Origin of the sequence: Georgenia sp. Z1344 (genome assembly GCF_049856295.1) — a bacterium.
In the GTDB taxonomy this organism is placed as follows: domain Bacteria; phylum Actinomycetota; class Actinomycetes; order Actinomycetales; family Actinomycetaceae; genus JB111.
Window position 1 is genome coordinate 1 of record NZ_JBNDMZ010000007.1, and the last position, 115343, is coordinate 115343.

General features: G+C 74.6%; 93 protein-coding genes and 2 tRNA genes (1 of these 95 running past the window's edge). 39 read left to right on the plus strand and 56 right to left on the minus strand.

Annotated features, from left to right (window positions below; all coding sequences use genetic code 11):
* The first annotated feature begins 672 nt into the window (after positions 1–672).
* A complete protein-coding gene (locus tag ACPYO6_RS08755) occupies positions 673–1608 on the plus strand; it encodes a type IV toxin-antitoxin system AbiEi family antitoxin (RefSeq protein WP_425714474.1) in 936 nt (311 codons plus the stop codon).
* 65 nt (positions 1609–1673) lie between these two features.
* On the opposite strand, the gene ligA is transcribed toward ACPYO6_RS08755, so the two are convergent.
* A complete protein-coding gene (ligA, locus tag ACPYO6_RS08760; protein WP_425714475.1) occupies positions 1674–4262 on the minus strand; it encodes an NAD-dependent DNA ligase LigA in 2589 nt (862 codons plus the stop codon).
* Positions 4263–4498: 236 nt separating this feature from the next.
* Here ligA and ACPYO6_RS08765 point away from each other — a divergent pair, with 236 nt between their 5' ends.
* From ACPYO6_RS08765 to ACPYO6_RS08800, 8 genes are all read left to right on the plus strand, one after another.
* Positions 4499–4936: a YciI family protein gene (locus tag ACPYO6_RS08765; RefSeq protein ID WP_425714476.1), complete on the plus strand. Its 438-nt coding sequence runs from the start codon at positions 4499–4501 to the stop codon at positions 4934–4936.
* A gap of 14 nt (positions 4937–4950) precedes the next feature.
* Positions 4951–6192 carry an RNA polymerase sigma factor gene (locus ACPYO6_RS08770; protein WP_425714477.1) on the plus strand — a complete coding sequence of 414 codons (1242 nt, stop codon included), beginning with the start codon at positions 4951–4953 and terminating at the stop codon, positions 6190–6192.
* 34 nt (positions 6193–6226) lie between these two features.
* Positions 6227–6976, plus strand: a complete 750-nt coding sequence (locus ACPYO6_RS08775) for an SOS response-associated peptidase (protein ID WP_425714478.1) — start codon at positions 6227–6229, stop codon at positions 6974–6976.
* 136 nt (positions 6977–7112) lie between these two features.
* Entirely contained in the window at positions 7113–8570 is a 1458-nt protein-coding gene (locus ACPYO6_RS08780; protein WP_425714479.1) for a sensor histidine kinase, read from the plus strand.
* On the plus strand, positions 8567–9271 hold the full coding sequence (locus ACPYO6_RS08785; protein ID WP_425714480.1) for a response regulator: 705 nt from the start codon (positions 8567–8569) through the stop codon (positions 9269–9271). Before ACPYO6_RS08780 ends, ACPYO6_RS08785 begins: the two co-directional genes overlap by 4 nt.
* 184 nt (positions 9272–9455) lie before the next feature.
* On the plus strand, positions 9456–10271 hold the full coding sequence (locus tag ACPYO6_RS08790; protein ID WP_425714481.1) for an ABC transporter ATP-binding protein: 816 nt from the start codon (positions 9456–9458) through the stop codon (positions 10269–10271).
* Entirely contained in the window at positions 10271–12928 is a 2658-nt protein-coding gene (locus ACPYO6_RS08795; protein ID WP_425714663.1) for an FtsX-like permease family protein, read from the plus strand. Before ACPYO6_RS08790 ends, ACPYO6_RS08795 begins: the two co-directional genes overlap by 1 nt.
* A gap of 188 nt (positions 12929–13116) precedes the next feature.
* Positions 13117–16530, plus strand: coding sequence for an FtsK/SpoIIIE domain-containing protein (locus tag ACPYO6_RS08800; protein ID WP_425714482.1), 3414 nt, complete (start codon positions 13117–13119; stop codon positions 16528–16530).
* Positions 16531–16773: 243 nt separating this feature from the next.
* Here the strand turns inward: ACPYO6_RS08800 and ACPYO6_RS08805 are convergent, their stop codons facing one another.
* On the minus strand, positions 16774–17172 hold the full coding sequence (locus ACPYO6_RS08805) for a hypothetical protein (RefSeq protein WP_425714483.1): 399 nt from the start codon (positions 17170–17172) through the stop codon (positions 16774–16776).
* A 241-nt stretch (positions 17173–17413) separates the two neighbouring features.
* Here ACPYO6_RS08805 and ACPYO6_RS08810 point away from each other — a divergent pair, with 241 nt between their 5' ends.
* Positions 17414–17662, plus strand: a complete 249-nt coding sequence (locus ACPYO6_RS08810) for a WhiB family transcriptional regulator (RefSeq protein ID WP_425714484.1) — start codon at positions 17414–17416, stop codon at positions 17660–17662.
* A 30-nt stretch (positions 17663–17692) separates the two neighbouring features.
* On the opposite strand, the gene ACPYO6_RS08815 is transcribed toward ACPYO6_RS08810, so the two are convergent.
* Entirely contained in the window at positions 17693–19192 is a 1500-nt protein-coding gene (locus tag ACPYO6_RS08815) for a sensor histidine kinase (RefSeq protein WP_425714485.1), read from the minus strand.
* Between the two features lie 145 nt (positions 19193–19337).
* On the opposite strand from ACPYO6_RS08815, the gene ACPYO6_RS08820 reads away from it, so the two are divergent.
* Positions 19338–19853, plus strand: coding sequence for a DUF2505 domain-containing protein (locus ACPYO6_RS08820; protein ID WP_425714486.1), 516 nt, complete (start codon positions 19338–19340; stop codon positions 19851–19853).
* Positions 19854–19976: 123 nt separating this feature from the next.
* Here the strand turns inward: ACPYO6_RS08820 and ACPYO6_RS08825 are convergent, their stop codons facing one another.
* Both ACPYO6_RS08825 and ACPYO6_RS08830 read right to left on the minus strand, forming a co-directional pair.
* Positions 19977–23420: a bifunctional proline dehydrogenase/L-glutamate gamma-semialdehyde dehydrogenase gene (locus ACPYO6_RS08825; protein ID WP_425714487.1), complete on the minus strand. Its 3444-nt coding sequence runs from the start codon at positions 23418–23420 to the stop codon at positions 19977–19979.
* Positions 23417–24859 carry a glucose-6-phosphate dehydrogenase gene (locus ACPYO6_RS08830; protein WP_425714488.1) on the minus strand — a complete coding sequence of 481 codons (1443 nt, stop codon included), beginning with the start codon at positions 24857–24859 and terminating at the stop codon, positions 23417–23419. Before ACPYO6_RS08830 ends, ACPYO6_RS08825 begins: the two co-directional genes overlap by 4 nt.
* An 83-nt stretch (positions 24860–24942) precedes the next feature.
* Here ACPYO6_RS08830 and ACPYO6_RS08835 point away from each other — a divergent pair, with 83 nt between their 5' ends.
* The 7 genes from ACPYO6_RS08835 (at position 24943) to ACPYO6_RS08865 (ending at position 30220) form a co-directional block, all read left to right on the plus strand.
* Complete coding sequence (locus ACPYO6_RS08835; RefSeq protein WP_425714489.1) at positions 24943–25545, plus strand: OsmC family protein; 603 nt, start codon at positions 24943–24945, stop codon at positions 25543–25545.
* Positions 25542–26342: a hypothetical protein gene (locus ACPYO6_RS08840; RefSeq protein ID WP_425714490.1), complete on the plus strand. Its 801-nt coding sequence runs from the start codon at positions 25542–25544 to the stop codon at positions 26340–26342. Before ACPYO6_RS08835 ends, ACPYO6_RS08840 begins: the two co-directional genes overlap by 4 nt.
* A 392-nt stretch (positions 26343–26734) precedes the next feature.
* Complete coding sequence (locus tag ACPYO6_RS08845) at positions 26735–27214, plus strand: Hsp20/alpha crystallin family protein (protein ID WP_425714491.1); 480 nt, start codon at positions 26735–26737, stop codon at positions 27212–27214.
* Between the two features lie 222 nt (positions 27215–27436).
* Positions 27437–28270: a thymidylate synthase gene (locus ACPYO6_RS08850; protein WP_425714492.1), complete on the plus strand. Its 834-nt coding sequence runs from the start codon at positions 27437–27439 to the stop codon at positions 28268–28270.
* 2 nt (positions 28271–28272) lie between these two features.
* Complete coding sequence (locus tag ACPYO6_RS08855; protein WP_425714493.1) at positions 28273–28833, plus strand: dihydrofolate reductase; 561 nt, start codon at positions 28273–28275, stop codon at positions 28831–28833.
* Positions 28834–28957: 124 nt separating this feature from the next.
* Positions 28958–29113 carry a hypothetical protein gene (locus ACPYO6_RS08860; RefSeq protein WP_425714494.1) on the plus strand — a complete coding sequence of 52 codons (156 nt, stop codon included), beginning with the start codon at positions 28958–28960 and terminating at the stop codon, positions 29111–29113.
* 153 nt (positions 29114–29266) lie between these two features.
* On the plus strand, positions 29267–30220 hold the full coding sequence (locus tag ACPYO6_RS08865; RefSeq protein WP_425714495.1) for a carbohydrate kinase family protein: 954 nt from the start codon (positions 29267–29269) through the stop codon (positions 30218–30220).
* Between the two features lie 107 nt (positions 30221–30327).
* Here ACPYO6_RS08865 and ACPYO6_RS08870 read toward each other — a convergent pair.
* Positions 30328–30401 (minus strand) — tRNA-Met (locus tag ACPYO6_RS08870).
* A 282-nt stretch (positions 30402–30683) separates the two neighbouring features.
* The gene (locus ACPYO6_RS08875; RefSeq protein ID WP_425714496.1) at positions 30684–33743 is read right to left on the minus strand and encodes a UPF0182 family protein; all 3060 of its coding nucleotides are present in this window, start codon (positions 33741–33743) and stop codon (positions 30684–30686) included.
* A 216-nt stretch (positions 33744–33959) separates the two neighbouring features.
* On the opposite strand from ACPYO6_RS08875, the gene ACPYO6_RS08880 reads away from it, so the two are divergent.
* Positions 33960–34592: a PPA1309 family protein gene (locus tag ACPYO6_RS08880; protein ID WP_425714497.1), complete on the plus strand. Its 633-nt coding sequence runs from the start codon at positions 33960–33962 to the stop codon at positions 34590–34592.
* Between the two features lie 93 nt (positions 34593–34685).
* Here ACPYO6_RS08880 and ACPYO6_RS08885 read toward each other — a convergent pair whose 3' ends face one another.
* Entirely contained in the window at positions 34686–35900 is a 1215-nt protein-coding gene (locus ACPYO6_RS08885; protein ID WP_425714498.1) for a YlbL family protein, read from the minus strand.
* A gap of 124 nt (positions 35901–36024) precedes the next feature.
* Between ACPYO6_RS08885 and ACPYO6_RS08890 the strand changes: the two genes are divergently transcribed.
* A complete protein-coding gene (locus ACPYO6_RS08890) occupies positions 36025–37593 on the plus strand; it encodes a zinc-dependent metalloprotease (protein ID WP_425714499.1) in 1569 nt (522 codons plus the stop codon).
* Positions 37594–37683: 90 nt separating this feature from the next.
* Positions 37684–38778: a thiamine biosynthesis protein ThiF gene (locus tag ACPYO6_RS08895; RefSeq protein WP_425714500.1), complete on the plus strand. Its 1095-nt coding sequence runs from the start codon at positions 37684–37686 to the stop codon at positions 38776–38778.
* Between the two features lie 174 nt (positions 38779–38952).
* Here the strand turns inward: ACPYO6_RS08895 and ACPYO6_RS08900 are convergent, their stop codons facing one another.
* From ACPYO6_RS08900 to ACPYO6_RS08910, 3 genes are all read right to left on the minus strand, one after another.
* Positions 38953–39309, minus strand: coding sequence for a WhiB family transcriptional regulator (locus ACPYO6_RS08900; protein WP_425714501.1), 357 nt, complete (start codon positions 39307–39309; stop codon positions 38953–38955).
* 84 nt (positions 39310–39393) lie between these two features.
* The gene (locus tag ACPYO6_RS08905) at positions 39394–39606 is read right to left on the minus strand and encodes a hypothetical protein (protein WP_425714502.1); all 213 of its coding nucleotides are present in this window, start codon (positions 39604–39606) and stop codon (positions 39394–39396) included.
* Between the two features lie 200 nt (positions 39607–39806).
* On the minus strand, positions 39807–41954 hold the full coding sequence (locus tag ACPYO6_RS08910) for an ATP-dependent DNA helicase UvrD2 (RefSeq protein WP_425714503.1): 2148 nt from the start codon (positions 41952–41954) through the stop codon (positions 39807–39809).
* 254 nt (positions 41955–42208) lie between these two features.
* Here ACPYO6_RS08910 and ACPYO6_RS08915 point away from each other — a divergent pair, with 254 nt between their 5' ends.
* Positions 42209–42469: a mycoredoxin gene (locus ACPYO6_RS08915; RefSeq protein WP_425714504.1), complete on the plus strand. Its 261-nt coding sequence runs from the start codon at positions 42209–42211 to the stop codon at positions 42467–42469.
* Between the two features lie 135 nt (positions 42470–42604).
* On the opposite strand, the gene nudC is transcribed toward ACPYO6_RS08915, so the two are convergent.
* The 3 genes from nudC to ACPYO6_RS08930 all read right to left on the minus strand — a co-directional run bounded on the left by nudC (position 42605) and on the right by ACPYO6_RS08930 (position 46001).
* Positions 42605–43555 (minus strand): NAD(+) diphosphatase, encoded by a 951-nt coding sequence (nudC, locus tag ACPYO6_RS08920; RefSeq protein ID WP_425714505.1) that lies wholly within the window; start codon positions 43553–43555, stop codon positions 42605–42607.
* A 43-nt stretch (positions 43556–43598) separates the two neighbouring features.
* Positions 43599–44690, minus strand: a complete 1092-nt coding sequence (mnmA, locus tag ACPYO6_RS08925; RefSeq protein ID WP_425714506.1) for a tRNA 2-thiouridine(34) synthase MnmA — start codon at positions 44688–44690, stop codon at positions 43599–43601.
* A gap of 96 nt (positions 44691–44786) precedes the next feature.
* A complete protein-coding gene (locus ACPYO6_RS08930; protein ID WP_425714507.1) occupies positions 44787–46001 on the minus strand; it encodes a cysteine desulfurase family protein in 1215 nt (404 codons plus the stop codon).
* Between the two features lie 117 nt (positions 46002–46118).
* On the opposite strand from ACPYO6_RS08930, the gene glgX reads away from it, so the two are divergent.
* The 3 genes from glgX to trpS all read left to right on the plus strand — a co-directional run bounded on the left by glgX (position 46119) and on the right by trpS (position 50506).
* Positions 46119–48401 (plus strand): glycogen debranching protein GlgX, encoded by a 2283-nt coding sequence (gene glgX / locus ACPYO6_RS08935; protein ID WP_425714508.1) that lies wholly within the window; start codon positions 46119–46121, stop codon positions 48399–48401.
* An 83-nt stretch (positions 48402–48484) separates the two neighbouring features.
* Positions 48485–49285 (plus strand): lysophospholipase, encoded by an 801-nt coding sequence (locus tag ACPYO6_RS08940; protein ID WP_425714509.1) that lies wholly within the window; start codon positions 48485–48487, stop codon positions 49283–49285.
* Between the two features lie 108 nt (positions 49286–49393).
* The gene (gene trpS / locus ACPYO6_RS08945) at positions 49394–50506 is read left to right on the plus strand and encodes a tryptophan--tRNA ligase (protein ID WP_425714510.1); all 1113 of its coding nucleotides are present in this window, start codon (positions 49394–49396) and stop codon (positions 50504–50506) included.
* A 66-nt stretch (positions 50507–50572) separates the two neighbouring features.
* Here trpS and glgP read toward each other — a convergent pair whose 3' ends face one another.
* Positions 50573–53158, minus strand: coding sequence for an alpha-glucan family phosphorylase (glgP, locus tag ACPYO6_RS08950; RefSeq protein WP_425714511.1), 2586 nt, complete (start codon positions 53156–53158; stop codon positions 50573–50575).
* A 393-nt stretch (positions 53159–53551) separates the two neighbouring features.
* Here glgP and ACPYO6_RS08955 point away from each other — a divergent pair, with 393 nt between their 5' ends.
* Genes ACPYO6_RS08955 through glgB form a run of 3 tightly spaced genes read left to right on the plus strand, consistent with a single transcriptional unit; the run spans position 53552 to position 61322 of the window.
* Entirely contained in the window at positions 53552–55654 is a 2103-nt protein-coding gene (locus ACPYO6_RS08955) for a maltotransferase domain-containing protein (protein WP_425714512.1), read from the plus strand.
* Positions 55651–57705, plus strand: a complete 2055-nt coding sequence (gene treS / locus ACPYO6_RS08960) for a maltose alpha-D-glucosyltransferase (protein ID WP_425714513.1) — start codon at positions 55651–55653, stop codon at positions 57703–57705. The genes ACPYO6_RS08955 and treS overlap by 4 nt, the downstream gene beginning before the upstream one ends.
* A complete protein-coding gene (gene glgB, locus ACPYO6_RS08965) occupies positions 57705–61322 on the plus strand; it encodes a 1,4-alpha-glucan branching protein GlgB (RefSeq protein ID WP_425714514.1) in 3618 nt (1205 codons plus the stop codon). Before treS ends, glgB begins: the two co-directional genes overlap by 1 nt.
* Here the strand turns inward: glgB and ACPYO6_RS08970 are convergent.
* From ACPYO6_RS08970 to ACPYO6_RS08985, 4 genes are all read right to left on the minus strand, one after another.
* The gene (locus ACPYO6_RS08970; protein ID WP_425714515.1) at positions 61313–61864 is read right to left on the minus strand and encodes a GNAT family N-acetyltransferase; all 552 of its coding nucleotides are present in this window, start codon (positions 61862–61864) and stop codon (positions 61313–61315) included. The two genes, glgB and ACPYO6_RS08970, sit on opposite strands and share 10 nt — an antisense overlap.
* Positions 61864–62784 carry a tetratricopeptide repeat protein gene (locus ACPYO6_RS08975; protein ID WP_425714516.1) on the minus strand — a complete coding sequence of 307 codons (921 nt, stop codon included), beginning with the start codon at positions 62782–62784 and terminating at the stop codon, positions 61864–61866. The genes ACPYO6_RS08970 and ACPYO6_RS08975 overlap by 1 nt, the downstream gene beginning before the upstream one ends.
* Positions 62785–62933: 149 nt before the next feature.
* Entirely contained in the window at positions 62934–64013 is a 1080-nt protein-coding gene (locus tag ACPYO6_RS08980; protein ID WP_425714517.1) for a hypothetical protein, read from the minus strand.
* 4 nt (positions 64014–64017) lie between these two features.
* Positions 64018–65733: a hypothetical protein gene (locus tag ACPYO6_RS08985; protein ID WP_425714518.1), complete on the minus strand. Its 1716-nt coding sequence runs from the start codon at positions 65731–65733 to the stop codon at positions 64018–64020.
* 201 nt (positions 65734–65934) lie between these two features.
* On the opposite strand from ACPYO6_RS08985, the gene ACPYO6_RS08990 reads away from it, so the two are divergent.
* A complete protein-coding gene (locus ACPYO6_RS08990; protein ID WP_425714519.1) occupies positions 65935–67257 on the plus strand; it encodes a hypothetical protein in 1323 nt (440 codons plus the stop codon).
* Positions 67258–67266: 9 nt separating this feature from the next.
* Here the strand turns inward: ACPYO6_RS08990 and ACPYO6_RS08995 are convergent, their stop codons facing one another.
* From ACPYO6_RS08995 to ACPYO6_RS09125, 27 genes are all read right to left on the minus strand, one after another.
* A complete protein-coding gene (locus ACPYO6_RS08995; protein WP_425714520.1) occupies positions 67267–67737 on the minus strand; it encodes a GNAT family N-acetyltransferase in 471 nt (156 codons plus the stop codon).
* 87 nt (positions 67738–67824) lie between these two features.
* Positions 67825–68646 (minus strand): alpha/beta fold hydrolase, encoded by an 822-nt coding sequence (locus tag ACPYO6_RS09000; protein ID WP_425714521.1) that lies wholly within the window; start codon positions 68644–68646, stop codon positions 67825–67827.
* Positions 68647–68805: 159 nt separating this feature from the next.
* On the minus strand, positions 68806–69123 hold the full coding sequence (locus ACPYO6_RS09005; protein ID WP_425714522.1) for a hypothetical protein: 318 nt from the start codon (positions 69121–69123) through the stop codon (positions 68806–68808).
* Positions 69123–70145 (minus strand): family 1 glycosylhydrolase, encoded by a 1023-nt coding sequence (locus ACPYO6_RS09010; RefSeq protein WP_425714523.1) that lies wholly within the window; start codon positions 70143–70145, stop codon positions 69123–69125. The genes ACPYO6_RS09005 and ACPYO6_RS09010 overlap by 1 nt, the downstream gene beginning before the upstream one ends.
* 8 nt (positions 70146–70153) lie before the next feature.
* Positions 70154–70849: an endonuclease NucS gene (gene nucS, locus ACPYO6_RS09015; protein ID WP_425714524.1), complete on the minus strand. Its 696-nt coding sequence runs from the start codon at positions 70847–70849 to the stop codon at positions 70154–70156.
* 103 nt (positions 70850–70952) lie between these two features.
* Positions 70953–71372, minus strand: a complete 420-nt coding sequence (locus ACPYO6_RS09020; protein WP_425714525.1) for a DUF2550 family protein — start codon at positions 71370–71372, stop codon at positions 70953–70955.
* A 6-nt stretch (positions 71373–71378) separates the two neighbouring features.
* On the minus strand, positions 71379–71693 hold the full coding sequence (locus ACPYO6_RS09025; protein ID WP_425714526.1) for a F0F1 ATP synthase subunit epsilon: 315 nt from the start codon (positions 71691–71693) through the stop codon (positions 71379–71381).
* 1 nt (position 71694) lies between these two features.
* A complete protein-coding gene (gene atpD / locus ACPYO6_RS09030; protein ID WP_425714527.1) occupies positions 71695–73158 on the minus strand; it encodes a F0F1 ATP synthase subunit beta in 1464 nt (487 codons plus the stop codon).
* Between the two features lie 50 nt (positions 73159–73208).
* On the minus strand, positions 73209–74102 hold the full coding sequence (locus ACPYO6_RS09035; RefSeq protein ID WP_425714528.1) for a F0F1 ATP synthase subunit gamma: 894 nt from the start codon (positions 74100–74102) through the stop codon (positions 73209–73211).
* A gap of 3 nt (positions 74103–74105) precedes the next feature.
* Complete coding sequence (atpA, locus tag ACPYO6_RS09040) at positions 74106–75737, minus strand: F0F1 ATP synthase subunit alpha (RefSeq protein ID WP_425714529.1); 1632 nt, start codon at positions 75735–75737, stop codon at positions 74106–74108.
* Between the two features lie 62 nt (positions 75738–75799).
* A complete protein-coding gene (locus tag ACPYO6_RS09045) occupies positions 75800–76612 on the minus strand; it encodes a F0F1 ATP synthase subunit delta (RefSeq protein WP_425714530.1) in 813 nt (270 codons plus the stop codon).
* Positions 76613–76617: 5 nt separating this feature from the next.
* A complete protein-coding gene (locus tag ACPYO6_RS09050; protein WP_425714531.1) occupies positions 76618–77202 on the minus strand; it encodes a F0F1 ATP synthase subunit B in 585 nt (194 codons plus the stop codon).
* Complete coding sequence (gene atpE / locus ACPYO6_RS09055; protein WP_425707879.1) at positions 77202–77405, minus strand: ATP synthase F0 subunit C; 204 nt, start codon at positions 77403–77405, stop codon at positions 77202–77204. Before atpE ends, ACPYO6_RS09050 begins: the two co-directional genes overlap by 1 nt.
* Positions 77406–77484: 79 nt before the next feature.
* Positions 77485–78303, minus strand: a complete 819-nt coding sequence (atpB, locus tag ACPYO6_RS09060; protein ID WP_425714532.1) for a F0F1 ATP synthase subunit A — start codon at positions 78301–78303, stop codon at positions 77485–77487.
* Between the two features lie 185 nt (positions 78304–78488).
* Positions 78489–79091 (minus strand): hypothetical protein, encoded by a 603-nt coding sequence (locus ACPYO6_RS09065; protein ID WP_425714533.1) that lies wholly within the window; start codon positions 79089–79091, stop codon positions 78489–78491.
* Positions 79088–80200 (minus strand): MraY family glycosyltransferase, encoded by a 1113-nt coding sequence (locus ACPYO6_RS09070; RefSeq protein ID WP_425714534.1) that lies wholly within the window; start codon positions 80198–80200, stop codon positions 79088–79090. Before ACPYO6_RS09070 ends, ACPYO6_RS09065 begins: the two co-directional genes overlap by 4 nt.
* The gene (locus ACPYO6_RS09075; protein WP_425714535.1) at positions 80197–80967 is read right to left on the minus strand and encodes an L-threonylcarbamoyladenylate synthase; all 771 of its coding nucleotides are present in this window, start codon (positions 80965–80967) and stop codon (positions 80197–80199) included. Before ACPYO6_RS09075 ends, ACPYO6_RS09070 begins: the two co-directional genes overlap by 4 nt.
* Positions 80964–81860 carry a peptide chain release factor N(5)-glutamine methyltransferase gene (prmC, locus tag ACPYO6_RS09080; RefSeq protein ID WP_425714536.1) on the minus strand — a complete coding sequence of 299 codons (897 nt, stop codon included), beginning with the start codon at positions 81858–81860 and terminating at the stop codon, positions 80964–80966. The genes ACPYO6_RS09075 and prmC overlap by 4 nt, the downstream gene beginning before the upstream one ends.
* Entirely contained in the window at positions 81857–82966 is a 1110-nt protein-coding gene (prfA, locus tag ACPYO6_RS09085; protein ID WP_425714537.1) for a peptide chain release factor 1, read from the minus strand. The genes prmC and prfA overlap by 4 nt, the downstream gene beginning before the upstream one ends.
* A 106-nt stretch (positions 82967–83072) precedes the next feature.
* Positions 83073–83291 (minus strand): 50S ribosomal protein L31, encoded by a 219-nt coding sequence (gene rpmE, locus ACPYO6_RS09090; RefSeq protein WP_425714538.1) that lies wholly within the window; start codon positions 83289–83291, stop codon positions 83073–83075.
* 136 nt (positions 83292–83427) lie between these two features.
* Entirely contained in the window at positions 83428–85509 is a 2082-nt protein-coding gene (rho, locus tag ACPYO6_RS09095) for a transcription termination factor Rho (protein ID WP_425714539.1), read from the minus strand.
* Between the two features lie 285 nt (positions 85510–85794).
* On the minus strand, positions 85795–86718 hold the full coding sequence (thrB, locus tag ACPYO6_RS09100) for a homoserine kinase (protein ID WP_425714540.1): 924 nt from the start codon (positions 86716–86718) through the stop codon (positions 85795–85797).
* Complete coding sequence (thrC, locus tag ACPYO6_RS09105; protein WP_425714541.1) at positions 86715–87818, minus strand: threonine synthase; 1104 nt, start codon at positions 87816–87818, stop codon at positions 86715–86717. Before thrC ends, thrB begins: the two co-directional genes overlap by 4 nt.
* A 1-nt stretch (position 87819) precedes the next feature.
* The gene (locus ACPYO6_RS09110) at positions 87820–89202 is read right to left on the minus strand and encodes a homoserine dehydrogenase (RefSeq protein WP_425714542.1); all 1383 of its coding nucleotides are present in this window, start codon (positions 89200–89202) and stop codon (positions 87820–87822) included.
* A gap of 129 nt (positions 89203–89331) precedes the next feature.
* Positions 89332–90729: a diaminopimelate decarboxylase gene (lysA, locus tag ACPYO6_RS09115; protein ID WP_425714664.1), complete on the minus strand. Its 1398-nt coding sequence runs from the start codon at positions 90727–90729 to the stop codon at positions 89332–89334.
* Positions 90730–90755: 26 nt separating this feature from the next.
* Positions 90756–92435, minus strand: a complete 1680-nt coding sequence (gene argS / locus ACPYO6_RS09120) for an arginine--tRNA ligase (protein WP_425714543.1) — start codon at positions 92433–92435, stop codon at positions 90756–90758.
* A 66-nt stretch (positions 92436–92501) separates the two neighbouring features.
* Positions 92502–93062 (minus strand): hypothetical protein, encoded by a 561-nt coding sequence (locus ACPYO6_RS09125; protein WP_425714544.1) that lies wholly within the window; start codon positions 93060–93062, stop codon positions 92502–92504.
* 150 nt (positions 93063–93212) lie between these two features.
* Between ACPYO6_RS09125 and ACPYO6_RS09130 the strand changes: the two genes are divergently transcribed.
* Positions 93213–93285: transfer RNA gene (locus ACPYO6_RS09130), tRNA-Arg, on the plus strand.
* A gap of 107 nt (positions 93286–93392) precedes the next feature.
* Here ACPYO6_RS09130 and ACPYO6_RS09135 read toward each other — a convergent pair.
* Both ACPYO6_RS09135 and ACPYO6_RS09140 read right to left on the minus strand, forming a co-directional pair.
* Positions 93393–94169, minus strand: a complete 777-nt coding sequence (locus ACPYO6_RS09135) for a glycerophosphodiester phosphodiesterase family protein (RefSeq protein ID WP_425714545.1) — start codon at positions 94167–94169, stop codon at positions 93393–93395.
* A gap of 2 nt (positions 94170–94171) precedes the next feature.
* Entirely contained in the window at positions 94172–95515 is a 1344-nt protein-coding gene (locus tag ACPYO6_RS09140; protein ID WP_425714546.1) for a M23 family metallopeptidase, read from the minus strand.
* Between the two features lie 416 nt (positions 95516–95931).
* Between ACPYO6_RS09140 and ACPYO6_RS09145 the strand changes: the two genes are divergently transcribed.
* Both ACPYO6_RS09145 and ACPYO6_RS09150 read left to right on the plus strand, forming a co-directional pair.
* Entirely contained in the window at positions 95932–99807 is a 3876-nt protein-coding gene (locus tag ACPYO6_RS09145; protein WP_425714547.1) for a multifunctional oxoglutarate decarboxylase/oxoglutarate dehydrogenase thiamine pyrophosphate-binding subunit/dihydrolipoyllysine-residue succinyltransferase subunit, read from the plus strand.
* 117 nt (positions 99808–99924) lie between these two features.
* Positions 99925–100521 carry a GDSL-type esterase/lipase family protein gene (locus ACPYO6_RS09150; protein WP_425714548.1) on the plus strand — a complete coding sequence of 199 codons (597 nt, stop codon included), beginning with the start codon at positions 99925–99927 and terminating at the stop codon, positions 100519–100521.
* A gap of 122 nt (positions 100522–100643) precedes the next feature.
* On the opposite strand, the gene ACPYO6_RS09155 is transcribed toward ACPYO6_RS09150, so the two are convergent.
* The 4 genes from ACPYO6_RS09155 to ACPYO6_RS09170 form a co-directional block, all read right to left on the minus strand.
* A complete protein-coding gene (locus ACPYO6_RS09155) occupies positions 100644–101615 on the minus strand; it encodes a zinc-binding dehydrogenase (RefSeq protein WP_425714549.1) in 972 nt (323 codons plus the stop codon).
* Between the two features lie 137 nt (positions 101616–101752).
* Positions 101753–101827, minus strand: a complete 75-nt coding sequence (locus ACPYO6_RS09160; RefSeq protein ID WP_425714665.1) for a 50S ribosomal protein bL37 — start codon at positions 101825–101827, stop codon at positions 101753–101755.
* 150 nt (positions 101828–101977) lie between these two features.
* Positions 101978–102298, minus strand: a complete 321-nt coding sequence (gene rsrA / locus ACPYO6_RS09165) for a mycothiol system anti-sigma-R factor (RefSeq protein ID WP_425714550.1) — start codon at positions 102296–102298, stop codon at positions 101978–101980.
* Positions 102295–103011 carry a sigma-70 family RNA polymerase sigma factor gene (locus tag ACPYO6_RS09170; RefSeq protein WP_425714551.1) on the minus strand — a complete coding sequence of 239 codons (717 nt, stop codon included), beginning with the start codon at positions 103009–103011 and terminating at the stop codon, positions 102295–102297. Before ACPYO6_RS09170 ends, rsrA begins: the two co-directional genes overlap by 4 nt.
* A gap of 78 nt (positions 103012–103089) precedes the next feature.
* Here ACPYO6_RS09170 and ACPYO6_RS09175 point away from each other — a divergent pair, with 78 nt between their 5' ends.
* The 6 genes from ACPYO6_RS09175 to ACPYO6_RS09200 all read left to right on the plus strand — a co-directional run bounded on the left by ACPYO6_RS09175 (position 103090) and on the right by ACPYO6_RS09200 (position 111451).
* Positions 103090–103584 (plus strand): DoxX family protein, encoded by a 495-nt coding sequence (locus tag ACPYO6_RS09175; protein WP_425714552.1) that lies wholly within the window; start codon positions 103090–103092, stop codon positions 103582–103584.
* Positions 103585–103610: 26 nt separating this feature from the next.
* Positions 103611–104948 carry a 3-phosphoshikimate 1-carboxyvinyltransferase gene (aroA, locus tag ACPYO6_RS09180; protein WP_425714553.1) on the plus strand — a complete coding sequence of 446 codons (1338 nt, stop codon included), beginning with the start codon at positions 103611–103613 and terminating at the stop codon, positions 104946–104948.
* Between the two features lie 13 nt (positions 104949–104961).
* The gene (rsgA, locus tag ACPYO6_RS09185) at positions 104962–106134 is read left to right on the plus strand and encodes a ribosome small subunit-dependent GTPase A (RefSeq protein ID WP_425714554.1); all 1173 of its coding nucleotides are present in this window, start codon (positions 104962–104964) and stop codon (positions 106132–106134) included.
* Positions 106131–106937 (plus strand): histidinol-phosphatase, encoded by an 807-nt coding sequence (gene hisN / locus ACPYO6_RS09190; protein WP_425714555.1) that lies wholly within the window; start codon positions 106131–106133, stop codon positions 106935–106937. The genes rsgA and hisN overlap by 4 nt, the downstream gene beginning before the upstream one ends.
* Before the next feature lie 99 nt (positions 106938–107036).
* Positions 107037–108233: an exonuclease SbcCD subunit D gene (locus ACPYO6_RS09195; protein ID WP_425714556.1), complete on the plus strand. Its 1197-nt coding sequence runs from the start codon at positions 107037–107039 to the stop codon at positions 108231–108233.
* Entirely contained in the window at positions 108233–111451 is a 3219-nt protein-coding gene (locus ACPYO6_RS09200; protein WP_425714557.1) for an AAA family ATPase, read from the plus strand. Before ACPYO6_RS09195 ends, ACPYO6_RS09200 begins: the two co-directional genes overlap by 1 nt.
* An 82-nt stretch (positions 111452–111533) precedes the next feature.
* Here the strand turns inward: ACPYO6_RS09200 and ACPYO6_RS09205 are convergent, their stop codons facing one another.
* From ACPYO6_RS09205 to ACPYO6_RS09215, 3 genes are read right to left on the minus strand one after another with little or no spacing between them, the layout of a single operon-like run.
* The gene (locus ACPYO6_RS09205) at positions 111534–111980 is read right to left on the minus strand and encodes a DUF6912 family protein (protein WP_425714558.1); all 447 of its coding nucleotides are present in this window, start codon (positions 111978–111980) and stop codon (positions 111534–111536) included.
* Between the two features lie 7 nt (positions 111981–111987).
* Positions 111988–113880: a hypothetical protein gene (locus tag ACPYO6_RS09210; protein WP_425714559.1), complete on the minus strand. Its 1893-nt coding sequence runs from the start codon at positions 113878–113880 to the stop codon at positions 111988–111990.
* Entirely contained in the window at positions 113877–114536 is a 660-nt protein-coding gene (locus ACPYO6_RS09215) for a hypothetical protein (protein ID WP_425714560.1), read from the minus strand. Before ACPYO6_RS09215 ends, ACPYO6_RS09210 begins: the two co-directional genes overlap by 4 nt.
* Positions 114537–114692: 156 nt before the next feature.
* On the opposite strand from ACPYO6_RS09215, the gene ACPYO6_RS09220 reads away from it, so the two are divergent.
* Entirely contained in the window at positions 114693–114917 is a 225-nt protein-coding gene (locus ACPYO6_RS09220) for a helix-turn-helix domain-containing protein (protein ID WP_425714561.1), read from the plus strand.
* A 25-nt stretch (positions 114918–114942) separates the two neighbouring features.
* On the opposite strand, the gene ACPYO6_RS09225 is transcribed toward ACPYO6_RS09220, so the two are convergent.
* Positions 114943–115343 carry the 3' portion of a hypothetical protein gene (locus ACPYO6_RS09225; protein WP_425714562.1) on the minus strand. It continues 115 nt past the right edge of the window, so 401 of the gene's 516 nt are visible here — the last part of the coding sequence; its start codon lies off the right edge, out of view; the stop codon is at positions 114943–114945.

Below are 115343 nucleotides of genomic sequence, written 5' to 3' on the forward strand. Positions count from 1 at the left end.
CGCTGGTGGCCGGTGCCGTTCTGGGTAGGAGTCACCTCGGGACAACACTGTGACGAGTCACGCCACACCAGTGGCGGACAACCTTCTGATCAGGTCTCCGAGATGGGCCAGGACGGTGCCGGCCACCCCACCCATGGGCGGACAGATCAATCTCCAGACACCCCCAACAAGGGGTCTGCGGTTCGCCGAGTCACACCCACGAGCGGAACGACCAACCACCACCCTGCCAGCCAGTCCCAGACCAGCCACCCCCACACTCACAGCGGTTGGTCGTCGTCGAGATTGCGGCTTAGCGACGTCCCCATGTGTCGAGAGTGCGGTTGAGCCGCGCTTCCACGTGTCGAGAGTGCGGGTGAGGTGGCGTGTCGGGCACGCACGCGCGCACCACAGGCACGGTGCTGACCGACTTACCCACAGGCCAGGGTCCCCGACACCCTGAGGGGCCCTCACTGTCGGGAGAGTCTTCGCATGGAACTTCCTGGATGGCAGCCCCCGCCGCTCCCACATGTCTGGGCACGGACGAACGACGGGACGGTCCAGCTCTCCCCGTCACCGCGCTCGGGCACTCCCACCCTCGCGCCAAGCACGCCCGCGGACGACCCGGCAACCGCACCGCTCCCGCGTCCGGCGCCGGTGAGGTTGCGCCGCGGTGCGGTCGCGGCAGTACCAGAGATGACCGAGCGCGCGGAACGGGCTCGTCTCGAGCACCGGGCCAGGATCGTCGCTGTGCACCACAAGCTGTCGACGCCGCACGCGTTCACGCTGAGCTCGGCCGCCATCCTGCACGGTCTCCGAACGCTCAGCATCCCCGACCGGGTACACGTCCTCATCAGCCAGGGACGGGCTACTGAAAGCGCGGTCGACGTCGAACGTCATCGATTCGCGCACTCGACCGACGAGCTCACGACCGTTCATGGTCTCCCGGTGACGACACCTCGGCGGACCGTACTCGATGCCGCTCGCTTCACTGCCGCGCAGGAGGCACTTGTCGTCGTCGATCATCATCTCGCGATCGTCAGCAGCGCCGATCGATGCGACCGTGTGCGGGTCGAGGCCGAGGCCCGGCAGGAGCGCCGTGCCCTGCTGGCCGAGATCGACCGACTACCCCGGGGCACTCGTGGAAAGCTCCGCGCCCGCGCCGTGATCGAGTGGTCGAGCCCCTGGTCCGAGTCCGCCTTCGAGTCCGTCGTCCGTTGGATCATCCTCACCTGGGGCCGCCGCGACGTCGTGCCACAGCTCGAGATCTGGTGCGGCGAGAAGGTGTACTTCGTGGACCTCGCGCTCAGGATCGGCACACTGCCGGACGGCAGTCCGCGCTGGCTGCTCATCGAGTTCGATGGGGAGATCAAGTACTCGGGCGACGACGACGAGGTCGCGGACGTACTCGCGCGCCAGGAGGCTCGCGAACAGGATCTCCTGGCGGCCGGTCACGAGATCGTGCGTTTCCGTGCGATACAGGTCGGACATCCGATCGAGGTCGTGACCACGCTGGCGAGCGCGGTCGGCACAGAGGAGTTCGTCGCGCGCGAACCCGTCCTCGAACTGATGCCGACCGCGCGCCGGCGAGCTCGCCGCCAACGCTCGCCGGGCCGACGCCCGGTCCACTGAACCGCACTCTCGACCAATGAAGGTGAGCGTGCATTTGCTGACCCGCACTCTCGACCAGGGAAGGGTCAGGCGGGTGGGAGGGCTGCGTCGAGGCCGCCCTCGAGAAGCGTGACGAAGCCGGCCTCGTCGAGCACCGGGACGCCGAGCTCGCGCGCCTTCGTCTCCTTCGAGCCCGCGTTCTCCCCGGCCACCACCACGTGCGTCTTCTTCGAGACCGAGCCTGACGCCTTGCCGCCGCGCGCGAGGATCGCCTCCTTCGCCGAGTCCCGCGTGAACCCCTCGAGCGACCCGGTGACCACCACCGTCACACCCTCGAGAGTGCGGGGCGCCGACTCGTCGACCTGCTGCTCGGTCCGCACGCCGGCGGCCCGCCACCGCTCGACGATCTCGCGGTGCCAGGCGGCGTCCACGCTGTCGACGTCGTCGCTGCCGACATCGTCCCCCTCACCCGCACTCTCGACCACGGAGGGGGCGTCAGCCGCGCCCTCATCCGCACTCTCGACCACAGCAGCGTCGCCATCCACACCCTGAGCCGCACTCTCGACGTCAGAGGAGTCGTCGTCCGCACGCGCAACGACGCCGCCGTGGTACCAGGCGAGCACGGACTGCGCGATCGTCGGCCCCACGCCGTCGACCTCGGCGAGCCGCTCCAGCGGGGCGGAGAAGATCGCCTCGAGCGAGCCCATCTCGGTGGCCAGGGCACGCGCCGCCGTCGGGCCGACGTGCCGGATCGACAGGGCGACGATCACCCGCCAGAGGTCCTTGTCCTTCGCCTCGGCGAGTCCGGCGATCAGCTTCTCGGTGGTGCCGGACGGGCGCGGCTCGACCACCTCGTCGTCCTTGGTCTTGAAGCGCTTGACCTGCCGCTGCGTCCAGAACACGCGGCGCAGCACCCAGTTCCCCGTCGGCACGAACGCGGAGCTCCCGGACTCCTCGTCGCGTGCGAGCTCGGGCCGGTAGGCGAACACGTCGCGCAGGTCGTCGGCGGTGAGGTCGAACAGGCCCGCCTCGTTGGCGAGCACGGGCTCCTGCGGCGGCGGCACGTCCTCGGCGGACGTCACCTCACCGGCCTCGGTCACGAGCGCGAACCCCGCGGCGACGGCGGCGAGCGCCGGCTCCCGCCCGCCCGTGGGCCCGCCCGGTGCGTCCGGCTCCCGCGTGGCGTCGGGGTTGGTCAGCGCGAGCGCCGTCTCGTACCCGAGCGCCTCGATGTCGAACGCACCCCGCGAGCCGACGTGCTCGACCCGCTCGGTCAGCTGCGCCGGGCACGAGCGGGAGTTGGGGCAGCGCAGGTCGACGTCGGCCTCCTTCGCCGGCGCGAGGCGCGTCCCGCAGCTCGGGCACTGCGCCGGCATGACGAACTCGACCTCGCTCCCGTCCCGCAGGTCGACCACCGGCGCCACCACCTCGGGGATGACGTCGCCGGCCTTGCGCAGCACCACGGTGTCCCCGATGAGCACACCCTTGCGCGCCACCTCGGAGGCGTTGTGCAGGGTCGCCATCGCCACCGTCGAGCCCGCCACGAGCACGGGCTCCATCACCGCGTAGGGGGTCACTCGACCGGTGCGGCCCACGTTGACGCGGATGTCGAGCAGCTTCGTCGTCACCTCCTCGGGCGGGAACTTGTAGGCCACCGCCCAGCGCGGGACCCGCGAGGTGTGGCCGAGGCGGCGCTGAAGCGCGCGGTCGTCCACCTTGACCACCACGCCGTCGATCTCGTGGGCGCCCTCGTGCCGGGCCGCGCCGCGCTCGGCGATGTACCGCTCGACCGCCGAGCGGCCGGAGAGCAGCTGCGTCGCCTCCGAGACCGGCAGCCCCCAGGAGGCGAGGAGCTCGTAGAAGCCGTGCTGCGTCGTCGGGTTCTCGAAGTCGTCCCCCGGCACGACCGCCCCAACCCCGTGGGCGAGGAAGTCGAGCGGCCGCGACGCCGTCACCCGCGGGTCCTTCTGCCGCAGCGACCCGGCCGCCGAGTTGCGCGGGTTGGCGAACGGCGCCTTGCCGGACTCGACGAGGGCGGCGTTGAGCTCGGCGAACGCGGCGACGGGGAAGAACACCTCGCCGCGGACCTCCATGCTCGCCGGGTGCGGCCCGCCGGTCAGCACCTGCGGCACGGTCTCGAGCGTGCGCACGTTGAGGGTGACGTCCTCGCCGGTCACGCCGTCCCCGCGGGTGGCGGCGCGCACGAGCCGGCCGGCCTCGTAGGTGAGGTTGACGGCGAGCCCGTCGACCTTGACCTCGCAGGTGACGGGGACGTCGGGCGCCTCGTCGGCCTCCGCGCCGGTCGCGTCGCTCACCTCGGCGCCGATGCGGGCGAACCACTCGGCGAGCTCCTCGAGCGAGAAGACGTCCTCGAGGGAGTACAGGCGCTCGGCGTGGGTGACGGCGGCGAAGTCGGTGGAGTATGTGCCGCCGACCGACTGGGTCGGCGAGTCCGGCGTGCGCAGGTCCGGACGGGCGGCCTCGAGGGACTCGAGCTCGCGGTAGGCGGCGTCGTACTCCGCGTCCGCAAGGGTCGGCGCGTCGCGCATGTAGTACGCCCACCGCGCGGCCTCGACCTGCTCGACCAGCTCGGTCCAGCGCTGCCGCTCCTCGGCGCTCGCGGGCTCGGTGCCCTGCGCGTCCGCGTCCGGCGTCGTCGTCCCCGTCTCGCTCATGGGGACATCCTTGCGCAGGCCGCCCACACGGGTGGACGGGGCCGGCCGGCAGTGCCACGGTCTCCACGAGGACCACCCAGGACCACGCCCGACGACGACGAACCCCCGGTCCGCCCGCGCCCCGCCCGGCGACCGGCCGACACGCACCCGCACGACGATGTCGAGAACCGGCCGGCGGCTCCGTCCCCCGGGTGACGCGGCCGACCCGGGCCGCACCGATGAGAAGGAGTACCGAGATGGCCAAGTACCTCATGCTCAAGCACTACCGCGGCGCCCCGACCCCGGCGAACGCCGCCCCGATCAGCGAGTGGACGGAGGCCGAGATGGACGCGCACTTCGCCTACTGCGACGCCTACGTCGAGCGTCTGCGCGCGAGCGGCGAGCTCGTCGACAGCCAGGCGCTGTCCCCCGAGGGCTCGTGGGTCCGGTTCGACGGCGAGGGGCGCCCGCCGCGCACCGACGGCCCGTTCGCCGAGACGAAGGACCTCGTGGCGGGCTGGGTGATCGTCGACGTCGAGACCCACGAGCGGGCCCTCGAGCTGGCCGGCGAGCTCTCGGCGGCGCCCGGGAAGGGCGGTGAGCCGCTCGGCGAGTGGCTCGAGCTGCGCCCGTTCGTCGCGCCGGCCGTCACGTCCGCCGAGGCGGCGGAGATCATCACCCGCGAGGCCCGCTGACCGTGGGTGACGACGTGCCGGACGAGGACCTGCTGCGACGGCTCACCCCCGACGTGCTGCGGGCTCTCGTCCGGCGCGGCGCCGACTTCGCCTCCGCCGAGGACGCCGTGCAGGAGGCGCTCCTCACGGCGTGGCGCACGTGGCCGGACGACCCGCCGCGGGACCCGCGCGCCTGGCTCGTCACGGTGGGGTGGCGCGCGTTCCTCGACGCCACGCGGTCGGAGGTGTCGCGGTCCCGGCGCGAGGAGGTCGTCGACGCCGAGCCGCTCCCCGGTCCCGCGTCCGGGGTCGACGACTCGCTGTGGCTGTACTTCCTGTGCGCGCACCCCTCGCTCACGCCGTCCTCCGCCGTCGCACTCACGCTGCGGGCGCTCGGCGACCTGACCACCCGGCAGATCGCCGAGGCCTACCTCGTGCCCGAGTCGACGATGGCGCAGCGCATCAGCCGCGCCAAGCGCACGGTCGCCGAGGTGCGGCTCGACGAGGCCGGGTCGGTGACGACCGTCCTGCGCACCCTCTACCTCGTGTTCAACCAGGGGTATGCGGGCGACGTCGACCTGGCGGCCGAGGCGATCCGGCTCGCGCGTCAGCTGGCCGCGGTCAGCGACGAGCCCGAGGTGCGCGGGCTGCTCGCGCTCATGCTGCTCCACCACGCGCGGCGGGACACCCGCACCGGACCCGACGGTCGGCTCGTCCCCCTCACCGAGCAGGACCGGTCCCGCTGGGACGGGGCGGCGATCGCCGAGGGCGTCGCGCTCCTGCAGTCTGCCCTCGCGCGGGACCGCCTCGGCGAGTACCAGGCCCAGGCCGCGATCGCCGCGCTGCACGCCGACGCCGCGAGCGCCGAGGAGACCGACTGGGTCCAGATCGTCGAGTGGTACGACGAGCTGGTGGCCCTCACCGACAACCCCGTGGCCCGGCTCGGCCGCGCGATCGCCGTGGGCGAGGCCGACGGTCCGCAAGCCGGGCTCGCGGCGCTGGCCGCGATCGACGCGGACCTCCCCCGCCGCACCGCCGCCGAGGCGTACCTCCGACGCCGGGCGGGCGAGCCCGCGGCGGCCGCCCGGCTCTACGACGAGGCGGCCGAGCGCGCGAGCAGCGTCCCGGAGCGCGACCACCTGCGCCGGGAGGCCGCGCGCGCCCGGGCGGCAGGGACCGGGCGGGTCGCGGGTACCAGGGAGGACACGGGCACCTCGGAGAACGCCGGCACCGACGACGCCGGCCGGGGCGACGAGGGCGGCCCGCCGACGACGTGACCCCGTCGTCGGACCCCCGTGGCACGCTGGTCGCATGTGCGGGCGCTACGCGAGCTTCAAGCAGGCCCAGGACCTGGCCGACGTCTTCGACGTGACCCAGGTGGCCGAGGAGGTGGCAAGCCTGCGGCCGTCGTGGAACGTGGCGCCGACGCAGGACGTGCTCATCGTCGTCGAGCGGCTCGTCGATGCCGAGGGACGCATCGCGGGGCACGAGGGGTCCGGCGAGGCGGAGGGCCCGCGGCGCAGCATGGAGGTCGCGCGCTGGGGGCTCGTCCCGCACTGGGCGAAGGACCCGTCGGTGGGCAACAAGATGATCAACGCGCGCAGCGAGACGGTCGCGGAGAAGGCCTCCTTCAAGGCCCCTCTGAAGAAGAACCGCTGCCTCGTCCTCGCCGACGGCTACTACGAGTGGCAGGCGCCCGAGTCCGGGAAGGGCCCGAAGACCCCCTACTTCATCACCCGGTCCGACGGCGCACCGATCGCCTTCGCCGGCCTGTTCTCGTGGTGGCGGCCGAAGGATGAGCCCGACGCCGACTGGTTGTGCACCACGACGATCCTCACCGCCGCCGCCGAGGGCGAGATGCGCGAGCTCCATGACCGCGTGCCCGTCATCCTCGAGCCGGCGGACATCGACGTCTGGCTCGACCCGACGGTGACCGACCCGGCCGAGGCGCTCGCGGTGCTCGGCACGGGCACCCCGGACCTCACATGGCACGAGGTCTCCCGGGACGTCAACACGCCGCGCAACAACTCTGCCGAGTTGGTCGAGCCGGTCGCGTCCTGAGCCGGCTGCTTCGTGACCCGACGGCGGCGTGACGCGGTCCCGTCCTCAGCCGGGCGGCGCGTAGTCCCGGGGACGGACGGCCCCCTCCGACGGCGGACGGACGCACCCGCCCGTCCGCATGCCTAGGGTCGTCCGCATGAGTGGGGACGACGCGGCTGCGCCGCCGGCCGGGTCGGCGGACCCGGACCTGCGCGCCCCCGGCCGCGACGCGCTCATGGTCCGGGTGCCGTGGCCCGGGCACAGGGACGTTTTCATCGCCGTGCTCGCGGCGCTCGGGGTCGGGTTCGCCTCGCTGGTCCTCGGGTTCGCGAGCCGCCCCGGGTACGGGTTCGGAACCCTGAGCGACGAGGCGCGCCTCGTCCTCATGTGGCTCGACACCCTGATGATGTGCGCGGCCGTGGCATGGCGGCGGGTCGCCCCGGAGGCGTCGGCGGTGGTCGTCTACCTCGGCGCGCTCGCCCACGTCGTGGTCGGCGTGCCCTTCCACCCCGTCGACGTCCTCGTCCTGCTCTCCCTGTACTCCGTCACCGTCCACGGCACCGTGCTCGGCCACCGCCTCGCGATGGCCGGGGCCGTCGCAGGTGCGGTGGTCCTCGCGGTCGCGTTCGGCGTGCCCCGGCTGTGGAGCGGCCCCACCCTCCTCGTCGTCACACTCGCGGCCGCCGGGCTCGCCGCCGGCGCCTGGGGCCTGGGGCTCCTGCGCCGCACCGGCATCCAGGAGCGCGCCCGGGCGGAGGAGATCGAGCGGCTCGCCGAGGGGCAGCGGGACCGCGACGCCCGGCTCGCCGTGTCCGACGAGCGCACCCGCATCGCGCGCGAGCTGCACGACGTCGTGGCCCACACCCTGTCCGTCGTCATCGCCCAGGCCGACGGCGGCCGCTACGCCTCCACGAGCGACCCCGTGGCCGCCGAGCGGGCCCTGACGACGATCGGCGAGGTCGGCCGCGCGGCCCTCGGCGACATCCGCAGCATCCTCGGGGTCCTGCGCGCCGACGACTCCGGCGCCGCGCTCGTCCCCCAGCCCGTCGACGAGGACCTCGACCGCCTCGTCGACCAGGTCCGCGACTCGGGCCTGGCCGTCTCCGTCATCCGGCTCGGTGCCTCCCGGCCGCTCCCCGCCGGCGCCGGCCTCATGGTCTTCCGGATCGCGCAGGAGGCCCTGACGAACGTGCTCAAGCACGCGGGCCCGGCAGTCGCGGTGACGATGCTCGTGCAGTGGACCGACGACGGCCTCACCCTCCAGATCGACGACGACGGGCGGGGCGCCGCCGCCCGCGGCGACGGCCAGGGGCAGGGCCTGGTCGGCATGCGCGAACGCGCCTCCGTGCTCGGTGGCACCCTGCGTGCCGGGCCGCGACCCGGGGGCGGCTTCCGGGTCCGCCTCGAGCTGCCGGTCCGCCCCGGCGCGGCGGCGTCGGCGAGCGCCGCCGTCGACGCGACGAGTTCCGAGGCAGGTCCCGAGACCGGCCGCCCGGCCGGAACCGAGCACACCACGACCCCGACCCGACCCCTCGCCGAGGCGGGTGCACCGCCCGGGGCGAGCTCCGCCGTCGGGCACGGACCCGCCGGACCGACCGAGAGGACCCCCGCGTGACCGCTGTCCCCCCGCCCGAGGCGGCCGACCCGATCCGGGTCGTGCTCGTCGACGACCAGCAGCTCGTTCGCGCGGGCTTCGCGCTCGTCATCGGCTCCCAGCCGGACATGACGGTGGTCGGCGAGGCGGGCGACGGCGCGCAGGCCCTGCGGATGCTCGCCGGCGTCGAGGCCGACGTCGTCCTCATGGACGTGCGGATGCCGAACCTCGACGGGCTCGCGGCCACGCGGGGCCTCGCCGAGCGCGCGGCCGGCGGAGGACGGGTGCCGAAGGTCGTCATCCTCACGACGTTCGACCTCGACGAGTACGTCCTCCAGGCGATCCGCGCCGGCGCGTCCGGCTTCCTCCTCAAGGACGCCCCGCCGGAGGACATGCTCGCCGCGATCCGCACCGTGCACGCGGGCGACGCGGTCATCGCCCCGAGCTCGACGCGCCGCCTCATCGCGACCGTCGCCGACCTGCTGCCCGCCGAGGACCGCACTCCGCCGGCCGTCCTCGACGCCCTGACCGACCGCGAGCGCGAGGTGCTCGTCCTCATCGCCCGCGGCCGGTCGAACACGGAGATCGCGGCGGAGCTGTTCGTCGCCGAGGCGACCGTCAAGACGCACGTCGGGCGGATCCTCACCAAGCTCGACGTGCGCGACCGCGTGCAGGCGGTGGTGCTCGCCTACGAGACCGGGCTCGTCACGCCGGGTCGGTAGGTGGGCCGGGGCGAGGTAGGCGGGCCGGACTGCGGTAGGTGGGCCGGGTGACCCGGCCGCCCGCGCGTACGACCCCGGGATGACGCCCGGACCGGACGAGGGGCCGACGACGACGCACCTCCCGCCTTCGTACCGTCGGGGCAGCGCCGGGACCAGGCCCGGCGCCGGAGCGACAAGGACCGCCATGACCGCCGAGACCACGCCCGACCGCACGGGTGCCGACGACACGGGTGCCGACCCGCGCACCGACTCCCCCGGCGACGCCCCGGTGCTCCGCGCCCGCGGCCTGCGCAAGGTGCACGGTCGCGGGGACGCCTCCGTCACCGCGCTCGCCGGCGTCGACCTCGACATCGCGCCGGGGTCGTTCACCGCGATCATGGGGCCGTCCGGGTCGGGAAAGTCGACCCTGCTCCACCTGCTCGCAGGTCTCGACTCGGTGACGTCGGGGACGGTCCACCTGGGCGACACCGCGCTGACCTCCCTCGGGGACACGGCGCTCACGCTCCTGCGCCGCGAGCGGATGGGCTTCGTGTTCCAGTCGTTCAACCTGCTGCCGATGTACACGGCGCGGCAGAACATCCTCCTGCCCCTCGAGCTCGCCGGACGCGACGCGAACGAGGAGTGGCTGGTCCAGCTGGTCGACGTCCTCGGGCTCGGCGACCGCCTCACGCACCGGCCTGCCGAGCTGTCCGGCGGGCAGCAGCAGCGCGTCGCGATCGCCCGCGCGCTCGTCACCCGGCCCGACGTCGTCCTCGCCGACGAGCCCACCGGCAACCTCGACCTGCGCACCGGGTCCGAGGTGCTCGCGCTCCTGCGGACCTCGGTGCGCGAGCTCGGGCGCACGGTCGTCATGGTCACCCACGACCCCGGCGCCGCCGCGCACGCCGACCGCGTGGTCCTCATCGCCGACGGCCTCGTGCGCGGCGACATCGACCACCCGACACCGTCCTCCGTCCTCGCCGGCCTCGATGCCCTGCGACCCGAGAACGAGGTGGCGTGATGCTGCGGCTCGCCGCGGGGCAGGCACGGCACTCGGTCGGCCGCCTCGCCGCCGCCGGGCTCGCGATCGTGCTCGCGTCGGCGTTCCTCACGCTCGCACTGCTCACCGGCCGCGCGGTCGACGACGGCGCCCGCGGGGTCCTGCGGGCGGCTCTCGGTCAGGCCGACATCGTCCTCAACGGGGTCGAGGTGGACCTCGAGGACCTCTCGGCCCTGCGGGAGGTCGACGGGGTCGCGCAGGCCACGCCGACGTTCACGACCTGGGTCGGCGTGGGCGCGGGCGACTCCGCCACCTGGCTCCCGCTCGCCGCCGCACCGGAGCCCGGGGCCGAGCCGCCCGTCGACCTCGTGGCCGGGACGTGGCCGACCGCCGAGGACGAGGTCGTGCTCAGCGAGGAGGCGAGCCTCTGGGCCGCCGCCGGTATCGGGGACCCGCTCGAGGTCGGCGCGCAGACCGTCGACTCGGACGGCAACCCGGTCGAGGTCGACGGGACCGAGGTCGAGGTCGTCGGGATCGCCGAGGACCTCAGCCCGGTCCTCGGCATACCGACGACGACGATCTACGTGCCCGAGACGACCGCGTTCGAGCTCGCGCACGCGAGCGACGGCACGGGGGCGTGGGCGGTCGGCCTGTCGACACAGCCCGGGGCGGACGAGGACGCCGTCGCGTCCCGGGTGCTGGACGTCGCCCGGAGCACGGGGGCCGGCGGCGACCACGCCGTGACGGTCACGGCCGACGAGTACGTCGACGCCCGCCTGCAGGAGGTCTTCGGGTTCCGGGACGTCATCGGCATGGCAACGCTCCTGTTCGCCGGCCTCGCCCTCGTCGTCGCGGGTCTCGTCATCGCCAACACCTTCCAGGTGCTCGTGGCCCAGCGGGCCCGGACCCTGGCGATGCTGCGGGCGGTCGGGGCGACGCGGCGGCAGGTGTGGGCCTCCGTGCTCGCCGAGGCGGCCGGGCTCGGCGTGGTCGCGAGCGTCGTCGGCGCCGCCCTCGGGTTCGGCGTCATGGCGCTCGCGCTGCGGCTGTGGAGCGACTCCGGGCGAGACCTCGGCATCCCACTCGCCGGGACGGTCGGGCCGAGCCCGACGACGATCGCGCTCCCAGTCGTCGTCGGCACGGTCGTCACCGTCCTCGCAGCGCTGCCCCCGGCAAGGCGGGCGAGCGCCGTCGCGCCCGTCGAGGCGATGCGGCCCGCGCAGGCGCCGACGCTCCTGCGCGGCTCGCCGGCGCGTCGGGCCTGGGGGATCGCCCTCGCCGCCGCGGGCGTGGCCGCGATGACCGGGGCGCTCGTCGTCGCTGCGCAGCTCGGCGAGGGGACCCCGGCCGACTCGACGATCCTGCTGATGATCGGCCTGCTCGTGCTCGGCGTCGCGCTGCTCGGCCTCGGCCTGCTCGTCGGGCTCGTGTTCGTGGTCCCGCTCGTCGCGCGGGTGCTCGGCGCGGTCCTGGCCGTGCTCTCCCCCGGGCCGGCGCGCGCCACCGTGCGCCTCGCCACCGCGAACGCGACCCGCAACCCGCGCCGGACGTCCGCGACGACGATGGCGCTGGTCATCGGGATCGGCCTGGTCACCGGGGTGACGACGGGGACCGAGTCCGTCCGGGCGTCGTTGGAGCAGGAGCTGTCCTCCCGGTTCCCCGTCGACGTGGCCGTCCACAACCCCGCCTACGGTTCCGACGGGCCGGTCGCGCTCGAGGAGGACGTGCTCGCGGCGGTCGAGTCCGTTCCCGGGCTGGCCGCGACGATGCAGGTGACGTCCGCCGACCTCGTGATCGAGGTCGGCCCGGGCACTGCCGCCGGCGACGCGGGAGCGGTCGGCATCGGCTCGATCGTCTACGGCGTGCCGCCGGAGGCGGAGGACGTCCTGCGGGACGGGCTGCCCGAGGGGCTGACGGACGAGTCCGTGGTGCTGCCGGCGTCCCGGGCGCGCGAGCTCGGCGTCGAGGGCGGCGACACGGTGCTCGTCGGCCTGCCGGACCCGCAGACGTGGGAGCTCGACGAGTCCACGCAGCGGGAGATGACGGTCGTCGTCACGCAGCACGGGGACTCGCCGCTGCTGACGGAGCACGCCGTTCGCTCCCTCCTCCCCGACGCGGTTCCCTCTGCGGTGTGGGCGCGCATCGACGACGCGGCGGACGTCGAGGACGTGGTCACCGACGTCCGCGAGGCCGGACGGGCCACGGCGACGGCCGGGGCGTCGGTCGCGGTCGAGGGGTCCGGCGAGGAGCGGCTCGTGTACGACGAGGCGATCGACCGGGTGCTCGTCGTCGTCGTGGGCCTGCTGGCCGTGTCGGTCGTCATCGCGCTCGTCGGCGTCGCGAACACGCTCTCGCTGTCGGTCGTCGAGCGGCGACGGGAGATCGCGACGCTGCGGGCCGTGGGGATGACCAGGCGTCAGGTCCGGGGGGCGCTCGCCACCGAGGGGGTGCTGCTGACCGTGGTCGGGACGGGGGTCGGCGCGGCGTTCGGGCTCGCGGCCGGATGGGTCGGCATCACGTGCCTGCTCGCCGCCACCGAGCTCGCCACGCTCGCCGTCCCGTGGGCCGGGCTCGGGCTCACGCTCGTCGTCGCCCTGGTCGCGGGCGTGGTCGCGTCCGTGCTGCCGGCGCGCAGCGCGCTGGGGGTCTCGCCGGTGGCGGCGCTCGGGGCGGAGTAGGACGTCGGGCCGGACGGGCGGACGGGCCGGCGGTGTGTGAGGCCGGTGCGCGGGGCCACGGAGGTTCGTCGGAGGGCGCGTGGGGCCGCGGAGGTCCACGGACACCCGCGCCTGTGACCTGCGGCCTCGCGCGCGGCTGTCCACAGGGGCGCGGCGAGCGGTCGGCGGCGCGCGGGATCGTCGGTGGCATGCCCGAGCCGCCCCCTGCCTCCGCGACGGACCCGGAGGACCTGTCCGCCGTGCTCGCGGCCGACCGCCTCGCGGTGGTCGACTCCGGGCCGGGGGTCGGGCGGATCGTCGCCGTCGGACCCTCCCCCGTCCGGGTCGGTCGCGGTCCGGACCGGGTCGATCTCGGGGACGCCCGGCTCTCGCGGGACCACCTCGAGCTGCGGGCACGGTCCGGCCGGGTCGAGGCGCGCGACCCGGGGTCCCGGCACGGCACCCGGCGGGCGGGTCGACGGATCGGTGAGCGGCGAGGTGGGCGCGCGGTCGGCGCGCGCTGGGAGTCGGTCCCCCTCGGATCGGTGCTCCTCGCGGGCGCCGGCGCGGTGCGCGTGACCGTTGGCGCGGGGCGGCTCGTCGCGCCGCGGCCGGTCGTCCTCCCGCCCGGTGGCCGCCGGGGCCTGCGCGCGCTCGCCCGGCTCGCGCCGATGCTGCTGGCGCCGCTCGTCATGGTGCCCCTGCTCATGGGCTCCTCGGCCGGGCCGTGGCGGTTCGCGATCCTCGCCGTCCCGCTGGTCGCGGTGGGGATCTGGCTGCTGTCGGAGCGCGAGCCGGGCGCCCGCGTACCGCCCCGGCCGGGCGCCGCCGAGGTCCTGCTCCTCGCGGGCGCCGGGGTGCGGCCCACGGACGGGCCCGGGGACGTCCTCGTCCTGCGGATCGCGTCGGGCGCCGCGCGGGTGCGTCGTCGTCGGGGTGAGCTGCGCGTGAACCCGGGGGACGCCGTCGGTCTCACGGGGCCGGGCGCCGCCCGCCTCGCACGCTGGCTGCTCGCCCAGGTGCTCACCCACGAGCCGACCGCGACGGCGGACGTGCCCGCCGGGTGGGTGGTGCCGTCGTCACGCCGGCCGGTCGGTGACGCCGGGGCCGGGTCCCGTGCGGGTCCGCGGGGGGCGCCGTGGCACGTGTCGGTGGTGGTGGCCGGACCCGGTGACCGGGCTCCCGACCCGCCCCGCGACCGCCGCCACCTCGTCCTCGTGGTCGCGGACGGCCGGCCACCCGCGTGGCGCACCGCGACCATCGGCGCGGACGAGCACGCGGGCGTCTCGCCGGCCTGGTCGCGGCGGCACGCCCGGGCGCTCGAGACGTCCGGGGCGGCCGGGGACGCGCTGCCCACGAGCGTCCTCCTCACCGACCTGCTCGGACCGGTCACACCGGCCGCGGTGCGCCGCCGCTGGTCGGTGTCGTCGGGCCTGCGGGCGTCCGTCGGCCTGGGGGCGCACGGGCCCGTGGCGATCGACCTCGTCGCCGACGGGCCGCACGCCCTCGTGGCCGGGGCGACGGGCGCGGGCAAGTCCGAGGCGCTCACCGCCTGGCTCGTGGCGCTCGCGGCCACCCGGTCACCGGCGGACCTCGCGATGATCCTCGTCGACTACAAGGGCGGGTCCGCGTTCACACCGCTCGCCCCGCTGCCGCACGTGGCCGCGGTCCTCACCGACCTCGAGCCCGCCGCCACGCTCCGGGCACTCGCCTCGCTCGGCGCCGAGCTGCGCCGCCGGGAGGTCGTCCTCGCCGAGGCCGGGGCGAAGGACGTCGCCGACCTGCACGCGCGCGGGGGCGCGATGCCGCGGCTGCTCGTCGTCGTCGACGAGTTCCGGGCACTCGCCGACGATCATCCGGCCCTGCTCGCCGACCTCGTCCGGCTCGCCGCCCAGGGGCGCTCTCTCGGGCTGCACCTCGTGCTCGCCACGCAGCGCCCGTCGGGGATCGTCGGGCCGGACGTGCGGGCGAACATCACGGTGCGGCTCTGCCTGCGGGTACTCGAGGCCGCGGACTCGCGCGACGTCGTCGGGACCGCGCGGGCCGCCGAGCTCCCCGCCGTGCCGGGTCGGGCCGTGCTACGCACCGGGGTGCCCGAGGAGGTCCAGGTGTCCTGGCTGGGGCCGGCGGGATCGGGGCTCCCGTCCGATGCCGTGGCGGCGATCCGGGCGGCCGCCGACGGCGCGGCGCCACCCGCCGTGCCCTGGGCACCTGCGCTTCCGGAGCGGATCGGGCCGGGCGGGATCAACCCCGCGACCGGGGCGCCGATCTCGTCGACCACCGCGGCGCTCGTCGACGAGCCGGATCGCCTCACGCTCGAGCCGTGGGAGTGGGACGGGTCGGCGCTGCTCGTGCTCGGCGGACCGGGCACCGGGCGGACGACCGCGCTGCGCGCGCTGGGCGCCGCGGCGGGGGCGGCCGGTCGGCGCGTGCACGTGGTGGGCGGGCCGGCCGCGGTCGGGTCCGGTAGTGCCACGGCGACGATCGCCCCGACCGGAGACCCGCGCCTGGTGCTCCGGCTGCTCGAGCTGCTCGGGTCGGCGGACTCGACTCCCGGTCAGGTGCTGCTCGTCGACGACGTCGAGCTTCTCCTCGACCGTCTCGACACCGCGCTCGGGCCCGGCCAGTCGCTCGCCGCCCTGCCCGTCGCCCTGCGGTCGGTGCTCGCACGGGGTCACCATCTTGCGCTCGCCGGGGCGCCGGCGAGCGCCTCGGCCCGGTGGGCGGAGGTCGGGCGGGCCCGGCTCGTGCTCAGCCCGCGCGACGTCACGGAGGCCACGCTCGCCGGGGTCGACCGCGCGATGACGGTCGGGGCGGCGGTGCCCGGTCGGGCGGTGCTCGTGCGGCCGGCCGGTCAGCGGGTGGTCCAGGTCGTCGACGCCGCACCGGCGCTGCCCGGGGAACCCGCGGGGGACGTCGGGGGCGTGACGACAGGGACAGGCGTTCCTCTCCTCCGCCCGCTCCCCCGCACGGCCACCGACCTGGCGCTCACCGCGGCCGAACGGGCCGGTACCGAGGTGTGTGTCGGCGTCGGGGGCGACGACGCAGGTCCGGTGGCCGTGCCGTTCCCGCCCGGCGGGACGCTCCTCGTGGTGGGGCCGGCGGGATCGGGGCGGTCGACCGCGCTGGGGAACGTTGCCGGGCGCCTGACCCGTGCCGGTCATCGGGTCGTCCGGGTACGTACAGGCGGCGGCACGGGCCCGGTCGGCTCAGCGGCGGTCGGCGCGGGCACGGTCGACGCAGTTGACGTCGGTGCAGCGGCGGTCGGCGCGGAGGATGTCGTCGTCGGGGATGTCGTCGTGGTCGACGACCTCGACCGACTCACCGGCCCCGAGCTCGATGAGGTCGCCGCGCTCCCGTCGCGCGGCGCGCGGGTGGTCGCGGCCGCCGCGACCCTGGCCGTGCTCTCCGCGCACCGCCCGCCGCTGTCGACGTGGCCGGTTGGCGCGCTCCTGGTGCTCCGCCCGGATCTGCCGCTGTCGGCCCGGCTCGTGCCCGGCGGTCTCGGCGACGGCGCCGATCCACTCGCAGCAACAGTTCCGGGGCGGGCGGCACTGGTCCGTTCCGGCCGCGCGACGCCGGTCCAGCTCGTGCACGGCGCCCTCGACCCGGACGGCCGATGACCCGCCCCCTGTGTCGAGGGTGCGGGTGAGCCCCCACGTGCACGAGCCACACTCTCGACCCCGAGCCGCACTCTCGACCGAAACGGACACCCCGACCGGGTTCATCGAGAGTGCGGTTGGGGACCCAACCGCAATCTCGACATGCACGAACCGCAATCTCGACGAAGGACGCCCTGAGCCACACTCTCGACCACGAACCGCAATCTCGACGCGCACCAACCGCAATCTCGACGAAAGGCGGGGTCAGCGCGCCGGGCGGTAGCGCATGAACGCCCGGGAGGCCGGCCACAGGATCGCCCCGACGCCGACGAGGCAGGTGAGCGCCGCGGCGATCGCACCGGCGAGCGGCAGGCCGATCGTCAGCACCGAGACACCCGCGAGGATCCACCACGTGATCAGCGCGCCGCGCACCGCGGCCCGCCCCTGCCCCACCGCACGGGCACCGAGCACGAGGAGGACCGCCACCGCGACGTAGAGGACCCCGAGCATGACCACGGTCGAGCGCACGACCACCTCGCCCGAGACGAGGTCGACCACGAGCCCACCGGCCACGACGAGGAGGGCCACCGCCTGGAGGAGGCACACGACCTGCACGATGCGGACGGAGGTCGGGACGGTCGGGGAGCTCGTCGGGGTCGGCACGGCGCCACCCTAGGTCGTCGAGCGTCGGCTACCACGACGTGTCCGGCGGGTGTACGGACGGGGAGGAGACGCCCGTCATGCTGTGAGCAAACCCACGCTGCTCACCTGAGCAAGGCGCGAGACGGAGCCTTGTGGGGCGATGGTGCGCGTGGGATTGTTGGTGCTCGCAGCGACTACATACATCGCACGGCGAACACCCCCGACAACCGGTTCGGGCAGCCGTGCGTGCTTGGAGGAACAAGTGGACTGGCGTCACCGAGCCGCATGTCTGACCGAGGACCCGGAGCTCTTCTTCCCGATCGGGAACACGGGCCCGGCCGTCGTCCAGATCGAGGCGGCGAAGGCGGTCTGTGCCTCCTGCTCGGTGGTCGACACCTGCCTCAAGTGGGCGATGGAGAACAACCAGGACTCCGGCGTCTGGGGCGGACTCTCCGAGGACGAGCGCCGCGCGCTCAAGCGCCGCACCGCCCGCGCCCGCCGCGCCGGCTGACCTCCCCCGCGCCTCCGGCGCCTCCCGCGCCTACCGCAGCGGGCGACCCAGCCGGTCGGTCCGGCCCGATCCCAGCGACCTCGGCCGGCCGACCCGCACCTTCAGGTGGACCTCGGTCCCGCCGTCGGTCCCGCCGCGCCACTCGATGGTGCCGCCGAGCTCCCCGGCCACGAGGGTCTTGACGATCTGCGTGCCCAGGCCGGTGAGCACCTTGCCCTCGGCGAGCCCCACGCCGTCGTCGGTCACATAGATCTCGAGGCTCTCCTCGTGGTGCTCGACCCGGACCACCACCGTCCCCGGACGGCCGGACAGGCCGTGCTCGACCGCGTTCGTGATGAGCTCGGTGAGCACGACGGCGAGACCCGTGGCCACGTCCGCGGGCACGAGCCCGAACCGACCGTCCATCCGGGTGGTGACGTGTGCGTCGGGCACGGCGACGTCCGCGGCGAGCGCGAACACGCGGCCGAACACGTCGTCGAAGTCGACCACCTCGTCGAGCCCCTGGGCGAGCGTGTCGTGGACGAGGGCGATCGTCGTCACCCGCCGCTCGGCCTGCCCGAGCGCCTCCCTGGTCTCCTCGTTCCCGCTGCGCCGGGCCTGGAGCCGCAGGAGCGCGGACACGGTCTGCAGGTTGTTCTTCACCCGGTGGTGGATCTCCCGGATGGTCGCGTCCTTGGTCAGCAGCTGCTGCTCGCGGCGGCGCATCTCGGACACGTCCCGGCACAGCAGCACCGCCCCCCGCCGCTCGCCGTTGTCGGTGAGCGGGATCGCGCGCAGGGAGAGGATGACCCGCCCGGCCTCGACCTCGGTCCGCCAGGCGGCCCGGCCCATGACGACGACGGCGAGCGTCTCCTCGATCGCGCCGGCCTCCTCGAGCAGGTCCGTGAGGACCTCCGCGAGAACCTCGCCGTTGAGGTCGCCGATGAGACCGAGCCGGTGGACGTTGCTCAGCGCGTTCGGGCTGGCGAACGTCACGCGCCCCTCGAGGTCGAGCCGGATGACGCCGTCGCCGACCCGCGGGGTCCCGTGCCGGTCGCCCGACGGCGTCCCGGGCTGGGGGAACTCCCCCCTCGAGACCATGGCGGCCAGCGCGTCGCCCATCTCCATGTAGGCGACCTCGATGCGGGAGCGCATCATCGCGGGCGAGACGACCTGCTCGCGGCCGAGGACGGCCACGTAGCGGCCGTCGTGGTGCACCGGCTGCAGGACGGTGCGCACCTGCCGGCCGTCGTCGCGCACGAACTCCCGCGTGTGGGTCCCGCCGTCGGTCATCGCGTGCCGGACGAGCTCGGCGAGCTGGCGGTCCGGACGGGACCGGACCGCGTCGTCGTAGTGGACCGTCGCGCCGGTCTGCGGGCGGCAGTGGGCGGCGACGACGAACCCGTCCTCGCCGTCGGGCACCCACAGCAGGAGGTCGGCGAACGCGAGGTCGGCGATGACCTGCCAGTCCCCCACGAGCTGGTGGAGCCACTCCACGTCCCCCGGGGAGCCCGGGTGCGAGTCGGTGAGGATGTTGGACAGCGTCGGCACGAGCCCCAGCGTACGGCGGGCCGGACGCCTTGCGGACCAGCTGCCCGCACCCCGCCGCGCGGCTCGCCGGGGTCCGGACTCGGATCCGTGCCGCGGCCCGGCTGCGCCTACCCTGGAACCAGACCCTGGAAGAGATGGAGCACGCATGCGCTTCGACCACACCGTCGAGTTCCCCGCCTCCCCCGAGGAGGTCGCCCGGATGCTGGCGGACAAGGACTTCACCGACCGTCGGGTGCGGGCCGCCGGCGCGACCCGCCACACGGCGTCGATCACCTCGGGCGACGACGGCTCGTTCACGCTCGACGTCGAGGCCACGATCCCGACGACGATCATCCCCGCGACCTACCGCGGGCTGGTCGGTGACAGCTTCGTGGTCCGCATCGAGGAGCAGTGGTCGGCCCCGGGCGCGGACGGCGGCCGCACGGCGGAGTTCGGGCTCAACGTCTCGGGCGTCCCGGCCCGCGTCAACGGCACCCAGGCGCTCCGGCCGATCGCCGGCGGCTCGACGGCGCTGGACTACCGCGGGGACGTCACCTGCTCGATCCCGCTGCTCGGCCGCAAGATCGAGTCGGCCGTCGTCGGCGCCGTCGACACGGTCCTCGAGGCCGAGCGCCGTGTGGGGATCGCCTACCTCGCGGAGCAGGCGGACGAGCAGGGCTGACGCCCTCCGCCGACGACGACGAACCCCCCGGGAGGGCCGTCGTCGTTCGCCGTCGGACGTGTCCCCGGCGTCCGCCCGGCGCGTCGCCGACGTGGGCCGCCCGGGCCCCGACCGGGGAGGGCGTCAGCGGCCTGCGGGCAGGTGGCCGAGCCGGTGCAGGGTCGTCGAGACCGCCTGCTCCCGCAGCATCGTCAGCAGCTCGCGGCGTCCGGTGGCCAGGACGGGCGCGGTCGACACGTCGTAACGCACGTCGGCCACCAGGTCCGCCAGCTCCTCGCGCTCCGAGCCGAGGACGCGCACGCGGCCCCGGCCGCCGGCCAGCCGCCCGACGAACGCGTCGGCCCCCTCGGCCGCGGCGACGTGCTCGGTGAGCCGGCGCAGCGCGCGCCTGGCGGGCTCGCCCTCGGTGGCCCAGGACTTGAGGTGCGCCGACAGCTCGGGGTGCAGCGAGACCCGCACGAGCGTGCCCGTGACCTCCCCCGCGAGCAGGAGGCGGACGAGGTCGACCGTGCGCGCGTCGGCCCCCGCCCGCACGTGGAGGACCGGGAGCTGCCGGTAGCGCAGGACGTTCGACTCGACCTCGAGGCCGGTGGGGTCCTGCTCGCGGCCGAGGTCGTGCTCCCACACGTAGGCGTCCGATCGGACGGCCGCCCGCAGCCAGCGGCGCTCCGACTGCACGGGAACGATGCCCGTGAGGTCGGCGAGCGCCGCGCGCACCTCGGGCGAGGGCTCGGCGGCCCGCGCGGGCAGACCGTCCTCGATCCACGACCCGAGCTGGGTGACGTAGTTCGGTCCGCCCGCCTTCGCACCGGGGCCGACCGAGGAGTCCTTCCAGCCGCCGAACGGCTGCCGGCGCACGATCGCGCCCGTGCAGTGGCGGTTGACGTAGAGGTTCCCGGCATCGACCTGGTCGCTCCAGCGCTCGATCTCCTCGGGGTCGAGGGAGTGCAGCCCGGAGGTGAGCCCGAAGTCGGTCCGGTTGACGACCTCGATGGCCTCGTCGAGGGTCTCGGTGCGCACGAGAGCGAGGACTGGGCCGAAGAACTCGGTGAGGTGCGCGCGGGAGCCCGGGGCCACGTTGTCGAGGACGCCGGGCGACCACAGGCGCCCCTCGCCGTCGAGCCGGCGCGGGCGCACGAGCCAGCTCTGCCCCTCGTCGAGCTCGGTGAGCGCGTGCAGGAGCCGGCCGGATGCGGGCTCGGTCAGGGGGCCGGTCGTCACGCCGAGGTCGTCCGGCATCCCGACGCGCAGGGAGGACACGGCGTCGACGAGCTGACGGCGCAGGCGGTCGCTCGTGCCGGCCTGTCCGACGAGGACGGCGACGGAGGCGGCCGAGCACTTCTGCCCGGTGTGCCCGAACGCCGAGCGCACGAGGTCCGCGACGGCGAGGTCGTAGTCCGCCGACGCCGTGATCACCATCGCGTTCTTGCCTGACGTCTCGGCGATCACGCCGTGGCCGCCGGGCCGGCCGGCGCGCCAGCCGGCGAAGAGGCGGGCGGTCTCGGTCGACCCGGTGAGGACGACGCGGTCGACGTCCTCGTGGGTGATCAGCCGCTGCCCGACCTCGTTCTCGCGGGCGCGCAGGAACTGGACGACGTCGGGGTCCAGGCCGCCGCGCTCGAGCGCCGTGCGCAGGGTGTCGACGACGATCTCGGCGAGCACCGGCGTCTGCGGCGCGGGCTTGACGATGACGGCCGAGCCGGCGGCGAGCGCCGCGGCGGTGCCGCCCGTGGGGATCGCGACGGGGAAGTTCCACGGCGGGGTGACGACGACGAGCCGGTCGGGCTCGAAGCGCGCGCCGTCAGTGTCGAGGTGGTCGGCGAACAAGCCGAGGTCCTCCGCGCGGTCGGCGTAGTAGCGGAGGAAGTCGACCGCCTCGGAGACCTCCGGGTCGGACTCGTCGACGAGCTTCCCGGCCTCGGCGGCGGCCTGTCCGACGAGCTCGCCGCGGCGGTCCTCGAGGTCGTCCGCGGCCGCTCGCAGGACGCCCGCCCGTTCGCCCGGCTCGAGCGCCGCCCACGTGGCGCGGGCCTCGAGGGCCCGGGCGACGGCGTCGTCGACGGCGCTGACGCTCGTCGGGGCCGGTGAGGACGGCTCGCGCCGGGGCGCGGCGAGGTGCTCGGCGGCCCAGACGCGGGAGGCCGCGAGCGCCGGGTCGGTGTCGACGGCCTGGACGAACCGGGTGTCGGAGCGGACAGGTGCCCCGGTGCGGCGCGGAGCGGGGGCCGGAGACGCGGAGGCGTCAGCCGCGGCGACGTAGTCGCGCTCCTGGGCCTCGAGCTCGCCCGGGTCCCCGGAGGCGAACGCGTGGACGAAGTTCTCCGGCGCGGCCGCCTCCTCGAGGCGGCGCACGAGGTAGCCGATCGCGGAGTCCATGTCCTGCGGGGCGACGACCGGCGTGTACAGGACGATGCGGCCCGCGTCCGCGGCGACGGCCCGGGCCTGGGCGGGCGCCATGCCCTGGAGCATCTCGACGTCCACCATGTCCGCGACCCCGCGCCCGGCAGCGAGCAGGTGGGCGTGGGCCACGTGGAAGAGGTTGTGCGAGGCAATGCCGATGCGCAGGGCCCCGACGTTCTCGGGGCGCAAGGCGCGATCGAGCAGGCGCAGGTAGGCGGCGTCGGTCTCGGCCTTCGTCGTGAACGGCGCCTGGTGCCACCCGCGCAGCTCGGCCTCGACGCGCTCCATGGACAGGTTGGCCCCCTTGACGAGCCGGATCCCGATCGGTGCTCCCCCGGCGTCCCGGCGGCCGCGGGCGAACGCGACGAGGCGGTCGAGCGCGGCGGCGGAGTCGGGGAGGTAGGCCTGGAGGACGATGCCGGCCGAGAGGGCGGTGAACTCCTCCTCGGCGAGGATCGACGTGAAGGCCTCGACGGTGAGGTCGAGGTCCCGGTACTCCTCCATGTCGAGGTTGACGAACACGTGCTGCTCGCGCGCGAGGGCGGCGCGGTAGATCGGCCGCAGCCGCTCGCCGACCCGCTCGACGGTGCCCTCGGTGTCCCAGGTCGAGATCTGCGGGACCAGCGTGGAGACCTTGACGGAGACGTGCTCGACGTCGGGCCGCGAGACGAGGTCGAGGGTGCGGCGCGCGCGGTCCGCGGCCTCGGTCTCCCCCAGCACCGCCTCACCGAGGAGGTTGAGGTTGAGCCGCTCCCCGTCCCGGGCGGCGCGCTGCAGCCGGTCCGTCAGCGCGGCGTCGGTGGCGTCCACCACGAGGTGGCCGACGAGCTGACGGAGGCGACGCCGGGCGAGCGGCACGACCACCGAGGGGGCGAGCCGGCCCACCCGGGCACCCGCGCCGAGCATCGCCCGGTCGAGGCCCGAGAGGAACGTGGCCCCGGACGCGGAGCCGATGCGGGACAGCTCACGCGCCGCGACGGCCAGGTCCTCGGGCCGGGCGACCCGGTCGACGAACCGCACCGCGAGGTCGAGGCCCGCCGGGTCGGCGAGCAGGTCGGCGAGGCGCCGGGTCGCGGCCCGTTCCTCCGGGCGTTCCCCCGCGGCGCTCGCCTCGGCCCAGCTGCGGGCGAGGTCGATCGCGTCGTCGGCCGGGGGTCCCTCCGTCATTGACCGAGCATCCACCGGTGCGGGAAGGCGAGCTCGGCGGCCGCGGCGGGTCCCCACGAGCCGGGCGCGTACGGCTGCGGCTCGGGACGCTCGCCGTTCTGCAGCGGGGCGAACGCCTCGAACGCGGCGCGGAGCCCGTCAGCGGTCGTGAACAGGGACCGGTCGCCGAGCAGCACGTCGTGGATGAGCGACGCGTACGGGCTCAGGGCCTCGCTGCGGGGGACGTCGTTGAGGTCGAGCTGGGCGCGGCCCGAGGAGAAGGTGAGCTCGGGGCCGGGGGTCTTGACCGTGATGTTGAGCGAGACCGCGCCGGCTCCGGCGAAGTTGACCTCGATCGTGTTGGGCTCGAGGCCCTCGTCGAACAGCGGGCCGTCCGGGCGGCGCAGCACGAGAGTCATCCGCTGGGCCTTGACCGCCATCCGCTTGCCCGTACGCAGGAGGAACGGGACCCCGCGCCAGCGGTCGGTGTCGACCCACACGCGGGCGGCGACGAAGGTGTCCTGCGTCGAGTCGTCCGGCACGCCCTCGAGGTCCCGGTACCCCTCGAACTGGCCGAGCACGACCTCCTCGGGGTCGAGCCGCAGCGCCCGCAGCGCCCGCTCGCGCTCGACGAGGATCTGCTCGGGGTTGCGGATGTCGAACGGCGGCTCCATCGCCACCTGGCCGACGACCTGGAAGAGGTGCGTGACGAGCATGTCGAGCGCGGCGCCGGTCTGCTCGTAGAAGTCGACGCGGTCGGCCACGTCGAGGTCCTCGGGGACGTCGATCTGCACCTGCTTGACCGAGTGCCGGTCCCACTCGGAGCCGAAGAGCTGGTTGGCGAACCGGAGCACGTAGATCGTCTGCACGCCCTCCTTGCCGAGGAAGTGGTCGATGCGGAAGATCTGCTCCTCGCGCAGGACCTTCTTCACGTCCCGGTCGAGCTGCTCGAAGGACTTGAGGTCGGTGCCGTAGGGCTTCTCGAACACCACGCGGGTGGACTCGGTGATGAGCTCGTGCTCGGCGAGGCCCCGGGTCACGGAGCGGAAGCCGCTCGGCGGGACGGCGAGGAAGTGCACGACGAGGGGCTCCTCGTTGGCGGCCGCCCACATGTCCCGGTAGATGCCGTCGATGACCTCGGGCAGCTCGGACTCGTCGCCCGGGCCGAAACGTCCGGTGGCGTAGTACAGGTGCGTGAGGATCTCGTCGACGTCCTCCGGCAGTCCGCCCGGGCTCTCCGCCAGGCTCTCGCGGACGCGCTCGCGGAACTGCTCGTCCGTCAGCGGCTCGCGGGCCGAGGCGATGACCGCCCACTGCTCCGGCATGAGCCCGCGGACGCGGATCTCCGCGATCGCGGGGAGCACCATCCGATGGGCGAGGTCACCGGACGCCCCGAAGAGGGTGATGATGACTGCCTTGGGGGCGACGAGCTCTGGGGCTTCTGCGCGGCGGGCGTTCACGCCCCCCAACCTAGAGCACCGCGCACGGGCGGCGCAGTCCCTCGGCCGCGCGCGTCCGCGCCGCGCGTGCCACGATCGACGGCATGACCGCCGAGCCACGCACGCCCGCGACCTCCGCGACACCTGCGACCCCTGCCGCCGACGACCCGGACCTCACGGTCGCCCGCACCGGCGTGCGGACCGCGCTGGGCACCAACTCGCGCGGCGCCTCGGTGCGGATCGGCGGCGACGGCGCCCCGGACGCCTTCACGCCCGGCGAGCTCCTCCAGATCGCGCTCGCCGCCTGCGAGTCGCTCTCGGCCGACCACCGGATCACCCACGCCCTCGGCGAGGACGCGCAGGTCGTCACCCGGGTCCGACGTGACAAGGACGACGCCGAGAACCGGTACACCGACCTGCACGTCGACCTCGCCCTCGACCTGGCGAGCCTCGAGCCGCTCGCGCGCGAACGGCTCCTCGAGCGGATGGACAAAGCGATCGAGCGCCACTGCACCGTGGGGCGCACGCTGCGGGCCGGCACCCGGACGACGCTGACGGTGACCGACTCCGGAGCTGCGGACGGTGTCGATGCGGCCGACGGCGCTGGTGGCGACTCCGCCTCCGGCACGGGTTCCACCTCCGCCCCCAGCGCGGGTGCTGATTCCGCCTCGGGCATGGCCGCCGGGACCGACGGGGCCGCGCGATGAGCGCCGCCGACCGGACCTCGAACGACGCCGACCTGCCCGCGACGACCTCGCCCGACGACGAGACCCCCGGTGCCGACCGGGCCGTCAGCGTGACGGACGAGGGTGACCGACCGGCGTCGGGCACGGACACCACGGAGGAGGTCGTCACGCCCGGGCGGTTCAAGCGGTTCGTCGACACCGCGGTCCGGGTCGAGGGCCGCCGCGCGCGGACGAAGGTGCGCAAGCTGCGAGAGCGGATGTGGCGGCAGAGCCCGAGCCGACTGCTCAAGCAGCTCGAGCGCGACTACGTGCGGTCGGTCGCGCGGATCGGTGGGGCCGTCGGAGCCACGGCCGCGTTCCCGGTCCTCGGCACCGCGCTGGCGGTCGGGATGACGAGCGCCCAGGTCGCCGCGTTCGTCGACGCCTCCGCCCGCTACGTCCTCGCGGTGGCCGAGGTGCACGGCATCCACGTCGACGACGTCGAGAAGCGCCGCACGCTCCTGCTGTCCGCCCTGCTCGGCGAGGAAGGCTCGAAGCTCGTGTCCGGGCAGATCGGGTTGAGCGGGATCGGCTGGGCCCGCACCGCGCTCGGTCAGCTCTCGTCGGGCAGCGTGCGGTCGGTCAACCGGGCGCTCACCCGGCAGCTGACGAAGGCCGGGGCCAACCGCGGGATGCAGCTCGCGCTGGGCCGACTCGCGCCGTTCGGCATCGGCATGGTGCTCGGCTACCGGGGTGCGCGGGCGCTGGGCCGTGACGTCGTCAAGGGCACGCAGGCCGCCTTCGGCCCGCCGCCGGAGCGGTTCGCCGACGACGCCTGAGCGCACCTGCTCCTGCTCCTTCTCCCTCCCCCGCCGAGCAGTCGGTCAACGCACCGAACCGTCGGTCTCCCGCCGAGCAGTCGGTCAACGCACCGAGCCGACTGTCAACGCGCCGAGCCGACTGTCAACGCGCCGAGACATGGGTCAACGCGCCGAGCCGACTGTCAACGCGCCGAGACACCGGCCGCCGCCCCTCCACTCGACACGTCCACCGACTCTTCGGCGGCGAACCGACTCCTCGACGGGCCTCCGCACAGCCGCACCGCCGCGCACACCCGTCAGCCTTGAGCGAACGAGACTCAACTTTGCTTCCCGCATCCACTCAGGGACGCAACAATGGGGTCATGACGCCGGGCGACCCACCCGGCCCCGACCGAGGAAGGACCCCACCCATGGCCACCTACCGCACCGCCGACCCGTTCCGCGAGCTCGAGCGCATGCTCAACCCCATGCGTCAGGCGCCGAGCTCGCCCGGCATGCCGCTCGACCTCTACCGCTCCGGCGATGCCTACGTCGCCACGATCGACCTCCCGGGCGTGGACCCGGCGTCGATCGACGTCGACGTCGAGGACCGCACGCTCACCGTCCGCGCCGAGCGCACCGCCGGTGCGCCGGAGGGGGCCGAGTGGCTGACCCACGAGCGGCCCTCGGGCACGTTCGCCCGCCAGCTCACGCTCGGATACGGCGTGGCGCTCGACCGCATCGAGGCCACCTACGCCGACGGCGTCCTCTCGCTGCGGATCCCGGTCTCGGAGGAGAACCGCGCCCGCAAGATCGCCGTCACGCACGGCACGGGCTCGACCACGATCGACGCCGCGTCGACCGGCTCCGCGACCGACTCCGCACCCCAGGAGCACACCGCGCAGGCCTGATCGCCCCCGGCGCCTCGCACGACGCCGGACCGACCCCGACGGCGGCCGGACGCACCACGCGTCCGGCCGCCGTCGTACGCCGTCGTACGCCGGGCCACCGTGCTCCCCCTCCGCGCGCACACGCCGGGCCATCGCTCGTGCCGCGCCGCCGTCGTGCGTGCCACTCCGCCGCACCCGGCCGGGCCCTGTCGACTCGCCGCCCGACCGACCTACGATGACCCGGTGACGACCACTGCACCCGCGACCGTCGGCCCCACCACCGTGAGCACCGCCTACGAGGACCTCCTCCGGCTGGTCATGGAGACCGGCGCCAGGAAGTCCGACCGCACCGGCACCGGCACACGCTCGGTCTTCGGCCACCAGATGCGCTTCGACCTCGCCCAGGGGTTCCCGCTGGTGACGACGAAGAAGGTGCACCTCAAGTCGATCGTCGGCGAGCTGCTGTGGTTCCTCTCGGGCGACTCCAACGTCCGCTGGCTCCAGGACAACGGCATCCGCATCTGGAACGAGTGGGCCGGCGAGGACGGCGACCTCGGCCCCGTCTACGGCGTCCAGTGGCGCTCGTGGCCCACGCCGGACGGCAGCCACGTCGACCAGATCAGCGCGGTCCTCGAGCAGCTGCGCACCAACCCGGACTCGCGCCGCATCCTCGTCTCGGCCTGGAACGTGGCCGAGCTCGACAAGATGGCGCTCATGCCGTGCCACGTGATGTTCCAGTTCTACGTGGCCGACGGGAAGCTGTCCTGCCAGCTCTACCAGCGCAGCGCGGACCTCTTCCTCGGCGTGCCCTTCAACATCGCCTCCTACGCGCTCCTCACCCACATGGTGGCCGCGCAGGTGGGGCTCGAGGTCGGCGACTTCATCTGGACGGGCGGCGACTGCCACGTCTACGACAACCATGTGGACCAGGTGACCGAGCAGCTGAGCCGCGAGCCGTACCCGTTCCCCACGCTCCGCCTCGCGCCGCGGAAGTCGATCTTCGACCACGAGATCGCCGACGTCGTCGTCGAGGGCTACGAGCACCACCCGGCCATCAAGGCACCTGTCGCCGTCTGACCGTGCCCATCCCCGACGACGACGAGCCCGGCACCCTCGCACCCGGCCCCGACCTCGTGACCGGCCCCGGCGCGATCTGGGCGCAGTCCCTCGACGGCGTCATCGGCGACGGCACAGCGATGCCCTGGCACGTGCCCGAGGACCTCGCGCACTTCCGCACCGTCACCCGTGGCCACACGGTGGTCATGGGGCGGCGCACCTGGGCCTCCCTGCCCGAACGCTTCCGTCCCCTGCCGGGGCGGCTCAACGTCGTCCTCACCTCCGGTGACCCGGCGGACTTCCCCGGAGCCCGCACGACGCCGGAGCTCGCCGAGGCGCTCGACCTCGCCGGGGAGGACGGCTGGGTCATGGGCGGTGGCCAGGTCTACGCCGCGGCCCTGCCGCACGTGCGCCGCGCGGTGATCACCGACATCGACGTCACGCTGGGCGACGACCCGACCCTCGTGCGGGCGCCCATGTTGGACCCCGCCGAGTGGGTCGAGGTCGCCCGGGAGCCGGCCGTGGGCTGGCTGACGTCGTCCACAGGCACGCGCTACCGGTTCCGCGAGCTCCGCCGCCGCTGAGCCGACGCCGCCGGCGGTGGGGCCTCGGCCACCGCGGTCTCCCGTGCCTCTCGCCGCGACAGGGCGGACCTGGCGTGCTTACGGTGCACGTCCGGCACCACCAACCTCATGGATGGAGCGAACGATGATTCTCGGCCGCATCTCCAGGCTCGTGCGCCGCACGACCCGTCCCGCCCCCGGCCCCACCGCGCGGCGCCGAGCACCGGGCGGACGCCCCGTCTCCGGTCGCAGCATCGGCGGCACGGTCGCCCGCCTGCTCCGCGGGCGACGGCTGCCCTGACCGAACCCGGCTCCTCGGCGTCGGGCGCCCGCTAGCCAAGGCCAACGGGCGCCCCACGGCCGAACGTCCCGGATCCCCCGCCTCACCTGGTCATACACTCGAAGGTCCGCGCCCCCGCGCGGTTACTCCGTCCGACGACGCCCAGGAGGAACCGTGTCCAACGCTCGAGTCCGCACCATCGGCCTGCACATCGCCGACGTGCTCGGCCGCTACGTCGACGCCATCCCCGAGGGGCAGGGCCTCACCCTGCTCGACGAGATCAAGCTGACCGTCGCCGGCACCGCCGCCGCCCCGGCCGTCAACCTCGCCCGCCTCGGGGTGCCGATCGCGACGACCGGCGTCGTCGGTGAGGACGCCCTCGGTCAGTTCGTCCGCGACCAGATGACGCGCGAGGGCGTCGACGTCTCCGGGCTCCGCAGCTCGGCCGCTGCCCCGACGTCCGCGTCGATGCTCAACATCCGTCGCGACGGCTCGCGCCCGGCGCTGCACGTGGTCGGCGCCAACGGCCAGATCTCCGCCGACGACCTCGGGGACTCGATCCTCGAGGGCATCGAGCACATCCACCTCGGCGGGGTCGGCCTCATGCCGGGCATCGACGGCGACACGTCGGTCGAGTTCCTCCGCCGGGCCAAGGACCGCGGCATCACCGTGACTGTCGACCTCCTGCCCACCGACGGCGGGGCGTCCGACCACGCGGCGCTCGACCCGATCCTCCCTCTGATCGACTACATCCTGCCCTCGGACGACGACTCGCTGCTGCTGACCGGCGCCGAGACCTACGCCGACGCCGCCCGCTGGTTCCTCGACCGCGGCGTGGGCACGGCGATCATCACGCTCGGCGCCGAGGGCGTGTCGATCAGCTCGGGCGACAGCATCGACGTGCGCTACCCGACCACGACGGTCGACGTCGTCGACACCACCGGCTGCGGCGACGCCTTCGCCGCCGGCTTCATCCGCGGGCTGCTCGACGGCGAGCCCGTCGAGGAGGCGGCGCGCCTCGGCATGGCGTGCGGGTCGCTCGTCGCCACCGGCCTCGGCTCCGACGCCGGCCTCGAGTCGTACGAGCAGGCGAACGAGTTCCGCAAGCAGCACATCCCGACTGTCTGACGGCGCTCGGCCGGGTGCGCGGCGAGGTGCACCCGGCCGGATCGCCCCACACATGCACGAAGGCCCGGACCATGTGGTCCGGGCCTTCGTGTGCGCCTGGCGCGTAGTAGCGGGGACAGGATTCGAACCTGCGACCTCCGGGTTATGAGCCCGGCGAGCTACCGAACTGCTCCACCCCGCGGCGACTCCTCAACATTACGACACGGGAAACGGGGACTCAACCGGCGTGGACGTGGGTCCGCTCACCATTGGCTCCGACGCTCCTCCTCACCGGTGGGGGGCAACCGGCACGAATCAGGGCCTATTCGTGCCGCCCTCCCCCCCCCATCGGTGGAGCTCGGTGGAGCCGGCTCGCGTGGAGCAACCCCGGGTCGAGCACGCCCACCTCCCACGACAACGGCCCCCGACGACGAGCACGCAGCTCGTCGTCGGGGGCCGTCCTCGTCAGGCGATCCCGCCTGTCCTACTCGCTCGGCGTCTCCACGCCGGCCGAGGGCGCCTCGGAGGCGGACTCGCCCACCGACTCGCCGCCGGTGGCCGACGCGATCTCGTCCTGCGCGGCGATCGCCTCCTCGACGGCCGCCGTGAGCCGCTCCTGCGCCTCGCCGTACGCCGCCCAGTCGCCGGCCGCCATGGCCTCGTTCGACTCGGCCAGGGCGGTCTGCATCTCGGCGAGCGCCTCGTCGAGCCGCTGCTGTGCCGCCGCCGGGACCTCGACGGACCCCGTGGGCTCCTCAGGCTCGGCCCCCTCGGACGGGGACTCGACGCCCGCGCCCTCGCTCGTGGCCGCGCCGGACTCGCCGTCGAAGATCTGGTCGAGCGCCTCGTCGAGGGTCGGGGCGAACCCGATCTCGTCGCCGAAGCCGACCAGCACGCGCTGGAGCGTCGGGTACGCGGTGCCGCCGGAGGACTGGACGTACACCGGCTGGACGTAGAGCAGGCCGCCACCCACGGGCAGGGTGAGCAGGTTGCCGAGGAGGACGTCGGACCCGCCCTGCCGCAGCAGGTTGAGCTCCGTGGAGACCTCCGGGCTGGAGTTGAAGTTGTTCTGCACCTGCCCGGGTCCCGGCACGGTCGAGTTCCTCGGGAGCTCGATCAGTCGGAGGTCCCCGTAGCCGTCCCGCACCTCCCCCGGGGTGTCGCCGGTCTCCGAGTCGACGGCGAAGAAGCCCGTCAGCACGTTCCGCGGGTTCTCACCGCCCGGGATGTAGGCGGTCGAGAGCGAGAAGGTCGCCTCGTCCTGTCCGGGCATCTGCAGCGTGAGGTAGAAAGGCGGCTGCTGGACGCCGTTGTCGGACGCCGTCGGGTCGGTCGGGATGTTCCAGAAGTCCGAGCCGGAGTAGAAGGTCGCCGCGTCCGTGACGTGGTACTCGGCGAGCAGCGAGCGCTGCACCTTGAACAGGTCCTCCGGGTAGCGCATGTGCGCCATGAGGTCGCCGCTCATCTCTGAGATCGGCTGGATGTTGCTCTCGGGGAACACGGACTGCCACGCCTCGAGGACGGGGTCCGGGTTCTCCCCCTCCTCCTGCTCCCACTCGTAGAGCGTGACCGAGCCGTCGTAGGCGTCGACCACGGCCTTGACCGAGTTGCGGATGTAGTTGACCTGCTCCGGCACATAGGCGGTGCCGGCGACACCCGCCTGCCCCTCGGACAGCGAGTCCTCGGTGGCCTCCTCGAGCGACTCCCGCGCGGAGTAGGGGTAGTCGTTCGACGTCGTGTACCCGTCGATGATCCACACGAGCCGCGACGGCGTCTCGGGATCGTCGTCGTCGTCCACCACCGCCGGGTAGGCCCGCGAGTCGAGGGTGAGGTACGGGGCGGCGCGGGCCACGCGCTCGTGCGGGTCGCGGTGGAAGAGGATCTGGGACTCCGAGGTCACGCGGTCGGAGAACATCAGCTGGACGTCGCCGAACCGCATGGCGAACATCGCGCGCTCGAAGATGTTGCCGATCGACGGGCCGCCGTCGCCGGTGAAGGTCGAGTTGACCTGGCCGTTCGGGGCGGAGTCCGCGGGGTAGTCGAGCTCCCACGGGTCCGTACCCTCGGGCGCGCCGACGATCGAGTAGAAGTCGGTGTCCTGCCCGAAGTACACGCGCGGCTCGTAGTCGCCGAGCGCGCCCTCCGACGGGATGCCCTCCTGGAAGAACAGCGGACGCCCGTCGGAGTCGACCGAGTTGCCCTGGGCCGCGACCACCCCGAACCCGTGGGTGTAGACCGTGTGCTCGTTGACCCAGGTGCGCTGCTCGGCGCTGAGGCCGTCGTGGTTGACCTCGCGGACGGAGATGACCGTGTCCTGCATCTCGCCGTCGAGCTCGTACCGGTCGACGCTCAGCTGCGGCGGGAAGCCGTAATACTGGCGGATCTGCTGGAGCTGGTCGAAGGTCGGCGAGACGAGGTTCGGGTCGAGCAGACGGATCTGCGTGGTGGCGGCGCTGTCCTGGCCGAGCTGGCCGCGCTCGACGTCGGTCGTGGGCTCGTAGGCCTCCGACTGCACCCCGTCGAGCCCGTACGCCGCCCGTGTGGCCTCGATGTTGCGCTGGATGTACGGGGACTCCGCCTCGATGGCGTTCGGCTCGACCTCGAAGCGCTGGACGATCGCCGGGTACGCGGTCCCGACGACGATCGCCGCGACCACCATCATCGCCACCCCGGCGGCGGGCAGGCGCCACGTGCCACGCACGGCCGCGACAACGAACATCACGGCGACGAGGACCGCGATCGCGGCGAGCACGCCACGGCCCGGGAGCGCGGCGTTGACGTCCGCGTAGGACGCACCGGAGAACCGCTGGTTGTTGCCGACGAGCAGCGAGTACCGGTCGAGCCAGTACGAGGCGCCGAGCAGGAGGGCGAAGATCGCGGCGAGGACGCCGAGCTGGACCCGGGCGCCGCGGGAGACGCGGCTGTCCTTGCGGGCGAGCGAGAGCCCGCCGTACAGGTAGTGCGCGACCACCGTGGCGACGAGGCCGAGGACGACGATCGTCATGACGACCCCGAGGAGGGCCCGCAGCGCGGGGAGCGTGAAGACGAAGAACCCCATGTCGAGGCCGAACTGCGGGTCCGTGGTGCCGAACGACTGACCGTTGAGCCACAGGAGGATCTCGCGCCAGGCGGCCTGCAGACGCATGCCGACGAACACGCCCGGGACGAGCGCGGCCGCGAGGAACAGCAGGCGGCGGCGCGGCTCGATCATGCCGCGGTAGCGGTCGAGGTTGCGCTCCTCCGGTGTGGTGGGCGCATAGACCTTGCGCGACCGGTAGGCGATCTCCAGGCAGGCGAGGACGACGGCCGCGGTGACGACGAGCCCGATGAGGAACAGGACGGCGCGCGAGCCCCACTCGCGGTAGACGACCCCCTCGTACCCGACCTGGTAGTACCAGGACAGCTCGGTCCACACCTGCGCGAACGCGAACACGAGGGCGCCGAGCACGCCGATGACGATGATCGTCATCGCGAGGGTGCCGATCGTGCGCTCGTTGGACCCGGAGGAGGGCCGTGGGCCCTGCGCGCGGCCTGGTCGGGACATGGGTGGAATGGTCACGCGGAAGGCACCTCACGAATGTGCGGTCGCGCGACCCGGCATCGGGACCCACGACTGTCGACGGTCTCCCCCAGGGTAAGCGGTGGGACGACCGCGACGAGGCGCGCCCGGGAGGCGCTCACCACGTTGTTCGCGCACGGCGCAGCACCGGGGACCGACGCACGACGGCGACACCCCCGCCGGGTGGGCGAGGATGGCTCCATGACCGACGCCGCGAGCCCCGCCACCCCCGAGAACGACGGCCCGACGACGAACCCCCCGCCCGGTGCCGGTTCGCCCGGCGAGGGCGCGGACGCCCCGACGCCGCGGACCTCCGCCGTGCGGGCCGCCGTGATGGACCTCGAGCGGCACGCCGCGCGGTCCGGGTGGGACGGGCCCGTCGTCGTCGCGGCGCTCGTGCGCACGGGCGAGGCGCTCGCGGCGGACCCGTCGATCGAGTCGAGCCTCGGCGTCGAGGCGGTGCTGGCGGGGCGCGCGGACCCCGAGCATCTCTTCGCTGTCGAGCAGGAGGGACTGCCGGAGGCGGACACCCTCGACGAGCTCCTCGGCCGGCTGGCCTGGCCGGACGAGGTCGCCGGGGCCGCGATCGTCGTCGAGCGGATCGTCGTGCCGCCGGAGGCCGAGGCCGGGCTGCCGAGCGACCCCGAGGAGTCGCTCGCCGCCCTGCGTGCGCACCCGGCCCGCGAGGACGTGCGGATGGCGGTCGGCGTGCTGCGCAGCGGGGAGTCCTGGTGCGCGCTGCGCACCCGGGCCCACGACGACGACACGATGGTCGCCGGCTCCCCCGACGCCGTGCCGGGACTCGTCCACGCCCTGGCGGCGACCTTCGAGTAGCGGGCGCGGGCGGGCGATCTCGGGGCCGGCCGGTCGCCGCCCTCGGTACGGGCCCTCGACGGACGGCCGTCGAGCGCCGCGCGGCGCTCGACCTCAGTCGCCGACGGCCTCGCAGCCCGGCAGCTCGTCGCCGCGTCCGGCCGCGATCTCCTCGACCGCGGTCTGTGCCTCGGCCAGCGTGGTCACGCGGACGACCTGCAGGCCGTCCGGCACGTAGCCCACCGTCTCGGCGCAGTTCGCCGCGGGGGCGAGGAACCACTCGGCACCGTCGTCGACCGCGCCGACCATCTTCTTGCGGATGCCCCCGATCGGGCCGACGCGGCCGGCGAGATCCATCGTCCCGGTCCCGGCGATCTCCTCCCCGCCCGTCATCTCGCCCTCGGTGAGCATGTCGATGATCGCGAGCGCGAACATCGTGCCGGCCGACGGGCCGCCGATCCGGTCGATGTCGAACGCAATGTCGACGGGGACGTCCGGGTCCGGCAGGATCCCGACGCCGAGGAGCGAGCCCTCCTGGACCGGCGCGCCCGAGGCGTCCACCGGCGGCGCCGTCGTCACGACCTCGACGACCTCCTCCGCGCCACCGCGCTCGACCCGGACCTGCACCGTCTCTCCCGGCGGGACCTCCCCCAGGGTGCCGACGAGCTGCTGATAGTCGGCGACGTCCTCGACCTGCCCGCCGGGCGCCGCGATGCCGGTGATGACGTCGTCGACCTCGATCTGCCCCGCCGCCCCGGACTCCTCCGCGACCGCCGAGACCGTGAGCGTCATCGGGATGTCGTACCCGAGCTCGGTCAGCGCGGCCACGGTGGCGTTCGTCTGCGAGGAGAGCATCTGGGCCTCGCCGCGCTGCGCGATCTCCTCCGACGTCTCCGACGGGGAGAACACCGCCTCGCGCGGGACCACGGTCTCGGAGCCGAGCACCCAGGCACGCACGACGTCGCCGGCCGTCACGGGGTGGCCGGGGCCGCCGACGGTGGAGACCGTGGTCAGGCGCAGCTCGCCGCTGGTGGGGTAGGTCTCCGCGCCGTCGACGGTGATGAGCGGGTGGCCGTCGAGCTCACCGAGCGTGTCGACGGTCGGACCGGGCCGCTCGACCGCGTACGGGAGCGGGACGAGCATGATGACGAGGAGCAGCAGGACCGACAGGCCGCCGGAGATCGCGAGCGTGAGGGTGCGGGCGGTCAGCGGGCCGGGCGCGTCGTCGGGGCCGTCGTGGGCGTCGGGGCCCACCGCGTACGGGCCGTCCGCGCGCGAGGGTGCGTAGGCGTCGTCGCCCGACGGGTAGAGGTGGTTCGGGTTCGGCACCCGGACATCATGCCTCCGGCGGGCACCGCGCGGTCGCGCGCCGGCCTTAGCCGTGGGCGAACCGGGCGCGGCGCGGGGCTCGCGGCGCACTACCGTGGGAGTCCGATCGAAGCCGAGGAGTGCCATGAGCCAGGACCCCGCCCCGCGCGAGCCCGAGGACGGCGACGCCGACAGGAGCAGCTGGGAGGAGATGCTCTCCTCGATGCTCGGCCCGGAGGCCGCCGCGCAGGCCGTCCAGGCGATGCGCAGCGCCGGCATGGACCCAGCGGCCATGGGCCAGGCGGCCGGCCTGCCCGGCGACGCCGCGTCCCTCGGCCCGCTCATCGCGCAGGTCCAGGCGATGATGCGGCCCGACGGCAGCGGCCCCGTCAACTGGCGGCTCGCCACCGACCTGGCGCGACGCACCGCCACCGCGGAGGGCGACCCTGCGGTCACGTCCGCCGAGGCCGACGCCGTCCGCGCGGCCCTGCGCGCCGCGGACCTGTGGCTCGACGTCGCCACCGAGCTCCCGCCGGCCGGCGGCCCGCGCGAGGCCCTCACCCGGGCGGCCTGGGTCGAGCGCACCCTGCCGATGTTCCGCTCGCTCGCCGAGCCGGTCGCGGCCTCGATGTCCCACGCGCTCGCGGGGGCCATCGGCAAGCAGCTCGAGGACGCCCCCGAGGAGATCAAGGCGTTCGGCGCGCAGCTTGGCGACGAGAGCGGGCTGCTCGGCCAGATCGGGCAGGCCGTCTACGGCATGCAGCTCGGCCAGGCCGTGGGCACGCTCGCCCGCGAGGTGGTCGGCACGACCGACATCTCGATCCCGCTGCTCGCCGACCCCGGCGCCGCCCTCGTGCCCGCGAACGTCGCCGCGTTCGCCGAGGGGCTCGAGATCCCGCTCGACGAGGTGCGCCACTTCCTCGCCGTCCGCGAGCTCGCGCACGCCCGGGTCTTCGCGCACTCCCCGTGGCTGCGCGCCGGGGTGGTCGACGCCGTCACCGCCTACGCGCGCGCGATCACGATCGACACCTCGAAGATCGAGGACGCGGTTCGGTCCGTCGACCCCACCGACCCGGACGCGCTGCGCGGGGCGATGTCCGGCGGCGTGTTCGACCAGGACGACACCCCCGAGCAGGAGGCGGCCCTCGGCCGGCTCGCCACGCTGCTCGCGCTCGTCGAGGGCTGGGTGGAGGAGGTGACGGCCCGCGCCGTCGCCCCGCACCTGCCGCACGGGGTCCAGCTGCGCGAGATGCTCCGCCGGCGCCGGGCGGCCGGCGGCCCCGCCGAGCAGACCTTCTCCACCCTGGTCGGCCTCGATCTGCGGCCGCGCAGCCTGCGCGAGGCCGCGCGCCTGTGGGAGCTCTACGGCGCGGAGCGCGGCCAGGAGGCCCGCGACGAGCTGTGGTCCCACCCGGACGTCCTGCCCACGGCCGAGGAGCTCGCCGACCCCGAGGGCTTCGCCGCCGGGCGGGAGAAGGCCGCCGAGGAGACCTCCGACGTCGACTCCTTCCTCGCCGAGCTCTTCGCCGAGGACGGCGACGGGCAAGCAGGTGGCGACGCGGGCGACGGCGCGGGTGACGGCGCGGCCTCGGACGATGCCTCCGATGAAGACGCGGGCTCGAGCGAGACCGGGGACGGCTCGGGCGAAGGCGACTCCCGAACGGACGGTTCGGGCGGGGATGGCTCCGACGACGAGGCCCCTCCGGGCGGCTGACGCACCGCCGTCCACAGCCCGCGCGACCTGGGGACGACCCGGGCGCGCGCCCCCGTCCGGGTGGCAGCGTCTGCCCCGGGGGTGGTCGAGATGCGACTGGTGTCCGGGATGGACGTGCTGTGGCGGGGAGCCGGTTCCTCGCAGGTCGGGAGCGACCCTCGGTGCGCCGTGGTGCTCGAGGGGCTCAGCGGCGCCGAGCAGCAGCTGATCGAGGCCCTGGCCGGCTCCCCCTCGCGGCAGGACCTGCGCCGCCGGGGTGCGGCGTCGGGCGTGAGCTCGGCCCGGGTGGACCGCCTCGTCGAGCTGCTCACGCGCGCCGGAGTGGTGACGGAACCTCCGTCGGTCGACGGGCGGACGGCGCACGGCGGGTCTCCCTCCCTGCGCCCCGCGGGAGACGGGACGACCGGCGACGCGCAGTGGCGAGAGCGGGCGGGGCTCGCGGGGGCGGCCGGTCTCGCTGGGGCGGCCGGTATCGCGGGAGCGGCCGGTGCTGTCGACGCGCTCGCATCCGCGGTCGTCGGCGTCACCGGCCTCGGGCGCACCGGCGCGCTCACGGCCGCCGGACTGGCCGCGGCCGGGGTCGGCACCCTGCTGCTCTCGGACCCCTCCCCCGTCCTGTCGACCGACGTCCTCCCCTACCGGTCGACCGACGTCGGCCGGCCGCGGGAGTCGCGGGTCGCCGAGGACCTGCGCTCCGCCGCACCGCTGCTCCGGTTCGGCGCCCCGGCGGGCACCTGGCCCGATCTCGTGGTGGTGACGACCTCCCGCGTGAGCGACCCGCCCCTCCTCCGCCGCCTGACGCAGGAGGACGTACCGCATCTGGTCGTCGTCGTCGGGGAGCTCGCCACGACCGTCGGTCCGCTCGTCGTCCCCGGCCGGGGGCCGTGCGCGCGGTGCCTCGACCTCGCCCGCGCTCGGTCCGAGCGGGCGTGGCCGGCGGTCGCCACCCAGCTGCGGGTCCTGCCGGAGCAGGCCGAGCCCTACACGCAGGCGAGCTGGGCGGCCGGGACCGCGGTGCGCGCCGCCCTCGAGCTCCTGCGGGCGCCGGGCGGGCGGCCCGCGCTGACCGGGGCGTCGGTCGAGCTCGACCTCGACGGGGCCGAGCTGCGGCGTGAGTGGCCGGTGCACCCGGACTGCGGGTGCACCGGTCCGGAGCCCACGAGGGGGTCCGGGGTCACGGGATGAGCGGGTCACCGGGTGAGGTCTCACGAGGCGACCGGTCGTCGTCTTGAGGGGTTCGTCGTCGTGAGGGGTTCGTCGTCGGGCTCCCAGCCCGCGCGGGTGACGGGCGGCAGCACACAGGTGACGGGCGGGCGCTCGGCAGGTGTGCCGGGCGCCCGCCCGCCCCTCACTCGTCCCTCAGGCGGCGGCGTTCTTCCGCGGACGACCGCGGCCGCGCTTGACGGCCACGACGACGCCGTCGACGAAGACCTCGCCGCCCCAGACGCCCCACGGCTCACCGCGCTCGACGGCGCCGGCCAGGCAGGCCTCCCGCAGGGGGCAGGGGCCGCACATGGACTTGGCCAGCTCGACCTCGGTGGTCCGCTCGGCGAACCACAGGTCGGGGTCGTCAGAGGTGAGGCAGGGCAGGGCCGCCGGGTCGCCCTCGTCGGTGCTGTGCGACGGGCGCGCGAGGCCGATCGAGGCGGTGGTGGGGCGCGTCGTCGCGTCGGTCCTGATGGATGGGGCCAGGTACGCAGTGGTCTGCGTGGTCATCGGGTGCTCCGGTGGTGCGTCGGTCTCCTGGTGGGGGACGGCGACGAGGCCGTCGGGTTGTCCCGACGGCGCACGCGGAGCGTGTCAGCCCAGGTCGGGACGGAGGTGCGCCGTGGGGCGCGCGAGGTTCCGCGGACGGGGGAACGCAGAGTTCTCCCCGGCAGCATCGGCGCCGCGATCACGAAGGCCCGCAGCGGCGACGCCACCTGCGCACGCGGAGGTGCTCGCGAACGCATTGCGCGCGTTCACAGCGGACACGGCGAGATCGATACCGATCGCGTAGCTGCTGTTCCTCATCTCGAGCACCTCCTTCTCCTCACCAGGGGATCGTCGTGGCTGGCTAGACCCGATCCCGTTCGACACGGACAACAGCGACAGTAGGCGGCCCCCATCCGAGGCACAAGGGAATTAACGGACGGACTTTCGAGATCGCCACGCGGCGGTCCGGGCGGCGGTCCTGGGTACGTGTCGGACGACCGTCGGGCGCCCCGTCCTGCTCACCCCTCCGTGCGGCTCAGCCACTCCTCCGCGTCGACCTCCTCGCCGCGCACGACGGCGAGCACCTGGCCGCCGAAGCGGTCGAGCTTCGTGGCCCCGACGCCCCGGATGAGTCCGAGCTGGCGCAGGTCAGCGGGCTGGTGGACGGCGATCTGCTGCAGCGTCGCGTCGGGAAGCACCGAGTAGGCGGGCCACCCGCGCAGCCGCGCGGCCTCCGAGCGCCACGTGCGCAGGCGCTCGAAGAGCTCGACCGCCTCGGGGTGCTCCGTCGCGAAGCTCTCGGCCCGGGCCTTGGCCGCAGCCTTCTTGCTCGACCGGTCGCCGCCGCCGCGGCCACCGCGCTCCTCCTCGGGCCACATGCTGTCGAGGAACCGCGAGCGCTTGCGGCTCGCCCGCCCGCCGGCCTGGCGTGCACGCGCGAAGCTCAGCTGGAGGTGCTCCCGGGCCCGGGTCACGCCCACGTACAGCAGCCGGCGCTCCTCGGCGATCTCGGCGTAGTCGTCGGCGTGGGAGATCGGCATGAGCCCCTCGGAGACGCCGACGAGGAAGACCGCGTCCCACTCCAGGCCCTTCGCCGCGTGCAGGGAGGCAAGGGTGACGCCCTCGACCGTGGGGGCGTGCTGCGCGGACGCGCGCTCGTCGAGCTCCGCGACGAGGTCCCCGAGGTCGGCCTGACGGGTCGCCGCGAGCGAGTCGGCGAGCTGGACGAGCGAGTCGAGCGCGTCCCACCGCTCCCGGGCGGCACCGCGCTGGGCGGGCGGCTCGGGCGACCATCCGGCGCCGGACAGCAGGTCCCGGACCGTCGGCCCGAGCTCGGCGTCCGCCATCGACCGGACGGCACCGCGCAGGAGGACGATCGCGTCGCGGACCTCGCGCCGCGAGAAGAACCGCTCGCCGCCCCGCAGGAGGTAGCCGATGCCGCGCTCCGCGAACGCCTGCTCGAACGCCTCGGACTGGGCGTTCGTCCGGAACAGGACGGCCATCTCGCTCAGGGCCACCCCTTCCTTCTGCAGCTCACCGATCCGGCGGGCCACCCCCGCCGCTTCGGCGGCGTCGTCGTCGTAGGTCTCGTACCGCACGGGGACCGAGCTCGGCCGCTGGGCGACGAGCTCGACCGCGGCACGGTCCCGGTCGCTGCCGGCGCGGGCGAGGATCTCGTTGGCGACCCGCACCACCTGCGGGGTGGATCGGTAGTCCCGCACGAGACGGACGACGGCGGCGCCCTTGTAGCGCCGCGGGAACTCGGTGAGGAAGCGGGGGGTCGCGCCGGTGAACGAGTAGATCGTCTGACTCACGTCCCCGACGACGCACAGCTCCTTGCTGTCCCCGAGCCACAGATCGAGGAGGCGCTGCTGAAGGGGCGAGACGTCCTGGTACTCGTCGACGACGAACCGGTTGTACTGGCCGCGCACCTCGTCTCGCACGTCGGTGCGCTCGAGGAGCATCGCGACCATCGACAGCAGCACGTCCTCGAAGTCGATGACGCCGCGCTCGGTCTTGACCGACTCGTAGAGCTCGAGGAGGCGGGCGATGGTCGCGCGATCGTGGCCGCCGACCTCGTCGCGGTCCTTCGACGCCGCGATGCGCGGGTAGTCCTCGGGCGTGACGAGGCTGACCTTGGCCCACTCGACCTCGGCCGCGAGGTCGCGCACCGTCACGCGGTCCGCCCCCAGGCCGAGGCGCCCCGCGGCCTCCGCGACGAGGCTCGCCTTGTGGGGGGCGATCTGTGGCACGGGTCCGCCGACGACACGGGGCCAGAAGTAGGAGAGCTGGCGCAGCGCGGCGGAGTGGAAGGTGCGGGCCTGGACGGCGCCCGCGCCGAGGTCCCGCAGGCGCGACCGGAGCTCGCCGGCCGCGCGGGCGGTGAAGGTGACGGCGAGCATGCGGCGCGGGTCGTAGGCGCCGGTGCGGACGCCGTAGGCGATGCGGTAGGTGATGGCGCGGGTCTTGCCGGTGCCCGCGCCGGCGAGGACCGACATGGGGCCGGTGAGGTGCTCGGCGACGGCCCGCTGGTCCGGGTCGAGCGCGTCGAGCAGCCGGGCGGGGTCCTCCGGCTCGGGCGCTCCGGAGGCCGGGTCGGAGCCGGCCAGGTCGGATCCGGCGGGGACACGGGTGGGATCGAGGGCATCGTTCAGCGGCGCGGACATCGGGTCCAGTCTCTCAGGGGGCGACGACACCGCCGGGCCGGCCTGTGGACGGGCAGGCGGTGGCGTGCGGTGGCGCGTCGTGCCGTGGCGCGCGGTCGCGCGCCGGCACGGACGGACGGACGTCACGGCGCGACGTCGGCACGGGGCACGACACGCCGACGGGGAAGAATTCGGACGGCGTACTGTGTTGGTGCAGGCAGGACCGGCCCCCGCCGGTCGGCGCACGACGCCTCACCCCCTTCCGAAGGATGACGATGACGGTCACCGCCCCCCAGCCCGGCTCGGTCACGATGTTCACCACCACCTGGTGCGGATACTGCAGGAACCTCAAGAAGCAGATGACCTCCGCGGGCATCGCGTTCACCGAGATCGACATCGAGCAGACGCCGGACGCCGCGAGGCTCGTGGCCGAGGTCAACGACGGAAACGAGGTCGTCCCCACCGTCCTGTTCACGGACGGGACGACCGCGACGAACCCCTCCCTCAGCGAGGTCCGCAAGCGCCTCGAGGCGTGAGTACTACGTGCGGCCGCACTCTCGGCAGATCGACACCGCACTCTCGACCCGCTGCACGACGACGAACCGCAATCTCGGCGGCTCCCAACCGCAATCTCGACGGGCACCAACCGCAATCTCGACGGAACGGGTGGGTCAGCCGAGGAGCTCTCCGCCGTACCAGTCCTCGATGAGCGAGCGGGCGATCGAGCTGCGCATCGGCAGGTAGACCTCGCCGAGGCGCACCGCGCTCTCGAGCTCCTCGCGCGTGAAGAGCCGCAGCTCGGTGACCTCCTCGCCGTCCGGCCGCGCGTCCTCGACGCCCTCGATGCGCGCGGTGTAGCCGAGCATGAGCGAGCACGGGAACGGCCAGGGCTGCGAGCCGCGGTACTCCATCTCGACGACCCGGACGTTGGACTCCTCCATGATCTCGCGCCGCACGGCCTCCTCGGCGGACTCCCCCGACTCGACGTAGCCCGCGAGCGTGGAGAACCGGCCCTGCGGCCAGTGCACGGCGTGGCCGAGCATGAGGCGGTCGCGGTCGTCGACGAGGGCGACGATGACGGCCGGGTCGGTGCGCGGGAAGTGCGGCACCTCGTCCTGGGCGCACCACCGCATCCACCCGGCGCTGCGGACCTCGGTCGGCTCCCCGCACCGCGGGCAGCGCGGGTGGCGGCGGTGCCAAGCGCCGAGCGCCACCGCGGTCGTGGCCAGCCCGGCGTCGCGGTCGCTCAGCGCGTCCCCGACGTCGCGCAGGTGGAGTGTCTGCAGCCCGTGCACGAGCTCGACGAGCGCCGCGTCCTCGACGATCGGCACGCCGTCGAGGTCCCGCTCGCGGCCGAGCTCGTCGGGCAGGACGACGGACAGGTAGGTGTGCTCGTCGTCGGCCCCGAGGAGGTGGACGTGCTCCGGGGTCCAGGTGATTCCCGGGACGTCGGCGGGGGCGAGCAGGACGAGCGCGTCGTCGGCGACCGCCACCTCGCCCTGGGACACGAGCAGCACCCGGGTCGTCGGGTCCTCACGCAGCCGCTCGTAGAGGCCGTCCTCGTCGCGCCGCTCGGCGGCCTGGTCGACGGTGGATCGGGCGAGGGGCAGGTCCGCGAGCATGACCCCACGGTAGGCCCGAACGGGCCGCGGCGTCCCTCCTCGGTCAGCCCCGGCCGCTGATCGTCGCCTGGCCGAGCACCCGGTCGCCGAGGTAGACCACGGCACTCTGACCGGCGGCGACGCCTCGGATCGGCTCGCGCAGCTCCACGGCGAGCGTCTCGCCGTCGTCGCCGGCCGTGCGCGTGACGACGGCCGGGTGCGCCGCGCCGTGCGCGCGGATCTGCACCGCAGCCTCGGTGGGGACCTCCGCGGGGTGGTCCTCGGCGAGCCACACGACGTCGGTCGCGTCGATCCGCCGGGTGGAGAGCAGCTCGGCGGGCCCGACGACGACGCGCGCCGCCCGCGTGTCGACGTCGAGGACGTAGCGCGGCCTCCCGTCCGGCGCCGGGCGGTTCAGGCCGAGGCCCTTGCGCTGGCCCACGGTGTAGGCGTAGGCGCCGGTGTGCTCCCCGAGGACCGCGCCGTCGGTGTCGACGATCTCGCCCGGCCGCTCGCCGAGGCGCTCACGCAGGAAGCCGGCGGTGTCGCCGTCGGCCACGAAGCAGATGTCGTACGAGTCCGGCTTGGCCGCCACCGGGAGGCCGCGCGCCTCGGCCTCGGCCCGGACGTCGGCCTTCGCCGCGACGTCGCCGAGCGGGAACAGCGCGCGGGACAGACCCTCGCGGCCGGCCACGGCGAGCACGTAGGACTGGTCCTTGTCCGGCTCGGCGGAGCGGAACAGGCGCGGCCCGGCGCCGTCGTGCTCGAGGCGGGCGTAGTGCCCCGTGGCCACGGCGTCGAACCCGAGGGCGCGGCCGCGGTCGGCGAGGACGGAGAACTTCACGTGCTCGTTGCAGCGCACGCACGGGTTGGGCGTGCGGCCGGCGGAGTACTCCTCGAGGAAGTCCTTGACCACGAGGTCGTCGAACTGCTCGGACAGGTCCCACACGTAGTACGGGATGCCGAGGATGTCGGCGGCCCGGCGGGCGTCGGAGGCGTCCTCGATCGAGCAGCAGCCCCGCGAGCCGGAGCGGTGCTCGGCGCGGTTGCGGGACAGCGCCATGTGGATGCCGACGACCTCGTGGCCGGCCTCGACGGCGCGGGCGGCGGCCACGGCGGAGTCGACCCCTCCGCTGAGGGCGGCGAGCACGCGCATGGGGGTCCTTCCGTCTCGCGCGGCCGCCGGGGCGCCGCGCAGGGGGTCGTTCGGGCGGCCACCATTGTCGCGCACCGCGCCGATCGCCGCGGCGGCTCAGGACGAGAGCGCGCCCACCGCTCGGGCGGCCTCCGCGGCGCCGGGGAGGGCCCGGACCACGGCGGCGACGTCGTCGGGCGTGGTGGTCCGCCCCATCGACAGGCGCAGCCCGGTGCGGGCGTCGGCCTCGGACAGGCCCATCGCGAGGAGGACGTCGCTCGCGCCGAGCACGCCGGTGGTGCAGGCGGCGCCGGGCGAGGCGTCGATCCCGGCGGCGTCGAGGGCGAGGAGCAGGGCGTCCGGGTCGGCGCCGGGGATGCGGACGTGCACGACGGCGGGGCTCACCTCCGCGGACTCCGGCCGGTCCGGGTCGGGGCCGGAGACGACGAGACCCGGGATGCGCGACGCGATCCCGGAGACGAGGTCGGCGCGCAGGGCGGACAGCCGGGCGGCGTGCGCCTCGCGGGTGGCGACGGCGTGCTCGACGGCGACGGCGAGCGCCACCGCGCCGGCCACGTCGAGCGTGCCGGAGCGGACCGAGCGCTGCTGCCCTCCCCCGCCGCCGACCGGGGCGAGCTCGAGGTCGCGGCGGGCGATGAGCGCCCCCGTCCCCACGGGCGCGCCGACCTTGGGGCCGGCGATCGTCATCGCGTCGAGGTCGCCGCCGTGGAACCGGACGGGCAGGACGCCGAGCGCCTGGGAGGCGTCGGTGTGGACGGGGACGCCGCGCGGGCGCTCCGTGCTCGTCGCGGAGCGCGCGATGCCGACGAGCTCGGCGAGGGGCTGGACGACGCCGGTCTCGTGGCACACCGCCGTGACGGAGAACAGGGCCGGCGGGCAGGAGAGGACATCGCGGGCGGCGTCGAGGTCGAGCCGGCCGTCGGGGTGGACGGGGAGCTGGTGAGCGACCGTCAGGCCGTCGTCCTCGAGGTAGCGGGCGGTGCGCAGGACGGAGGGGTGCTCGACCGCCGAGTGCGCGACGCAGCGCGGGGTGCGGCCGGCGAGGTGGGCGGCGCGGACGACGCCCGTGATCGCCAGGGTGTCGGCCTCCGTGGCGCCGGAGGTGAGGACGACCTCGGCGGCGTCGGCGACCAGGGCGGCGGCGATCCGCTCGCGCGCCTCCTCCCAGCGGGCCCGGGCGGCGCGCCCCGCGGCGTGACCGCTCGACGGGTTCCCCGGCGCCGCGACCTGCCGGGCCAGCTCCTCGGCGTGCGCCCCGGCGGCCTCGGGCAGGAGGTCGGTCGCGGCGGCGTGGTCGAGGTAGTGGCGCACGGTCCCCAGCGTAGAAGCCCACGGGTGCGGGGAGATTCCCGCAGTCTCGATGAGCAGTGACAGGGTCGCGCGGCGCGCCGCCACCGTCCGCTGGGGTTGGATAGGACGGTGGGTCCCATGCACTCCCCTCCGACCGCGGACCGCGCGCCCGCCCCCCGGCTATACGAGGACGCCGGCGCCTCTCCCGCGCCCTCCCCGGCGAGCCGACCGGACCGCCGCGGGGTCCACCTCGTCGGTGACGGGGTCGACGTCGCGGTGTTCGCCTCGCGCGCCACCCGGGTCGATCTCTGCCTCGTCGACGTCGCCTCCGACGGCGGGCTCAGCGAGCGCCGGTACACGCTGCGCGGCCCCGTCCACGGCGTCTGGCACGGCCACGTCCCGGGCGTCCGCGCCGGTCAGCGCTACGGCTTCCGGGTGCACGGGCCGTGGAGCCCGCCGCGCGGGCAGCGGCACAACCCGGCCAAGCTCCTGCTCGACCCGTACGCGCGCGCCGTCGTCGGCGCGCCGCGGCTCACGCCCGCGCTGTACGCCCACGTCGTCGGCGAGGACCTCGTCCCCGTGGACGGCACCGGCTCGCCCGACCCCCGGGACTCGGTCGCGGACGCGGCCCACGGCGTCGTCGTCGACGACCGGTTCGACGGAGCCGTCCCCGCCCCGCGCACGCCGTGGCGGGACACGGTGATCTACGAGGCCCACGTCCGCGGCCTGACGATGCACCTGCCCGGGGTGCCCGAGCACCTGCGCGGGACCTACGCCGGCCTCGCCCACCCGGCGACGATCGCCCACCTCCGCTCCCTGGGCATCACCGCGATCGAGCTGCTCCCCATCCACGCGAAGATGGACGAGCCCCACCTCACGGCCAAGGGCCTGACGAACTACTGGGGCTACAACACGCTCGGCTACCTCGCGCCCGAACCGTCCTACGCGAGCCCCGCCGCGCGAGCCGCCGGCCCCGCCGCCGTGCTCGCCGAGGTCAAGGGAATGGTCGCGCTCCTGCACGCGGCGGGCATCGAGGTGCTCCTCGACGTCGTCTACAACCACACGTGCGAGGGCGGCGTGGCCGGCCCCACCGTGTCCTGGCGCGGCCTGGGGGCGAGCGACTACTACCTGCACGACGACGCCGACCGCGGCCGCATGCTCGACACCACCGGCTGCGGCAACACCCTCGACATGCGCCGCACCGAGGTCGTCCGCCTCGTGCTCGACTCGCTGCGCTACTGGGTGCGCGAGGTCGGCATCGACGGGTTCCGCTACGACCTCGCGGTCACGCTGGGCCGCAACGCCGACCAGTTCACGCCGTACCACCCGCTGCTCGTGGCGCTCGCGACCGACCCCGTCCTGCGCGAGGTCAAGCACATCGCCGAGCCGTGGGACCTCGGCCCGGACGGCTGGCGCACCGGCCAGTTCGCCGCCCCGGTCGCCGAGTGGAACGACCGGTTCCGCGACTCGGTGCGCTCGTTCTGGCTCGCCGACCCGGGCGCAGCCGCGAAGGGCGGGACCGGCCGGGACCTGCGCGACCTCGCCACCCGCCTGTCCGGCTCCGCCGACATGTTCGGCTACGGCGACGTCCCCGGCGGCCGCGGCCCGCTCGCGTCGATCAGCTACGTCACCGCCCACGACGGCTTCACGCTCGCCGACCTCGTGGCCTACGAGCACAAGGACAACTCGGCCAACCTCGAGGACAACCGCGACGGGACGACCGACAACCTCTCGTGGAACCACGGCGCCGAGGGCCCGGTCCCCGGCGACTCCCCCGCCGCCGACGTGCTGCCGCTGCGCCGCCGCTCGATCCGCAACCTGCTCGGCACCCTCCTTCTCTCGCCGGGCACGCCGATGCTCACGGCCGGCGACGAGATCGGTCGCACCCAGCGCGGCAACAACAACACCTACTGCCAGGACAACGAGCTGTCCTACCTCGACTGGGACCTGGGCCGGTGGCGCGAGGACCTCCTCGCCACCGCCCGGTACCTCCTGCGGCTGCGCCGCGAGCACCCGGTCCTGCGCCCCGAGCGCTTCTACACCGGCCGCGCCACGGACGGCGACCCCGTGCCCGACCTCGCCTGGCTGGGCGCGGACGCCACCGAGATGGGGGCGCACCGGTGGCACGACCCGCGCGCCCGGGTCCTGCAGATGCTGCGCTCGGGCGGCGGGCGGGACGCCGACGTCCTCCTCGTGCTCTCGAGCTCGCTGGACTACGAGTCGGTCCGGCTCCCGGTCGGCCGCGGGGCGGACTACGAGCTCGCGTGGAGCTCGGGCTGGGAGGCCCCCTCGTTCGCCGAGGCCGAGGAGGACTCCGACCCCTGGTCGCTGACGGCCGCCCCCGGCGAGGTCGTCCGCCTCGACCCGCTCTCGATGCGCGTCTACGTCACCCGCCCGGCGTCGGCGCCGTTGCTACGCTGACCTCACGACAGCCTCCGGCGACGACGCCGGTCTCCCCGTCGCGGATGCGGCGGGGCGGGCAGGGCACGACGGGACGAGGACGCATGGACGCGTGGACGTACGAGGGACATGCCGGACAGGTCGCCGCACGGGTGTGGCGGGTCGACCATCCCCGTTACGCGGCGGTGCTCGTGCACGGCTACGGGGAGCACATCGGCCGCTACGAGTGGGTGGCCGCCACGCTCGGCGCGCACGGCGCGGTCGTCTACGGGCTCGACCACGCGGGGCACGGCGAGTCCGAGGGCGAGCGGGTGCTCGTGCGCGACTACGACGACGTGGTCGCCGACCTCCACCAGCTCGTCTCGACCGCGCGCGCCGACCACCCGGACGTCCCGCTCGTGATGATCGGCCACTCGATGGGCGGCCTCATCGCGACCCGGTACGCCCAGCTGCACGCCGAGGAGCTGACCGCGCTCGTCCTGTCCGGCCCCGTCATCGGCAGCTGGGCGGTGGTCGACGAGCTGCTCGCCCAGGACCCGATCCCGCCGACGCCCATCGACCCCGCCACGCTGTCCCGCGACCCGGAGATCGGGCGGATCTACGCCGAGGACCCGCTCGTGTGGCACGGCGACTTCCGCCGCGAGACCCTCGAGGCCCTCAACGAGGCGATGGCGCGGATCTCCGCGCACGGATCGCTCGGCGACCTGCCGCTGCTCTACCTGCACGGCGAGGAGGACCGGCTCGTGCCGATCGGGCCGAGCCGGGAAGGGGTGGCCGAGATCGCCGGCCCCGCCACCGAGAGCGGGACCTACCCGGGCGCGCAGCACGAGATCTTCAACGAGACGAACAAGGAGGAGGTCCTCGCGGACGTCACGGCGTTCGTCGACCGCGTCCTCGAGGCCTGACCGTCGCGGTCCCCGAGGGGGTGCTCGGGGCGTCCTCCCGCCCGCGCCCGGACATCGACCGACGGACGCCCCACGGGCCGGCCGCCGCGCAGCGCCTAGTCTGGGCCGGTGACCGACGCACCTCCCACGACCGACACCACCGACGAGCTCTCGGGCGCCGACTCCGCCACCTTCGCGCGCTCCCAGTCGCGCAGCGACGCCATCGAGGCCGACCTCCGGGAGAACCCGGGGCGCTACCGCATGCTCACCGGCGACCGACCCACCGGCCAGCTGCACATCGGCCACTACTTCGGGTCGCTCGCCAACCGCGTCCGGATCCAGGAGCTCGGCGTCGAGTCGTTCATCCTCGTCGCCGACTACCAGGTGATCTACGACCGCGACGGCGTGGGCGACCTGCGCACCAACGTGCTCGAGATGCTGGCGGACTACCTCGCCGTCGGGCTCGACCCGGCGCGGTCGACGATCTTCTCGCACTCGAGCATCGCGGCCCTCAACCAGCTCATGCTCCCGTTCCTCTCGCTCGTGACCGACGCGGAGCTGCGCCGCAACCCGACCGTCAAGGACGAGCTCGCCGGGTCCACCCGGCCGATGTCCGGGCTCATGCTCACGTTCCCCGTGCACCAGGCCGCGGACATCCTGTTCTGCAAGGCGAACCTCGTGCCCGTGGGCAAGGACCAGCTGCCCCACATCGAGGTCACGCGGCTCATCGCGCGCCGGTTCGACGAGCGCTACGGCCGGGTCGACCCCGAGCGGCCCGTCTTCCCGCAGGCCGACGCCCTGCTCTCCCCCGTCCCCCTGCTGCTCGGCATGGACGGGCAGAAGATGAGCAAGTCCAAGGGCAACACGATCGAGATCGGCATGGACGCCGACACCACCGCGAAGATCATCAAGAAGGCCGTCACCGACGCCGACCGGCACATCACGTTCGACCCCGCCGGCCGGCCGGAGGTGTCCAACCTCGTCCAGCTCGCGGCCCTGTGCCTGGGCCGCGACCCGGTCGACGTGGCCGACGAGCTCGGCGACGCGGGCGGCGGCGGGCTGAAGAAGCTCGTCACCGAGGCCGTCAACGACCACTTCGCCCCGATCCGCGAGCGCCGCGCCACCTACGCGAACGACCCGGCGCAGCTCACCCAGATCCTGCACGACGGCAACGAGCGGGCCACCGCCGTCGCCGAGGCCACGCTCGCCGAGGTGCGCGCGGCCATGCACATGGACTACTGAGCGACCCCACGAACGACGAACGGGGGCCCGGCCGCACGGCCGGGCCCCCGTTCGTCGTCGTGGTGATCAGCCCTGGGCGGAGGCCGCCAGACCGAGCTCGGTCACGCCGTCGAGCAGCTCGTGCTGCGGGACGACCCGGACCGAGTAGCCGAACGCGCCGGCGGTGTCGAGGGTGACGTCGCCGCCGAACGTGTGCCGGCCGTCGATGCTGCCGCGGTGCGCGAGCGGGGTGACGGTGAGGTCGCCGAGCTCGTCGGAGTCGTCGACCCGACCGGACACGACCTGCACGAGGACGTCCTCCGGCGCGAGCTCCCCGAGCGCCACCGTGGCCGAGACCTTGATGGAGTCGCCGACCTTGACGACGTCGGGGACGTCGTGCGCGTCGACCGTGTCGACGCGCACGGCCGGCCACGCGGAGCGGACCTTGCGCTTCCAGCGCGCGAGCTCCTTGGCGCCGCGGTACTCGTCGGCGCCGTCGAGCCGTCGGCCCGCCGCCGCGACCGGCGTGTAGAGCTCCTCGACGTAGTCGCGGAGCATCCGGGTGGCCTGCACCTTCGGGCCGAGCGTGGCGAGCGTGTGGCGGACCTGCTCCATCCAGCGGGCGGGCACACCGTCCTCGTCGCGGTCGTAGAAGCGGGGCACGACCACGTTCTCGAGGAGGTCGTACAGCGCGGCCGCCTCGAGGTTGTCGCGGTGCTCGGTGTCCTCCACGCCGTCGGCGGTGGGGATCGCCCAGCCGTTGACGCCGTCGTACATCTCGTCCCACCAGCCGTCGAGGATCGAGAGGTTGAGCGCGCCGTTGATCGCGCACTTCATGCCCGACGTCCCCGAGGCCTCGAGCGGGCGCAACGGGTTGTTGAGCCACACGTCGCAGCCCGGCATGAGGGTCTGCGCCATCGCGATGTCGTAGTTCGGCAGGAACACGATGCGGTCGCGCACGCCCACCTGGTCGGCGAACGTGACGAACTTCTGGATGAGGCCGACACCGGGCTCGTCGTCGGGGTGCGACTTGCCGGCCACGACGATCTGGACGGGCCGCTCGGGGTCCGTGAGCAGGCGAGTGAGCCGCTCGGGGTCCTTGAGCATGAGCGTGAGCCGCTTGTAGGTCGGGACGCGGCGCGCGAACCCGATCGTCAGCGCATTCGGGTCGAGCGCGTCGGCCGTCCAGCCGAGCTCGGCGGGCGAGGCGCCGCGGTCGAGCCACGCCTTGCGGAGCCGCTCGCGGGCGCTCGTGACGAGCTTGCCGCGCAGCTCGTTGCGGGTCTCCCACAGCTCGAGGTCGGAGAACCCGCCCTCGGCCTCGGTGCGCTCCCAGCCCTCGCCGAAGGTCAGCGAGCGCTCGCCGAGCCGCTTCGTCGCCTTCGCGGCGAACGAGGCATCGACCCAGGTCGGCCCGTGGACGCCGTTGGTCACCGAGGTGATCGGCACCTCGGTGACGTCGAAGCCCGGCCACAGCTGAGCGAACATGCCGCGCGAGACGGAGCCGTGGAGCTTGGCCACGCCGTTGGCGCGGCGCGCGACGCGCAGGCCCATGACGGCCATGTTGAAGACCTCGGGGTTGCCGCCCTCGAAGTCCTCGGCGCCCAGGGCGAGGATGTCGTCGAGCCCGACGCCGGGGATCGAGGCGTCGCCGCCGAAGTAGGTCGAGACGAGCTCGCGGGAGAACCGGTCGATGCCGGCGGGCACGGGCGTGTGCGTGGTGAACACGGTGGCGGCCCGGACGGACTCGAGGGCGGCGCCGAAGTCGAGGCCGCCCGCCTGGACGTGCTCGCGGATGCGCTCGACCGAGAGGAACCCGGCGTGGCCCTCGTTGCAGTGGTAGACCTCGGGCTCCGGCGCACCGGTGAGGCGGGAGTACAGGCGCACGGCCCGCACGCCACCCATGCCGAGGAGCAGCTCCTGCTCGAGGCGGTGCTCGGCCGAGCCGCCGTAGAGGCGGTCCGTCACCTTGCGCTCGCGCTCGTCGTTGTCGGGGACGTTGGAGTCGAGCAGGAGCAGCGGGACGCGGCCGACCTGCGCGACCCACACCTGGGCGCGCAGCGTGCGGCCGCCCGGCAGGGTGAGCTCGACGCGCGACGGGGTGCCGTCGGGCTCGCGCAGGAGGACGAGCGGCAGGTTGTCCGGGTCGAGCAGCGGGTAGGTCTCGTGCTGCCAGCCCTCGCGCGTGAGGGACTGCTTGAAGTAGCCGGCCCCGTACAGGAGCCCGACGCCGACGATCGGCACGCCGAGGTCGGAGGCCGACTTGAGGTGGTCGCCGGCGAGGATGCCGAGGCCACCCGAGTACTGCGGCAGCACGGAGGTGATGCCGTACTCGGCAGAGAAGTAGGCGATCGCGGCGGGCTTGTCCGCCGGGCCCTCGGTCTGGAACCAGCGGGGCTCGCTCATGTAGGTGGCGAGGTCGGCGTCGAGCTCGCGGACGCGGGCGACGACCTCGGGGTCGGCGGCGAGCTCGTCGAGACGCGTGCGCGGGAGCGCGCCGAGGAGGCGGATGGGGTCCTCGTGCACCTCCGACCACACGGTCGGGTCGAACGACTCGAACAGGGCGCGGGTGGGCTCGTGCCAGCACCAGCGCAGGTTCGTGGCGAGCGTGTCGAGAGGCGCGAGCGCCTCGGGGAGGACGGTGCGGACCGTGAAACGGCGGATGGCTCTCACGGGGACGAGCCTATCCGTTCGCTTGTCCCGTTTCTGTCGTGTTGCAGGGCGTCCTCCGAGAGGTCGCACGACGTTCACCCGGGCCGGCCACCGTGGCTGCCGCAGGGCGTCCCGAGCCGCACTCTCGACCAGATTCATCGAGACTGCGGGTGGTGCGCGCATCCCGCGCTCGACCAGGGGCGCCCGTTCGTCGAGCGTGCGGTCGGGGCCCCGACCACGTGAGACCGCCCGGTCTCGACGTCCACGAACCGCAGTCTCGACGTGCACGAACCGCAGTCTCGACGCGCACGAACCGCAATCTCGACGACGACGAACCGCAATCTCGATGCACGGGGGCACCCGCCGGGAGCGTGAGCGGACGCACGCGCGCGAGCGACTCGGTAGGTTGGTTGCGTGAGCCACACGCAGCCTCCCGCGTCCATCTCCGCGCCCGGGTCGACCGGCCCGCTGACCCCCTGGCCCGCCTCCGCCCGTCCGCCCGCGCCCGCAGCCTTCGTGCCGATCGGACGGATCCCCGTGGTCGAGGTCGCCCCGGTCATCGAGGACGGCCGCTGGCCGGCGAAGGCCACGGCCGGGGAGGCGCTGCCGATCTCGGCGACCGTCTTCCGCGAGGGCCACGACCTGCTCGGCGCCACCGCGGTGCTCCTGCGCCCGGACGGCTCGGAGCACTCGCGCGCGCGGATGGTCGACGTCGCGCCGGGTCTCGACCGCCTCGAGGCCTGGCTGACGCCGGACGAGCCGGGCGACTGGTCGTTCCGGGTCGAGGCGTGGTCCGACCCGGTCGGCACGTGGATCCACGACGCGACGGTGAAGATCGAGGCGGGCGTCGACGTCGACCTCATGCTCGCCGAGGGCGCGATCGTGCTCACCCGCGCCGCCGAGGAGGACCGCCCCGCCGCCGACCGGGACGTGCTCCTGCGCGCCGCGGCCACCCTCGCCGACGACTCCCTCACCCCGGGCGAGCGCATGGTGCGCGCGACCTCGGACGAGGTGCAGGCGGTCCTCGAGGCGGCCCCGCTGCGGGACCTCCTCTCGCCGTCGGCCACCTACCCGCTCCAGGTCGACCGCCTCAAGGCCCTCGTCGGCTCCTGGTACGAGATCTTCCCGCGCTCGACGGGCGCCTACCGCGACCCGGCCACCGGGCAGATGGTCTCGGGCACGCTGCGGACGGCGGAGGAGGACCTGCCGCGGATCGCGGACCTGGGGTTCGACGTCGTCTACCTCACCCCGATCCACCCGATCGGCACGACGAACCGCAAGGGCCGCAACAACACCCTGGGCGCGGAGCCCGGCGACCCGGGGTCCCCCTACGGCATCGGCTCCCCCGAGGGCGGGCACGACGCGATCCACCCCGAGCTCGGCACGTTCGCCGACTTCGACCACTTCGTCTCGCGTGCGCGCGGCCTCGGGATGGAGGTCGCGCTCGACGTGGCGCTCCAGGCCTCGCCGGACCACCCGTGGGTCGCCGAGCACCCCGAGTGGTTCACCACGCGCGCCGACGGGTCGATCGCGTACGCCGAGAACCCGCCGAAGAAGTACCAGGACATCTACCCGCTCAACTTCGACAACGACCCCGAGGGCATCTACACCGCCGTCCGGGACGTCCTGCAGACGTGGATCGACCACGGGGTCACCCTGTTCCGGGTCGACAACCCGCACACGAAGCCGCTCGACTTCTGGCACCGGATCCTCACGTACTTCCACGCGCGCCACCCGGAGGTCGTCTTCCTCGCCGAGGCGTTCACGCGCCCGGCGATGATGCGCACCCTCGGCGCCATCGGCTTCCACCAGAGCTACACGTACTTCACGTGGCGCACCACCAAGGAGGAGCTCGAGACCTACCTGGTGGAGGTGGCCCACGAGACCGACACGCACATGCGCCCGGCATTCTGGCCGACCACGCACGACATCCTCACGCCGTACATGCAGCAGGGCGGCGCGGCGGCGTTCGCCGTGCGGGCCGTCCTCGCGGCCACCGGCTCGCCCACGTGGGGCATCTACTCCGGCTACGAGCTCGTGGAGAACGTGCCGCGGCCGGGCGCCGAGGAGCAGGTCGACAACGAGAAGTACGAGCTCAAGGCCCGCGACCACAGCCAGGACGAGGTCCGCGGCATCGCCCCGCTGCTGCGCACCCTCAACCGCGCCCGCCGGGAGCACCCCGCCCTGCAGCGGCTGCGCAACGTGGCGATCCACGAGACCACGAGCGACCAGATCCTCGCGTTCTCGCGGCACCTGCCGGCCGAGCAGTCGCCCACGGGTGAGCAGGACACGGTCATCGTCGTGGCCAACCTCGACCCGTTCACGACCCGCGACGGCCTCGTCCACCTCGACCTCGAGGCCCTCGGCATCGAGGTCGCCCCTGGCACCGGCCCGGACGCCCACGTGCTCACCGTCCGCGACGAGCTCGACGGCGCCGTCTACGAGTGGGGCGCGAGCCCGTACGTGCGCCTCACGCCCTCCGAGCGCACCGCCCACGTGCTGACGGTGCTGCGATGAGCGCGCCCACGATCCCCGACCTGCCCGACGACGCGGTGGGCGCGGGCCGCCCCGGGCTGTCCGACGACCCGGAGTGGTACCGCACCGCCGTCTTCTACGAGGTCTACGTCAAGACGTTCTCCGACAGCACGGCGGACGGCATCGGCGACCTGCGCGGGCTCACCTCGCGGCTCGACTACCTCCAGTGGCTCGGCGTCGACTGCCTGTGGATCCCGCCGTTCTACCCGTCCCCGCAGCGCGACGGCGGGTACGACGTCGCCGACTTCACCGCGGTCGACCCGCAGTACGGCACGCTCGAGGACTTCGACGACCTGATCTCCGAGGCGCACGCCCGCGGGATCCGCATCCTCATCGACGTGGTCGCCAACCACACCTCGGACGCCCACCCGTGGTTCCAGGCCTCGCGCAACAACCCGGACGGGCCGTACGGCGACTACTACGTGTGGTCCGACTCCAACGAGCGGTACCAGGACGCCCGGATCATCTTCGTCGACACCGAGGAGTCGAACTGGACGTTCGACCCGGTGCGCCGCCAGTACTTCTGGCACCGGTTCTTCTCCCACCAGCCGGACCTCAACTACGAGAACCCGGCGGTGCAGGAGGCGATCTTCGACGTCGTGCGGTTCTGGGCGCGCCGGGGTGTGGACGGCTTCAGGCTCGACGCGGTGCCCTACCTCTTCGAGGAGGAGGGGACCAACTGCGAGAACCTCCCGCGCACGCACGAGTTCCTCGCCTCCCTGCGCACGATGATCGACGCCGAGTTCCCCGGCACGCTCATGCTCGCCGAGGCGAACCAGTGGCCCGAGGACGTCGTGGACTACTACGGCACCCCCGAGGCGCCCGAGTGCCACATGTGCTTCCACTTCCCGGTCATGCCGCGGATCTTCTACGCGCTGCGCGACCAGCGGGCCTCGGCGATCCGGGACATCCTCGCGGCCACGCCCGAGCTTCCCCAGGGCGCCCAGTGGGCGACCTTCCTGCGCAACCACGACGAGCTCACGCTCGAGATGGTGAGCACGGAGGAGCGCGCGGCCATGTACGGCTGGTACGCCGAGGACCCGCGCATGCGCGCGAACGTCGGCATCCGACGTCGGCTCGCCCCGCTGCTGGGCCACTCCCGCGCCGAGCTCGAGCTCGCGAACGCCCTGCTCCTGTCCCTGCCCGGCTCCCCCTACCTCTACTACGGGGACGAGATCGGGATGGGCGACAACATCTGGCTCAACGACCGCGACTCCGTCCGCACGCCGATGCAGTGGACGCCCGACCGCAACGCCGGGTTCTCGACCGCGCCGGACCCCGGGCGGCTCTACCTGCCCGTCGTCCAGTCGCTCGTCAGCACGTACACGGCCGTCAACGTCGAGTCCCAGCTCGCCCAGCCCACCTCGCTCCTGCACTGGGTGCGGGGCATGCTCGACGTGCGCCGGCGCTTCCCCGTGTTCGGCGACGGCGACTTCGTCCCCCGCGACGTGGACAACGAGGCCGTCCTTGCGTTCACCCGCTCGAGCCTCGACAGCACGGTCCTGTGCGTCTCCAACCTCGCCAACACACCGCGCACCGCTCAGGTCGAGATCCCCGAGCACGCGGGCTGGGAGGCGACCGACGTGTTCGGCGGCGCCCGGTTCCCGGCGGTCGGCGCCGACGGGACGCTCGAGCTCACGCTCGGCTCGCGGGACTTCTTCTGGCTCGAGTTCACCCGGCCCGGCACCTCGCCGGCCGCGCCGCTCGAGGGCCGGACCGACGAGCCGCACCCCGACTTCCAGGGGCCGCCGAGCGTGGCCACCGGCCCCTCCTACCCCGGGTCGTCGCCGCGCACCGCGCCGAGCACGCCGCCGATGCCGACGCGCCGGCCGACCACCGGCATGTTCCCGGGACTCGACGCCGGGATCACCGCCGGGCCCACCCCACCGCTGCCCGACGACCGCGCCGAGCTGTCCCCGGTCGAGGAGGCGGTCGCCGCCCGCGACGCGGCCGAGCGCGGCGAGGAGAGCACCTCCGGGCACGAGGCGAGCGGCGCCGGCACCGAGGAACCGACGGACACGAAGGAGCACTGATGCCGACCGTCACCCCCGGGTTCGAGACGTTCCTCCCCCCGTGGATCGCCCGCCAGCGGTGGTACCGCGGCGGGGCGGACCCGGTGCTGTCGAAGGTGGGCTCCGCCCGCCTGGAGGACCCGGACGGCGAGGTCGGCATCGAGTGGTGGATGCTCCGCGACGACGCCGGGCCCGAGCGCGTCGTCTACCTCGTCCCCCTCACCTACCGGGGCGAGCCGCTGGCCGACGACGCCGGGCTCGTGGCCCGGACCACCCACTCCGAGCTCGGCGAGCGGTGGATCTACGACGCACCCCAGGACCCGCTGTTCGGCCGGCTCGTGCTGGGCGCGATCGCGGGTGACGTCGACGCCCCGGGCCTGGACGCCGAGCCCGCGGACACGGCGACCCTGCCGGCCGGCGACGGCCGGCTGCTGACCGGCGAGCAGTCGAACTCCTCGATCGTCGTCGGCCCGGCCGCCGGTCAGGACGCGGCCCCGGTCATCGTCAAGGTCTTCCGCGTCCTCGACGCCGGGGCCAACCCCGACGCCGAGCTCACCGCCGCCGTGTCCGGCGCGGGATCGACCGCGGTGCCGCGGGTGGTCGGCGCGCTCGCCGGGACGTGGCGGACCGGGGACGAGGACGGAGGCCAGGACGCGGCCGGCCGGGACGCCTCCGGGCACGTCGCCGTCGCCACCGAGTTCCTCGCGGGCGCGGACGACGCGTGGGAGGTCGCCGTCGAGTCGGCCCGCACCGGGACCGACTTCCGCGCGCGGGCACGTGCGCTCGGCGCCGTCGTCGGAGAGATCCACCGGCACCTGTTCACCCTCGGCACCGCCGTCCCCGGCTCGGGGGCGCGCAACTCGCTCACCGCCGAGGTCGAGGAGCGCCTGGCGCGCGCGAGCGCGAGCGCCCCCGAGGTGGGCGGGCTCGCCGAGAAGGTGCGCTCCGCGGTCGCCGGCGGCGTCGAGGCCGACTGGCCGGTGCTCCAGCGCATCCACGGCGACCTCCACCTCGGCCAGGTCCTCGACGTGCCCGGCCGCGGCTGGGTGGTGCTCGACTTCGAGGGCGAGCCGCTGCGGTCGCTGGCGGACCGCCGCCTGCCGGACACCCCGGAGCGCGACGTCGCCGGGATGCTGCGTTCGTTCGACTACGCCGCGGGGACCGCCCGCGCGGCCGGCGCCGAACCGGCCGCCACGCGCGCGTGGGCCGCCGGCGCGCGTCGCTCGTTCGTCGCGGGCTGGGAGTCCGTGGCGGGCCGCTCCGTCCGCGGCCCGCTGCTCGACGCCTCCGAGGTCGCCAAGGCGCTCTACGAGATCGACTACGAGGCCCGCTACCGCCCCGACTGGCTCGACGTCCCGCTCGACGGCCTGCGCACTCTCCTGTCCGTTCGAAGCGCCCCGGGCGACGCGGTGGGGAACAATGACGGCATGAGCGCCGAACCCGCCGCCGTCCACGCAGACGTCCTCGCCGCAGTCGCGGAAGGGACGTACCACGACCCGCACTCGGTGCTCGGCGCCCACCCCGGTGCCGAGGGCGTGACGATCCGCGCCCTCGCGCACCTCGCCGACGCCGTCACGATCGTCACCGCCGAGGGACGGGTCCCCGCGGAGCACGAGCACGGCGGCATCTGGTCCGCGCTCCTGCCCGGCACCGCCGTGCCCGACTACCGGCTCGAGGTCACGCACGCCGGCGAGCGGACCGTCGTCGACGACCCCTACCGGTTCCTGCCCACGATCGGTGAGGTCGACCTCCACCTCATCGCGGAGGGCCGGCACGAGACCCTGTGGACGGCGCTCGGCGCACACGTGCGCCGCTTCCCCTCCGTCCTCGGCGAGGTCACCGGCGTCTCGTTCACCGTCTGGGCCCCCAACGCGCAGGCCGTCCGCGTGGTCGGCGACCACAACGGCTGGGAGGGCCGCCGCCACGCGATGCGCTCGCTCGGTGGCTCGGGCGTGTGGGAGCTGTTCGTCCCCGGCGTCGCGGCCGGGCAGCGGTACAAGTTCCAGATCCGCACGCCCGAGGGTCACTGGGTCGACAAGGCCGACCCGATGGCCCGCCGCGCCGAGGTCCCGCCCGCCACGGCGTCCGTCGTCACGGAGACGGAGTACACCTGGCGCGACGACGAGTGGATGGCCGCGCGCTCCGCCTCCGACCCGCACGCCGGACCGATCTCGGTCTACGAGGTCCACCTCGCCTCGTGGCGGCCCGGGCTCAGCTACGTCGAGCTCGCGGACGAGCTCGTCAAGCACGTCACCTACCTCGGCTTCACGCACGTCGAGCTCATGCCCGTGGCCGAGCACCCGTTCGGTGGGTCGTGGGGCTACCAGGTCACCGGCTACTACGCCCCGACCTCCCGCATGGGCACGCCGGACGAGCTCCGGTTCCTCATCGACACCCTCCACCGTGCGGGCATCGGCGTCATCGTCGACTGGGTCCCGGCGCACTTCCCCAAGGACTCCTTCGCGCTCGCCCGCTTCGACGGGACCGCCCTGTACGAGGACCCGGACCCGCTGCGCGGCGAGCAGCCGGACTGGGGCACGTACGTCTTCAACTACGGGCGCCGCGAGGTGCGCAACTTCCTCGTCGCCAACGCCACGTACTGGCTCGAGGAGTTCCACGTCGACGGCCTGCGCGTCGACGCCGTCGCCTCGATGCTCTATCTCGACTACTCCCGCGAGCCCGGCCGCTGGCGGCCCAACGAGCGCGGCGGGCGCGAGAACCTCGAGGCGATCAGCTTCCTCCAGGAGACCAACGCGACCGCGTACCGCCGCTCGCCCGGCGTGATGATGATCGCCGAGGAGTCCACCGCGTGGCCCGGCATCACCGCGATGACCTCGGCCGGCGGCATCGGGTTCGGCCTCAAGTGGAACATGGGGTGGATGAACGACACCCTCCGCTACCTCGCGGAGGAGCCGATCAACCGCCGCTACCACCACGGCGAGCTGACGTTCTCCATGGTCTACGCCTACTCGGAGCAGTTCATCCTGCCGATCAGCCACGACGAGGTCGTGCACGGCAAGGGGTCCCTGCTCGCGAAGATGCCCGGCGACTACTGGCAGCAGCGGGCCGGCGTGCGCGCCCTGCTCGGCTACCAGTGGTCCCACCCGGGCAAGCAGCTGCTCTTCATGGGGCAGGAGTTCGCCCAGGGCGCCGAGTGGAACGAGGGAACCGGGCTCGACTGGGCGCAGGCCCAGCAGCCGGAGCACGACGCGATCGTCCAGCTCGTCCACGAGCTCAACCGCGTCTACCGCGAGCGGCCCGCCATGTGGTCGCAGGACTTCCGGCCCGAGGGCTTCGAGTGGATCGAGGCCGGGGACGGCGACCACAACGTGCTCACCTACCTGCGCCGCTCGGCCGACGGCACGGACCACGTGATGGTGGTCGTCAACTTCGCCGGCACCGCCCACGAGGACTACCGCGTGGGCGTGCCGGACAACGTGCCGGGCAGCTCCGCGTGGCGCGAGATCCTCACCACCGACGACGAACGGTTCGGCGGCTCCGGGATCCTCAACACCGGCGACCAGGTCGCCACCGACACCCCGTGGAGCGGCCGGTCCCGGTCGATCACCCTGCGGGTGCCGGCGCTGTCGGCCATCTGGCTGGAGCCGGTCGGCGGGGAGGCGACGCCTCAGGGCTGAGCGGCAGGTGCGGCGTCACCTCGAACCTGAGGTGAGGCGAGCTCCTTGACGAGCAGCCGGTCGACCTCGACCTCGTGGCGGACCTCGCCCGACGGCGTGGTCCAGGAGTACCTCGAGACGTCCTTGACGCCGGCGCGTCGGTACCCCAGGCGCTCGTAGATCCGCTCGGCTCCGGGATTGTCGACCGACACACCAACCGCGACGGTCACTGCGCCGGCGTCGACGACGAGCACCTCGGCACGGTGGATGATCGCGGTTCCGACGCCGCGGCCGCGAGCCCCCTCACGCACCTGGAGGTGGCAGATCTCCACCGCGGACGGGAACGCTGCCGCGGCGTTCTCCCCGACCGGCCCGGTCCACCGCACCAATCCCGAGCCGAGCGGTTCCTCGCCGTCCCACGCGACGAGGTAGCTGGCATCGCCGGACGCCGCCCGCGCGACGTGCGCCTCGTGCACGCCGGAGGTCGGCCACACGCGGACCAGGACCTCAAGGTCCGCATCCGTGCACGGCCGGACGACGACCGCCGACGCAGCAGCGGGCATCAGTACAGCGCGCTGGCGAGCAGGCGACGCGCCTTCGCGACCTCGGGATCAGCCGTCCCCTGGACGTCGAACAGCTCGAGCAACCGCTTCCGCACGGTCTCGCGCTCGTCCCCCGCGGTCCGGCGCACCACGCCGACCAGCCGGCCGAACGCGGCGGTCGCATCGCCGGAGACGATCTCGACGTCGGCCGCGACGAGCTGCGCGTCCACCCCGGCTCCCTCCGCGTTCCCGGCCGCGACCGCCTCCTGCGGGTCCTCGACCTCCGCGAGCCGGCGGGCCAACGAGACCTGGGCGAGCGCCGAGATCGCCTCGGCGTCCTTCGGGTTCTGCGCGAGCGCCTTGCGATAGGCCTCGGCGGCGGCGTCGAGGTCGCCCCGCTCGATCGCGGCCACGCCCTCGGCGTGCAGCGGCGGCAGCGGCTCGGGCTCCGGCTCGGCGGGCGCCTCGTCCCCCTCGCCCACCGGCAGGCGGCCGGTCAGCCCGTTCTGCTCGGCGACGGTGAGGATCTCGGACATGACGGGCCGCAGCTGGTCCGCCGGCGGGTTGCCGGTGAACAGGGGCATCGGGCGCCCGCCCATGAGGGCGACGACGGACGGCACCTGGCTGACCTGCAGCGCCTGCGCGATGCGCGGCTGCGCGTCGCCGTCCACCACGGCGAGCTGGACCCGGCCGCCCTGCTCGCGCACGAGCGTCTCGAGCGTGGCGCGCAGGTCGTCCGACCCTTGGGCGCGCGCGGAGAGGATCGCGACGAGCACCGGCAGCTCCTGGGAGCGCTGGACGACCTCGCCGAGGAGCTCCTCGGTCAGGTCGACGACGAGCCCGTTCGGGTCCGTGGCGGGCGCGGCACCACCCCCGGCCGGGGCGGCGGGCGCAGCAAGGGCGGACAGGTCGACGGCACCGTAGAGCGAGGGCTGAGACATGCGGCCATTGTCCCCCGATCCGGCCGCCTCGCGCAGCAGTCTTGGCCCACAGCGGAGCACGACGACGACCGGCGCCCACATCAGGGCCGGCGATCAGCCGGACGCACCCGCCCCTGCCGTCAGGAGCCGCGCGCCCGGCGGATGCGGGATCAGCCCTCGGAGGCGGACTCCGAGCCGGACTCCGTCGGCGACTCCGACGGCGACTCGACCACGGACTGGCCGGACGCGACCGCCTCGGTGAGCACCGACGTCGCGCCGAGGACCTCGATCGTCTGGTCCTCCGCCTCGGCGGACGGGACGTGGAAGGCGACCGACACCTGGGCGATCGCGCTCACCTCGTCCTCGACCACGCCGTCGTTGCCGAGCAGGTCGCCGAACACGCCGCCGACGGTGAGCGTGCCCTCGGGCTCCGTCTTCGTCACCGTGGTGGTGGTGCGGATGACGCCGACGACGATCGCGCCGCCCTCGACGGTCTGCAGCGAGAGCGGGCCGTCGACGACGGGCTCCGCCGACACGGTGGCGTTCCCCGCGGCGGAGACCGCCTCGTTGAGGCCGGCGGTCTCGGCGAACACGTCCGAGCGGAACTCGTCGGGCGCGAACGTGTCGGCCTGAGAGCCCTCGGGGTCCGAGATCAGCTGGGCGTACGCGTCGACGACCTCGGCTGGGCTCAGCGCCAGCGAGTCGTCGTCGGGGGTGAGCGCGTCGGCGCCGACGTCCGGGGAGAGCGTCTCCGGGACCGTCGCGCCGGGGAAGAGCTCGACCCACGACCACAGGCGGTAGTTGTCCCGCACGTCGGAGGTGGCGAGCGTGAGCAGCAGGGGCAGGTTCGAGCCGTCGGGGATCTGGCTCACGGCCATCGCCACGCGCGGGTACTCCTGGCTGCCGCCGACGATGTCGACCTGGGTGTCGAGCGAGAGCGGGTCGGGCTGGACCGTGCCGCCCGTCGCCTCGGCGATCCGGTACTCGGCCGAGCGCAGGCGCAGGGCCGGACCCATCACGCGCTCGCGCAGGAGCTCGGGGTCCTGCGCCTCGTCGGCCTCCTCGACCGAGGTCGAGATGCCGTCGAGGACGACCTGCATCGTCTCCTGGTCGAGCGCGGGGCCGGCCGAGTCGGACGGGCTCTCCGACGACGCGTCCGGGGTCGGCAGCTCCTCCTCCCCCTCGGTGCAGCCGGCGATCAGGCCGGCCGAGAGCAGGACGGCAAGGGTGGTCGTGGTGCGGCGGTTCATCGCGTCACCTCCGGTTCTCGGTGGCGTCCTTGGGGCCGAAGCCCCACAGGTCGCGCCATTCGTCGTCCGTCGACCGGCCGTGGCCGGGCGTCGGGGTGGTCGTGTCGTCGCCGTCGGCCGCCCGGTCGGTGCCGGGCGCGGCGGGGTCGTCGGTCGTGGTCTGCTCGGTCGTCCCGACGCCGGTGGGGGTGGAGGCGTCGGTCGCAGTCGATGACTCGTCCCCGCCGAGGGCGGGAGCGTCGGCCGCGCCGGCCGGGCCGCCGAGCCGTGCCCGACGGTCCAGCGCGCGCCGCTCGCGGCGGGACAGGGGCCGACCGGCGGCGCGGGCGGCCTCGGCGTCGGCGAGCGCCTGGTCCTCGACCGGGGCGGTCGGGGTCTCCTCGGCCTGCGCGGCGTCGTCGCCCGGTGCCACGCGGAGCTCGTCCGCGCGGGGCGAGTACGGGAGGATCCCGGCGCCGCGGGCCGACCCGGCCGAGCGCAGCTCGTCGCGGACGGGCGTGTCGACGCCGGTCCTCAGGTCCTCGCGGGTCTCGCGTCGCGCCTCGGCGAGCACGCGACGCTCGTGACGGCGCAAGGACTCGCCCTCGCGCTCGCGGCGCGCGAGGTCCGCCATGTCCGCGCTCAGCGCGGCGTCGACGGCCTCGGGCGAGACGTCGACCGGGTCGGCGACGGGGATGTCCTCGGTCTCGTCGTCCTTCGGGGCGAAGGGCGACGACGACGAACGGCCGCCGGCGGACCTGCTCGCTCCGGCGAGGGCCGCACCGGCCCCGGCCGCAGCGCTACCGGCGACGGCTGCCGCGGCACCGCGGCCGCCCGACGCGGTGGTGCCCGCCTCGCGAGCACCCTCCGCGCGGTCACGGGATCGGTCGCCGGATCGGTCGTCGGACCCGGCTGCCTCGGACCGGTCCTCTGCCGCGCCGCGCTCGTCGTCGTCGGTCCCGTCCGCCTCGGCCCCGTGGCTGGTGTCGACGGAGGGGGCGTAGGGGTCCGTCGTCGGGTGCCCCGCGGCCGGCGCCGCGGCGTAGGCGCCGGACTCCGCGCGCGTGGCCGCCACGTCGTCGTCGACGGCCGGCTCGGGCGAGACCGGGACGGCAACGCCCTCGCCGTCACCCGCGACGCCCACGTCCCGACGCCGGGACGGCCACAGCAGCAGGGCGAGCGCGGTGAGCAGGAGCACGCCGCCGACGATCAGGCCGGGCACGAGGTAGGGGGTGGACACCTCGCGGGGCCAGGACAGGGTGATCGACGGGGCGTCGGCCTCGCCGTCGACCACGGCGAACAGGGTGTGCCGGCCCGGCTCGGCGGTCCACTCGATCTCCACCTCGCCGGTGGCCGTCTCCGCGTCCCGGAACATGTCGGAGCCGCCGGGGTGCGGGACCGGGGACTCGGTGCCCGCGGTGCTCGAGTCGAGCTCGGTGCGCGAGAGCAGGCCGCTGACGGACGTGCGCTCGCCGTCCCCCACCCACTCCGTCACCCGGTCGGTGGGCGTGATCGTGTACCAGATCTCCTCGCCCGGGTCGGCGGTCAACGTGATCGTCACCTGGTCGGCGCCCATCTCGAGGACGCCCGGGTCCGTGGTGAGGATCGGCGTGCCCGGCCGCTCGGGGAGCGTCGCCGTGAGGTGGTCCTCGTCCTTCCAGGTGGTGGCGGACATGACCGCCAGGACGATCGCGGTCACGCCGAGGACGGCGAGAAGGGCCGCGAGGATGCGTCGGATCACGGGGCGGGCGTCCTTCCGGTCGGCGGCCGCCGGCGGCGACACGGGTCGACTGGACAGGATACGGCGTGATAGCCGCGCGCGGAGGGTGTGACGGCCCACGCCCGGGCGCGGCCGCCCGGCGGCGACGTACCCTGGTCGCCGATACCTGCCCGTGACGTGCCCGCAGCACGACCCGGGCGCTCCCCGACCGTGAGGACCGTCATGGACGAGCAGGCCAGCTTCCCCGTCGTCATGCGGGGCTACGACCGCGCCCAGGTCGACCACCGCATCAACGACCTCACGAGCCGGCTCGGTGCCGCGCGCGAGCACGTCGAGAGCCTCGACGCCCGCGTCCTGCGCCTGACCACGGAGCTCGAGGACGTCCGCGGCCAGCTGGCTGAGTCGGGGACGCCGACCTACGCCGGGCTCGGCTCGCGCACCGCCCACCTGCTCTCGGCGGCCGAGCAGCAGGCCAACGAGGTCGTCGAGCAGGCGGAGAAGGACGCGCGTCGCACGACGGAACGCGCGCAGTCGATGGCCGACCGGCTCGGCGAGCGCTCCGAGCGCGAGGCGGCGGCTGTCCTCGGCGACGCCCGGCGCGCGGCCGACCTGCTCACCTCCCGCTCCGAGTCCGAGGCCGCGGCCCGCGTGCAGGACGCCGAGGTCCGGGCGGAGGAGCTGCTGACCGCGGCGGAGCGCCGGGTGGCGTCGATCCGCCGCGAGATCGAGGCCGAGGAGATCACGCGGCGCGCCGACCTCGAGCGCGAGCTCGGGCTCGCCCGCACCGCTGCCGCCGAGGAGCTGGCGTCCGCCCGGGCGAGTGCCGAGCGCGACCTCGCCGCCGCGCACGAGGCGGCGACCATCGCGCGGGTCCAGGCCGTCGAGCAGGCCGAGCAGCGGGCTGACGAGGCCGAGCGTCGGGCCGCCCAGGCGCTCACGCTCGCCGAGGAGGTGACCCGGGAGGCCGACGAGGAGGCCCGGTTCCGCGTCTCCGAGGCCACCGAGGAGGCCGAGCGCCTGCTCGCCGAGGCCCGCGAGGAGGCCGAGCGCACCCGCGGCGACGCCGCCGAGGAGGCCGACCGGTCGCGCATCGGCGCCGGGGTCGAGGTCGCCCGCCTCGAGCAGCGCCACACCCTGCTCACCGAGTACCTCGAGCAGATCCGACGCGCGCTCCACGAGGTCGTCGAGGTCGGCGCCACGGACGGCACGTCCGCGGCCGCCCGGGCCGACGACGCCCTCGCGGCGGCCGCCGCCCCCGGCCCGACGACGGACCGCACCGCCGACGCCGATGCCCTGGGATCCACATCCGAAGGCACCGACGACGTGTCCGACGACGACCGGCCCGCCGACCACCACGCGACGGTCGAGCACCCGACGACCGAGGAGCCCGCGGACGAGGACGCCGATGAGAATGCCTCGGGAGCCGAGCACGACGCCGCTGGGGCCGAGACCGACGCCGAGGACGCGGCGTCACCGGCCGAGGACCGCACCTCCTCGGCGAACGACACCGCCGACACCCCCGCCGACGACGAGCAGCGCGCCTGACGCCTCCGCTCAGCGCACCATCCGCACGGTCGGCAGCGGCCCGAACGCGCCGGTCTCCCCGTCCTCGACGAACCCGTGGCGGCGGTAGAACGCCCGGGCCCGGGCCTGACCGTCCCACACCCACAGGGACGCCGGCGCGTCACCGAGCGCCATCTGCATGAGGTTGTCGGCCGTGCCGCTGCCCTGCTCGTCGACGTCGAGGTAGATCGACTCGAGCTCGAGCGGGCGCACGTGACCGGCACCGACCGCGGTGGCGCGGGCGAACCCGACCGCGCGTCCGTCGCGGTGGGCGAGCCAGGTCGGCGCCGCCTCGTCCTCCGCGAGGAGCTCCGCCCACATCTCCGGGTACCGCGCGAGGCGCGCGTCGAGCCACGCGGCGTCGACCGAGTCGGCGTAGGTCGCGCGCCAGACGCGGGCGTGCAGCTCGGCCAGGGCCTCGGCGTCGAGGACGGTCGCGGGGCGGATCTTCGCGGTGGTCACCGCGTCACCCTACGGCCGCCCCGGACCTCGCGCCGCCAGGGCCCTCGGCCCTCCGGCCGACCGCACCGTCCTCGGCCGCTCCGGCGGTCACGCCGCCGCTGTGGCCGCCCGCTCGTGGAGGTCGCGCAGCGCCCGGCCGACCGCCTCCGGGTCCTCGAGCGGGGCGAGGTGCCCGACGCCGTCGACCTCGAGGACCTCGGTGCGCAGCGCCTCGGCCATGTCGAGGGCGTCGTCGTCGGAGGCGAGGCCGTCCTCGACCCCGCGCAGCACGAGGGCCGGGACGCCCCGCTCCCCCAGGGCGCGCAGGTCGGCGAGCGAGTCGGGCCGCTCCGCCATCGCGCGCGCGGCGAACGCGACGCCGTCCGGGGTCGCCTCCCCCGCCCACTGCGCGACGAGGTCGACGAGCTCCGGCGAACGATCCGCCGTCGTCGGTCCGAGCAGGCCACCGAGCGTCGGCATGACGGCGGACACCCCCGCCGGCCCCAGGACGTCGGCGGCCAGGCGCTCGCGCCTGGCCCGCGCCTCGTCGGTGTCCGGGGCCGCCTTCGTGTCGAGGAGACCGACGCCCGAGAGCCGCTCCGGGGCGAGCGCGGCGAGCCGCATGGAGACGTAGCCGCCGATCGAGGTGCCGGCCACGACGAACCGGTCGACGCCGCGCGCGTCGAGCGCGGCGAGGACGGCCCGGGCCACCAGCTCGAGGGAGGGGCCGCCGGCCCAGTCGACGGCGTCGGCCACCTCGGCCGGGCCCGGCGAGTCGCCGAAGCCGGGCGAGTCGAGCGCGAGCACCGGGACGTCGCCGAGGTGGGACAGGGCGCGGTCGTACATGCGCGCATCGAGCGGGAACGCGTGGAGGAGGACGAGCGGGAGGCCGTCCGCGGGGCCGTGGGGGTGGGCGGCGAGCATGCTCATGCCGTCAGGGTCCCACCGCTCGGCCGCCGCGGCCAGCCGTGGAGGTGCGGAGTCGACGGGAGGCAACGCCGGACCGTCGCGGATCGCTGCCGGGCCGCGGGCGACGGAGGCTGCCGCGTACGCCGGGCGAGCAGGCTCAGCCCCGCCGAGCGACCCGACTCAGCGCCGCCGTGTCGGCCGCCGGGTCCCCCGGGCACGCCAGCAGGCGGTGTGCCAGTGCCGACGGTCCTCCGCGCCGGCGTCCACGCCCCAGATGTGCTCGGCGGGCCAGGCCACCACGTGCGAGGTCCCGGGCAGGATCTCCTGGTCGCAGCCCGGGCAGCGGTAGGTCTTGTCCGACGAGCGGACGGTGCGGACCTTGAACTCCTCGCCGCCGGGACCGGCCTCCTGCCGCGGCACCGAGGCGAGCCGGTCCATGTCGAGCGGCACGTGCTCGGAGGAGTACGGCCGCTTGCCGGAACGCCGGTTGCGGGCCATCAGCGCACCACCGTGACGATCCCGCGCACGTCCGCACCGTCCTCCGCGGCGCGGCGGGCGGCCGACTCGTGCGCGGCGAGCCCGTCCCCGTCCCCCACCTCGCCGGTCCCCGTGGCGACGAGCGCGAGCAACGGGGTGCCGAGGTAGGCGTTGTCGAGGGCCGTGAGCACCTCGTACAGGCCGCCGGCGTCCACGGAGCGGCCGCCCGGGGTTTCGGCGGTGTGGACGAGCTCGACGTCGTCGGCGCCGGGCGCGTCGGAACGGCGCACGACGGCGGCAGGCGCGGACGGGCCACCGCCCCGTGCGTCCGCGGGGATGCCCGCCCCTCCGCCGGCAGCCGCTCCCCCACCGGCGCCCGACCGTCCGCCGGCCCGCCGCACCGTGCGCGTCCCCGCGTGCTCGACGAGCAGGACGTCGAGCCCCCGCCGGATCGCGACGAGGTCGCCGGGGCGGACGTGGTCCCAGGGGGCCGGCGCGGTGGCCGCGCGCGCCTCGACCGGGTACGTGCCGTCGAGCAGCGGGCCGAGGACGAGGTGGTTGCTCACGAGGTCGACCTCGTGCGCCGCCGCGAGGTCGTGCACCGACCCGGGATCGGCGGCGCGCGTCACCTCGAGGTGGACGGACGTCCCGACGACGCCGGCGCCCGCGTCCCGCAGCGCCTCCGCCGCGGCGCCGTGACCGAGCAGCGCGTGGTGCAGGGCCGCGAGGGTCGCGCCCACGTCGCCGCCCCCCGCGGCGCGCGCGGCGCCGAGCGGGTCGCGGCCGGTGAGCCACACCGCGCCCTCGTCGTCGGCCAGCTCCGTAGCGGCACGCGAAAGCTCCGCCCGGCGCGCGACGCCCGCGCGCGTGGTGTCGGCCCCGGGCCCGAGGACGACCACCGGGGTGCGCCCCTGCGCCCGCACGCGCCCGACCTCGGCGGCGAAGGCGCGGGCCGCGGCGTCGTCGTCGAGCAGGGACTCGTGCGCGGTGACGAGGGCGGCTGCGTCGGGCGCGAGCCAGGTGCCGGGGGCGAGCGTGGTCACGGCGTTCCCTAGAACAGGCGCGAGTCGACGTCGTCGACCCCGCGCATCGCGTCGTAGTCGAGGACGAGGCACCGGATCCCCCGGTCCTCGGCCAACGTGCGGGCCTGCGGCTTGATCTGCTGCGCCGCGAACACCCCGGAGATCGGGCTCAGCAGCGGGTCCCGGCCGAGGAGCTCGAGGTAGCGGGTGAGCTGCTCGACGCCGTCGATCCCGCCCACGCGCTTGATCTCCACCGCCACGGCGGCGCCGGCCGGGTCGCGCACGAGGAGGTCGACGGGGCCGATGGGCGTGGGGTGCTCGCGCCGCACGAGCCGGTGACCGTCGCCGAGGAGCTCGACCTGCTCGGCGAGGAGCGCCTGGAGATGGGACTCGACGCCGTCCTTGACCAGGCCCGGGTCGACGCCGAGCTCGACGCTCGTGTCCGAGATGACCTCATGGAGACGCACGACGAGCCGGTCGTCCGTCTTGGCGGCGCTGACCTCCCACACGAGGGCGGTGCCGTCGGCGGCCTCCGCCTCGTCGGGCTCACGCTCCTTGAGGGTGCACGGCGCGGTCATCCAGTTGAGCGGCTTGTAGCTGCCGCCGTCGGAATGGACGAGGACCGAGCCGTCGGCCTTGACCATGATGAGGCGCGGGGCCAGCGGCAGGTGCGCCGCGAGCCGTCCCGAGTAGTCGACGGAGCAGCGGGCGAAGACGGTACGCACAGCGAGCCACGCTACCCCGGGCCCCGCGGCGCAGGGAGCAGCGGCTGGGACGGGCGGTGCGGATCACGCGCCCCGCACCCCACCGACCGTTCGAGAGTGCGGCTCAGGTCTCGCGGACCCGGGGCGGGGCGCCCTCGCTCCACCCGATGAGACCCTGCATCGCCGACGGCGCCATGCGCAGCTCGGCGGTCACCCGCCCGTCCGAGAGCCGGGTCTCGACCACCGCGCGGCCACCGGGGTCCGGCGGCCGCCGGTCGTGCCCGAGCAGCTCGAGCGCCGAGCGCTCCATCCGCAGCCGCGGTCCGGGCGAGAGGGACGCCAACTGGTACCAGAGGAGCTGACGCGCCCCGAGCTGTGCGAGCCCGCGGCGCCAGCGGTCCTCCCCCACGCGCAGGCGGCACTCGACGGTGCCGCCCCTGCGGTAGAGACGCAGCGCGCGCCACAGCACCGCGCACGCCACGGCCGCGCACAGCACGAGGACGGCGAGGATCCCGAGGACCACCAACCATCCGGTGCGCGGCATCGCGACCTAGGCGAGTGTCGAGTCGTCCGCGGCGCCCTCGACCGAGAGCGACCCGGCGCCGGTCGAGGCGTCGGACACGACCACCGTCACCACGTCGTCGTCGACCGACACGAAACCGCCGTGGACGTCGAGGCTGACCGTGGACCCGCCGGACGTCACGCGGGCCGTCCCCTGCGTGAGCACGGCGAGGACGGGCTCGCGGCCCGGCAGCACGCCGAGCTCGCCGGCCGCGGCGGGCACCACGACCGAGGACGCCTCGCCCGACCAGAGCACCCCGGTCGGGGAGACGACGTCGACCGTCAGCGATCCGTTGCCCGCCACGTCAGCGCTCGTCGGCCTGGATCTTGGACCATGCGCGCTCGAGGTCCTCGATCCCGCCGATGTTGAAGAACGCCTGCTCCGGCACGTGGTCGTACTGGCCGTCCGCGATGCGCTTGAACGCCTCGACGGTCTCGGCGACCGGCACCGTGGAGCCCTCGACACCGGTGAACTTGATGGCGGTGTAGGTGTTCTGCGAGAGGTACTGCTCGATCCGGCGCGCGCGGGCCACCGTGACCTTGTCCTCCTCGGAGAGCTCGTCGACGCCGAGGATCGCGATGATGTCCTGCAGCTCCTTGTTCTTCTGCAGGATCGACTTCACGCGGGTGGCGACCTCGTAGTGCTCCTGGCCCACGAACTCCGGCGCGAGGATGCGCGAGGTCGAGGTCAGCGGGTCCACGGCCGGGTAGAGACCGCGCGAGGCGATGTCGCGCGAGAGCTCGGTCGTCGCGTCGAGGTGCGCGAACGTCGTGGCCGGCGCCGGGTCGGTGTAGTCGTCGGCGGGCACGTAGATCGCCTGCAGCGAGGTGATCGAGTGGCCGCGGGTCGAGGTGATGCGCTCCTGGAGCTGGCCCATCTCGTCCGCGAGGTTCGGCTGGTAGCCCACCGCCGAGGGGACGCGGCCGAGCAGCGTGGAGACCTCGGAGCCCGCCTGCGTGAAGCGGAAGATGTTGTCGATGAACAGCAGCACCTCCTGCTGCTGGACGTCGCGGAAGTACTCCGCCATCGTCAGGGCGGACAGGGCGACGCGCAGGCGGGTGCCCGGCGGCTCGTCCATCTGGCCGAACACGAGGGCGGTCTTGTCGAAGACCCCGGCGTCGTCCATCTCCTCGATGAGGTCGTTGCCCTCACGGGTGCGCTCGCCGACACCGGCGAACACCGACACACCACCGTGGTCCTGCGCGACGCGCTGGATCATCTCCTGGATGAGGACCGTCTTGCCGACGCCGGCGCCGCCGAACAGGCCGATCTTTCCACCCTGGACGTAGGGGGTGAGGAGGTCGATGACCTTGATGCCGGTCTCGAACATCGTGGTCGAGCCCTCGAGCTCGTCGAACCGCGGGGGCTTGCGGTGGATCGGCCAGCGCTCGGTGACCTCGAGGGTCTCGCCCTCGGCGAGGTTGAGCGGCTCGCCGGTCACGTCGAAGACGTGGCCCTTGGTCACGTCGCCGACGGGCACGGAGATCGGGGCGCCCGTGTCGCGCACCTCGCCGCCGCGGACGAGGCCGTCCGTCGGCTTGAGGGCGATGGCGCGCACGAGGTTGTCGCCGAGGTGCTGGGCGGTCTCGAGCGTGATCTCGGCGGCCTGCTCCTGCCCCGGCAGCTGGAGGGTGGTCTTCAGCGCGTTGTAGACCTCGGGGATCTGGCCGGCCGGGAACTCGACGTCGACGACGGCACCGATCACTCGGGCGATGCGGCCGACGCCGGCGGCGGTGGCCTGCGGCGTCTCGGACTGGGTGGCGGTCATGAGTGGTGTCCTCGGTCTCGGGTGCTCGTAAAGGTCGGTGGTCGGTGCGGTCAGCCGTTGCTCAGGGCGTCGACGCCCGAGACGATCTCGGAGATCTCCTGGGTGATCTCACCCTGCCGCGCCTGGTTCGCCAGACGCGTGTAGTCGCGGATGATGTCCTCCGCGTTCTCGGTGGCGGTGTGCATGGCGCGCTGGCGGGAGGCCAGCTCGGAGGCGGCAGCCATGAGCAGCTGCGCCCGGATGCGGTCGGACACGTACATGGGCAGCAGCTGGTCGAGGACGTCCTCGGGGCTCGGCTCGAACTCGTACAGCGGGAGCGCCTTGTGCTCCGGCTCCGCCACCCCCTCGACGACCTCGAGCGGGAGGACCCGGCGCCGCTGGACCACCTGGGTGACCATCGACTGGAACCGGGTGTAGACGACGTGCACCTCGCTGACGGCGCCCTCGCCGGGCTCCGCCCGGTAGGCGTCGAGCAGCGCCCGCGCGATCTCCTGGGAGACCTCGACGGACGGGCTGTCGGACTCGCCCGTCCACGTACGCACGATCGGACGGCCGCGGAACTTGAAGTAGCTCTCGCCGCGGCGGCCGAACACGTACACGTGCGGGGTCTTGCCCTCGGCCTCGAGGTCCTCGACGAGGCGCTCGGCCTCGCGCAGCACCGTCGCCGAGTAGGCCCCGGCCATGCCGCGGTCGGAGGTGACCACGAGGACCGCGACGTCGGTCGTGTCCTGCCGGCCCGAGATCAGCGGGTGGTCGAGGTCCGCGTGCGAGGCGACCGCCGACACCGCGCGGATGAGCGCCCGGGTGTAGGGGTCGGACCCGAGCGCGGCGTCGCGGGCCCTGCCGATCCGCGAGGCCGCGATGAGCTCCATCGCGCGGAAGACCTTCTTGAGCGTCTGGGTCGCCCGGATCTTCTGCTTGTAGACGCGCTGCTGTCCCGCCATGGATCAGGCCTTGGCCTTGACGATCTGCTCCTGCGCGACCTCGGCCTCGGACTCCTCCTCGCCCTCGACCTCCTCGAGGAGCTTGCCCTCCCCGGTGGTGAAGCCGGAGCGGAACTCCTCGATGCCGGCGCGCATGGCGTCGACCGTCTCGTCCTCGAGCTTCCCGCTCGAGACGATCGACTGGAGCACCTGGGTGGACGACCGCATGTGGTCGAGCATCTCGGACTCGAAGCGGGAGACGTCCGCGACCGCGACGTCGTCGAGGTAGCCGTTGGTGCCGGCCCAGATCGAGACGACCTGGTCCTCGACCGGGTACGGGGAGGACTGCTGCTGCTTGAGCAGCTCCATGAGGCGCTCACCCCGGGTGAGCTGGCGGCGCGTCGTCGGGTCGAGGTCCGAGGCGAACATCGCGAAGGAGGCCATCGCGCGGTACTGCGCCAGCGTGATCTTCAGCGTGCCCGCGACCTTCTTCATCGCCTTGATCTGGGCGTCGCCACCGACCCGCGAGACGGAGATGCCGACGTCGACGGCGGGACGCTGGTTCGCGTTGAACAGGTCCGACTGGAGGAAGATCTGGCCGTCGGTGATCGAGATGACGTTCGTCGGGATGTATGCCGAGACGTCGTTGCCCTTCGTCTCGATGATCGGCAGGCCCGTCATCGAGCCGGCGCCGAGCTCGTCGTTCAGCTTGGCGCAGCGCTCGAGCAGCCGGGAGTGCAGGTAGAAGACGTCACCCGGGTAGGCCTCGCGGCCCGGCGGGCGGCGCAGGAGGAGGGAGACGGCGCGGTAGGCCTCGGCCTGCTTCGACAGGTCGTCGAACACGATGAGGACGTGCTTGCCGTCGTACATCCAGTGCTGGCCGATGGCCGAGCCGGTGTACGGGGCGATGTACTTGAAACCGGCCGGGTCGGAGGCGGGCGAGGCCACGATCGTCGTGTACTCCAGCGCGCCGGCGTCCTCGAGCGTCTTGCGGACGGCCGCGATCGTCGAACCCTTCTGGCCGACGGCGACGTAGACGCAGCGGACCTGCTTGCTCGGGTCCCCCGACTCCCAGTTGGCCTTCTGGTTGAGGATGGTGTCGAGCGCGATGGCCGTCTTGCCGGTCTTGCGGTCGCCGATGATGAGCTGACGCTGGCCGCGCCCCACCGGGATCATCGCGTCGATCGCCTTGAGACCGGTCTGCAGCGGCTCGTGGACCGACTTGCGGGCCATGACGCCCGGGGCCTGGAGCTCGAGGGCGCGGCGGCCCTGGATGTCGGCGATCTCGCCGAGGCCGTCGATCGGCGTGCCGAGCGGGTCGACCACGCGGCCGAGGTAGCCGTCGCCGACGGGCACGGAGAGCACCTCGCCCGTGCGGTGGACCTCCTGGCCCTCCTCGATGCCGGTGAACTCACCGAGCACGACGACGCCGATGTGGCGCTCCTCGAGGTTCATCGCGAGGCCGAGCGTGCCGTCCTCGAAGCGGAGCAGCTCGTTCGCCATCGCGCCCGGGAGTCCCTCGACGGTCGCGATGCCGTCGGCGGCGGAGATCACGTGGCCGATCTCGTCCGTGCTCGCGGCCCCCGGCTCGTAGGAGCTCACGAAGCTGTCCAGCGCCGCCCGGATCTCGTCGGGGCGGATCGTCAGCTCTGCCATCTCAAGTTTCCTCACCTTGTCCGGTCCCGTGCGGTCCCGGTTGTCTTCGTGCGTGGGGTCGATCAACCGGCGATGCGCCGGCGGGCCTCGTCGAGGCGCGTGCGGACGGTGCCGTCGAGGACGGTGTGCCCGACCTCGACACGCAGACCACCGATGACCGCGGGGTCGATGTCGACGTGCAGGGCGATGTCGCTGCCGTGCTCAGCGGCGAGCACGGCGACCAGCCGGTCCCGCTGCTCGCCCGTCAGGGGCACGGCCGCCGTCACGCGGGCGACCTTCCGTGCCCGACGCTCCGCGGCGCGCTCGGCCGCGTGGGCCAGCGCCGTCAGAGCGGTGCGCTCGTGGCGCGAGCCGACGGCCCGCTGCGCGATGAGCAGGGCCTGCGGCGACACGCGGTCGCCCATGACCCGCGCGAGCAGCTCCCGGCGACCGGCCAGGTCCCGCGACTCCTCCGCGAGGGCGACCTCGAGCTCCGGGGAGCCGGAGATCACGCCGCGCACGTCGAGCAGCTCCGCGCCCAGCGCGTCGAGCCCGTCGCCGCGCTCCGCCGCCGCGAGGACGGTGTCCTGGCCGAGGATCTCGAGAGCCTCGACGATGTCGAGGTCCTCGGACCACCGGTCGCGCGCCAGCCCCGCGACGAGGTCGTTCACGCGACCGTCGACGGCCCCGCCGACGATGCGCGACGCGAGCGCGGCCCGGTCCTCGCCGGAGCGGGACGGGTCGGTCATGGCACGGCGCAACGCGGTGTTGTCGGCGAGCAGGTCCGCGACCGCGAAGATCGACCCCGCGAGGTCGAACGCGTCGTGGGCCTCCCGGACGACCGGGTCCCACCGGCCCTGGGCCTGCCCGAGTGCGACGGAGCTGGAGGCGCGCATGAGGGTCAGCCCTCCTGGGTGGTGCGGGTGGTGCCGGGCGTGGCGCCGGCCGAGCTGCGGGCCTCGAGGTCGTCGAGGAACCGGTCGACCACCCGCGACTGCGCGGCGGAGTCCGCGAGGGACTCGCCCACGATGCGGGAGGCGAGCTCGACGGCGAGCGAGCCGACGTCGGTGCGCAGGCTCTGCGCCGCCTGGCGGCGCTCGGCCTCGATCTGACGCTCGGCCGCGGAGGTCGTGCGCTCGGCCTCGTCCTGCGCCTTGCGCTGCGCCTCGGCCTCGATCTCCTTGCCGCGCGCGTTCGCACGCTCGCGGATCCCGGCGGCCTCGCGGCGCGCCTCGGCGAGCTCGCTGGCCGAGGACTCCTCGGCGTTCGCGAGCATGGCCTCGGCGTCCTCCGCCTTGCGCAGGCCCTCGGCGATCTTCTCGGAGCGCTCGTCGAGGATGCCGGTGAGACGCGGCACGCCCCAGCGGACGACCGCGAAGGCGATGACAGCGACGACCACCAGCGACCAGATGATGTCGTACCAGGCGGGGATGAGGAGGTCGATGCCGTCCCTCACCTCCGCGACGACGTTGCCGCCGGCGGGCATCAGAAGATGAGGCCCGCGATGAGGCCGAGCAGACCGAGCGCCTCGGCGAAGGCGGCGCCGATGAACATGTTGGTCATCAGGCGGCCCGCGACCTCGGGCTGACGAGCGGTGGCCTCCTGGGTCTTGCCGACGAGGTAGCCGATGCCGATGCCGGGGCCGATGGTGCCGAGGCCGTAACCAACTGCGGAGAGCGAGCCGTCCATGTGGTGGTTCCTTACTTGTGTGGGTGGAGATCGGTCGGGAAAGGGTCGGTGCCGGCCGGGGCCGGGCGCGCGGCCTGGATCAGTGGTCGGCCACGGAGAGCTGGATGTACACGGCGGCGAGCAGCGTGAAGATGTACGCCTGCAGCGCCCCGATGAAGATCTCGAAGAGCGTGAACGCGAGGCCGGCGATCAGCGTGACGCCACCCATCGCCGCGAGCGCGCCCGAGGCCTGGAAGAAGAAGTAGTGCGTGGCCGAGAAGCAGAGCACGAGCAGGATGTGCCCGGACATCATGTTCGCCAGGAGACGCACGGTGAGGGTGACCGGCCGCAGCAGGAAGGTCGAGATGAACTCGATCGGCGTGAGGATCACGTAGATCGGCTTCGGCACGCCGGCGGGGAAGAGCTGCCCGCCGAAGTACTTCTTCGCGCCCAGCTCCTTGATGCCCGCGTACATGAACGCGATCCAGGCGATGATCGCGAGCGTGAGCGGCAGGCCGACGACGGACGTGCCCGCGATGTTGAGGAACGGGATGACGCCGGTGAGGTTGAAGAAGAGCACGGACACGAAGATGACCGTGAGCACCGGCGTGTACTTCCGGCCGAGCCGCTCCCCCAGCGAGTCGAACGCGATGTTGCGGCGCACGAACTCCTGGACGAGCTCCATCATCGACTGACCGCGGCCCGGGACGAGCCGGAGCTTGCGCGTGCCGAGCCAGATGATGAGGACGGCCGCGATCGCCGCGATGAAACGGACCAGCATGATCCGGTTGATGGCGAACGGCGTGCCCTCGAAGAGGAAGGGCTCCGGGAAGAACTCCGTGAGCCCGGGGGCGTGCCAGCCCTCGCCCCCCTCGGCGGTGACGATGCGGACGTGCGCGGCAGTGGCGGCGTTCGTCAACGCATTCAGCACAGGTCGTCTCCCGGGTTCCTGGTGGGCGGCGTGGCGGCGACCTGCCGAGTGCTTCCTCGGGGCGCGCCGACGGCAGTCAGACTAACCCATCGCCCCGGCCCCTCCACCCCCGATCCCGCCCCTGGTGGAGCGACACGGGTCACGTTCGGGGGCGCTGCGCGCCGGCGCAGGCGTCAGTCCTGGTCGGCGGTCCGCGAGTACGGCTGGGTGTAGGGGATGCGTGCCGTCATCACGGCGTGGGAGTCGATGAGGACCGATCCGAGGACGGCCACGGCGGCCGAACCGAACAGGACGCCGCGGTGGAAGAATTCCGCGTCGCGCACCGCGAGCAGCACGAGGATGACGAGCACGGTCTTGAGCAGCCACGACCCCATGACCGCGATGACCATGAGGTCGAGGGGGCGCTTGGCGGCCGCGCGCACCGCGACCACGGTGGTCACCGCGAAGATCGCCGCGAGCCCGGTCCCGATGACGCCGCCCCACATCCCCCGCGAGCCGCCGACGAGGATGCCGATCCCGATCGACCCCACGGCGACGACGAGAAGGAAGAGGCTGAGGCGCTTGAGGATGCCGGTGAACAGCTCGGGCGGCAGCGCCGGGTCGTTGGGGTCGGCCCGGCGCGGGCCCCCCGGCTCGTCGGTGTCGGGGACGTCGGCGCCGGGGGCGTCGTCGGGGACGTCGGGCGCGTGCGCGGCGACGGGGGTGTCGACGTCGTGCGCGTCGACGTCGTGCGCGTCGTCGTTCGTCGCGGGGTCGCGGGGGGCGTGGTCGGTCACTGGGAGCTCCGGGAGGTGGGCTTGCGGTAGGTGGGCAGGAGGCGCGCGGTGAGCACGAGCGCGACGAGCACGGCCGCGCCGGCACCGATCGCCACCTGCTCGAGCTGGAAGAAGGCGAGCGAGACCGCCGTGCCGGACACCACCGCGGTCCACAGGTGGAGGATCCCGACGGCGGCCCGGTGGCTGTGCCCGAGCCGGAGCAGCCGGTGGTGCATGTGCGAGGCGTCGGCGGCGAAGGGCGAGCGTCCCGCGCCGACCCGGCGCACGACCGACGTGACGATCTCGATCAGCGGGACCGCGAGAACGGCGACGGGGATGAGGATCGGCACGAACGCGGGCAGCGCCCGGCTCGTCGAGAGTGCGGCGGGGTCGATCTGGCCGGTGACGATGATCGCCGCCCCGGAGAGCACGAGGCCGAGGAACATCGCGCCCGAGTCGCCCATGAAGATGCGGGCCGGGTGGAGGTTGTGCGGGAGGAACCCGAGGCAGACGCCGGCGAGCGCGGCGAGGACCGCGGAGGCCACGTTGGCGTAGTTCCCGGGCGAGGCGTCGCGCGCCAGCAGGTAGGTGAAGAGGAAGAACGACGAGGCGCCGATGAGGATCATCCCGGCCGCCAGCCCGTCGAGCCCGTCGACGAAGTTCACGGCGTTGACCACGACGACGACGATGAGCACCGTCGCGATGAGCGAGAACGCGGAGGACCCGATGGTGAGGCCGAAGATCGGGAAGGTGATGAGCTGGACGCCCTGCCAGGCCATGAGACCGGCCGCGAGGAACTGCCCCGCGAGCTTGGTCAGCCAGTCGAGGTCCCACACGTCGTCGGCCACGCCGATGAGGCAGATGACGGTGGCGCCGAGCAGCACTCCCCACGCCTGGGAGGACTGGGCGAACACGGCCTCGAGGTAGGGGATGCGCGAGGCGAGGACCATCGCGGCGGCGAAGCCGAGGAGCATCGCGAGCCCGCCGAGCCGGGGCGTGGGCACCGCGTGGACGTCCCGGTCCCGCACGGCCGTCAGCGCGCCGATCCGGACCGCGAGCCGGCGCAGGACCGGCGTGAGCAGGTACGTGACGACGGCGGCCAGCGCTGCGACGAGCAGGTAGGTCCTCATGCCGGGGCGGGCGCTCCCGCATCGGTGTCGGACCCGGAGGAGGGGTCGGGCCCCGCGCCGGCGTCCGGCCCGGAGGCGTCCTGTCCGGAGGCGTCCGCCCCCACGTGGGAGTCCGGCCCGGAGGCCTCGTCCTCGGCGAGCTCGGGCACGACCTCGGCGAGCTCGGCGAGGGAGAGCGCCCCGAGGCGGAGGACCCGGACCCGGTCGCCCGTCAGGTCGAGGATCGTCGACGGCTGCCCGCCGCCGACCGCCCCGCCGTCGAGGTAGACGGCCACGGACTCCCCCAGCTGCTCGCGGGCGTCCGTGCAGGTCGACGGCGCCGGCCGGCCGGTCCGGTTCGCGGAGGAGACCGCCGTGGGGCCGGCCCGGCCGAGGAGCTCGCGGGCGAGGGCGTGGTCGGGCATCCGCACCGCCACGGTCCCGCGGGTGTCCCCGAGGTCCCAGCTCAGCGCCGGCTGCGCGCGGCACACGAGGGTGAGCGCGCCGGGCCAGAACCGCTCGGCCAGGGCGTGCGCCGAGGGCGGCAGGTCCGTGGTCAGTGCGGGCAGGACGGCGAGGTCGCCGACGAGGACGGGCGGCGGCTTGTCGCGGCCCCGGCCCTTGGCGGCCTGGAGGACCTCGACGGCGGCGGGGTCGAACGCGTTCGCCCCGACCCCGTACACGGTGTCCGTCGGCAGCACGACGAGCTCACCACGGCCGAGGGCGGAGACGGCGGCGTCGAGGCCGACCGCGCGCTCGCGCGCGGAGGACGTGTCGAAGACGGTCACGAGGCCGAGTGTTCCACGCCGCGGGCGGGGCGCAGGGGCGCCCCCGCCGTGAGGAAGCGCTCCCGGCCGGTGAGGTCGCGGTGGGTGCGCGGGTCGGACAGCCCGAGCGCGTCCGCGTGGGCACGCAGCGCCGCCCCCTGCTCCTCGGCGTGCTCGAGGACCACGACCCCGCCGGGCGCGAGCAGCGCCGCCGCCCGCGCGAGCACCGCGCGGGGCACGTCGAGGCCGTCCGCTCCCCCGCCGTACAGGGCGCGGGCCGGGTCGTGGTCACGGACCTCGGGATCGCGGGGCACGGCGTCGTCGGGCACGTAGGGCGGGTTGGACACGACGACGTCGCACGTGCCGTCCAGCTCCGGGAGCGCGTCGCGCGCGTCGCCGGCCACGAGCCGCACCCCGGGCGCGTGGCGCTCGACGTTGCGGCGGGCGATCGCGAGGGCCTCCGCGGAGAGCTCGACGGCAGCGACCTGCGCGGTCGGCACCTCGGTGGCGACGGCGAGCGCGATGGCGCCGGAGCCCGTGCACAGGTCGACGACGACGGGCCGGCGCCCCTTCCGTGCGACGGCTCGCGCGGCCTCGATCGCGGCGCCGGCGACGAGCTCGGTCTCGGGCCGGACGACGAAGGCGCCCGGACCGGCGTGGAGCTCGAGGCGGCGGAAGTGCATCGTGCCGGTGAGGTGCTGGAGCGGCTCGCGCCCGGCGCGGCGCTCGACGAGGTGCGCGAGCGCGCCGAGCTGGTCCGCGCTCGGGTCCGGCGCCATGAGCAGCGGGGACCGGCCGGCGACGTGCTCGGCGAGCAGGCGGGCGTCGACCTCGGGGCTCGGCACCCCGGCGTCGGCGAGCAGCCCGGCGGCGGCCCGCACCGCGGCGCGCCACGTGGGCGCCGGCGCGGTCACGACCCGGCGGCGTCGGCGAGGCGGGCGGCCTCGTCGGCCTCGACCGCGGAGGCGAGGACGGGCCCGAGCTCGCCGTCGAGCACCTGGTCGAGGTTGTAGGCCTTGAACCCGGTGCGGTGGTCGGCGATCCGGTTCTCGGGGAAGTTGTACGTGCGGATCCGCTCGGAGCGGTCGACCGTGCGCACCTGGGAGCGGCGGGCGTCGGCCGCCTCGGCCTCGAGCTTCGCGTTGCGCTCGGCGAGCAGCCGGGCCCGCAGCACGCGCATGGCGGCCTCGCGGTTCTGGAGCTGGGACTTCTCGTCCTGCATCGACACGACGATGCCGGTGGGCTCGTGCGTGATGCGGACGGCCGAGTCGGTCGTGTTGACGGACTGGCCGCCCGGCCCCGACGAGCGGTAGACGTCGATCCGCAGGTCGCTGACGTCGATCTCGATCTCGCCGGGGTCGTCGACCTCGGGGAGGGCGAGGACGCCCACGGCGGAGGTATGGATGCGGCCCGCGGACTCGGTGACGGGCACGCGCTGGACGCGGTGGACGCCGCCCTCGTACTTCAGGCTCGCCCAGGCACCGTCCTCGGGTGCCACGTCGCCCCGGGTGCGCACGGACAGGGCCACGTCCTTGACCCCGCCGAGGCCGGTCTCGGTCAGGGAGAGGACCTGGGTGGTCCAGCCGCGTCGCTCGGCGTAGCGCGTGTACATCCGGAGCAGGTCGCCGGCGAACAGGGCGGACTCCTCCCCGCCCTCGCCGGCCTTGATCTCGAGGATGACGTCGCGGGAGTCGTCCGGGTCGCGCGGGAGCAGGACCTCGCGCAGGCGCTCGAGGGCGGCGGCGTGCACGGACCCGAGATCGCCGAGCTCGGCGCGCATCTGGTCCGCGTCCTCCCCCTCGGCCAGCTCGACGAGCTCCGCCGCGGCCTCGAGGTCCTCCCGAGCGGCGGTCTCGGCAGCCGCGGCGGCGGACACGCGGCCGAGCTCGGCGTAGCGGCGGGCCAGCGAGCGGGCCCGGCCGGCATCGGCGTGGACGTCCGGGTCCGCGAGCGCGACCTCGAGCTCGGCGTGCTCGGCGAGCAGCGGTGCGAGGGCGTCGTCCAGCTCGGGGGTGCTCATGGGGCCTCCCGGTGGGCCTGGGTCGCGTCGAGAAGTGGGTGGGAACGAACGAGCGCCGGTGGTGACGCCGCCGTGGGGCGGCGCCACCACCGGCGCGTCGTGGGAGCTAGCTGGTGGCCTTCTTCTTGCCGTAGCGCGCCTCGAAGCGGGCCACGCGGCCGCCGGTGTCGAGGATCTTCTGCTTGCCCGTGTAGAACGGGTGGCACGCGCTGCACACCTCGACGTTGATCGAGCCGGACGTGGCGGTCGACCGCGTCTCGAAGGTGTTCCCGCACGTGCACGTCACCGTGGTGGCGACGTACTCGGGGTGGATTCCCTGCTTCATGTACTACTCCAAGGGGTCTCACGACGTACCGGGTCGCCGCGCTGGTGCGAGGCGTGAACCGGAGGCCGACGGGACATTCTGCCAGTCCGGGCGCCCCCGGGTAAGGGGGGCCGCCCGTGACGTGGGTCGCGCCGAACTACTGGATCGCGTAGTCGGGGTCCGAGTTCGAGGGCGTGGTGGGGGTGTTCTTCTGCACGGTCATGAGGAACTCGGCGTTCGACGTGGTCTCGCGCAGCTTGCCCAGCAGCAGGTCGGAGGCCTGCTGGAGGTCGAGCGCGCCCATGACGCGGCGCAGCTTCCACATGATCTTCAGCTCCTCGGAGCCCATGAGCAGCTCCTCGCGGCGGGTACCCGACGCGTTGACGTCGACCGCCGGGAAGATCCGCTTGTCCGCCAGCTGGCGGGACAGGCGCAGCTCCATGTTGCCGGTGCCCTTGAACTCCTCGAAGATCACCTCGTCCATCTTCGAGCCGGTCTCCACCAGCGCGGAGGCGAGGATCGTCAGCGAGCCGCCGTGCTCGATGTTGCGGGCGGCACCGAAGAACTTCTTGGGCGGGTAGAGCGCCGCGGCGTCGACACCGCCGGAGAGGATCCGACCCGACGCCGGTGCGGCGAGGTTGTAGGCGCGCGAGAGCCGCGTGAGCGAGTCGAGGAGCACGACGACGTCCTGACCGAGCTCGACGAGCCGCTTGGCCCGCTCGATGGCGAGCTCGGCGACCACCGTGTGGTCCGAGGCGGGCCGGTCGAATGTCGAGGCGATGACCTCGCCCTTGACGAGGCGCTGCATGTCCGTGACCTCCTCCGGGCGCTCGTCCACGAGGACGACCATGAGGTGCACGTCGGGGTTGTTGACGGCGATCGCGTTGGCGATCTGCTGCATGATGATCGTCTTGCCGGCCTTGGGCGGCGAGACGATGAGCCCGCGCTGGCCCTTGCCGATCGGCGAGACGAGGTCGATGACCCGCGGCGTGATCGCCTTCGGGGTCGTCTCCAGCCGCAGCTGGTCCTGCGGGTAGAGCGGGGTCAGCTTGCCGAACTCGGGGCGCTGCCGGGCCTTCTCCACCGTCATGCCGTTGACGGTGTCGAGGCGCACGAGCGGGTTGAACTTCTGCTTCTGGTTCCGCCCGCCGCGGCCGCCACCGCCGCCGTGCTGCCCGCCGTTGCCGTCCTCGCCGGTCTGCCGCACAGCGCCGGTCACGGCGTCGCCGCGGCGCAGCCCGAACTTCTTGACCTGGTTGAGGGTGACGTAGACGTCGCTCGAGCCCGGGAGGTAGCCGGAGGTCCGCACGAACGCGTACTGGTCGAGGATGTCGACGATGCCGGCCACGGGCAGGAGCACGTCGTCCGCGGAGACCTCGGTCTCCTCGACGACGATGTCCTGGTCCTGGTTGCCACGGCCACGACGACGCCGGTCGCGGTTGCGGTCCCGGTTGCGACGACGACGCCCGCCGGGCCCGCCGTCGTCGTCCCAGTCGTTCCCGCTGCCGCCGTTGCCCGCGTTGCCGCGCTGATTCTGCTGGCCGGAGCTCTCCCGGCGCCGCGAGGCCGCCTCGCCGAGGTCGTCGAGCGTGAAGTCGGGCGTGCCGGAGTCGCCGCGGCGCTGCTGGTCGTTGCCGCCGTTGCGGTCGCGGCCCTGCTGCGAGCCGTTGCGGTCGTCGCGGCCGCCGTTGCGGTCGTCGCCGCGGCCACCGTTACGGTCCCGGCCCTGCTGCGAGCCGCCGGAGCGGTCGTTCTCCCGGCGCTCGGAGGCCTGGTCGGGGCCGTCCGACGCGGCCCGGGCGGAGGACCCGCCCTCGGCGGCCGCCGCGGGGGCGGAGCGGTCGGGCAGCGCGATGCCGAGGTCCGGGACCGGGTCGGCGGCGCGGGCGGTCGGGCTCGCGGGGGCCGAGGTGGCCCGGCGGGAGCGCCGCTGGCGGGGCTCGGGGCGCTCGTCGACGGCGCCGCCGGCGGTGGCGGGAGCCGTCTCGGCGGCGCTCGGGTCGTCGGCGGCGGGTGCCTCGGGGGCGCCGGCCGCCGCGGCCCGTGCGTCGGCGGGGGCCGACGGCTTGTCGGTCGAGGTCGACGAGCCGGACCGACCGGCCCGGATCGCCTCGACGAGGTCACCCTTGCGCATGCGGGCGGTGCCCTTGAGCCCCATCTGGGACGCGATGGCCTGCAGCTCCGCGAGCTTGAGGGTGGTGAGCGCGCCCTGTCGGGCGGCGTCGATGGTGTCTGTCACGAGGTGCCTTTCCTCGGTCGGCACCCGCTGACAGCGGGTGCGCTGCACACCCGGCTCGGTGCCGGGGAGATAGGTCTGCGCTCCTGTTGCACGACACGCTCGGATGCGGTCGGAATCGTGGAGGCTGACCGGCTGCGTGGGACACGGGGGCGCGCGTGGCGTACCGCCTGTCGTGCACGTGCCGGTGGCTTGATGATAACAGGCCGTGCCGCCGTCGGCGCGCCCCGCGCGCCCGAGGCGGCGGGGAGATCTCCCCCACCGGCCCCGGGCGTCATCGGTGAGGCGTCAGGCGTCGATCGTGCGGACCTGCGCGCCGACGAGATCGACGCCCGGGGCGACGACGCGCCAGCCGCGGGCCACGAGCAGCCGCGCGGGCGTCGGGTCGACCGGGGCGAGCACGAGGACCGACGGGCCGGCACCGGAGACGACGGCGGGCAGTCCCTGGGCGCGCAGCTCGTCGACGAGCGCGAGGGTCGCCGGCATCGAGGCCCGGCGGTGCTCCTGGTGGAGCCAGTCGACGGTCGCGGCGAGCAGCCGCTCCGGCGCACCGGCGAGGGCGTGGACGAGGAGCGCCGCGCGCCCGGCCGTCCGCGCGGCGTCCGCGTGCGGGACCGACGCCGGCAGCGCGGCACGCGCGGTCGTCGTCGAGAGCCGGTCCACGGGGACGACCACGGTGGGGTCGATCGCCGGGGCGAGGGCGAGGCGGACCGCGGTCGGGCCCTCGTCGTCGTCGATCCAGGCCACGGTGGCGCCGCCGAGCAGGGCGGGCGCCGCGTTGTCCGGGTGCCCCTCGAGCTCCGTCGCCAGCGCGAGGACCGAGGGGTCGTCGAGCGGGCCGCCCGCCTCGCCCGCGCCGGGGTCGAGCAGCCCGCGCGCGGCGAGCAGGCCGGCGACGACGGCGGCGGCCGAGGAGCCGAGCCCCCGGCCGTGCGGGATCCGGTTGGTGGCGCGCAGGTCGAGGCCCACCTGCGGGGCGCCGGCGGCCTCGAGGCCGAGCCGGACCGCGCGGACCACGAGGTGGTCCTCCCCCTCGGGCAGGGAGTCGGCCCCTTCCCCGGTCACCGTCACGCGGGCGGCTCCCGTCGTCGCGCGGACCTCGAGGTCGTCGTGGAGTCCGAGCGCGAGCCCGAGCGAGTCGAACCCGGGGCCGAGGTTGGCGGAGGTCGCCGGGACCCGGACGGCGACGGCGTCGGCGACGACGCGGCTCACGGGCGCAGACCGAGCGCCTCGGCCGCCGCCTCCACCGTTCCCGGCACCTCGGTGAGGGTGAGGCCGGTGTGGCCGAGCGCCGTCTCGGTGTCCTTGAGGCCGTTGCCGGTCACGGTGCAGACGATGCGGGCGCCGGCCGGGACCTCGCCGCGGCGGGCGGCGGCGAGCAGGCCGGCGACGGAGGCCGCGGAGGCCGGCTCGCAGAACACGCCGACCTCGGCCGCCAGCAGCGCCTGCGCCTCGAGGATCTCGTGGTCCGTGACGGAGTCGATGCGACCGCCGGAGTCGTCCCGCGCGGCGACGGCGAGGTCCCACGAGGCGGGGTTGCCGATGCGGATCGCCGTGGCGACCGTCTCGGGGTGCTCGACCACCGCGCCCTTGACGAACGGGGCGGACCCGTCGGCCTGGACGCCCCACATCTGCGGGACGCGGGTGGACACCGGGGCACGCCCCTCGGTGGTCCCCGCCATCGAGGCGGCGGTGGTCCGCCCGGCGTACTCGTTGTAGCCCATCCAGTAGGCCGAGATGTTGCCCGCGTTGCCGACGGGGAGGACGTGGATGTCCGGCGCGTCGCCGAGGGCGTCGACGATCTCGAACGCGGCCGTCTTCTGCCCCTGGAGGCGGAAGGGGTTGACCGAGTTGACGAGTGCCACGGGGTAGTCCTCCGCCATCTGCCGCACGATGCGCAGGCAGTCGTCGAACGAGCCGTCGACGGCGAGGAGCGTGGCCCCGTGGACCGCCGCCTGGGCGAGCTTGCCGGCGGCGATCTTCCCGGCCGGCAGGACCACGGCGCAGGTCAGGCCGGCGCGGACCGCGTAGGCCGCCGCCGAGGCGGAGGTGTTACCGGTGGACGCGCACACGACGACCTCGGCGTCCGTGGCGAGGACCTTCGTCATCGCGGTCGTCATCCCGCGGTCCTTGAACGACCCGGTCGGGTTCGCGCCCTCGACCTTGACCCACACCCGGGCACCGGTGCGCTCGGACAGGGCGGGTGCCTCGACGAGCGGCGTGCCGCCCTCGCCCAGGCTCACGGGCGTGTCGCCCTCGACCGGGAGCCGGTCGGCATACTCGGTGATGATGCCGCGCCACGGCTGGGCCACGTCAGACTCCTTCGACTCGGCGCACGGGCAGGACCGCTCGGACACCGTCCGACTCGGCCAGCTCGGCGAGGCACGCGGCGAGGGTGGCCTCGTCCGTGCGGTGGGTGGTGATCGAGAGCGTCGTGCTCTCCCGGTCGGCGGCGGTGGCCCGGGCGGGCGAGGCGCCGTCGTAGGCATCGTCGAACACGTCGTAGAGCTCGTCACCGTAGGCGGTCGGCTCGGCGTGCGCGGCCTGGCGGACCGCCTCGATCGAGATGCCGTGCCGGGCGAGGACCGCCGCGACCATCGAGAGCATCCCCGGCCGGTCCTCGATGTCGAGGTCGAACCAGGCGGTGACCTTCTGCCGCTCGGGCGGCAGCGGGGCGAGGTCGGCGTAGGCGGACTCCCGCGGGGCACGGCCGCCCCCGACCACGTGGCCGGCCGCGGCCACGAGGTCGGAGAGCACGGCCGAGGCAGTCGGCGCGCCGCCGGCGCCCTGTCCGTAGAACATGAGCCGGCCCGCGGCCTCGGACTCGACGACGACCGCGTTGAACGCGCCGCGCACCGAGGCGAGCGGGTGGTCGGCGGGGACGAGCGTGGGGCCCACGCGCACCGAGATGCCCTCGGGCGACCCGGTGCGCCGGGCGACGGCGAGGAGCTTGAGCGCCCAGCCGTGGTCCTGCGCGGCGGTCATCTCCTCCGCCGTGATGGACCGGATCCCCTCGACCGGGACGGTCTCGAGCGGGACGCGGGTGTGGAACGCGAGCGAGGCCAGCAGGGCCGCCTTCGCCGCGGAGTCGTGCCCGTCGACGTCGGCGGTCGGGTCGGCCTCCGCGAAGCCGAGGGCCTGCGCCTGGGCCACGGCGTCGTCGAAGCCGAGGCCGTTGGTCACCATCTCGTCGAGCACGTAGTTGGTCGTGCCGTTGACGATGCCGAGCACCTCGGTCACGGTGTCGCCCGCGAGCGACTCGCGCAGCGCGTAGACGATGGGGATCGCCCCGGCCACGGCGGCCTCGTAGTAGAGGTCGACGTCGGCGGCGGCCGCCGCGTCGTGCAGCTCGGGCCCGTGGGCGGCGAGCAGCGCCTTGTTCCCCGTCACCACGGAGGCGCCGGCCTCGAGCGCGGCGTGCACCAGCGCGCGCGGCGGGTCGATGCCCCCGATGAGCTCGACGACGACGTCCGCCCGGCGCACGAGCCCCTCGGCGTCGGTCGTCAGCAGGTCGCGCGGGATCCAGGGCTCGCGCTCCTTGTCGGCGTCGGACACCGCGATGCCGACGAGGCGGAGCGGGGCGCCGGCGCGGGCGGCGAGGTCGTCGGCGCGCTCGGCGAGGAGGCGCACGACCTGCGCGCCCACGGTGCCGGCACCGAGCAGGGCGACGCGGACGTCGGTGGGCGGGGTGGCCACGGGGGCACTCACATCCTTGGCGGGTCGGGCGACTGGTCCGCCCCGCGCCTGCGGGGCCGGGGGCCAGCATAGGTGCGCGCGCCCCGGCGGCCGTGGCCCGTCCGGGAGCGGAGCAGCGGCGACGGGCCGTCAGTCCCCGGTCGTGCGGTCCGCGTCGAGGGCGAGGAGGTCGTCGATCGTCTCGCGCCGGACCATCACGCGGGAGCGACCGTCCTCGACCCCGATCACGGGCGGGCGCGGGACGAGGTTGTACTGGCTGGACATCGAGCGCCCGTACGCGCCGGTGGCCGGCACGGCGAGGAGGTCACCCCGGCCGGCGTCGCCGGGGAGCGCGACGTCGCGGACGACGATGTCGCCGGACTCGCAGTGCTTGCCGACCACCCGGGTCGCGACCGGGGCGGCGTCCCCGGGCCGGCCCGCGAGCGCCGCGGTGTACTCGGCCTCGTAGAGCGCGGTGCGGACGTGGTCCGACATGCCGCCGTCGACGGCGACGTACCGCCGGGACGCGCCGCCGTCGAGGGCGACGTCCTTGACGATGCCGACCCGGTAGAGCGTGAGTCCGGCCGGGCCCACCACGGAGCGGCCGGGCTCGACCGAGACGCGCGGGACGGGCGAGCCGAGGCGCGCGCACTCGGCGGCGACGACGCGGGCGAGGGTGGCGGCGACCTCGTCGGGCGTGGGCGGGGTCGCGTCGGCACCCGTGTACCGGATGCCGTACCCGCCGCCGAGGTCGACCTCGGGCAGGACGCGCCCGGTCTCGCGGCGCACGTCCTCGCGCAGCTCGAGCACCGCGCGGGCGGCGGCCTCGAAGCCGGCGAGGTCGAGGATCTGGCTCCCGATGTGGCTGTGCAGGCCGATCAGCTCGAGCGCCGGGAGGGCGAGGATCCGGTCGACCGCCTCGCGGGCCGCCCCGGAGGCGAGCGAGAGGCCGAACTTCTGGTCCTCGTGGGCCGTGGCGATGAACTCGTGCCCGCCGGCGTGCACGCCCGTGGTCACCCGGACCATGACGGGGACCGAGGTGCCGCGCTCGGCGGCGATCATGGCGACCCGGTCGATCTCGGCAAGCGAGTCGAGGACGAGCCGGCCGACCCCGGCGTCGATCGCCGCGGCGATCTCGTCGTCGGACTTGTTGTTCCCGTGCAGGCCGATGTCCGCGCCGGGCACGCCGGCGGCGAGCGCGGTGGCGAGCTCCCCGCCGGTCGAGGTGTCGACCCTGAGTCCGGCGGCGTGCACGAGCCGCGCCACGCCGACGGTGAGCAGCGCCTTGCCCGCGTAGTAGACGTCGGCGCCCGCGAGGCCGCGCTCCGTGGCGAAGTGCCGGTCGAACGCGTCGGCGTAGGCGGCGGCCCGCCCGCGCAGGTCGGCGAGGTCGAGGACGTACGCCGGGGTGCCGTGCTCGGCGGCGAGGTCGGTGATCGCCACTCCCCCGACGGTCAGGGCGCCGGCGTCGTCGCGCTCGGTCGTGGTCGACCACGGGCCGGCGACCGAGCCGTCGGGCTCGGGCGCGACGAGCGCGGACAGGTCCACCGGGGACGTCCCCGCCGCCTCCCCGCTCACATGCGCTCCGGGGCACTGACGCCGAGCAGCCCGAGGCCGGTGGCGATGACCTGGGTGGTGGCGTCGTTGAGCCACAGCCGCGTGTGGTGCGCGTCCTCGACCGGGCCCTCGCCGCGGGGGGTGACGCGGACCTGGCCGTACCAGTGGTGGTAGGCGGTGGCGAGGTCCTCGAGGTAGCGAGCCACGCGGTGCGGCTCGCGCAGGTCGCCGGCCATGGCCACGATCTGCGGGAACGAGCCGAGCACCCCGAGCAGCGCGGCGTCGGCGGGGTCGTCGAGGAGCTCGGGCGCGAAGCCGAGGTCCCGGCGCACGCCGTGCTCCTCCGCGTTGCGTGCGACGGCGCGGGTGCGGGCGTGCGCGTACTGGACGTAGTAGACGGGGTTCTCGTTCGACCGCTCGGTGAGCAGGTCGAGGTCGAGGTCGATCGAGGAGTCGGTCGACGAGCGCGCGAGCGAGTAGCGGGCGGCGTCCACGCCGACGGCGTCGACGAGGTCCTCGAGCGTGACGACCGTGCCGGCGCGCTTCGACATCCGCAGGGGCTCGCCGTTCTTCAGCAGGTAGACCATCTGGCCGATGAGCAGCTGGAGGTTGACCCCGGGCTCGTCGCCGAACGCCGCGCAGACCGCCATCATGCGGCCGACGTACCCGTGGTGGTCGGCGCCGAGCATGATGACGACCTCGTCGAAGCCGCGCTCACGCTTGTCGAGGTAGTACGCGATGTCGCCGGCGATGTAGGCGGTCTCGCCGTCGGACTTGACGACCACGCGGTCCTTGTCGTCGCCGAAGGAGGTGGTGCGCAGCCAGGTGGCGCCGTCGGCCTCGAACATGTGGCCGGCGTCGCGCAGCCGCTGGATCGCCCGGTCGACGGCACCGGACTCGTGGAGGGAGTCCTCGTGGAAGTAGACGTCGAAGTCGACCCCGAAGTCGTGCAGCGCCGAGCGGATCTCGCCGAACATGCGCTCGACGCCTCGGGACCGGAAGGCCTCCTGCGCCTCGGCGTCGGGCAGGGTCGCGGGCTCGGGCTCACCGGCCGCCACGGCGTCGGCCGTCACCGCGTCCGCGATGTCGGAGATGTACTGGCCGCCGTACCCGTCCTCCGGTGCCTCCTCGCCGCGGGCGCGGGCGAGCAGCGAGCGGGCGAAGCGGTCGATCTGCGCGCCGTGGTCGTTGAAGTAGTACTCGCGGGTGACCTCGGCGCCGGTGGCCTGCAGGACGCGGGCGAGCGAGTCCCCCACGGCGGCCCAGCGCACGCCGCCGATGTGGATGGGACCGGTCGGGTTGGCCGAGACGAACTCGAGGTTGATGCGGCGGCCCGCGTTCTTCTCCGATCGCCCGTAGGCTGCGCCGGACTCGACGATCGTCCGGGCGAGCTCGCCGGCGGCGCCGGCCTCGAGCCGGATGTTGAGGAAGCCGGGACCGGCCACCTCGGCGGCGGCGACACCGTCCTGGCCGGCCAGGCGCTCGGCCAGCAGGGTGGCGAGCTCGCGCGGGTTCGTGCCCGCCTTCTTCGCCAGCTGCATCGCCACGTTGGTCGCCCAGTCGCCGTGCTCGCGCTGGCGGGGTCGCTCGACCTTGACGGTGGCGGGGACGGCGTCCGCGGGCAGCGCGATCGTGCCGTCGGCGGCGAGGGCCGCCAGCTGGGCGGCGATGAGGTCGGCGAGTGCTTCTGGGGTCACGCCCCCAGGGTAGTTCCGCGCGGGCGCCGTTCCGCGCCGGGCCGGCCCTCCCGGGTGCGAGCCCTGCTACAGCTCGTGGGCGACGTACATCTCGTAGACGGGCCAGTCCTCGCCGGCGAGCGTGAAGACGAGGCCGCGCCCGTTGTCCCACAGGTACTGCACCGGCGCGTTCGGGTCGGCCGTGTCGAGGATCCGCAGCGTCCCGGTGCCGTCCGTGTTCGTCTCGCCCTCGCTGCGCACCGTCGCTCCGGCGGCCTCGAGCTCGCTGGTGAGCTGCTCGGTGAACGCGTCGACGTCCTCCTGCGAGGTGAACCGGGCGGCCCCGTAGGCGACGGAGTCGGAGCCCGACGAGTAGGTCCCCTGCCAGCCCTCGACCGCTCCTGCGGTGGTGGCCCCGTCCCACGTCTCCCAGTCGCCGGTGAGGGAGTAGGTCGTGGCCGCGCCGTCGTCGGTGTAGACGACGCTGGTGGGGATGCGCGGGCCGAGGTTACGGTCGTCGATCGACGGCCCGCGTGCGCCGTCGAGGACGAGCGTGCCGCCGATGATGACCGCGAGCAGGACGAGGGTCGAGACGATCATCGTGACGATGAGTCGGGTGTCGGACCGACCCCCCGTCCGTGCCGCCATCCGTGCGCCCCTCGTGCTCGACCTCGTGCGGCCGTGGCCGCCGCGGCCCGTGCGGCCGCCGGTGGACAGGGTACGTGGTCGGGAGCACTCTCACCTGCGACCGTGGCACGCCGTGGGCGGGATAGGATGTCCGGGCGCCTGCGGGCGTATGCCCCCGTAGCTCAGTGGATAGAGCGTCTGCCTCCGGAGCAGAAGGTCGCTGGTTCGAATCCAGTCGGGGGTACTTTCGCGCCCACCCGCGATGAGTGCGGGGATTCTTCTCGGCGAGCGAGCGGACGTCCTCCCGACGAGTGAGCACGCGCCCCCCCCCGTTCGGGCGTGCCGGACCGGTCAGTGCCAGGGGCCGCGCGCGGAGAGCACCTCGACGAGCAGGGTCGGGCGGTCGGTGATGATCCCGTCCACGCCGAGGTCGAGCAGCCGCTCCATGTCCACCTTCTCGTTGACCGTCCACACATGCACCTGGAGCCCGCGCCGGTGCGCGGCGGCGACGAACCTACGGGTGACGACGGGGACGACGCCCCGGTAGCGCTCGGGAACCTGGACGGCCACGACGCCGGCGTCCGGGCCGGGCACGCGCCGCGCGAGCATCGGGCCGACGACCGGGAGGACGGACCCGACGACGAGACGCGCCACGTCTCCTGGCCCGAGCGACGCCGGGACCGGCAGGAGCTCACGCATGCGGGCGAGCCGCGCGTCGGAGAAGGCCGCGAGGCACACGCGGTCGGCGGCGCCGGCTGCGGCGACGACCTCGACGAGCGGCGCGGCGACCTCGTCGGTCTTGGCGTCGATGTTGAGCCGGAGGTCGGGGTGCGCGGCGAGGACGTCGGCGAGCCGCGCGGGCGCTCCCCCGCCCTCGACGCTCAGCTCCTGGACGCGGGCGAGGTCGAGGTCCTCGATCGGTCCGGTCGCGGACGTCGTGCGCGCGAGGTCGTCGTCGTGGAAGAGGACGACCTCGCCGTCGGCGGTCAGCCGGGCGTCGGTCTCGAGCACCACTCCGAGGGCGGCGGCGTGGGCGACCGCGGCCGCCGTGTTCTCCGGGACCTCCAGGCGCCCGCCCCGGTGGGCGATCGCGACCGGTCCGACGCCGTCGAACAGGTGCCCGGCCACGGTCAGCAGGCCTGGGACGGGTCGACCGCGCCGAGGGACTCGAGGAACTCGATCGGAGCGACCGTCTCGCCGTCGACTTGCACCTCGAGGTGCAGGTGCGGCCCGGTGGAGTTGCCCCACGAGCCGACGTCGGCGAAGTGCTGGCCGGCCGAGACCTCGTCGCCCACCGTCACGTGGACGCCGGAGGGCGACATGTGGGTCGACCACGTCTCGAAGACCTGGCCGTCGACCTCGTGCTCGATGATGACGAGCGTCCCGGAGCGGCCCTCGATGCCGGGGCCGGCGTGGGTGACGACGCCGTCGGCGACCGCGTAGATCGGGGTGCCGAAGGGAGCCGCGAAGTCGTCCCCGGGGTGGAAGCTCCGGCCGCCCGAGATGGGGTGGGTCCGCCAGCCGTACGGGGACGAGAGGCGGTAGGTGTCGGCCGTCATCGGCATGACGGTGCCGGAGCCCTCCGAGAGCGCGGCGCGGGCGCCGGACGCCGCGAGCTCGGGCGAGCAGCGCAGGTCGTCGCGGGCCTCCGAGCGGCTGGCGGCCGCGTAGGTCGCCCGCGCGCCGGCGCCGTCGGACTCGCGCAGCTCCGACGCGACGGTGGTGTCCTGCCCCGCGCCGTCGGTGAGCACCGAGTAGGTCGGCGCGGTCAGCGCGGTGACCGGCTGGCCGGACTGGAGCTGGGCCTCGGCGGGCGCTGCGGACTGCTGGACGATCGGGAGACCCACGGCGACGACGCCGACGGCCGCCGCCGCGACCACCGAGGTCCGGACGAGCGGGCGGCGGTGGCGGGCACCCGCACGCACGAGGCCGGCGATCCCCTGCCGGCTCGCGGGCCGACGCGCGGCGGCACGGCGCTCGCGGCGGGTGGTAGCCGTCGAGGGGGTGGTGGCGGCCAAGGGAGTGGTGGCGGCCAAGGGAGTGGTGGCGGCCGAGCGGGTGGTGGTGGCCGAGCGGGTGGTGGTGGCGGACCGGGTGGTGGTGGCCGGTGCGGCGGCCGCCCGGGCGCGCAGCTCCCGACGCGTCGGGTAGCGACCCGGGCCGACGACGGGGCGTCCGGCGTCCGCTCCCGGCTCCGGAGCCCGGCCGGCTGCCTGGTCGGTGGTCGGCATGGGGGCCGTCACGGACGTCGAGGTCGCGCGCAGGTCACGGCGACGGACGCGGGTGGCGGGCACCGACGAGCCGGACGGCTCCGCCGCGGTCTCACGAGCGGGGGCGGTGGCCGGCGTACCGAGGTCCGCGGCGTCGGTGTCCGGTCCGACCTGGGGGTTCGTCGTCGTCGGGCCGGTCATGGTGCCGACCGACCGGAGGTCCCGTCGCCTGAGCCGGGGGCTCGAGGTGGCGGAGTCAGGCATGACGACAGGGACCTTCCAGCGGGGGCGACGGGCGCGGGTCCGCCCCGGCGGCGCGGGCAGGCCCGCACGCGGAAGCGGTTGATCACGAAACGATAACTGCCGGGGTCGGTCCGGTCCAGGGATCCGGCGGCTCGGTGACCAAGCACACCCGCCCGACGCGCACCAGGGTACCGAGGGTCGCGCACCGCCCGGACCGCCCGTCCACAGTCCGGCAGCAGGACGATCGGGACCATCGCACGGCACGCCCCAGGGTGGGTCTTTGCCGCTGCTTGGGACGTGGGCCCCCGCGGCGCCCGCGAACACCCGAACTCCGGCCCGAAACCGCGCGTGGCTGGGGTTTCGGCACTGCTTCGCCCTAACCTTGAACGGCGGCAGAACGCGCTCCCCCACGACTCGGAACAAGGCGGTTTCCCACGGTGTCCACCCAGGATCACGACAACTTCGGCCCGAACGCATGGCTCATCGAGGAGCTGTACGAGCGGTACCGGCAGGACCCCACGTCGGTCGACGAGTCGTGGCAGACGTTCTTCGCCGAGCGCGCGGCGGGCGAGCCCGCGCAGGCGCAGCCGGCCCCTGCCGCCCGGGCTCAGGTGCCCGCCGCGCCTGCTGCCGCGCCCGCGGCTCCCGCCGCCGGCAGCCCCGTCCGGTCGACGCCGGCGGCTCCGGCGCAGGCCCCGGCCCAGGCCCAGGCCCCGGCCCCGGAGGGTCGGGCCGAGCAGGCTCCGGCGCCGCAGGACGCCCCGACGGAGCACGTCTCGTCCGCACCCGAGCCGCAGACCCGGCCGGCCGACCCCCAGGGCCGCCCGACCGACTCCGCCGTCCAGGTCGTCCGCGGCGACCTCCCGCCGGCCCCGCCGGTCGAGGCGCAGGCCGCGACGGCCACCTACCGCGACTCGTCCAAGCCGATCGCCCGGTACAACAGCGAGGGCCGTGAGGACGAGGTCGTCAAGCTCCGCGGGGCGAGCCAACGCACCGCGAAGAACATGGAGACCTCGCTGGAGATCCCCGTCGCCACCTCGGTGCGCGCCGTCCCCGCGAAGGTCCTGGTCGACAACCGCCTCGTCATCAACTCCCACCTCACGCGCTCGCGCGGCGGCAAGGTGTCCTTCACGCACCTCATCGGCTACGCGATGGTCGAGGCGCTCGCCGAGGTGCCGGACATGAACAACTCCTACGGGAGCACCGAGGACGGGAAGCCCGCCCTCGTCCGGCCCGCCCACATCAACTTCGGGCTCGCCGTCGACCTGCCCCGCCCGGACGGCACCCGGACCCTCGTGGTGCCGAGCGTGAAGAAGGCCGACACCCTCGACTTCGCCGAGTTCGTCGCCGGCTACGAGGCGCTCGTGGCCAAGGCGCGCACGAACGAGCTGACGGTCGAGGACTTCCAGGGCACGACCGCCACGCTGACCAACCCCGGCGGCATCGGCACCGTCCACTCGATCCCCCGCCTGATGAACGGGCAGGGCGTCATCGTCGGCGTCGGCGCGATGGACTACCCCGCCGAGTACCAGGGCGCCTCCGAGCAGACGATCGCCCGGCTCGGCGTCTCGAAGATCCTCACCCTCACCTCGACCTACGACCACCGCATCATCCAGGGCGCGGCGTCGGGCGAGTTCCTCCGGGCGATCGCCACGAAGCTGCTCGGCGAGGACGGCTTCTACGACCGCGTGTTCGTCGCCATGCAGGTGCCCTACGAGCCCGTGCGCTGGAAGAAGGACACGGAGTTCGACGCCGAGACCGAGCTGGGCAAGCCCGCCCGCATCGCCGAGCTCATCCACGCCTACCGGTCCCGCGGCCACCTCATGGCGAACACCGACCCGATCTCCTACCGCCAGCGCATGCACGCGGACCTCGACATCACGAACTACGGGCTGAGCCTGTGGGACCTCGAGCGCAAATACCCCACCGGCGGGTTCGGGGGGAGCAACCGCGCCACGCTGCGCGAGATCCTCAACAACCTGCGGGACGCGTACTGCCGCACGGTCGGGATCGAGTACATGCACCTCGCCGACCGCGCACAGCGCACGTGGTTCCAGGAGCGACTCGAACGGCCCTACGCGAAGCCGTCCTCGGAGCAGCAGCTGAGGATCCTCTCGATGCTCAACAAGGCCGAGGCTTTCGAGACGTTCCTGCAGACGAAGTTCGTCGGCCAGAAGCGGTTCTCCCTCGAGGGCGGCGAGTCGCTCATCCCGCTGCTCGACACGATCCTCAACGGCGCCGCCGCCGAGGGGCTCGACAGCGTCGCGATCGGCATGCCCCACCGCGGCCGGCTCAACGTGCTCGCGAACGTCGCCGGCAAGTCCTACTCCCAGATCTTCGGCGAGTTCGAGGGCAACTTCGACCTCGCCGGGTCGGGGGACGTCAAGTACCACCTCGGCACGGAGGGCAAGCACGAGTCGCCCGACGGCGGGGTCACGAGCGTCTACCTCGCCGCGAACCCGTCCCACCTCGAGGCGGTCGACGGCGTCCTCGAGGGCGTGGTCCGCGCGAAGCAGGACCGCATCGACCTCGGCGACAAGGGGTTCTCGGTGCTGCCGGTGCTCATCCACGGCGACGCGTCGTTCGCCGGGCAGGGCGTGGTCACCGAGACGCTCAACCTCTCCCAGCTGCCCGGGTACCGCGTGGGCGGAACGGTCCACGTCATCGTCAACAACCAGATCGGCTTCACGACCTCGCCGTCGTCGTCGCGCTCGTCCTACTACGCGTCCGACATCGTCAAGGGCCTGCAGATCCCCGTCCTCCACGTCAACGGCGACGACCCCGAGGCGGTCGCCCGGGTGGCCGAGCTCGCGTTCGAGTTCCGCGAGGAGTTCCACAAGGACGTCGTCATCGACCTCGTCTGCTACCGCAGGCGCGGCCACAACGAGGGCGACGACCCCTCGATGACGCAGCCGGTGATGTACCGCCTCATCGACGAGAAGAAGTCGGTGCGCACGCTCTACCAGGAGTCCCTCATCGGGCGCGGCGACATCACCGAGGAGCAGAGCGCCGAGGCGATGGCGGAGTTCCAGCGCACCCTCGACGAGGGCTTCGCGGCGTCGAAGGACCGCAACGGGCGCGACGGCGGCGACTCGGTCGCCGGCCTCGAGAAGCCGTCGGCCCAGCAGGAGGACGCCGGCCTCATGGTCGGCTGGTCGACGGCGGTGAGCCCCGCGGTCGTCGAGCGCGTGGGCGAGGCCCACGCCCGGGTGCCCGAGGGCTTCACCCTGCACCCCAAGCTCAAGCAGCTCACCGAGCGGCGCGTGAAGATGGCCAAGGAGGGCGGCATCGACTGGGGCATGGGCGAGCTCATCGCCTTCGGCTCGCTGCTCATGGAGGGCACCCCGGTGCGCCTCGCGGGCCAGGACTCGCGGCGCGGCACGTTCGTCCAGCGGCACGCGGTCTTCCACGACAACGTCGACGGCAAGGAGTGGACGCCGCTGCGCTTCCTCACCCCCGACCAGGCAAAGCTGTGGATCTACGACTCCTCGCTCAGCGAGTACGCGGCGATGGGCTTCGAGTACGGCTACTCGATCGAGCGGCCCGACGCCCTCGTGCTGTGGGAGGCGCAGTTCGGCGACTTCGCCAACGGCGCGCAGATCATCATCGACGAGTTCATCTCCTCGGCCGAGCAGAAGTGGGGGCAGTCCTCCTCGCTGGTCCTGCTCCTCCCCCACGGCTACGAGGGGCAGGGGCCGGACCACTCCTCGGCACGCATCGAGCGCTTCCTCACCCTGGCGGCGCAGGACAACATGCTGCTCGTCCAGCCCTCGACGCCGGGCAACTACTTCCACTTCCTGCGACAGCAGGCGTACGCGCAGCCCCGCCGCCCCATGGTGGTCTTCTCCCCCAAGCAGCTGCTGCGCCTCAAGGCGGCCGCGTCGTCGGTCGAGGACTTCACCGAGGGCGCGCTGCAGCGCGTCATCGGCGAGGTCGACGAGCAGGTGGTCGCGGGCGGCGGACAGGTCGACCGCGTGCTGCTGTGCTCGGGGCGCGTGTTCTACGACCTGGCGGCGGCCCGGAAGAAGGCCGGCGACACCCGCACCGCGATCGTGCGTCTCGAACAGCTCTACCCGGTCCCGACCGAGGACGTCCTCCGGGCGATCGAGCCGTTCGGTGACGCCGAGCTCGTGTGGGTCCAGGACGAGCCCGCCAACCAGGGCGCGTGGCCCTTCCTCGCGGCGAACCTGCACGTGTTCGGCCGTCCGATGAAGCTCGTCTCGCGCCCGGCGGCGGCCTCCCCGTCGGCCGGCTCCGCGAAGACCCACGCGGCCGAGAACGCGCAGCTCGTGGCCGACGCGTTCGCGCGCTGACGGTCGAGCGACGACGCCGCGGGCGGCCGCTCCTCACGGGGTGGCCGCCCGCGGCGTGTCAGCGGTGGGGCAGGATGGAGCGTCCCCGTGCACGACGGGGCCCGGTGAAGGAGGGGTATGAGCGACGGCGTGCGGATCTGCGTGCTCGGCGACGAGCTGGTGGCGGGACAGGGGGACGCGCGGGCCTTGGGCTGGGTCGGCCGCGTCCTTGCGCGGACGCGCCACGAGGTCGACCCGTTCGTCGCCGCGCTGCCCGTGCCCGGAGAGACCTCGACGAACCTCGCCGCACGCTGGGAGAGCGAGACCGCGAGCCGGTTCGACGCCCTCGACGACAACCGGCTCGTCATCGGCCTCTCCGCCTCCGACGTCACCTCCGGCGTCTCGACCGCGCGCTCGCGGCTCAACCTCGCAAACGTCCTCGACGCCGCATCGGCCTCGGACGTGCGGACCTTCGTGGTCGGTCCCCCGCCCCGGCTCCGGGTCGACGAGCGCGCGCTCGGCACGGTCTCGGACGCGTTCGCGGACGTGTGCCGCCGCCGCCACGTGCCCTACGTCGAGACGTTCGAGCCGCTGCGCTCCCACGAGCAGTGGCTCGCGGACATGTACGGCGGCAACGGCGTGGTGCCGGGCCAGGCCGGGTACGGGCTGCTCGCGTGGCTCGTCCTCCACGAGGGCTGGCACGGCTGGCTCGGCGCCGAGGACCGCGCGGCCTGACCGGTCTCGGCCGGCTCAGCCGCACTCTCGACAAGTAGGGGGCGACTCCCAACCGCACTCTCGACACGTGAGGGCGGCTCCCAACCGCAGTCTCGACGGGAACGAACCGCACTCTCGACGGGTCAGGGGGCGGGCTCGACGACGAGCTTGCCCGCGATCTCGCCCCGCTCCATGCGAACGAGCCCCTCGGGCACGGCGTCGAGGGAACCGATCACCTCGGCGCGCGGCCGCACGCCGGTGGCCACGAGCGCGCGCTGGAGCGCCTCGAGCTCGTCCCGCGTGCCCATCGTCGAGCCGAGCACGGCCAGCGACCGGAAGAACACCCGGCTCAGCTCGGCCGGGGGCGCGTCGCCCGACGTCGCGCCGCACACGACCACCCGCCCGCCAGGACGCAGCGACCGCAGCGAGTGCCCCCACGTGGCCCGGCCCACCGACTCGACGACGAGGTCGGCCCGCTCCGTGAGCCGCCCGCCGCTCGGCAGCACCTCGTGCGCGCCGAGCTCCGTGGCCAGCGCGCGACCGGCCTCGCTCCGCGAGGTGGCGACGACCCGAGCGCCCATGAGGCGGGCCAGCGAGATCGCGGCGCCCGCAACCCCGCCGGTCGCGCCCTGGACGAGCACGGTCTCCCCCGCGCGGACCCGACCCACCGTCGTCAGCATCCGGTAGGCGGTCAGCCACGCGGTCGGCAGGCACGCGGCCTCGGCGAACGAGAGCTCCGGCGCCTTGTCGACGAGGTTGCGCGCGGGGACGTGCACGTGCTCGGCCAGGGTCCCGGGGTACCGCTCCGAGAGCAGGGTCCGCGCCGGGTCGAGGGTCTCGTCGCCCTCCCACGCCGGGTCGCCGACGACGGAGTGCACGATCACCTCGCGGCCGTCGTCGGTCACGCCGGCCGCGTCGCAGCCGAGGACCATCGGGAGCCGGTCGGCGGGCAGCCCCACGCCTCGCAGCGACCAGAGGTCGTGGTGGTTGAGGGCGGCGGCGCGCACCTTCACGCGCACCCAGTCCTCCGGCACGTCGGGCGCGGGGACGTCCCCGACGACGAGACCCGCGAGCGGCTCGTCCGGATCCTGGCTGACGACGGTGGCGGCACGCATGCGGTCAGCCTAGGCGGCACCGCCGTGTCGTCCCGGATCGTCGGTGACCCGCGGCCCCCTGCCCGCTGCACCGCCCGCCGCCCCGCTCCCCCACGGACGAGAACGGCCCCCGGCATCGCCGGGGGCCGTCGTCGCGATCAGGCGTTGGGCCGCTTGCCGTGGTTGGCAGCGCCGTTCTTGCGGGCCTTCCGCTTGCGTCCGCGCTTGGACATGAGTGCTCCTCGAGGACTCGGAGGTCTCCCGCTGCGCGGGAGGACTGGACGGGCCATCCTCCCACACGGCGCGGACGGGCGCGACGGTGCCGTGCGTGACGCGGGTTGCGCGCACAGCGCGGTGCGCGGCACCGCGGGCAGCCCGCTCGTTCAGCGGCGCTCGACCGTCACGCTGACGACCGAGAGCTGCGAGACGATGCGCGCGCGCAGCGATTCCGGCGCCTGCTCGGTGCACGAGCGGCGCAGGATCGTCTTCACGTGCGCGGCGGCGTCGACCTCGCCGCGACAGGTCTCGCACGTCTGGACATGCCGCCGCAGGCGCTCCCGGTGGGCGTCGCCGAGCTCGGCGTCGATGAACTCGTACACCTGGTCGGTCAGCTCCTCGCAGGAGCACGGGCCCGCGGGCACGTCCGCCTCGACGGCCCGCACGATGCGGTCCGCGAGTGCGTCGTCGTCGTAGGGCGTGGTCACTTGGTCACCTCCGTCCGGATACCGAGCTCGCGGGCGTGGTCGGCCAGGAGCTCGCGCAGCTGGCGGCGCCCGCGGTGCAGGCGGGACATGACGGTCCCGATCGGGGTCCCCATGATCTCGGCGATCTCCTTGTAGGCGAATCCCTCGACGTCGGCGAGGTACACCGCGAGCCGGAAGTCCTCCTGCAGCTCGGCGAGCGCGTCCTTGACCTCGGAGTCCGGCAGGGACTCCAGCGCCTCGGTCTCCGCCGAGCGCAGCCCGGTCGACGTGTGCGAGGCGGCCGCGTGCATCTGCCAGTCCTCCACCGCGTCGGCGTCGGTCTGCATGGGCTCGCGCTGCTTCTTGCGGTACGTGTTGATGTAGGTGTTCGTGAGGATCCGGTACAGCCAGGCCTTGAGGTTCGTCCCCGGCCGGTACTGGTGGAAGGCGGCGAACGCCTTGGTGAACGACTCCTGCACGAGGTCCTCGGCGTCGGACGGGTTGCGGGTCATCCGCATCGCCGCGCCGTAGAGCTGGTCGATGTACGGGAGCGCCTCGGCCTCGAACCGGGCGGCCCGGTCGTCGTCGCTCTCGCCCGCGGGCGCGCGGTCGAGATCCTCCCCGACGTCGTCGGGCGTGGTCACGGCGCCGGTGCGCGGCGCGTCGTCGGTGGTCATCCCGGCCCAGACTAGACCGCGGCGGGCCACGGGCCGCTCGAGGGTCGCCATGCTCATGCCCTGGACAACCAGGTGGCGGTGCCGATGTATTCCGTCCGCGTGCCTCGCGGCCCCGGATGTGGCAAGAATGGTGACATGAGCCTCCACGCGATCATCGCCCGCCCCCTGCTCGCCGCGCCCTTCCTGGCCGACGGCATCGGGGCCGTCACCAAGCCGCAGAAGCACGCCGAGAAGGTGGAGCGCATCCGGCCGACACTGGAGAAGCTGGGCGTCCCCGAGCAGGTCACGGCCGCGCCCGAGCTGCTCACGCGCGCCCTCGGCGTCGTCACCACCGTGTCCGCGCTCGCGCTGGCCACGGGCCGCAAGCCGCGCACCGCGGCCTTCACGCTCGCCCTCGTCTCGGCCCCCGTCGCCGTCGCGCGCAACCCCGTGTGGACCGCGGAGGGCGAGGAGCGCAAGGAGATGACGTCCGACCTCCTCGCCTACGCGGGCCTCGTGGGCGGCCTGTTCACCGCCGCCGCCGACCGAGGCGGCGAGCCGTCGCTGCGCTGGAAGCTCGGGAACAGCCTCGAGCAGCGCGCCGAGATCCGCGCGGCCAAGGCCGAGGTCAAGGAGAAGTACACCGACTGAGCCCGGTGCGGCCGGCGGCGACGGCCATGTCCCGCCGCCGGCCGGGGCCCTACCCTGGGCACGTGACCACCTCCGACATCTGGCCCGCCCCGCGCTCGAGCGGCCCCCTGGACGCCACCGCCGACGTCCCCGGCTCGAAGTCCCAGACGAACCGCGCGCTGCTCCTCGCCGCGATCGCGGACGGTCCCACCCTCCTGCGCCGCCCGCTGCGCTCGCGCGACACCCTGCTCATGGCCGAGGCGCTGCGCGCGCTCGGGGCCTCCGTCGAGGACGTCGGCACCGACTGGCGCGTCACGCCGGGCCCCGTCGTCGGCGGCACGTCGATCGACTGCGGACTCGCCGGCACGGTCATGCGGTTCGTCCCGCCGCTCGCTGCGCTCGCCCCCGGGGACACCCGGCTCGACGGCGACCCGCACGCGCGCGTGCGCCCGATGGCACCGCTCGTGGCCGCCCTGCGCGGGCTCGGGATCGAGGTCGACGCGGCCGGCGGGCCCGGGTCCGAGGTCCTGCCGCTGACCGTCCACGGGCGCGGCCGGGTCGAGGGCGGGGTCGTCGACGTCGACGCCTCGTCGTCGTCGCAGTTCGTCTCCGCCCTCCTCCTCGTGGCGCCCGCCTTCGCGCGCGGGATCGACCTGCGGCACGTCGGCGCACCCATGCCCTCGCTCCCCCACGTCGCGATGACGGTGGCCACGCTGCGCGAGCGCGGGGTCGAGGTCGAGGTGCACGAGGAGGACGGCGTGCCGGTGCGCTGGGTCGTCTCCCCCGGGCCGGTCCGCGGCGGCGAGGTCGCCATCGAGCCGGACCTGTCGAACGCGGGCCCGTTCCTCGCCGCGGCCGCCGTGACGGGCGGGACCGTGCGGGTGCCGGGCTGGCCGACGAGCACGACGCAGGCGGGCGACGCGATGCCCGGCCTGCTCGCGATGATGGGCGCCGAGGTGGACTGGCCGGCCGAGGACGTCCTGTCCGTCACCGGTCCGGACGCGGGCGACCTGCGCGGCATCGAGGTCGACCTGCACGACGTCGGGGAGCTCACCCCGACGATCGCGGCCGTCGCCGCCCTCGCGACGACCCCGACCCACCTGCACGGGATCGCGCACCTGCGCGGCCACGAGACCGACCGCCTGGCCGCGATCGTCACGGAGCTGCGCCGGCTCGGGGGCGCGGCGCACGAGACCGAGGACGGCATCGTCGTCGAGCCCGCCTTCCTCCACGGCGCCACGGTCGAGACGTACGGCGACCACCGCATGGCGACCTTCGCGGCGATCCTCGGGCTGCGGGTCGACGGGGTCGGGATCCGCGACGTGGGGACGACGGCGAAGACCATCCCCGACTTCGTCCCGCGCTGGAACGCGCTGCTGGGATGAGCAGGTCGCGCGCGTGAGCCGCCGGGACGTCGGGACCGACGACGAGCGGGTCCGGGTCCGCCCCGGGAGGGGGACGCGCCCGCGCACGAAGACCCGGCCCGCCCACGAGGATGCCACCGACGGGACCGTGCTCGCGGTCGACCGCGGCCGCTACCGCGTCCGGACGGCCGAGGGCACCCGGGTCACCGCCGTCAAGGCGCGCGAGCTCAACCGGACGCGGACGGCGATCGTCGTCGGGGACGAGGTCGCCCTCGTGGGAGACGTGACCGGCGACGTCGACACGCTCGCCCGGATGGTGGCCGTCCGCGAGCGGCGGACCGTGCTGCGGCGCAGCGCCGAGGACGGGGACACGGTCGGGGTCGAGCGGCCCGTGGTGGCCAACGCCGACCAGCTGGCGATCGTCACCGCGCTCGCCGACCCGCCGCCGCGGCCCCGGATGATCGACCGGTTCCTCGTGGCCGCCTACGACGCCGGGATGGACCCGCTCCTCGTGCTCACCAAGGCCGACCTGACCGGGCCCGAGGAGCTGCTGGCGGCGTACGCGGCGCTCGACGCGCGGTTCGTCGTCGTCGGGGGCATGGACACGGCGGGCGAGGACACGGCCGGGCCGGCGGACGTGCCCGCGGCGACGGACGGCTCCGGGGCGACGGGTACGCCCGCCCGGGACGACGGCCTGACCGAGGTCCGCGAGCTGCTCGCCGGGCGCTCGACCGTGCTCGTCGGACACTCCGGGGTCGGCAAGTCGACGCTCGTCAACGCGCTCGTCCCGGACGCCGAGCGCGCCACGAGTCACGTCAACGAGGTCACGGGCCGGGGCCGGCACACCTCCAGCTCGGCCGTGGCGCTCGAGCTCCCCGGCGGGGGCGTGGTCATCGACACACCGGGGGTGCGCTCGTTCGGGCTCGCCCACGTCTCCGCGGGCTCCCTGCTCGCCGGGTTCGCCGACCTCGCGGAGGCCGCCGAGCAGTGCCCGCGCGGCTGCACGCACGCGGCCGACTCCCCCGACTGCGCGCTCGACGCATGGGTGGTCGGGGCCCGTGAGCCCGGGACGGACGCGGCGGGCGGCGGCACGGCGGGCGCGCACCCGGCGGACGGCGTGGCGGCGGACGCGCGCGCGGCGCGCCTGGAGTCCTTCCGGCGGTTGGCGGCGGCGTTGCACGGCGGGCCGGGTACGGTCGAGCGATGAGCACCGGCCCCACCAGGCGTATCGACGACGACCTGCGCCTCGCCCACGTGATCGCCGACCAGGTGGACGCCCACACGACGGCGAGGTTCGGCGCCGTCGACCTCGAGGTCACGTCCAAGCCCGACCTCACCCCCGTCACCGATGCCGACCGCGGCGCGGAGGAGCTCGTGCGTGCCCAGCTGGCCCGCACCCGCCCGCGCGACGCGATCATCGGCGAGGAGATGGGCGCCACCGGCCACTCCCAGCGGCAGTGGGTCATCGACCCGATCGACGGGACGAAGAACTTCGTCCGCGCCGTCCCCGTGTGGGCCACGCTCATCGGGCTGGTCGAGGACGGCGAGGTCGTGCTCGGCGTGGTCTCCGCCCCGGCGCTCCAGCGCCGCTGGTGGGCGGGGTCCGGGACCGGCGCCTGGACCGGCCGCTCCCTGTCCTCGGCGAGGCAGATCCACGTCTCCGCCGTGCCCGAGGTCGCCGACGCCTCCCTGTCCTACTCGTCCCTGGGCGGCTGGGCGCAGCGCGGCCGGCTGCGGGCCTTCCTCTCGCTCGCGCAGGAGTGCTGGCGCACCCGCGCCTACGGCGACTTCTGGAGCTACATGCTGCTCGCCGAGGGCGCGGTGGACATCGCGACCGAGCCGGAGCTCGCGCTGCACGACATGGTCGCGCTCGTCCCGATCATCACCGAGGCCGGCGGCCGGTTCACCTCGCTCGACGGCGAGGACGGCCCGTGGGGGTCCGACGCGGTCGCGACCAACGGGCACCTCCACGACCTCGTGCTCGAGATCCTCTCGGGCCAGGAGGACTGAGAACCGGCCCGGCACCGGGCACCGGCGCTCGCCCTCGTGACGCGCCCGCCCTGGTGACGACGCCGGCACGGTGTCGGCGGCTCCGCCTACCGTGAGCGCATGCGGATCCTGCACACCTCGGACTGGCACCTGGGCCGGACGCTGCACGGCGTCGACCTCACCGAGGCGCACCAGGCCTACCTCGACCACCTCGTCGAGGTCGTGGCCGCCGAGCGGGTCGACGCGGTGCTCGTCGCCGGGGACGTCTACGACCGGGCGATCCCCCCGACCTCGTCGATCACGCAGCTCTCCGAGGCGCTCGCCCGGCTGACCGAGCTCACCCGCGTGGTCCTCACGCCGGGCAACCACGACTCGGCCGTGCGGCTCGGCTTCTCCGCCGCGCTCCTCGACGAGCGCCTGTCGATCCGCACCCGGGTCGCGGACGTCGCACGGCCGACGATCCTTCCCGGCGCGGACGGCGGGGTCGGCGCCTACGTCTACCCGCTCCCCTACCTCGACCCGGACATGGCGCGCGCCGACCTCGCCGAGGCCGGGCCGGACGGCGCACCGCTCCTGCCGCCGCGCAGCCACGAGGGGGTGGTCACCGCGGCCATGGGCCGCGTCCACGCGGACCTCGCCCGACGGCGAACGGCGGACCCCACCCGGGTGCCCGCCGTCCTCATGGCGCACGCGTTCGTGGCCGGCGGCCAGGCGAGCGAGTCGGAGCGAGACCTGAGGGTCGGCGGCGTCGAGGTGGTGCCCTCGGGCGCGCTCGCCCATCCCGAGGCGACGATCGACTACGCGGCGCTCGGGCACCTGCACGGCCCGCAGCGGGTCGGCGGGGACGTGCCGGCGCGGTACTCCGGCTCGCCGGTGGCGTTCTCGTTCTCCGAGGAGCACCACGTGAAGTCGAGCGTGCTCGTCGACCTCGGCGCGCCGGGCTCGGAGCCCGAGCTCGTCGAGGCTCCCGTGCTGCGCCGGCTGACCACGCTGCGCGGGACGATCGACGAGCTGACCTCGGGGGCGTTCGACCACCACGCCGAGGACCACGTGCGGGTGACCGTCACCGACGCCGCGCGGCCCGCCCACATGCGCGCCCGGCTCCTCGACCACCTCCCCCACCTGCTCGTCCTCGCCCACGAGCCCGAGGGGGCCGTGCCGCTCGGCGGCCCGGTCCGGGTGACGGCCGCGGAGGACCCGGTCGAGATCGCCGCCCAGTTCGTGGCCGACGCGGGCGGGGCGGAGGCGACGGCCGCCGAGCGGGCCGCGCTCGGCTCCGCGGTCGAGGCCGCCGAGGCGATGCGGAGGTCCGCCTGATGCGGCTCCACCGCCTGACCATCGAGGCCGTGGGGCCGTTCCCCGGCCGGCACACGATCGACATCGACGCCCTCGGCGCCTCGGGCCTCTTCCTCCTCGAGGGGCCGACCGGCTCGGGCAAGACGACGATCATCGACTCGATCGTGTTCGCGCTGTACGGCGACGTGGCCGACTCCGGGGGGTCGCACCGCTCGCGGATGCACTCGCAGCACGCGGAGCCCGGCGTCGAGCCGGTGGTCGACCTCGTCCTGTCGACCGCCCGTGGCGTCTACCGGATCCGCCGCACGCCGTCGTTCGAGCGCCCCAAGCAGCGCGGGAGCGGCACGACGACCGTCAACCCCACGGCGCGCCTGTGGCGGCTCGCGTCGGACGACCTCTCGGGCGTCCCCGCAGGCGAGGACCCGCCGGGCGAGCCGGTCTCGGCGGGCGTCCAGGAGGTCGGCACCGAGCTCGGCTCGATCCTCGGCCTGACCAAGGAGCAGTTCACGCAGACGGTCGTGCTCCCCCAGGGGCAGTTCGCGCGGTTCCTCCGCGCCGGCGTGGCCGACCGCCAGCAGGTGCTCCGGCAGATCTTCGCCACCTCGCTGTACGACGACGTCCAGTCACTCCTCGCGGACCGCGCCCGGGAGGCTCGCGCCTCGACGGAGCGTGCGGCGCAGTCCGCCGGCCGCGCCGCCTCGGCGGTCGCCGAGCACGCGCGGCCGGGCGAGACGGAGCGTGCGGCGCTCGTGGCCGCCGCGGAGGCGTTCGACGCAGACGGGGTCGAGGCGATAGTCGGGCCCCTGCTCGCGCGGCTCACCGACGAGCGGGCGGCCGCGGGAACCGCGCACGAGGCGGCCCGGGCAGCGGACCGCGCTGCGCAGGAGACGCTCGACACGGAGCGCCAGGTCGCCCGGGCGATCGAGCGGCGCACCGCCCTGCGCGCGGGCCGGGACGAGCTGGCCGCGGCCGCGGAGGACGTCGCCCGCACCCGCGCCGCCCTGGCCGCGCACGCCGGCGCCCGGCCCGTCGTCGTCGCGCTCGATGCCGCCGACCGCGCGCGGGAGGCGCTCGAGGGTGCGGCTCAGGGGCTCGACCGGCGCGTCCGGGAGGCGCGGGAGGCCCGCGACGACGAGGCTTCACGTGTCGAGGGTCGTTCTCGTGTCGCGGACGCTCCCCGCGGCGGGGAGGGCGGGGGCGACGACCCCCTCGGCACGAGCCCCGTCGGTTCGGGCCTGGTCGACTCGGTCCTGGTCGACGCCGGTCTCGACACCGGGGCGGCCGCCGACCCGGACGCCGAGGTCGACACCGACCTCGCCGCGCACGCCGACCGGCTCGAGGACGAGCGCCAGCGGGCGACCGCCGAGCAGGGCCGACTGTCCGCGCTGGTCGCGACGGAGGCAGGGCTCGCCGCGCGCCGGGAGCGCCTCGCGGCCACGGAGCGCTCAGTCGGCGACCTCGACCGCCGGCTCGCCGACCGGGCGACCGTCCTCGCCGGCCTGCCCGAGGCGCGGGCGGCGATCGTCGAGCGTCGGGCGACGGCGCAGAACGCCGCCGCCGAGCTCTCGGGGGCACGCGCGGCGACCGACGACGCCGAGACGCGACTCGCCGCCGCTCGCCTGGCCGAGCGGCGCCGCGCGGAGCTCGCCGCCGCGACCGAGGCGCTCGACGCGGCCCGCACGACGGCCGAGGAGGCGCAGGGGCACGAGAACGACCTCCGCGCCCGCTGGCGCGACCAGGTCGCCGGCCGGCTCGCGCGCGAGCTGACGGACGGGGCGCCGTGCCCGGTGTGCGGGTCGCTCGACCACCCTGCCCCGAGCCCCGACTCGGACAGCCCCGTCGGGGAGGAGGACCTCGCGGCGGCCGAGGAGTCGCGCGCCGGCGCCGACCGCGCCCTGTCGGCCGCCTCGTCCACGAGGGCCGCGGCCGAGGAGCAGGTCCGTGCCGCCGCGGAGGCCGCCGGGGACCGGAGCGTCGACGACGCCACGCAGGCGCTCACCGCCGCCCGGGAGGCCGTGCGCCTCGCCGAGCAGCAGGCCGCCGAGGTGGTCCGGCTCGACGAGTCGCTGGCCGCCCACGACGTCCGCGCGGCGCGGGAGGCGGAGCTCCGCACGGCCGACGAGACCGAGCGGGCGTCGCTGATCGCGGCCATCGAGTCGCTGCGCGCCGCCCTCACCGAGGACGAGGAGGCCGTCGTCGCCGCCCGCGGCGCCCACGGGTCGGTCGCGGACCGGGCCGCGGCGCTCGGCACCCGCGCCGCACGGGCGCGCGGCCTCGCCGAGGCCGTCCGGACGCTCCTCGACCGCCGCCGCGCGGCCGCGGACACCCGGGACCGGGCCGCGGCGGACCTCGCCGCCTCCGAGCTCGCCGACGCCGCGAGCGCCCGCGCCGCCGTGCTGCCCGACGGCGAGCGGGCCGCCGCGGAGCGCCGGGTCTCCCACCACGAGGCCGAGACGGCCCGGGTGACGGCCGGCCTCGCGGAGACCGAGATCGCCGGTCTCGCGGAGGACGCGAGCGCCGACCCCGCGGCCGCGGCAGCCGCGCGCGAGGACGCCGCCACGGTCCTCGAGGCGGCCGCCGCCGCCCACGACGCCGCGCGCCGCACCCTGACCAGCACGACCGGCGCCGTCGAGACGCTGCGGGCCGAGCTCGAGCGGCACGCCGCCCGCGCTCTCGCCGATGCGCCGCTCGTGCGCGTGGCGGACCTCGCAGCCGGTCGCGAGTCCCGGACCGGCGTCACCCTCGCCACCTACGTGCTCCTCCGCCGCTTCGAGGAGGTGCTCGCCGCGGCCAACGACCGCCTCGCGTCGATGTCCGCGGGCCGGTACGTGCTCCGACGCACCGACGACCGGGAGGAAGGCGTCCGGGCCCGCGCGGTCGGGCTCGGGCTCGAGGTGCTCGACACTCACACCGACGCCCCGCGCGCGACCCGCACGCTCTCCGGCGGGGAGACCTTCTACGTCTCGCTCGCCCTGGCACTCGGTCTCGCGGACGTGGTCGGCGCCGAGTCCGGCGGCATCGAGCTCGGCACCCTGTTCGTCGACGAGGGGTTCGGCACCCTCGACCCGGAGACCCTCGACTCGGTGATGAACGAGCTCGGCGCGCTCCGGGACCACGGCCGCACGGTGGGCCTCATCAGCCACGTCGCCGAGCTCAAGCAACGGATCCCCGACCAGGTCACGGTGCGCCACCGCGGCGACGGACGAGGATCGACGCTGACGGTCCGGGCGGGCGACTGAACGTCGCGGCCGCTGGCCCTCCTGCCGGTCCGGGAGCCGGACGGTCGGTCAGGACGCCGGACGGGCGCCCCGATCGCGCAGGTCAGGCGCCGAGGATCGCGGCACGCTCGGAAGGGTCGAACCAGAGGAGGTCGAGCTCGGCGACGCGCTCGAACGCGTCGTCGTCCCCGGCCACCGCCGCTGCGACCTCGACCTCGGCGGACTCCTCGTCCACGTGGATCGCCGCCACCGACTCCCAGCCGATCGGGGCGTCGAGCCGCACGAGGCTCGGCAGGTCGCCGGGCTCGGGCGTCGCGGAACCCTCGGGCACGTCGGCGGCCAGGACGACCCGCCGGGCGGGCGGGCCCTCGCCGAGCTCGGCGAGGCGGCGCACGGAGTCGTCCGCGGCGGCGAGGAGGGCGATGACCTCCAGCCCCTCCTCGTCCTCGTCCGGCACGGCGGAGACGAGGTCGGCCGTCACGGCGTGGGCGCGGGTGGCGGCGGGGTCGGCGGCGAGCTCGGCGGGCGTCGCGGGCAGGTAGATGCGCACGGGGCGATCATCCCGCGACGGTCGGCGCGGGTCGCGCGCCACGCCGCCACCAGCGCGAGCGCGTGGTGCTGCCCGCCGGGAGGTCGAGCACGCGCCGGGCGAGGGCCTCGACCGCCTTGCGTGCCGCGCTCGAGTGCGACTGCTCGCGCCAGGTCGCGCCGGCGAGCAGCGCGGCGTCGGCGGTCGACGGGTCGTCGGGCACGAGGACCGGCTCCTGGTCGCCGCCGTAGCGCCACAGGGCCTCGCGGACCGCGCGCTCGTGGTCGGGCCCGGCGGCGGCCCGGCGCACGCGGTTGACGACCACGCTGCGTCGGGCGTCCGGGGCGAGGTCCCGCTCGCGCAGGTCGGTGAGCGCGAGCACGAGCCGGCGCACTCCCACCGGGTCGCCCGCGCCCACGACCACGACCTCGTCCGCGGCGGCGAGCGCCGACAGCGTGGCCTGGTGGCGGACCGGTCCGAAGTCCGTCCCGTCACCCTGCTCGGCCCCGGCGGCGACGTCGACGACGACGAGCGGCGCGACCTCGCGGAGCACCTCCCAGACCGACTCGAGCGATGCGGTCTCGAGCTCGCGCCACCGGTCGGGCCTGGTCAGGCCTGTGAGCGCACGGAGGTTGTCGGAGACCTCGGCGAGGGCGGAACGCGCGACGTCGGCGTCGAGGCGGCCGTGCGTCGCGTGACGCGTCACGGCCGCGATCGACGAGATGTCGTCGGGGATCCCGAGGACCTGGGCGAGCGCCGGCGCTTCGGTGTCCGCGTCGACGACCACCGCACGGACGCCGAGGGCGGCGGCTTCCGCCGCGAGGTTGACGGCGAGGGTCGTGCGGCCGGGCGCACCGCGCGCGCCCCAGACCACGACGATCCGCCCCGGCGCCTCCTCGGGCTCGATGACGGGCGGCGGTCCGGCCTCGTCCACGACCTCCTCGGGGGTGCCCGCGGGGGGCGTCGGCGCCGGAACCGTGGGTGAGCTGCCGCCGGAGGACAACCACCACGGCACCTCCGAGATGACCGCGTCGTCCGTGTCGCCGCCCGGGTCTCCCGAACCCGAAGCGCCCGAACCTTGCGAGGTCGGCTCCGGCGAGGTCGGCTCCGGAGACGCCTGGTCAGCGGGGCGGGACGACGGGGAGCCGGCCGCCGTGCCGCCCGCCGCGGCGTCCGGACGGCCCGCCTCCGACGGCGTCGCCGCTCCGTCCGGCCCGGCGTCCTCCCCGAGGGCCGGCCGGGCCGGGGCGTCGGGGCGGTGCAGCGCGCGCCGGCTGGTCGGCCGCTCGGGTGTCCGGGGTGCCGCCTCGTCACCACCGCCCGAGCCCGCGTCACCCCCGCTCCTGCGTGCGCTCCCGGCCCCGCTCCCGCTCCCGCCTCCGTGTGCGGAAGGACCTCTGGGGCCGCCGGCGCCCTCGCGGGTCCAGGCCTCGGGCACCGAGTCCGGGACCGCCACCGTGGTCGGGAGGCCCGCCGGCGGTGGCCTGTCGCCGTCGGGCGCGTGTCCGCCCGGGCCCGCGGCCCCGTCCCCCGGGCGACCGGGCACCCGCTCGCCCGGCCGCCCCCGGACGTTCTCACCTCGGGCGAGAGCGATCGCCATCGCGGCGAGCGTCCCCGGCTCGTCCGACTCCGCCGCCACCGCGTGCGCACCGAGCTGGGCGAGCCGGCCGGCCTCCGCGGCCGGGCCGACGAGCAGCACGCGTGCACCCGCCGCGACCAGGCGTCCGATCGACGCGCGGTCGACCCCGTCCACCCGGCTGCCGACCACGGCGACGGTGCCGATCCCGGCCCCGACCCCGCCGAGCAGCTCGGGCAGGTCCGCGCACCGCCGGACGACCCGCGCGCCGGAACCGGGCGCGTCGATCGCCCGCACCACCTCGGCCTCGCCCTCGGTGAGCGCGAGCAGGATCCCGTGGCTCACGAGCCCTCCACACCGGCGGCGTGGTGCGGGACCACGGTCAGCTCCTCGCCCGCGGCGACCGCGCCGAGGACGTCCTCGACGAGCTCGGCGGGGACGAGGAGCTCGACGCTCGCCCCGCCCGTCGCGGCGAACACGCCCTCCTCGGTGCCGATGTCGACGACGAGGACCTCGGGCGCGAGGACGACCGGGGGCGCGACCTCCTCGGAGCGGTCCCCGACGGCGGCCCTCGGGGCGCGCCAGAGGTCGACGGTCGAGCCTGCCCCGAGCCCGGACGGCAGCGCGGCACCGACCGGGACGACGACGGGGCGCAGGTCCTGCTCGGTCGCCTCACCCGTCGCGGCGAGCGGGACGAGCTCGCCGGCCCCGACGAGACGGGTGGCCACGAGGTGGTCGGGCAGGTCGCCGTCGGCCACGAGGTAGTGGTCCCCCGCCGACCCGACGTTGACCTCGACGACCTCGAGGCCGGCCTCCGCCAGGCGTTCGCCCGGGGTGACGACGTCGGCGGCCGCCCACACCTCGGTCGTCCCGCCCGCGCTGTCGACCGCCCAGACGCCGATCCCGACCGAGGCCGCCACGAGCAGCACGCCCACGCCGAGGCGTGGGTCCCGCCACCCGGGCCGTCGCATCCGCCGGGCCGTCCCCGCGTTCTCCGTCATCCGAGCTCCCCCTTGCTCACCTGGCACGTCGGCCCATCGTCCCGGCCCCCGACCGGGCCCGCCGGCGTCATCCACAGCCCCGCACCGCGACGCGCCGCGCGACCTTCCGTCCACATCCTGCACGCGCCGGGCCGCCGAAGCGGCGATACTGGACCCGTGGCCCGCTTCCTCACCATCGCCGACGTCGCCGAGCAGCTCCAGCTCTCGGTCTCGCAGGTGCGCGCCCTCCTGCGGAGCAAGGAGCTCGTCGGCGTGCAGATCGGCGGCAAGGGACTGTGGCGCATCGAGGACGTCCAGCTCGAGGCGTACATCTCCCGCCTGTACGCGCAGGCGGAGGCGAGGCCGGCCGACCAGGCGGTCGAGGAGTCGGCCGAGGGCTGACCCACCCGCCCCGGCGCCGGGGTGGTCACGCCGTCCGCACCACGTGCACGGCCGCGAGCGCGACGGCGACCACGTGCGCGCCCGGGTCGGTGAGCAGGTCGAGGTGGTCGGCGCCGACGCGCACGATCCGGCCGGTGCGTCCGCCGGCCGTGTCGTCGAGCCGCACGACCGAGCCGGCGCGCGCGATCCTGCGCAGCGCGGCGGCGAACGAGTGCCGGGCGGCGACCACGCCTGCGGCCCCCGCCGTCCGTCCGAGCCCGCGCACCGCGACCACGGCGTGCGCGGGGACGAGGGCGCGGCGTTCCCCCTGGGCGAGGAGCAGCCAGTGAGCGTTGGCGTCGAGCAGGGTGCCGGCGACGTCGTCCCCACCCGGTAGCGCGATCGACAGCTCGGCACCCGTGCGCGCCCGCCAGCGGACCTCGAGCG

Excerpts from the sequence above, each read along its gene's own strand:
- ACPYO6_RS09045 (WP_425714530.1), bottom strand. The coding sequence starts at position 76,612 with ATGCGCGCCTCCAGCTCCGTCGCACTCGGGCAGGCCCAGGGCCGGTGG.
- glgX (WP_425714508.1), top strand. The coding sequence starts at position 46,119 with ATGCACTCCCCTCCGACCGCGGACCGCGCGCCCGCCCCCCGGCTATAC.
- ACPYO6_RS09155 (WP_425714549.1), bottom strand. The coding sequence starts at position 101,615 with ATGCGTGCCGCCACCGTCGTCAGCCAGGATCCGGACGAGCCGCTCGCG.
- ACPYO6_RS09200 (WP_425714557.1), top strand. The coding sequence starts at position 108,233 with ATGCGGCTCCACCGCCTGACCATCGAGGCCGTGGGGCCGTTCCCCGGC.
- ACPYO6_RS09020 (WP_425714525.1), bottom strand. The coding sequence starts at position 71,372 with ATGCCGCGCACCGGATGGTTGGTGGTCCTCGGGATCCTCGCCGTCCTC.
- ACPYO6_RS08990 (WP_425714519.1), top strand. The coding sequence starts at position 65,935 with ATGGACGAGCAGGCCAGCTTCCCCGTCGTCATGCGGGGCTACGACCGC.
- ACPYO6_RS09215 (WP_425714560.1), bottom strand. The coding sequence starts at position 114,536 with ATGACGGAGAACGCGGGGACGGCCCGGCGGATGCGACGGCCCGGGTGG.
- ACPYO6_RS08845 (WP_425714491.1), top strand. The coding sequence starts at position 26,735 with ATGGCCACCTACCGCACCGCCGACCCGTTCCGCGAGCTCGAGCGCATG.
- ACPYO6_RS08980 (WP_425714517.1), bottom strand. The coding sequence starts at position 64,013 with ATGAACCGCCGCACCACGACCACCCTTGCCGTCCTGCTCTCGGCCGGC.
- ACPYO6_RS08895 (WP_425714500.1), top strand. The coding sequence starts at position 37,684 with ATGCGACTGGTGTCCGGGATGGACGTGCTGTGGCGGGGAGCCGGTTCC.
- glgB (WP_425714514.1), top strand. The coding sequence starts at position 57,705 with ATGCCGACCGTCACCCCCGGGTTCGAGACGTTCCTCCCCCCGTGGATC.
- ACPYO6_RS09175 (WP_425714552.1), top strand. The coding sequence starts at position 103,090 with ATGAGCCTCCACGCGATCATCGCCCGCCCCCTGCTCGCCGCGCCCTTC.
- ACPYO6_RS08880 (WP_425714497.1), top strand. The coding sequence starts at position 33,960 with ATGACCGACGCCGCGAGCCCCGCCACCCCCGAGAACGACGGCCCGACG.
- ACPYO6_RS08905 (WP_425714502.1), bottom strand. The coding sequence starts at position 39,606 with ATGAGGAACAGCAGCTACGCGATCGGTATCGATCTCGCCGTGTCCGCT.
- hisN (WP_425714555.1), top strand. The coding sequence starts at position 106,131 with ATGAGCACCGGCCCCACCAGGCGTATCGACGACGACCTGCGCCTCGCC.
- aroA (WP_425714553.1), top strand. The coding sequence starts at position 103,611 with ATGTCCCGCCGCCGGCCGGGGCCCTACCCTGGGCACGTGACCACCTCC.
- ACPYO6_RS09195 (WP_425714556.1), top strand. The coding sequence starts at position 107,037 with ATGCGGATCCTGCACACCTCGGACTGGCACCTGGGCCGGACGCTGCAC.
- ACPYO6_RS08820 (WP_425714486.1), top strand. The coding sequence starts at position 19,338 with ATGCGCTTCGACCACACCGTCGAGTTCCCCGCCTCCCCCGAGGAGGTC.
- ACPYO6_RS08800 (WP_425714482.1), top strand. The coding sequence starts at position 13,117 with ATGCCCGAGCCGCCCCCTGCCTCCGCGACGGACCCGGAGGACCTGTCC.
- ACPYO6_RS08900 (WP_425714501.1), bottom strand. The coding sequence starts at position 39,309 with ATGACCACGCAGACCACTGCGTACCTGGCCCCATCCATCAGGACCGAC.
- ACPYO6_RS08765 (WP_425714476.1), top strand. The coding sequence starts at position 4,499 with ATGGCCAAGTACCTCATGCTCAAGCACTACCGCGGCGCCCCGACCCCG.
- prfA (WP_425714537.1), bottom strand. The coding sequence starts at position 82,966 with ATGAGCACCCCCGAGCTGGACGACGCCCTCGCACCGCTGCTCGCCGAG.
- ACPYO6_RS08915 (WP_425714504.1), top strand. The coding sequence starts at position 42,209 with ATGACGGTCACCGCCCCCCAGCCCGGCTCGGTCACGATGTTCACCACC.
- atpA (WP_425714529.1), bottom strand. The coding sequence starts at position 75,737 with ATGGCAGAGCTGACGATCCGCCCCGACGAGATCCGGGCGGCGCTGGAC.
- ACPYO6_RS09125 (WP_425714544.1), bottom strand. The coding sequence starts at position 93,062 with ATGGCGGCACGGACGGGGGGTCGGTCCGACACCCGACTCATCGTCACG.
- ACPYO6_RS09005 (WP_425714522.1), bottom strand. The coding sequence starts at position 69,123 with ATGGCCCGCAACCGGCGTTCCGGCAAGCGGCCGTACTCCTCCGAGCAC.
- mnmA (WP_425714506.1), bottom strand. The coding sequence starts at position 44,690 with ATGCGCGTGCTCGCCGCCCTCAGCGGAGGGGTCGACTCCGCCGTGGCC.
- ACPYO6_RS09050 (WP_425714531.1), bottom strand. The coding sequence starts at position 77,202 with ATGCCCGCCGGCGGCAACGTCGTCGCGGAGGTGAGGGACGGCATCGAC.
- ACPYO6_RS08910 (WP_425714503.1), bottom strand. The coding sequence starts at position 41,954 with ATGTCCGCGCCGCTGAACGATGCCCTCGATCCCACCCGTGTCCCCGCC.
- treS (WP_425714513.1), top strand. The coding sequence starts at position 55,651 with ATGAGCGCGCCCACGATCCCCGACCTGCCCGACGACGCGGTGGGCGCG.
- ACPYO6_RS08975 (WP_425714516.1), bottom strand. The coding sequence starts at position 62,784 with ATGTCTCAGCCCTCGCTCTACGGTGCCGTCGACCTGTCCGCCCTTGCT.
- ACPYO6_RS08890 (WP_425714499.1), top strand. The coding sequence starts at position 36,025 with ATGAGCCAGGACCCCGCCCCGCGCGAGCCCGAGGACGGCGACGCCGAC.
- ACPYO6_RS09140 (WP_425714546.1), bottom strand. The coding sequence starts at position 95,515 with ATGCCTGACTCCGCCACCTCGAGCCCCCGGCTCAGGCGACGGGACCTC.
- rpmE (WP_425714538.1), bottom strand. The coding sequence starts at position 83,291 with ATGAAGCAGGGAATCCACCCCGAGTACGTCGCCACCACGGTGACGTGC.
- ACPYO6_RS08970 (WP_425714515.1), bottom strand. The coding sequence starts at position 61,864 with ATGCCCGCTGCTGCGTCGGCGGTCGTCGTCCGGCCGTGCACGGATGCG.
- atpD (WP_425714527.1), bottom strand. The coding sequence starts at position 73,158 with ATGACCGCCACCCAGTCCGAGACGCCGCAGGCCACCGCCGCCGGCGTC.
- ACPYO6_RS08835 (WP_425714489.1), top strand. The coding sequence starts at position 24,943 with ATGACCGCCGAGCCACGCACGCCCGCGACCTCCGCGACACCTGCGACC.
- nudC (WP_425714505.1), bottom strand. The coding sequence starts at position 43,555 with ATGCTCGCGGACCTGCCCCTCGCCCGATCCACCGTCGACCAGGCCGCC.
- ACPYO6_RS08775 (WP_425714478.1), top strand. The coding sequence starts at position 6,227 with ATGTGCGGGCGCTACGCGAGCTTCAAGCAGGCCCAGGACCTGGCCGAC.
- ACPYO6_RS08840 (WP_425714490.1), top strand. The coding sequence starts at position 25,542 with ATGAGCGCCGCCGACCGGACCTCGAACGACGCCGACCTGCCCGCGACG.
- ACPYO6_RS08825 (WP_425714487.1), bottom strand. The coding sequence starts at position 23,420 with ATGACGGAGGGACCCCCGGCCGACGACGCGATCGACCTCGCCCGCAGC.
- ACPYO6_RS08860 (WP_425714494.1), top strand. The coding sequence starts at position 28,958 with ATGATTCTCGGCCGCATCTCCAGGCTCGTGCGCCGCACGACCCGTCCC.
- ACPYO6_RS09000 (WP_425714521.1), bottom strand. The coding sequence starts at position 68,646 with ATGAGCATGCTCGCCGCCCACCCCCACGGCCCCGCGGACGGCCTCCCG.
- ACPYO6_RS09150 (WP_425714548.1), top strand. The coding sequence starts at position 99,925 with ATGAGCGACGGCGTGCGGATCTGCGTGCTCGGCGACGAGCTGGTGGCG.
- ACPYO6_RS08875 (WP_425714496.1), bottom strand. The coding sequence starts at position 33,743 with ATGTCCCGACCAGGCCGCGCGCAGGGCCCACGGCCCTCCTCCGGGTCC.
- ACPYO6_RS09070 (WP_425714534.1), bottom strand. The coding sequence starts at position 80,200 with ATGAGGACCTACCTGCTCGTCGCAGCGCTGGCCGCCGTCGTCACGTAC.
- ACPYO6_RS09035 (WP_425714528.1), bottom strand. The coding sequence starts at position 74,102 with ATGGCGGGACAGCAGCGCGTCTACAAGCAGAAGATCCGGGCGACCCAG.
- atpE (WP_425707879.1), bottom strand. The coding sequence starts at position 77,405 with ATGGACGGCTCGCTCTCCGCAGTTGGTTACGGCCTCGGCACCATCGGC.
- ACPYO6_RS08795 (WP_425714663.1), top strand. The coding sequence starts at position 10,271 with ATGCTGCGGCTCGCCGCGGGGCAGGCACGGCACTCGGTCGGCCGCCTC.
- ACPYO6_RS08790 (WP_425714481.1), top strand. The coding sequence starts at position 9,456 with ATGACCGCCGAGACCACGCCCGACCGCACGGGTGCCGACGACACGGGT.
- ACPYO6_RS08940 (WP_425714509.1), top strand. The coding sequence starts at position 48,485 with ATGGACGCGTGGACGTACGAGGGACATGCCGGACAGGTCGCCGCACGG.
- ligA (WP_425714475.1), bottom strand. The coding sequence starts at position 4,262 with ATGAGCGAGACGGGGACGACGACGCCGGACGCGGACGCGCAGGGCACC.
- ACPYO6_RS08755 (WP_425714474.1), top strand. The coding sequence starts at position 673 with ATGACCGAGCGCGCGGAACGGGCTCGTCTCGAGCACCGGGCCAGGATC.
- ACPYO6_RS08780 (WP_425714479.1), top strand. The coding sequence starts at position 7,113 with ATGAGTGGGGACGACGCGGCTGCGCCGCCGGCCGGGTCGGCGGACCCG.
- ACPYO6_RS09170 (WP_425714551.1), bottom strand. The coding sequence starts at position 103,011 with ATGAGCATGGCGACCCTCGAGCGGCCCGTGGCCCGCCGCGGTCTAGTC.